The sequence below is a fragment of the Mesoflavibacter zeaxanthinifaciens subsp. sabulilitoris genome, assembly GCF_014191595.1.
In the GTDB taxonomy this organism is placed as follows: Bacteria; Bacteroidota; Bacteroidia; order Flavobacteriales; family Flavobacteriaceae; genus Mesoflavibacter; species Mesoflavibacter zeaxanthinifaciens.
Genome location: NZ_JACHWV010000007.1, coordinates 73,233 through 188,575 on the forward strand (window position 1 = coordinate 73,233; position 115,343 = coordinate 188,575).

The window sequence follows — 115,343 nt, forward strand, 5'->3', positions numbered from 1 at the left end:
AGAAAAATGGGACAACTTAGTAGATTTAGTTATTGATGGAGGATACGGAGATAATCAAGCATCTACAGTTGTTGATTTATCACAAGACGAACCTTTAATTGTTAGAGAAGGAAAAGGAAGTTTAGAGATTTTTTAGTATTTGTTGTTTAGAAAAAGTTTTGCCTAGCTATCTATTTTAAATATTTCACTTCGAGTGATTTACGAAGTATGAGTAAATTGTATCGAGAAGTAGTTTTATGATATTGAATTTTCTTTAATCGTAGAAAATAAACTAAAATAAAAAATGAAACCAACCAATAACCACATTAACTACATCGAATTAAAAGCAACCAATCTAGAAGCTACAAAAACCTTTTACAGCAACGCTTTTGGTTGGCAGTTTACAGATTATGGCGATAGTTATATTGCTTTTGAATCTAGCGGACTAGATGGTGGTTTTGAAAAAACAAATCAACCAATTGTAAATGGTGCATTAGTGGTTTTGTATCATAACGATTTAGAAAGTATTAAATCAAAACTAATTCAATTAGGCGCGACAATTTCTGTAGATATATTTTCTTTTCCTGGCGGAAAGCGCTTTCAATTTTTAGATCCTTCGGGTAATGAGCTAGCTATTTGGAGTGAATAATTTATCCATAAAAAAAGCCCAACTTAAAGTTGAGCTTTTTCATATTTATTTCCTCTGAATTAGTTACCTTCTTCTTCAGATAATGTCTTCATTTCTTCTTCAATCATTTTGTAAAACTGATCGATTTTTGGTAAGATGTAAATCTTTGTTCTTCTGTTAGTCGCTCTGTTTTCAGCAGTATCATTTGGTACTAAAGGTAAATGGTCACCACGTCCAGCAGCAATTAATTGTTCTGGCTTAACACCTAACTCTTGTAAAGCTCTTACGATAGAGGTACTACGTTTTACACTTAAGTCCCAGTTATCTAACAATACGCCTTTTCTGTATGGTACATTGTCTGTATGACCTTCTACCATAGCTTCAAAGTTTGGTTTACCATTAATTACTGTTGCTACTTTACCTAAGATTTCTTTTGCACGGTCGGTAATGTTGTAGCTTCCGCTTTTAAATAATAATTTATCTGATAAAGAGATAAATACTACGCTTTTTTCTACATTAATTTCAATGTCTTCATCATTAAGACCAACTTCTTTCTTCAAACTTGTTACTAAAGCTAATGTAACACTGTCTTTTTTAGTTAACGCGTCTTGTAATCTTGAGATTTTTAAATCTTTTTCTTTTAAGCTTTCTAAAGATTTTTCTAAGTTTTCTGCACCTTTTGTTGTTAAAACAGTCATGTCTTTAGTGCTTTGTATTAAAGCTTCGTTATTAGCTTTCATATCGGCTAAACGATCTTGTAACTCTTTAACTCTTGCTAACTCTGCAGCTTTATCTGCTAAACAAGAGTTTAGTTTAACTGTAGCAGTGTTTAATAAATCTTGTGTTTCTTTATGTTTTGCTTCTAATGCAGCGTATTCTTTTTTAGATACACATGAACTTAGTAACAGTAGTGCACTTGCACTAAATAATATTAGTTTCTTCATAATTTATGGATTGAATAAAATTAAATTTATACACACCAAAAGTATAAATATTTAAAATGTTAAAATTAGGTTTAACAAAACTTTTGCTAAAAGATTTAAAGTTTTGAAAAAGTAGATCTTTTTTTAATGAAATATTGATAAACTATAGATTTTATAGAGAAATATCCTGCTTGTTGGGTTAAGTTTTTACGTTGCCTTAAAAGTGTTTTTAATTTGCCATAAAATGAAAAATGAGCTTTTAAAACGGCTAAGAAATGATTAAACTTTAGTTGTAATAAGAATCTTAATCCGGCAATACCATCCAAAATTAATCTAACTAAGATTATCAAAAACAAATTTCCTTTAGCGTTTTTGGTTAAGGTAAATAAACTATTTCTAAAATTTAGATACGTTTTTTTAGGATTTGCTGCGCTTAACGTTGCACCGCCAACATGATACACAGTGCTTTCTGAAACATATTTTGTTTTGTAGTTTAAATTAAATGCACGCCAACATAGATCAATTTCTTCTTGATGGGCAAAAAAGCTTTCGTCAAAACCATTTAATTGTTTAAAAACTTCTTTTTTTATAAAAAAGCAAGCACCAGAAGCCCAAAATATATTAGTATTTTGATATTGATTAGTGTCAACTTCTATAGTGTCAAAAATACGACCTCTACAAAAAGGATAACCATACTTGTCAATAAAACCACCAGCAGCGCCAGCATATTCAAATTTAGATTTGTCTTTATAATCTAAAATTTTTGGCTGAATGATTGCTGTTTCAGTTTCAGTGTTAAAAGTGTCAAGTATTGGGTCAAGCCAATTTGGTGTGACTTCAATGTCGCTGTTAAGAAGGCAGAAAATATCTTCGTCTACAAATTGTAATGCATCATTATAACCTTTAGCGTATCCACCATTAATTTTGTTTTCTATGATTTTTACATTAGGAAACTGATCTTTTACAAAAGCAACAGAACTATCAGTAGATGCATTATCTGCTACATAAATTGTGGCGTCTTTAGAATAATCAATAACAGAAGGCAAAAACTGCTCTAGTAGCTTTTTTCCGTTCCAATTTAATATGACAACTGCTATTTTCAATATTTGTTGATGTGTTTATTTGTTTTCTAATACAGCCAACTGCTTACTTTCTACTGCTGACTATATTCTGGAATATCTCTTAAAAACTGATAGTGTTCAGCCTCAAAATCCATTTTGCAATAATAATGATTTATACCATTGGTAACCATTAAATAGTCGGCATTTAGCGTTAGGTTATAACGCGCAATTTGATCAAAAGTATCTTGGCTAATCTTAATTTTAGGTGCTTTACATTCAACAATTAGCTTAATGCTTCCATCGGTGTTAAAAACAACAATATCGTAACGTTTTTTTAAGTCGTTTACTTTCAGCTCCTTTTCAACGTTAATTAAAGATATTGGATAATTTTTGACTTCAATTAAATAATGAACGCAATGCTGTCTTACCCATTCTTCAGGTTGTAAAACGATAAATTTTTTACGTATCACATCAAAGATAGATACTTTATTTTCGCTATTTTTGAAACGAAACGAAAACTTTGGAAAATTGAGGTCTAGCATTAACGCTGTATAATTTATTTCAAAGTTAAGGTACAATAATAAAAAAGCAAATTCCATGTCATGTTTTTGGAATTTTAAACTTGCAATTTTAAGCTTGTGGACGACGTCAAACAACTGGTAACAGATATAAAAAACGGAAATATCAAACCCATTTATTTACTAATGGGTGAAGAACCTTATTATATTGATAAAATTTCAGAATTTATTGAAGAAACCATTCTTACAGAAGAAGAACGAGGTTTTAATCAAATGGTTTTATATGGTCGTGATGTTGCGGTAGAAGATATTGTTAGCAATGCTAAGCGTTTTCCTATGATGGCAGAACGCCAAGTGGTTATTGTAAAAGAAGCGCAAGATTTATCACGTACGTTTGACAAGTTGGATGATTATGCTAAAAACCCGCAACCATCAACCGTTTTGGTGCTTTGTTATAAATACAAAACAGTAGATAAACGTAAAGCAGTTTATAAGGCGATAAAAAAATCTGGTGTTGTTTTTGAAAGTAAAAAACTATACGATAACCAAGTGCCAGATTGGATTAAACGTGTCTTATCACCTAAAGGTTACACGATTACGCCAAAAGCCTCTCAACTGTTAGTTGAATTTTTGGGTACAGATTTAGGGAAAATCAATAATGAACTTGAAAAGCTTCAAATCGTTTTACCTAAAAATACACAAATTACACCAGAGCATATAGAAGAAAATATTGGAATTAGTAAGGATTACAACAATTTTGAGCTTAGAAAAGCAATAGGCGCAAGAGACAGCGTAAAAGCATTTAAAATTGTACAATACTTTGCAGATAACCCAAAGGATAATCCAATGGTAGTTACGGTTGCATTACTATTTAATTTCTTTTCTCAGTTATTGCAATTACATGGTATGAATGATAAAAATCCGCGAAGTGTGGCAAGCGCTTTACGTGTTAATCCTTATTTTGTAAACGAATATTTGGATGCTGCAAGAAACTTCCCGATGCGAAAAGTAAGTCAAGTGGTAGCTTTACTTAGAGAGTTTGACGTTAAAAGTAAAGGTGTAAATAGCAATGCTGTACCGCAAGGTGATTTACTAAAGGAATTATTAGTTAAGATTTTAAATTAATGAAGCACCTTTTTTCAATTGTATTAATCTTTTCATTGTTTTCTTGCAAAACAACACAAACACTTCCAGATCCTTTACAAGCTGGTTGGAACGGTAAAAAAGTATGTGAAGTCCTACAAGACACTAAACAACAACGCATATTAAAATGTACATTTCCGCCAGGAGTAGGACACGAAAAACATTATCACAATCCACATTTTGGTTATACTTTAAAAGGAGGAACATTTAAAATTACAGATACTTCGGGAACAAAAACTATTAAAGTACCTACAGGAACAACTTGGAGTAAAACCAAAGTAACACAGCACGAGGTATTAAATGTAGGAGATAGTACTTCTGTCTATTTAATTATAGAGCCTAAGCAATAAAGTATTTAACATTTAACTCTGTTTTTAACACAACAATCATATTCTTTAACATTAAGTATTAAAGTCCGGTTAAACCAATTTTGATTTTCTTGTTTAGTATTAATTTTCAGTAATTTAGATAACGAAAAAGAAATATTAATCACAAAAAAACAATCAAAAATGGAAAATTTAGATAGAAAGAAAGTTGCAATTTTAGCAACCAATGGATTTGAAGAAAGCGAGTTGAAAGAACCAATGAATGCTTTAAAAGAAGCTGGTGCAGATGTACATATTGTATCAGAAAATTTAGGAAAAATTAAAGGATGGCAAGATGGAAATTGGAGTAATGAATATGAAGTAGATAAAACCATTGATGAAGCATCTCAAGAAAATTATGATGCGCTAATGTTACCAGGAGGAGTAATTAATCCAGATGTTTTAAGACGTAATGAAGATGCTATACGATTTGTAAAATCATTTTTTGCAAATAAAAAACCAGTAGGAGCTATTTGTCATGCACCATGGTTATTAGCAGAAGCAGATGTTTTACAAGGAAGAAAAATTACATCTTTTAACTCCATAAAAAGAGATTTGGTTAATGCAGGAGCAAAATGGGAAGATAGTGAAGTAGTAGTAGATGAAGGATTAGTAACTAGTAGAAACCCTAATGACTTACCAGCATTTAATAAAAAATTAATTGAAGAAGTTTACGAAGGTAAACATCAAATGCAAACTGCATAATAAGTAAGTGAATATCAATAAAAAAAGCGAACTTTTAAGTTCGCTTTTTTTATGACCAATAATTAAGGTTAGTAAAAGAAAGTAGTTATTTAAGGTCTTCTAATTCTAGGTTATAATCATATTGTAAATCTTCGTGTAGATTTTTTACTTTCTTTTTAATTGCTAAAATAGTTCTGTTGTAAAGATTGGTTAATGTCGTGTTTTTAGATATTGAAGGCGTCATAGCTTTTAATTTCTTACAGAAATATAAAAGAAGTTCGACTTCAGTTTCTTTGTTAAGCGAATACCTGATGTATTTTTTAGTGTTACGTAAAATTTTGCGTACACTTTTCTTTATATAAAAAAAGCTACTGGTGTTAATTTGGTCAAACTGTTCATCAATTTCAGCTTTTATAGTTTCAATATAACCAGCTTCATAATCTGCTTCAAAAAGTAAGTAGGTAAGTAGTTCTTTATTTTCTTTTTTAAATCTAGATAAACGTAAACAAAGCTCGGTAAGTTCGTCGTTAGATTTATGTTTTAATTCTTTACGTATGTTCGCAACGGTAGCAGATTTCATCTATAATTTATAGTGTTTTCTAATGGTGTTTTTAACCCTAAAAAGTCTAAAAATACCAATTAATAATATAATAGGAGCAATGCCGATTAAAACAACTCCAAAGGTTTCTAAGTCTTCAAAAAGTTCAATTTTTAAAATAGTTATACCGGTACCTAAAATGACTAAAAAAGTTCTAAAATAAGCTAAAAAAGTTCTTTCGTTTGCTAATTTAGTACGTTCTATAGCTAGCCAATCTCTTGTAGTTAGATCGTTTTTAGTAATGCTCATAATTTAATATAATTTAGGTTAAAGGTATTAAATAATTGTTACTCTTTTTCTTAAGCTTTAACATATTAAAAGAATAGTTTATCACTAGTTTAACATCAAAAAGTCTTTTAAAAACTTAACTTTAAGTAAACCAATTAAAATTTTAATTATGCCTTTTATTACAAATGAAAATACAGAAGAAATAGTAGATATTTTTTATGAAGATTATGGAGAAGGACAGCCAGTTATTTTAATTCATGGTTGGCCACTAAGCAGAAAATCTTGGGAACATCAAGTTTGGAAAATTGTTGAAGCAGGTTACCGTTGTATATCTTATGATAGACGTGGATTTGGTATTAGCTCTTTCCCATGGAATGGATATGATTACTCTTCATTAGCTAGTGATTTAAATGAAATTATTACACAATTAGAATTAGAAGACGCGATTATTGTTGGTTTTTCTATGGGAGGAGGAGAAGTAGTTAGATATTGTACTGATTACGGAACTGATAAAATTGCTAAAGCCGCATTAATTAGTAGTATAATTCCTTTAGTAAAACAAAAAGATGATAACCCTTCTGGTGTCCCAGAAAAAGATTTATTAGGAATCAAAGACGCTTTAGAAAATGACCGTGTAGGTTTTTTAAAAGAATTCTCTAAAGGATTTTATAATTATGAAGAAAATAAAGATAAAATTAGTCAAGCACAATTAGACTATGACTTTATAGTAGCGTCTCATGCATCGCCACGTGGTACAATTGAAGCAGCCAAAGCATGGATGCATACTGACTTTAGAGACGAATTAAAAAATGTAGATGTACCAACATTAATCATTCATGGAGATGCAGATAATACTGTACCGATAGAAACTTCTGCAAAACAAGCAGCAAAAGGAATTGTAAATAATACTTTTCATATCATCAAAGATGCTCCTCATGGATTAAATATAACGCACAAAGAAGAATTGAATAATCTTTTAATTAAATTTTTAGAAGAATAAACTTACTATATTCTAAAACAAAAAGCGCATCCTATAAAGATGCGCTTTTTTTAATTAAAACTTAAAATTACCTACCTTAATTTAGGAAAATTAGTAGGATTAGACTCATGCATTACATCATAAATAGCTTCAAAAACATCTTCAACAGATGGTTTTGAAAAATAATCGCCATCTGTACCATAAGCTGGTCTATGAGGTTTTGCTGCTAATGTTTTTGGTACGCTATCTAAGTATTTAAAAGCGCCTTGTTTATTTATAATTTGATCTAAAATGTATGCAGATGCTCCGCCTGGCATATCTTCATCAATAACCATTAGGCGATTTGTTTTTGCTACACTTTTTATGATATCTTGATTTAAGTCAAAAGGCAATAAAGATTGTACATCAATAATTTCTACATCAATACCAACTTCTAGCAACTCTTTAGCTGCTTGCTCAACAATTCTAAGTGTAGAGCCATAAGAAACTAGTGTAATATCGGTTCCTTCTTTAACAGTTTCTACAACACCTAAAGGTGTTTTAAAATCACCTATATTATTTGGCATAGGTTCTTTTAAACGATATCCGTTAAGACATTCTACAATTATTGCTGGTTCATCACTTTCTAATAACGTGTTATAAAAACCAGCTGCTTTAGTCATATTCCTTGGTACTAAAACATGTACGCCTCTTACAAGATTTAAAATACCACCCATTTGTGATCCAGAATGCCAAATACCTTCTAATCTGTGTCCTCGAGTACGTACAATTAATGGTGCTTTTTGTGTAGATTTTGTTCTGTATCTTACTGTAGCTAAATCGTCACTAATAATTTGTAACGCATACATTATGTAGTCTAGATATTGAATTTCTGCAATAGGACGTAAACCGCGCATAGCCATACCAATACCTTGTCCTACAATTGTTGCTTCTCTAATACCAGCGTCTGCTACGCGTAATTCGCCATATTTTTCTTGTAAACCTTCTAAACCTTGGTTTACATCACCAATATTACCAGAATCTTCACCAAAAATTAATGTTTCAGGATATTTATTAAAAATAGCATCAAAATTATCACGTATTACTACACGACCATCTACTTGCTCTGGATTATCATCGTAAGTTGGTTTTACTTCTTTTACATGAATAGCAGCTGTTTCTGTTTCATTTAAAAGATCAGAGCTATATTTTGGTTGAATTTTGGCAAAGTAATTCTCTATCCAATTTAGTAATAGGTTCTTAGCTTCGCTTTCTTCAGATATTACATAACGTAAAGCTTTTCTAGCTGAAGAAATGACGTCTTTACGGTTAGGTTCTTTTATATCTTTAAGCTCGTTAGTAAGTTTTTCAATAAAAACTTTATTAGAACTAGTTGTTGCTAATTGTGTTAATAATGAAATGACTTCTGTTTTTTCTTCAAGAATTGGTTTTAAGTAGCTTGTCCAAGCTGCTTTTTTACCATCTCTTACTTGCTTTTTTATATTTTTTTCTAGGGTTTCAAGCTCATCTTCTGTTGCAATGTTATGCGCAATCATCCATTCACGCATTTTTACGTTGCAATCATGTTCTCTTTCCCAAGACAAACGGTCTTGAGATTTGTAACGTTCATGAGAGCCTGAAGTCGAGTGACCTTGAGGTTGAGTTAATTCTAGTACATGGATAAGGACAGGAACGTGCTCTTCTCTTGCAATTTTTCCTGCCATTTCATAAGTTTCGATTAGGTTAACGTAATCCCAACCTTTTACGCGTAAAATTTCATAACCTTCATTGTCTTTATCGCGTTGAAATCCTTTTAAAATTTCAGATATATTTTCTTTTGTAGTTTGATGTTTTGCATGAACAGAAATTCCGTATTCATCATCCCAAACACTAATTACCATTGGTACTTGTAAAACTCCTGCAGCATTAATGGTTTCAAAAAACAAACCTTCACTTGTACTTGCGTTACCAATGGTTCCCCAAGCAACTTCATTACCTTTATTAGAAAATTTTGCAGCATCTATACCGTCTACATTTCTGTATATTTTAGAAGCTTGTGCTAATCCTAATAATCTTGGCATTTGTCCTGCAGTAGGAGAGATATCTGAACTTGAATTTTTTTGTTTGGTTAAATCTTTCCAGTTTCCGTTTTCATCTAAGCTATGTGTGGTAAAATGTCCACCCATTTGCCTACCAGCACTCATAGGCTCTTCTTTAAGATCTGTATTAGCATACAAACCAGCAAAAAATTGTTCTATGTTTAGCTCTCCGATAGCCATCATAAATGTTTGGTCACGATAGTATCCAGATCTAAAATCGCCATTTTTAAAAGCTTTAGCTAATGCTAGTTGAGGTACTTCTTTACCGTCACCAAAAATCCCGAATTTTGCTTTACCAGTCAACACTTCTCTACGACCAAGTAAGCTACATTCTCTACTGGTTACAGCTACTTTATAATCGTTAAGGACTTCTGTTTTAAAGTCTTCAAAAGAAAGGTCTTTTTTTGTGTTAGTTTTTGCTTGCATAATATAGGAATAAGTTACTTGCAAAAATAGGCATTAAATCTGATTTTTGCAATGTGTGATTATCTTAAAATAATACGAAAAATTAAATTAAATAAGTAAATTTTTGTTAATTTCTTATTATTTAAAAGAAATATCAATTTTGGTTAAGAATTTTTTAATATCTAAAAACTTCAAATAAGTTGTTTTTTAATACCATCTTCTTGTAAATAAACCTAATAAAGTTTGAGGAGAAAGTGTGACGATAAAACGTATTTTTTGATCGTAGTTTGGTTGACCAATTTCCCAACCTAAATTAGAATAAACAGGAAGGTATATTTCAAAATAATCTTCTACAAGATTTAGTCGTATACCAGAATCGTAAACAAATTTAGGGCTTAAGTTTTGGCTTTTTATAACTCCAACATCTCCATACGCCATTATATAACGCCATATTGTAGCACTTGTATTTACAGTAGTAATCCATTGATTGGCATAAGGTTGCTCTAATTTTGATTTAAATCCACCTTCTGCAATGATTAACTGCTGGCTTAATAAGCCTTGTTCTTCACTACGTCCTAAATAATCATAATCAAATAGGTAATCTGTAGGTCTGTCTAAAGCAAAACTAAAAAAGTCAGAATCTTGATAAGTTTGATTATACAAGAAAATACCAGAGAAAACCCTTAAATTAAATTGATTGTTTTTTTCGGTAAGAGTTCTAAATTCTAACGTAGTAGATGCTTTACCAAAATCTTTAGAGAGTTGTAAGTCTACGTTGAAGTATTTTGTTTCTTTTAAATTTCTATCGTTAATACTATATCTAGCATTAAAAACACCATATTTTGGCTCTCCATCGGTTTCAAATTCGCCTGTTGGATCAACTTCTCGGTCAATATTAACATATCTAAAATTTAGATATTCTCTTTTATTATCTCTTAAGTTTTTATGGTCTCTAAATATAAAATCTATATAAGGAGTAAAGCTTGTATATGATAAATTTGGTGCATAATTGTAGTAATTACCAGATATACCATAACGTGTTCTAAAATTATTAGAGTTTTCTGGTCTTGCAGAATACGATACAGATGCACTACCGACTAATTGTTTACTTTTTATACCAAACTTTGGGCTTATTTTGTAATTAAGTCTTTTGCTTAATAATGTTTTGTTATAAAGTTTTAATCCAGGTGAAAGACCATCATAAAAATTATACTCAAACTCTGGCATAAAAAAGACTTGGCTATAATTTGGGTCTTCTATATCTTTAAATAGTCTAAACTGTAATGGTTTATTGGTTAAGAAAAAACCATCAAGTTTTTTAAAATTATTACGTTGATTAAATTCTGGCGCAACATTATCATAGTTTAAAGCTAATTGATCAGCTTCAGTTTTTTCTACTTTTATTTTTTTTGTGCCTTTAAAACCTTCAATCCATTGTTTAGAAATTACCGTATCATTTTTTAGTTTAAACAAGGCAATTGGCATTGTGTTGTCACGAATGTTTTTTATTGTAATTTCTAAAGAGTCTTCAGTTTTTTTAACTCTTTTTATACGATAATCTATTTTTTTACTTGTAGAGACATAATCTTCAAAAAACCAATCTAAATTTTTGTTAGTCTTATTTCTAATAAAATTCTCGAAATCTAAAGCAGAAATTGGTTTCATTTTTCTAGTTTTCACAAACTCAGAAATACTATTTTCAATGGTTTTATTTCCTATATAGTCATCTAAATAATTAAGTCCAACAGCTGCTTTGTATTTATTAGATATATTTTTGTTAAATTTAAGTAAGCTGTCTTTAGGCATATCTAGTGGTTGATCTAGATTGGTACGTGCCATGTGCATGTATAAAAATGGATACTGGTCATTAAACTCTAAATCTGATGCATGAAAAGCACGTACGCCCCAAATATTAGCTAGCTTACCAAGTATTTTTTGATTTGGATAGTTTTCTTCTACATATTTCATTAAATAGTAAATCTGAATGCCATCCAAAATCCATTGATCTTTTCTTGGGTTGATTAGCAATGTGTTTTCTAAGTAGCTTCTTAGTGCTGTTTTTAAGATTTTTAGTTCGTACTGAAATGTATCGTCAAACGGTCTTATAAAATCTGGTAATAAGTTAAGACCGTAAATTGGATCTTTTTTATAATCTATCCAGGTTAATAACATTTTATCATGAGGATACTCACCCAAGTTTTTATTAATAAATTGAGTTACTCTATCTGTAACAATAGCAACTTCAGCAGGATCTAAATCTTCAGTATCAATATTAGATTTGATGTTAAAAAAGTCTGTTTCTACAGTTTTGTAATCATTGTTTTTAACTAAAGAAAACTTGGTCGTTAAAACATCTTTTCCTTGCAAAACAGTAGTAACATTGTCTCCTCTTGTTGTATTTTTTAAGGTGTTTAATTCAGATATAGGAGTAAAGGATTTTGGGTAGGTTACTGTTAGATTAACATCAGATTTTGGTAAGTATAAATCGTCTAAATCTTTATTGCTGTAATAATGCCATTTACCATCAAAAATAGCAGGAGTAATATACCAAAAACGTAAATTATATTGACCATCATCTGTTACACCATAGCGTGTAAATTTATTGTTTGGTATTTGTACAATGTAGTTTAAAGTTAAATTATAACTGCTTTTAGGTTGTAACGGCTCTTTTAAAGCAACTTTAATAACATCTATATGTTTCTTATCTAAACGGTCAAAAAATAAGGCATTATTATCTTGGCTTATGCTTGTTAGGGCAGTGTAGCCTCTATCTTCGTTTTTAGCAAAATGAAAAACGGTTTTAAACTCGTCTGCAAAACGCTCGGCTAATGGAGATGTTTTGGAAGAATAACTATGACTCCAATCGTTAAGATAAATAGTATCTAAAACCTTGTTAGAATTATTATAATAAGTAATGTTTTGAGTTATTGCAATACTGTGATTGTTTGTGTCAAACACAGCATTAATGTCCATTTTATTTTGGCTTAGCGCCGAAATGGAAAACAGGCAAATTATGATGAAAGTGTATTTAAATTTCAATTTTCTTTTTAATAGCTTTTAAAAGTTATAGCAATACTTTTTTCTTGAAAATAATGTTTTCAAATTTAAAAATGTACAGTGAACAACAATTTTTTTTAAAAATTATAACGAAAGAAAATCAATATTGTTTTAATTGATTGAAAATGTTTGTTTTAGAGATTTTCTCTAGTCCTTGTATATAGAATACGAAATTAATACATTATTGGTTTCATCATTTAATGATAATTGACCATTATGATCTAAAACAAATTGCCAACCAAAAGGTTCTTTTTCAACTCTGTAATATTTAATGTTGTTAGAAGTCTTTACAAGCTTTAATTTTTGAATTCTTTTATGTTTTCTATAATACAAATTATTATCGTTCATTTTTACAAATTCAAAATAACCATCTTCTTTTTTTGTTTTAAAAGATTGAAGTTGCCATTTGCCTATAACTTCAATTTCTTTTAGCTTTTGAAGTTTAAGTTGGTATATAAAAGCTTCATATAAGTCTTTACTTATGGTGTTACTATTTATCTTATTTAGTTTTTCTAGTAATGATTGATGTTTATTGCTTTCGCCATAAACAGAGTAGTTATAAAATGTTAATGAAATCCCTTCTAACTGATAAGCTGGATATTGAATTAACTTTTGATTACCTCTTGCATTAGCACAAGTTTTTATAATTGGCCAATAGGCAATTTGTGAAGGTCCAAAATAATTATGAATGTGGTGCATTTCTATAACACTATTATTAGGAAGATAGTGTTCTAAGCCATGAATTTCAATCATTAACGCAGACTTAATCATGTGCGTAATGGTTAGAGAATCGTGTTGTTTTGCTATGTAATTATCTTTATATAATGCGTTCTGATCTTGGTCTAAAAGATCTTTCCAATAGTCTTCTATATCCTGATCTGTTTTTAGTGCGGATATTTCCTCCTTATATTTAGATAAAAGTGTTTTTTTAGCACAAGAAGTAAATAAAACTAAAGTAGTGATTAACACATAAAAAGACTTCATTTTAAAAAACATTACAATTCAAACCAATCTTTAACTTTAGTTGTTTGCTTTGGTATGTATGTTTTATGAATAAACTCGTTATTAGCTTTGTTGTATTCATAGTCTTTAGCCCATTCTTTGTGGTTTTTGGCTAAAGCTTCTATGCTTTCGCATACATAATCTACTTCAGCACAAGTGGTTGTTGGGTGAATAGACATACGTATCCAACCTGGTTTTTGAGATAAGTCACCAGCTGTAATTTCACAAGTTAAAGAATGAGATTTTTCTTTGTCTACGTGTAATAAGTAATGACCGTAAGTACCTGCACAACTGCATCCACCACGTGTTTGTATTCCAAATTTATCATTCAATAATTTTACACCTAAATTGAAGTGTAAATCTTCAATATAGAATGAAAACACGCCTAATCTATCTTCATGTTCTGCAGCTAAAACATGTAAATTTTCAATGTTTTTTAAACTTTTAAAAATATGATGTGACATTTCGTGTTCTCTATCTAAAATATTTTTTACACCCATTTGGTCTTTTAGCTTTATAGCTAAAGCCGTTTTAATAGTTTGTAAAAAACCTGGTGTACCGCCATCTTCACGGTCTTCGATACTATCAATATATTTATGTTCTCCCCAAGGATTTGTCCAGCTTACAGTACCGCCACCAGGACAATCGGGAATCATATTTTTGTATAATTTTTTATTGAAAACCAAAACACCAGATGTTCCAGGTCCGCCTAAGAATTTATGAGGAGAGAAAAATACAGCGTCTAAATAAGCGTCTTCATCTTCTGGATGCATATTAATATCTACATAAGGTGCAGCACACGCAAAATCTACAAAACAAACACCACCATGTTGATGCATTGTTTTAGCAATTTGGTGATAAGGTGTTTTTAAACCAGTAACGTTAGATGCGGCAGTTACAGAAGCGATTTTTAATGGACAGTCTTTGTATTGTTCAAGTAAAATTTCAAGGTTTTTCATGCAGAATAAACCGTCTTTTCCTGCAGGAATAACTTCAACTTTTGCCATAGTTTCTAACCATGAAGTTTGGTTAGAGTGATGTTCCATATGTGTAACAAACACAACAGGTCTTATCTCGTTTGGTATTTTAGTGTATTTGCTTAAATTTTCAGGGACTTTTAGTCCTAAAATACGTTGAAACTTATTGACAACGCTTGTCATACCATTTCCAGCAACAATTAAAACATCATCTTTATTACTGTTTACATGTCCCTTAATGATTTGTCTTGCTTTATGATAAGCATTAGTCATTGCGGTACCAGATACAGTGGTTTCCGTATGTGTATTAGCTACAAAAGGTCCAAAATTGTTGATTATCTTTTCTTCGATTGGTCTGTACAATCTACCAGAAGCTGTCCAATCTGTATAAACCATTTTTTGTTTTCCGTAAGGTGATTCAAATTCTTGGTCTATTCCTATAATATGTTTTCTAAACTGAGAGAAATAAGTTTCTAGTTTAGAAGTTTCGGTTCTTTTAGCGTTTGTTGTGTACATAACCTGAAAATTTTAAGCTATAATATACTAAATATTAGCAATTTCTTTAATTTCTGAAATGATTTTTTCTGCTAAAGTATCTGCTGCTTCTTGAGATTTAGCTTCGGTATATATTCTAATAATGGGTTCTGTGTTACTTTTTCTTAGATGAGCCCAACTTTCAGCAAAGTCAATTTTTACACCATCAATAGTGGTTAAATTTTCATTACTGTATTTATCTTCCATTGCTTTTAAAATAGCATCAACATCTAAAGTAGGCGTTAACTCTATCTTTTTCTTACTCATAAAGTAGCTAGTGTAAGTTTTTCTAAGTTCGCTAACACTCATTTTTTTATCTGCTAAAAGACTTAAAAATAAAGCTACTCCAACTAAAGCATCACGACCGTAGTGAGAAGCTGGATAGATAATTCCGCCATTACCTTCGCCACCAATAACGGCGTTGTTTTTCTTCATTAATTCAACCACATTTACTTCTCCAACAGCAGAAGCTTCATAAGTTCCGCCATGCTTTTCGGTAACATCTCTTAAGGCTCTAGTCGAGCTCATGTTGCTAACAGTATTTCCAGGTGTTTGGCTTAAAACCCAATCGGCACAAGCAACAAGGGTATATTCTTCACCAAACATATTTCCGTTTTCATCCATAAACGCTAAACGATCTACATCTGGATCTACAACAATACCAAAGTCTGCATTATGTTTTTTTACAGCATCACTTAAATCGCCTAAATGTTCCTTTAAAGGTTCTGGGTTATGCGGAAAATGACCTGTTGGATCACAATATAATTTAATGGTTTCTACACCTAAATGTTCTAAAAGTAAAGGAATAGCAATACCGCCAGTACTATTTACACCATCAACAACAACCTTAAAATTAGCGTCTTCTATTGCTTTTTTATTCACTAAATCTAAAGCCAACACTTCCTCAACATGCAAATCAAAGTAAGCGTCGTTTTTAGTAATTTCACCTAAATCATCAACTTCTGCAAACGTCATGTTATCAGATTCGGCAATTTCTAATATTTTTTGGCCTTCTTTACCATTTAAAAATTCACCTTTCGCGTTAAGCAACTTTAGAGCATTCCATTGTTTTGGGTTATGACTTGCAGTTAAAATAATGCCGCCATCTGCGTGTTCCATTGGTACGGCAAGTTCTACAGTTGGTGTTGTAGATAATCCTAAATCAACCACGTTAATACCTAAACCTACAAGTGTATTCATTACTAAATTTTGAATCATATCGCCCGACAAACGCGCATCGCGACCAACTACAACTTTATAATCTTTTTTATCGCGTTGTTGTTTTAGCCACGTACCGTAAGCCGATGCAAATTTTACTGCATCAATTGGTGTTAAGTTGTCTCCAACGTTACCGCCAATGGTTCCTCTAATTCCTGATATAGATTTTATAAGTGTCATTCTCTAAATTTGTTTTTCAGTTTTAAAAAATAAGTCTCAAAATATCTGTAAGACAAATGCGCCATAAAAATGGTTAATGCAAAGGTCAAAATATTAATTAAAATAATGGTCATGTTATCACTAAATGTTTTTAACCATTCTATTTTTAAAAATAGAAAGACGACTATGTTTAAAGCAATAACGTGAAACATGTAAATTCCGTAAGAAATCTGTCCAAAATAATTTAGCATTCGGTTTCTAATCTCTACACCTTTATTATTATGTGCAATGGTATGAATAAAACTTCCAAAAAGTACCATTGTTACTAGGTTGAAAAGAAAAACAGATTCAAACTCAAATAAAGATGTTGTGAAATATAAGACTGTTAAAATGGTTATTAAAACAGGAAAAATTACGCTTTTTTTTAAATAGTCTAATTGTTTTTTGTCTTCAAGTATGGCGACAATTCCACCAAAAAATAAGAAGAAAAATACCATGATGTACTCTTGTAAGACATTAAAAAAATCAAGATGAAATACAATAAAATAAACGGTTGTTAATATTAAAAGCGTTTGTAATATTCGATGTTTATTGATGATAAAAAGTAAAGGCGCAACGATAATGTAAAACTGTTCTTCAATACCAATAGACCATAACACTTCAAGAATTCCGCCAGGCATATATAGTTTTGACATCACGTTTGGTAGAAAAAATGTACCTAATAAAACCGCATTGCTTAGGTTGTAATTATTTTTAAAAGGAATACCTAAAACAGGTAATATTTGCCAATAAAATAAAAAACCGAAAATTAGAATAAGATAGTATAAAGGAAAAATCCTTAAAATACGTCTCATATAAAATTTTCTAATTGAAAATCGGTCACGTAACTTATCGTTATAAATTATTTTAATAATTAAAAAACCACTTAAAACAAAAAACATATAAACGGCTTCAACACCGCGATTAAAAATTGGCGCGTCTAAAAAATACGGAAGACCTTGATTACGACATAATTGCGGTAAGTGAAAAATTATCACTAAACTGGCTAATATAAATCGTAAAACATCTAAGTTTGGTAATCTGTTCAAATCTCTTAATTAAAAGGCTAAAAATACATATATTTATTGAATGAACTACTTAGCGCATATCTACCTTTCCGGAAATAACAAAATGCTAACTATTGGTAACTTTATCGCCGATGGAATACGCGGTAAAAAGTATAAAACGTACCCGATAGAAGTTCAAAAAGGAATATTATTACACCGTCAAATAGATACTTTTACAGATGCGCATCCAACCGTTAGACAAAGCACCAAAAGGCTTCATGAAAATTACGGACATTATTCTGGTATTATTGTAGATATTTTATATGATCATTTTTTAGCCAAAAACTGGTCAAAATATTCTGATGTGCCATTAGAAGATTATGCCGAAAATTTTTATCAAATTTTGACCGATAATATTGAAATTTTACCACAACGCATCCTAAAAATGATACCCCATTTAATTTCAGGAAATTGGCTGTTAAGTTATGCGACAAAAGAAGGCATAGCAAAAGTTTTAGACGGAATGAATAAGCGAACCAAAAACCGATCACAAATGAATTTAGCCACAAAAGAACTTGATTTATTTTATGACGAATTCGAAGCCGAATTCACCTCTTTTTTTGAGGAACTTATCACATTTTCAGAAGAAAAACTAATCCAAATCAACCAAGAGTTATCATGAAATACAGGTTATTTTTAATAATTGTTGTTCTTTCATTTTTCAATTGTAAAGAAGACAAAAAACTAACAAAAGAAGGTGTAATTGCAGATAAAGCTATGATCGTTTCAGCAAGAGCTGAAGCTTCAAAAATAGGAGTAGAGATTCTCAAAAAAGGCGGAAACGCTTTTGATGCCATGATAGCAACCGATTTAGCTTTGGCGGTTTGTTATCCCTATGCTGGAAATATTGGTGGTGGCGGATTTATGGTTTACCGACTAGAAAATGGAGACATTGGCGCGTTAGATTATCGCGAAAAAGCACCACTTGCAGCTACAAAACAAATGTATTTGGATAATTTGGGTAATGTTATCCCTAATTTAAGTACAAAAGGCGGATTGGCTGTTGGCGTGCCAGGTACTATTGCTGGTTTATTTGAAGTACACGACAAGTTTGGGAGTTTGCCTATTCAAACCATTATGCAACCTGTGATAAATTTGGCTAATCGTGGTTTTGTGGTCACTAAAAAGCAACAATCTGTTTTAGACGAAAAGCGTAAAGATTTTCTTGAAGTTAATAAAGATACCATTCTGTTTGCTAAACAATGGAAAGCTGGAGATACCATTAAAAATAAACAGATAGCACAAACGTTGGTCAAAATTATGATAGATGGTCGTGATGCCTTTTACAAAGGTGAAATTGCAGATTCTATAGCAAATTTCATCCAAAGGAATGGTGGAATAATCACCAAAGAAGACCTTGCAAAGTACGAAGCCAAATGGCGAGATCCAATAACCTTTACTTATGATGATTTAAAGATCATTTCTATGTCGCCGCCATCAAGTGGTGGAATTTGTTTAGCGCAAATTATGAATCAAATTGAACCTTATGATTTAAGTGAATTTGGGCATAATTCACTTAAAACCATTCAAGTAATTACAGAAGCCGAAAGACGTGCGTATGCAGATAGAAGTTTTTATTTAGGAGATCCTGATTTTGTAAACATTCCACAAAACCAATTAATTAGCGAAAGTTACGCGTCTAATAGGATGAAAGATTTTAGCTTTGAGTCAGCAACGCCTTCAACAAAGATAAAACATGGCGATGTTCAGGTTATTGAAAGTGATGAAACTACACATTATTCAATTGTCGATCAATTCGGTAATGCAGTTGCGGTAACCACAACATTAAACTCTGGTTATGGTTCTAAATTGTATTCAGAAGAATTAGGTTTCTTTTTTAATAACGAAATGGATGATTTTTCAAGTAAACCAGGCGAACCAAATGTATACGGATTAATTGGAGCAGAAGCAAACAGTATTTTACCAGAAAAACGTATGCTAAGTTCTATGACGCCAACTATTGTAGAAAAAGACGGACAATTATATATGGTTGTTGGTACGCCTGGCGGATCTACCATTATCACTAGCGTCATGCAAGCTATAATTAATGTGCATGAATTTGACATGAGTATTCAAGAAGCAGTAGAAGCGCCTAGATTTCATCATCAATGGTTGCCTGACGAAATTAGAGTAGAACCAAACGCTTTTAATGAAGAATTAACTAATAAATTACAAGAAAAAGGATATATTATAAATACAAATCGTACACCTGTAATTGGTAAAGTAGATGCTATTTTAATTAAAGAAAACGGGCAATTAGAAGGTGGCGCAGATCCAAGAGGAGACGATACCGCAGTTGGATTTTAAAACATCAAATATGTCAGTTCGAGTGATTTTTTGTAACGACTAAAAGATGGTAATTAAAAGTTGGTCACTTATCGTAGTCAAAGTGAGTAGAAGTGTTTTGAAATAGAATAAAAAATCGTATCGAGAACAATTTTAATTTCGAATAATAAGTTTTTGAAAAATCTCAATATTATGGCAATAAAAGCAAAGAAAATATTTAAAATAATTTTAGGAGTAATTATCTTTTTTACTCTACCATCATTACTGTTTTTTGGATTTGTATACTTTAAATATGCAGAAGATTTACCACAAATAAACCCAACAGAAAAAGCGGATGTTTTAGCCAATAAAATGTTAGAGGCTTTAGATTACGAGGCTTATAAAAATACCGATTATATCGAGTTTACTTTTAAACAAAGACACAAGTACCAATGGAACAAATTAGAAAATACTTGTAATGTGTTTTGGAGTCATTTTAAAGTAGAACTAGATTTAAATAACAAAAGCAACTCTAAAGTTTTTGTGCAAGATCAAGCGTATAATGGCGTAGAAAAAGAAAAATACGTACAAAAAGCAATAGATTATTTTAATAATGATACGTTTTGGTTAGTAGCGCCATATAAAGTTTTTGATGCTGGTACAAAACGAAGTATTGCCAAAAATGAAGACGGAGAAGAAGGTCTGTTAGTTACTTATACAAAAGGCGGAAGCACACCAGGCGATTCTTATTTATGGCATTTAGACGAGAATTATAAACCTAAAAGCTTTCAAATGTGGGTAGATATTTTACCTATTGGCGGTTTAGAAGCAACATGGAGCAACTGGAAAACTACCGAAACTAATGCGCAATTACCAACCTTTCATAAGTTTATGTTTTTAGGTTTAGAGTTGGATGATATAAAAACTTCAAGGTCAGAATAAAGACACGAATTTCACGAATTATCACAAATTTGTTTGCCTAATAATTACTAAGAAATATAAAGTTTAACTGCATAATTATAGCTGTTGCTAACAGCTAACAGCTTAACTACTTACTCTTCTGCCCAACAAACTGTTGTTCTTTCAGTTTAAATAAAACGTTAAACGTCGTTAAACTACCATAAATACGTGTAATATATTGCTGTAAATCTATTTTTTCTTGTTCTTCAAGATTACTAGAATTTATTTTTTGTTCCATAACGCGCAAACGATCACGAACCATTGTTATTTTATGAAAAAAATCTTCAATTTTTATTTCTTTACTTTTTAGGTTTTGGTCTGCTGGTTTTAGTTCCATAATACCGCCTTTCCATTTGTCGCCAATATGCACAACTTCAGAAACATCACTGTATTTTTTTAAGATACTTACCAAGCTACTTTCAATATCAAAAAAACTAACTGTATCTACCTCGTTTTCGGCAGCTTCAATAGTTTCAAAATCATCGTCTAACGGTATGGTTTCTAATCCGTTTTCTATAAAAGTTACCCAATATTGTTGGCTATCTACATTAGTAACAACGCCTTTTCCGTATGATGTATGATTAATTCTTGATCCTATTCCTAAAAGTTTCATTGGTATCTGTTTTTTAATTTCCGTGACAACGAAAATATAAAAAATCACAAAGACTTCATTAAGAAAATGATAACTAATTGCACTTCAAAAAGAGTGATAAAAATCGTATCTTCGCAACTTTGCCAATTCACAGATATTTGCTAAAAATTGCTATGACAAATTTTGAAGAAAACATTGAAGTTAAAGGCGCAAGAGCACATAACTTAAAAAATATAGACGTTACCATTCCACGAGAAAAACTAGTTGTGATTACTGGTTTGTCGGGAAGCGGAAAATCGTCTTTAGCGTTTGATACCATTTATGCCGAAGGACAACGTCGTTACATCGAAACATTTTCGGCGTACGCCAGACAATTTTTAGGCGGATTAGAACGACCAGATGTAGATAAAATTGATGGTTTGTCGCCCGTAATTGCTATAGAACAAAAAACAACCAGCAAATCACCACGATCTACCGTTGGTACTATTACCGAGATTTACGACTTTTTAAGACTATTATTCGCAAGAGGTAGCGACGCTTACAGTTACAATACAGGCGAAAAAATGGTGAGTTACAGTGATGAGCAAATTAAAAAATTAATTACCGAAAGTTACAAAGGTAAGCGCATTAACGTGTTAGCACCAGTCATTAGGTCTAGAAAAGGACATTACCGCGAGTTGTTTGAGCAAATTGCAAAACAAGGTTTTGTAAAGGTGAGAACTGATGGCGAAATTAGAGATTTGGTTAAAGGCATGAAACTAGATCGTTACAAAACGCACGATATAGAAATTGTTATAGATCGCTTAAAGATAGATGAACATGTAGATAACGATAAGCGTTTAACCGAGACAATTAATACAGCAATGTATCATGGTGATGACGTGTTAATGGTGATTAATCAAGATACACAAGAAGCACGTTATTTTAGCCGAAATTTGATGTGTCCAAGTTCAGGGATTTCTTATCCAAATCCTGAACCTAACAACTTTTCGTTTAACTCGCCAAAAGGTGCTTGTCCAAAATGTAACGGTATTGGAACGTTGTATCAAGTTAACGAGAAAAAAATAATTCCAGATGATTCTTTATCCATAAAAGCTGGAGCATTAGCGCCACATGGACCAGAAAAAAAGAGCTGGATTTTTAAGCAGTTCGAAACCATTGCACAACGCTATAATTTTAAATTAACAGATCCTTATAAGTCTATTCCAGACGAAGCGAAACAAGTAATTTTATATGGTGGAAATGAGAAGTTTTCTGTGGAAAGTAAAACATTAGGTATTACCAGAGATTATAAAATAGATTTTGAAGGTGTCGCTAATTTTATTGAAAACCAATACAATACTGCAGAGTCAACATCATTAAAACGTTGGGCAAAAGACTATATGGACAAAATTGAATGTCCAGAATGTGAAGGTAGTAGATTACGTAAAGAGTCGCTTTATTTTAAAGTAAACGAAAAAAATATAGCCGAATTAGCTAATATGGATATTAGCGAGCTTTCTGCTTGGTTTGGCAATTTAGAACAACATTTAAGCAAAACGCAACTAAAAATTGCAGAAGAAATTATAAAGGAAATTCGTGCCAGAATTCAATTTTTATTAGATGTAGGATTAGATTATTTGTCTTTAAACCGAAGCTCAAAATCCTTATCTGGTGGAGAAGCACAACGTATTAGGTTGGCAACACAAATAGGATCGCAGTTAGTTGGTGTGTTATATATTTTAGACGAACCTAGTATTGGCTTACATCAACGCGATAACGAAAAGCTAATTAATAGTTTGGTGTCTTTACGCGATATTGGTAATTCGGTTATAGTTGTAGAGCACGACAAAGATATGATAGAACGTGCCGATCACGTTATAGATATTGGTCCACGAGCAGGAAAACATGGTGGCGAAATTATAAGTGAAGGCACGCCAAAAGCGTTATTAAAAGGTAACACCATTACAGCACAGTACCTTAATGGTAAAATGGAAATTGAAATCCCTAAAAAGCGTCGTGAAGGTAACGGTAAGTTTTTAGAGCTTAAAGGCTGTACAGGTAATAACTTAAAGAATGTTTCTGTAAAGTTTCCCTTAGGAAAAATGATAGGTGTTACAGGTGTTTCAGGAAGCGGTAAATCGACGTTAATTAACGAAACGTTGTATCCAATTTTAAACGCTCATTACTTTAATGGTGTTAAAAAACCAATGCCATACAAAAGCATTAAAGGTTTAGAACATATTGATAAAGTGATTGATATTAACCAATCGCCAATTGGTCGTACACCACGAAGTAATCCTGCAACCTATACCAAAACTTTTGACGAAATACGTAGTCTTTTTGCCAAAATACCAGAAGCGATGATACGTGGTTATAAACCAGGTAGATTTAGTTTTAATGTCGCTGGCGGACGTTGTGAAACCTGTAAAGGTGGCGGATTACGTGTAATAGAAATGAACTTTTTACCAGATGTTTATGTAGAATGTGAAACGTGTCAAGGTAAACGCTTTAATCGCGAAACTTTAGAAATAAGATACAAAGGAAAAAGCATTAGCGATGTATTAGACATGACCATTAATGAAGCGGTAGACTTTTTTGAAAACATACCAAAGATTCATAAAAAACTTAAGACCATAAAAGATGTTGGATTAGGCTACATCACTTTAGGACAACAAAGTACAACGCTTTCTGGTGGAGAAGCGCAACGTATAAAATTAGCAACCGAGCTAAGTAAACGCGATACAGGAAACACCTTTTATATTTTAGATGAGCCAACAACAGGACTTCATTTTGAAGATATAAGAGTGTTAATGCAAGTGTTAAATAAATTAGCAAATAAAGGTAATACTGTGTTAATTATAGAACATAATTTAGATGTAATTAAAACGGTAGATTATATTATAGATATAGGTTATGAAGGCGGAAAAGGTGGCGGACAAGTAGTTGCAGAAGGTTCTCCAGAAGAAGTAGCAAAACATAAAAAGAGTCATACAGCACGATTTTTAAAGAAAGAATTAAACTCTTAATAATAAGCTAATTACAATTTTGTTAACACATTATGGTGTTTTGGTTATGTAACTTTATTTAACATTAACCACAAAAACCAATAATTATGAGAGGTATTCTTTGGCTAGTAGCCGTAATTTGTATAATCATGTGGGTTCTAGGATTCTTTGGAGTTGTTTCAGGAATGGGAACCGGAAGTTTAATACATGTGTTATTAGTAATTGCAGTAATAGCAGTGCTCTATAACATCATTTCAGGAAGAAAACCACTGTAATTTTTAGTATAAAATATTCATTTTTAGAATGTTATATAAAGACTAGTAATATTGCTAGTCTTTTTTTGTTTAAAAAATGTGAATAGAACAGCTAAATCCTTTCAAATCTATTAAATTTGTTTGTTTGAATTTTTTAAAACTATAATATGAGAAAAGAACAACATCCTAAAGGTTGGAATGAAAAGAAAACAAACGACTCTTGGGCGATTTTTAAAATCATGGGCGAGTTTGTAAACGGATTTGAAAAAATGAGTGCAATAGGACCAAGTGTATCTATATTTGGATCTGCTCGTACAAAACCAGATCATAAATACTATAAATTAGCAGAAGAAGTAGCTTCAAAAATTGTTAATGCCGGTTATGGTGTAATTACTGGTGGAGGACCAGGTATTATGGAAGCAGGTAATAAAGGAGCTCATTTAGCTGGCGGAACATCTGTAGGATTAAATATAGAATTACCTTTTGAACAACATGATAATCCTTATATAGACTCAGATAAAAGCTTAGATTTTGATTACTTTTTTGTTAGAAAAGTTATGTTTGTAAAATACTCTCAAGGATTTGTAGTCATGCCTGGTGGATTTGGTACATTAGACGAGTTATTTGAAGCAATTACTTTAATCCAAACTAACAAAATAGAAAAATTTCCGATTATATTAGTTGGTACCGAATTTTGGGAAGGATTAATGGATTGGATTAAAACAACACTTTTAGATAGTTTTAAAAATATTAGTCCTGGAGATATCGACTTAATACACTTAGTAGATACAGCAGATGAAGTGGTAGATATACTAGATAAATTTTACGAAGAATATGGTTTAAGTCCAAACTTCTAAACAAACAAAAAAGGTTTTAAAAAAGAAATTTCAGAAGATAATATGATGTTATTTTCTGAAATTTTTTGTTTTACATAAACTCTTTTGGCACCTTATCTCTGTGTTTCCATCGTTTATGAGTCCATAAGTAGTATTCTGGTGCTTCGTAAATTTGTTGTTCTACTAATTCAAAAAAACGATCCGTGATTTCATAATCTTTAAAATCATGAGGGTTTTCTGCAAGAGTAGTAATTGTAGTTTCATAATAACCTCTTTTAACACGCTTTACAGCAAAAAATACTACAGTCATATCAAGGCGTTTTGCCATTAATTCGGCACCAGTATAAACAGGAACTTTAATTCCCATAAAATTTAACCAATGGTAAGCTTTATCTGGTTTAGGGCTTTGGTCTGCAGCAAAGCCATTAATAGTTAATTCGCCTTTATTCTTTGCTTTTTGCAGTACGTCAAAAGTTTCTTTAGTAGTTATTAAATAAGAGTTGTAACGTGCTCTAATACGTTTTACCAAACGGTCAAAATACTTATTGTTTAATCGTTTGTAAATAGCGTAACCAGTGTAGTTTATATAGGTTTGTAATATAAAAATCCATTCCCAACTGGCATAATGCGCAGTCATCATTACAATACTCTTACCTTCTTTTTCGTGTTTTTTAAGCTCTTCAATATTTTTAAAAGTGAAGCGTTTTTTCATTTCTTTTTCAGAAATAGTCATAGATTTTATAGCTTCAACAACCATATCACATAAATGATGATAGAATTTTTTTGTTATGGTTTTTATTTCAGCTTCAGATTTTTCAGGGAAAACAAGTCTTAAATTTTCCTTTACGGTTTTTTTTCTGTAGCCAATAATACGGTAGATTAAAATGTACAATCCATCAGAAAAAGCATAAAGTAATCTAAAAGGTAAGATAGAGATTAACCACAAAAAAGGGTAGATTAATATGTAGGCAATAAATTGCATGATGCGTTCTTAGTTTAGCTTGGCAAATATATAGTATATTTGAATGAAACTTAAATATTGAAATGGGTAATTTAGCAATTGTTACAATAATTATAATCGCTGCAAACGTCATAATTTCTTACAAAGGATTTGACGATTATGGTTTTTTTGATAAGTATAAATTTAATGTTGGTGCCATAAAAAGAGGCGAACAATTTAGATTGTTTAGTTCTGGATTTTTGCATGTAAATACACAGCATTTATTATTTAACATGATTACGCTGTATTTTTTTGCAAACAATGTAATTGCATATGTTGGGTCACTTAAATTTATATTTATTTACGTAGTCAGCTTAGTTGCTGGTGGATTATTGTCGCTATATTTTCATAAAGATGAATACCATTACAGCGCAGTAGGAGCAAGTGGAGCAGTTACAGGTGTTTTATATGCAGCAATACTGCTTAATCCAGACATGAGTTTGTTTTTCTTTTTTATTCCTGTTCCAATTCCAGGCTATGTTTTTGGTATTGGATATTTATTATATTCTATCTACGGAATGAAAAAACGTATTGGTAATATTGGACATGATGCGCATTTTGGAGGCGCAATTGGTGGTTATGTAACTACTTTAGTTTTTGTTCCGTACTTGTTTCAAATTAATTTAACAATGGTTGTTGTTTTAGCATTACCAATCATTTTATTGTTTGTAATGAAAAAGTTAGGCAAAATCTAAACAAAAAAACTCCGATGTTTTATCGAAGTTTCTTGATTTTCCACGAAAGTGAAATAAAAATTTTAATTCGCTAATAACTCAGCAACTTTATCTTCTAAAGCTTTACCACGTAGATTTTTTGCAACAATCTTACCGTCTTTATCCAAAATGTAAGTAGCAGGTATTGATCTTACACCATAGGTTTGTGCTATTGGCTCTTGCCAACCTTGTAGGTTAGATACATGTTTCCAAGTTAGTTTATCTTGCTCGATAGCTTTTAACCATCGGTCTTTTTGCTGTGCTTTATCTAAAGAAATTCCGACAATTTCTAATCCTTTGTCGTGATATTGGTTATACATTCTAACTACGTTTGGGTTTTCTTTTCTGCATGGTCCACACCAACTAGCCCAAAAATCTAAAATAGTGACTTTGGCGTCAATATCGTTAATATTTAAAGTAGCCCCATCAGGAGTTGGCGCAGTAAAAGTTGGTGCGTAGTCACCAATGTTAGTCCCAAAAACAGTAATTTCCTTTTTTTCTTCTTTACAAGAAAACAATGCTAAAACCGAAATAAATAATATTAAAGTGTTTTTCATTACAAATAAGTTTGCAACAAATATAAACTATAAAAGTTGAATAAAATATGCATATTTTTGCACTATGATATACAACGATACCATAGTAGCTTTAGCAACCGCTTCTGGCGCTGGCGCAGTTGCCATAATTAGATTATCGGGTAAAGACGCTATAAAGATAGCAGCAGATAATTTTAAGTCTGTAAAAAGCCAAAAGTCGCTTAGCGACCAAAAGACGCATACCATACATTTGGGACATATTATTGACGAAAACCGTGTGATAGATCAGGTTTTAGTATCGGTTTTTAAAAACCCAAATTCTTATACAGGAGAAGATGTAGTTGAGGTATCGTGTCATGGTTCGGTATATATTCAACAAGAAATTATTCAGCTATTTTTAAGAAAAGGTTGCCGAATGGCAAATCCTGGCGAATTTACTTTACGTGCTTTTTTAAACGGAAAGCTAGATTTAAGCCAAGCCGAAGCTGTAGCCGATTTAATTGCAAGTGATAATGAAGCATCACATCAAATTGCCATGCAGCAAATGCGTGGCGGATTTTCTTCTGAAATAGCTAAGCTACGTGAAGAATTGTTAAATTTTGCTTCTCTAATAGAACTTGAATTAGACTTTGCAGAAGAAGATGTAGAGTTTGCAGATCGCACACAATTTAAAGATTTGGTAGATCGTATTTCTTTCGTTTTAAAACGCTTAATAGACAGTTTTGCCGTAGGAAATGTGATTAAAAACGGAATACCAGTAGCAATTGTCGGAGAGCCAAATGTTGGTAAATCTACATTGCTTAATGCGCTTTTAAACGAAGAACGTGCCATAGTAAGTGATATTGCAGGAACAACCAGAGATACCATTGAAGATGAATTGGTAATTAACGGTATCGGTTTTAGGTTTATAGATACTGCAGGAATTAGAGATACAAAAGACGTTGTTGAAAATATTGGGATTAAAAAAACTTTTGAGAAAATAGACCAAGCACAAGTTGTTGTCTTTTTATTTTCTGCTAACGAGTTTAAAACACAAAGCGAACGTTTGATTGTAGAAGTAGAAAAGATTAAAAACAAGTTCCCGCTTAAACCAATGTTAATTATAGCCAATAAAGTAGATCAATTATCAGAGGAAGAAAAAGAAGAAGTGTCACAATCTTTAAATACAATTCAACACATTGAAGCATTAATGATTTCGGCAAAAAATAACGAAGGTGTAGAAGATTTAAAAGACAAATTAATTGGTTTTGTTAATACAGGCGCATTAAATAATAACGAAACTATTGTCACAAACACACGTCATTATGATGCTTTATTAAAAGCTTTTGAAGAAATCCAAAAAGTAAAATACGGTTTAGAAACAGGACTTTCTGGAGATTTAATGGCAATAGATATTAGACAAGCATTATATCATTTTGGAGAGATTACAGGTGAGATTACTAGTGATGATCTTTTGGGTAATATTTTTGCTAACTTCTGTATCGGTAAATAATCATATAAAACACACTAAAGTATTTTAAATTAAAATCACTGAAAATCAATTAAAAGAGTTTTTTTTGTATTTTTTGTTTTTATAAAAATTTATAATTTTTTAGTTTCTTTTGTACCTGATTGTGTTTTTTTGATTTATATTTGAATTGTAGGAGAGATTATGGCGACTAATTAATCTTATTTTAATTTATGTCTATTTATATATGTAAATAGAAGCAAAATAGAATTGAATGAGTTCAAATATTAGAGTTAGTAGAATTTGTGAAAATTGTAATAAGACTTTTGTAGCTAAGACAACTGTAACTCGTTTTTGTGGAGATAAATGTGCAAAAATAGCTTATAAGAAAAGAAAGAAAAATGATAAGATTAGAAAATCAAATGAAGAAACCTTAAAAGTTAAACTTGAGCCATTAGAAATTATTCAAGTAAAAGATTTTTTAACAGTAAAAGAAACAGCTACTTTACTTAATATTTCTGAAAGGTCAACCTATAGACTAATTGAAATAGGAGAACTTAGAGCTGTAAACCTTTCTAAAAGACTTATTCGTATTAAGAGATCTGAGATAGATAGACTACTTTCAAAATTTTAAATTATTTAAAAGGTAAGTATTCCAGTTCAGCAGACTGTATTGGAAATCATTAAAACCTCAAAATGTCCCAATAATCATCAAATATCCCGAAATGGTGGCGCAATTAGTACCAAGGTTCCAAAACGACATTAAACAAGAAGCAAAAAATAAATTGTGGTTTTTGTAAAATATTGGGTAGATGTTAAAAATTAAGCTTATTTTAAAGTGAAATAAAAATGTTTCGTCACATGAGTAAGTCAGAACAACAATTAAAAGAGCGTATTAAAGAATTAACCTGTCTCTATGAAGTGACATCTATTATTGTAAATGCCGATTATGACCAGCTGGAACAAACCATAAAAGCAATTGCTTACAGTTTAAAAAAAGCCTTTCAATATCCCGACAAGACAGAGATTTCCATAGAAACACCATCTATAAATATAAACACCGAACCATTAAATACAGCCAATCCAACAATCGTCAGTTCCATTTTAATTTTTAATGATCCCAAAGGGCGTATCATCGCATCCTTTAACGCTTCAGCTTTAAAAGCAGACAAATTTCTAGAAGAAGAAACATTATTGCTGGAAAATGTCGCCTTAAAAATTGGCAATCTTTTGGAGCGTATCGACATTAAAAATAACGAGCTTTCCATGAAACGTCAGATGGAGCGTGCAGACCGCCTTGCCACTTTAGGTGAACTTACAGCAGGTATCGCTCACGAACTCAACACACCATTAGCCAATATCCTCGGTTTTGCGGAGCTTTTACAATCAAGATTGAAAAAAGATGAACAAGCTCTTAATGACCTCGATAAAATCATTACAAATGCCATATTTTCAAGAGAGGTTGTTAAAAAACTGATGTTCTTTACTTGCACAATGCCACAGGAAATGAAGCATATTAATCTAGTAAGTATTATTAAAGAATCAATAAAATTACTGGAACCAACATTTCGTAAAAGTAAAGTAAAATATATCGTTAAAATTGAAGATGAAAATTTGATGTTGCGTGCTGATACCGTACAAATGACACAAATTATGTTCAATCTACTGATGAATGCTATTTACTTTTCTCAGCAAAATGGAGTGGTTACTATTGAGACAAGTCAAAATAAAAAACACATCATTCTTAAAATTTCTGATGAAGGAAAAGGTTTTGATATAAAGGATATGGATAAAGTATTTGAACCCTTTTTCACAACAAAACCCATAGGAGAAGGTTCAGGACTTGGGTTGAGCGTCGTTCATGGTATTGTCGCTTCTCATAAAGGAACCATCACAGCTCAAAATAATAATAAAAAAGGTGCTATCTTTACGGTGACACTTCCAAAAGATTAATTTCATAGATGCAACTACGCAAGGAAAACATACTTATTGTGGATGACGATGTAAACATTCTAGAATTGTTGCAGCGCCATTTACAGTCTTGGCATTATCACGTTTTTAAAGCCATATCGGTTAAAGAAGCGGTCTCCATTTTAAGGGACACACAAATTGATTTATTGATTACAGATTTAAAAATGCCCGAAGTGGATGGTTTCGAACTCATAAAATTTGTGTCAGAACATTATCCAAAATTACCAAAACTCGTCGTCACAGGCTATCCGTCCATTCAAGATTCCTTGGCAGCTATTAAATCCGGAGTGGTAGATTATTTAACCAAACCATTTACAAAGGATGAGTTAAAGACTGCAATTGATAAATCTATGGTCGCTTCACAAAAAGCACCAACGAAAGAAGATAGCCACAAGGAAGTAAATACCAAAGCCTACGGAGATATCATCGGGAATTCAGAAAAAATAAATGACGTAATCCAAGTTATTGAGCGTATAAAAGATAATAAGGCAACTATTTTTATCAAAGGCGAAAGTGGTACAGGTAAAGAATTGGTAGCCCGAGCTATCCACTATCAGGGCAAATTCTCAAGAGCCCCATTTGTCGCAGTTAATTGTGGTGCTATTCCAGAAAATTTGTTGGAAGCGGAACTGTTCGGCTATTTAAAGGGAGCTTTTACGGGAGCCGAAACCAATAGAGAAGGGTTTTTCCAAGCAGCTGATGGTGGCACTATTTTTTTGGATGAGATAGGTAATGCATCATTGCCTGTTCAATCAAGATTGCTTCGTGTCCTGCAGGAAAAAGAAGTAGTGCGAGTTGGTTCCACAAAAGCAGAAAAAATAGACGTGCGTATCATTGCAGCTACAAACAGCGATTTGAGGGAGATGATAAAAAAACAAACTTTTAGGGAAGATTTGTTTTACCGTTTAACTGTCGTTGAAATCGAAATTGCTCCACTATGTGAACGCAAAGAGGACATCCAATTATTAGTGGACAAATTCCTATTTAAATATGGAGTGGAGTATAAAGATAGATTTGTAAAAATCACTCCGGAAGCTCTGACAATTTTAGAACGTTACGAATGGCCTGGTAATGTTAGAGAACTTGAAAATATTATTCAGCGTGCAGTTATTATGTGCGATAAAGTTATTGAAGTCCAGCATTTACCCGAACACTTAAAGTATAACTTAAACTTCCCTTCCGATGAACTCGTTCCATTACGAGTAATGGAAAAAAAATACATTCAAAAAGTACTGAAAGCTACTGATAATAATAAATCAAAAGCAGCAGAAATTCTTCAAATAGACCGAAAGACCATTCGGCAAAAACTTGCAGACCAATAAGATTAGGTTTGATACTTTTTTCCTCAACCGGGTAATTATACCCCAGTTATTCCAATTTTAAATTTACTACTAACCATGCTAAAAACCCTTTTAAATAAAGGGTTTTTCGAAGTTTCTTCATTTAGAGTTCTTGTTTTGGCACACGCATTGCCAATGGGTATATGTAATTAATAATAATTTTTTTCAATATGAATCACTTTAGTATTTGCACAAGCTGTTCACATGTAAACACTTGTGTTTTAACAGCGCAAAAAGACAAGGTTTGGTCTTGTAGTGAATATGATGAGTCGCTGCCCGATGAAGTTATCACAGAAGTCGAAACATTCCAAGAACGCAAGTCATTGTTTGTTTAACTAATAAAACAAAAAGTTATGATTTTTAATACCCTAATAACAACAGTTAATGGTCAGAAAGCAATAGACAAAAAGCCCAATCGTAATTATGCAAGGCATAAATACATAATGGATTAAATATCATGAGCGGTCTATTTCAGAAAGGTATTTCAAATAAATTTTTATGCCAATTAAAGAAATTATAATAAACAAAAACAGTATAAACATATAAATACAGGATAAAATGAATTTTAAATCCCTTTTTAGAGCAATGTCATCACAAAGGACGAACAATAACAAATTAAGCTTTGAAACTATAAGGATCAGCCCTTTTAAATTTTCAAATATAAAAGATTCACTAAAATAACGTAATCGCTAATTAAATATTAGAAATGGAAACATTAACAAAAGAAATAAATAAGAAATCTAAAAAAATACCCGTAAGGGGTATGATGGATAATGTTATGGAGCAGTTTGAAAGTGCTGCAAACCATATTAAACTTCATCCAAACATTAAAAAAATCTTAAGCATTACCAATAATGAGATTATTGTAAACTTCCCAGTAAAGATGGATAATGGTGAAGTGGAGATTTTTACAGGCTATAGAGTACAGCACAATAATGCATTAGGACCATACAAAGGTGGTTTACGTTACCATCCAACTGTAGATATAGATGCTGCAAGAGCATTGGCTATGTGGATGACCTGGAAAACCTCATTGGCTGGATTGCCTTATGGTGGTGGAAAAGGTGGAATAAAATTAGACCCTTCAAAATATTCTCAAGGAGAATTAGAGCGTATTACCAGACGCTTCACCTTTGCTTTGGCAGACAATATTGGTCCAGAACATGACATACCAGCTCCAGATGTTAACACAAACAGTCAAACAATGGCGTGGATGGCAGATACCTACATGAGTACAAGACCACCAGCTGAACGTACCGCAAACCAACATGTAGTTACCGGAAAACCAGCAGGAAGTGGTGGGCTTGAAGGGCGCGATAGAGCAACTGGATATGGAGTCTATTTATCAATTAAATTTTGGGCAGAAAAAAACAACGAAAGTTTAATAGATAAAAGATTTATTGTTCAAGGGTTTGGTAACGTGGGTTATTGGGCTGCACATTTTTTAGAAAAGGATGGTGCAAAAATGGTAGCAGTTCAAGATGCTTTTGGTAGTATACGAAATGCAGAAGGTATTAATGTCGAAAATCTATTAAGCTATTCAAAAACAAATAAAGGTAGTGTCGTTGGTTACCCAGAAGCATTCCATCTTGACAATGAAAAGTTTTTTGCTACAGAATGCGATATATGCATTCCTGCGGCACTTGGTAATCAAATCACAAAAGATAACGCGCCTGTAATAAAGGCTACTCTCATTGCAGAAGGGGCAAATGGCCCTACTAATGTTGAAGGAGAAAAAATCCTATTAGAAAAAGGGATTACTATTATACCAGATATTTTGTGCAATTCAGGTGGTGTTGTAGGAAGCTATTTTGAATGGCTACAAAATCGTAATGGCGAATTATGGCAATTAGATGAGGTCATGGCAAAACTACACAAAAAACTTAAAGAGTCTTTTGATAAAGTCTATGAGTATGCAAAACGTGAAGGCATAGACATGAGAACTGCTGCATATTGTATTGCTATTGAACGTATTGAAAAAGCTTATGTGCAAAGAGGGATATTCCCATAAATAAAAATTTAAAACATGAAGACATGAAATATGGAAGTTTAATAATGGAAAAAAAAGAGTACGTCTATTTAAAAAAGATACTTAACATTTCAGGTTATGCTGAAGATTTTCAAACTCTAAAGTCTCATCAGAAATTATTGGATGAATTGAAAACAGCCCAAATTGTTGATAATGGCGAAATGCCACTAGATGTAATTAGATTCAACAGTAAAGTGACAATAATTTTTAATAATGGAATAGAGAAAACAATTCAAATAGTTGCACCAACGGATAAGGATGTTAAGAACAATAAAATATCTATTCTCACTCCTATGGGAGCAGCACTTATTGGCTACTCAAAGGGAGATATAGTAACCTGGGAGTTTCCTATGGGGCAACATGAAATAAAAATTATTGAAGTCCAACAAGAAAAGACATTCAATAATATCAACATAACAATTTAAAAAAACAAGAGTATGGCAGGTTTTAATAATAGTCTATTTAAGCACGACTCCGATGTAGATCTAACACATAAAATCAGTACAAAGGAATTGGAAAACTGGATGAGCCATCTTAAGTATATAGAAAAAGAGCTTATCAATCTTATTACAATCTGTAATCAAGGCTTCAACACAAAATTGGAGGATAGTACGGTTGTAAAACGTTTTGAAAAGAAACAAAATGAAAATCAAACCTTGTTAAATGCGCTAATTAAATACTCCAATTCAAGAACAAACATTGCAGAGTGTGAAGATACGGCTTGTGATATGGTGTATATCACAGAACATGAAAGCTACCGAAGAAGTTATCTATACCATTTGGATAAATACAGACGTCTCAAGGATGATTTTTTCAATAAAATTCATGGGTAAATTAAACTCGTTGGTGTTGACTAAATAAACATAAGCATGTGAGCAGTATTATATCACACAAGATGGATGAACATAGACGTCTTTGTATAAAAAAAGATTTAAATGAATTACACACGTGGATGGCGGCTATAGAAGCCTTCAATAGTGAATTAGAACAGATGTCACTAATCGAAAAAAAACTCATTAAAAATACGTCTGTTTCAAATACAATTTTAGCAATTAGAAGGAACAACGTCCTAATTATGGCAAATTTATGTAAATATGAACAAGAGCTTAAAACTGAATATGAGTACGGAAAAGTTAAATATGATTTGAATCGGCTAAAAATACATGAGCAAAGAAGAGCTAACTATTTGAAACTTGTAACGGATTGCAACAGTTTTAGAAATCAATTCTATACCATAATAAGCAGATATCAGCGCAAATAATGGATATGAAATAATAAAATAAGTACTGAAAAATTTAAAAATGGAACATAGTTTAAAATTTGATTAATAGCAAAACACCTCATTTTTTTTGTGTATAAGCAACCGTGAAAGTAACTACTTTCACGGTTGCCCTTAAGAATTTCAACAGCAGTAAACTGGATATTCACTCTTAATAAGAACAAAATGAAAAAGATATTAATCCCAACTAATTTTTCTCGTAATATTAATGTAGCCATTAATTACGTTACAGAACTTCTTAAAGAAGAATACTGCGAATTTTATTTTTTAAATACGTATTCTTATGATGTTTCAGGCTTAAATGCTATTGAATTACTTCAAGCTGATGATGCCTTTTTTGATGAGCCCAAAGAGGAATCATTGAGACAATTGGGTGCTTTGGTTGAACATAGCACATTAGATTCCGATAATGACAAACATAGCTTTTATGCTATTTCCGAAAATTCTGGTCTTATCGAAAGCATTAAAACTAATGTTGAAAAAATCGGTATAGATTTAGTAATAGTATCCGGTAACTCAAATAAAACAGTGGGTAAGAATACTGGAATGATTTTAGAAAAAGTAAGAACCTGTCCTGTCTTAATCGCGCCACCCAACACTTCTATATGTAAAGGGCTTTGTATCACAATTGCTTCAGATTTCAAACTGGGAATTAACACTTTAGAAATTGATAGATTCATCAAGACCTTCAAAAACACCAAACTTGATATTGAAATTCTAGTTTTAGAGGAACAGAAAAACTTGACAGCTCAAGTAGCTAGTAATTTGGAATCCTTAAGCACTTACCTAAAACAACTTTTGGAGAAAGAATCAAATATAGAGTTCATACAATCTGGATATGGCTTGAAAGAATATGCAGCATCTCATAACGACCACATAATTTGTATTATCGATAAAAAAACCGATTTGTTGAGAAAAATTGGTTTTTATAAATCCAATGTTATTTCCACGATTGGCAAATTAAGGACAAATACTGTTCTGACAATCCATCAATAAATAATAATTTTATCATATGAGTAACAGGAAATTTTTTATCATATTAATATTAATTTTAATAGGATTAGGTATCATTGCCTTATTATCCTGGTTAATTCCAGCACCAATTTTTAATTAAGTTACTAATAAAAATTGAGGTAGGCAGGTAATAAGGTGTTCGTCAGTTGTTCCATTTTGTTCCATAAAGCATATCTGCAAGAATTAAATCAGAAAACTTATACGAATTTACATACGGTACTGTAGAAGTAAAAGCAAAATTACCTCAAGGACATGGTTTATGGCCAGCTTGTGGTGAAATAGATATTATGGAATATGTAGGTAAAACACCTCATGAGATTCATACTACATTACACACACCAGCAAGTTTTGGTCAATCAGTAAACACTAATGTAGAGACTATAGGAGATATTGAAGAAGGTTTTCATGTGTATAAAACCAATTGGAGTAAAGATGCTATTAAGTTTTATATAGATGATCAGTTGGTATATACCTTCTCACCAGAAGAAAAAGATAAAAAGAACTATCCTTTTAATAAACCATTTTTTATTATTTTAAATATGGCAATAGGTGGTTATTTTGGAGGTCCTGATGTGGACGATTCAATTTTTCCTCAAGAGTTTATAATAGATTACGTAAAAGTATATCAATAACTAAACATCTAACTAAGTAACTAACTAAAACCAAAAAAGATGCTACAATTAATTGTTGCACCTTTTTTTATTAAAATATGATAAAGTTTACTCAACTCTTAGTAAACCTGCTTCGTCTTCAATTTTTATTTGCTTTCCTTTTGTACTAATTAATCCTTGTTTTTTAAATTGAGATAAGATTCTAATAGCACTTTCTGTAGCAGTACCAACAATACTTGCATAATCTTCTCTAGATAGGGTTAGTGCTAAAAAACCATTTTCATCACTCCCAAATTTTTGATGAATGTAAACAAGCGTATTAGCAAGACGTTGCTTAACCGTTTTTTGTGCCATATCAACAAGCTGATCATCAGAGTTTTTTAAATCTTTGGCCATATTTTTTAATACGTCCATAGAAAAATCAGGATTCTTTTGTAAATCTTGGATAATTTCACTTTTAGGAACAAAGCAAACTTGCATATCATTTACAGCAGTTGCAGTAAGGTTAGATGGTTCTCCACTAATTAAAGAGCGTTGACCAATCATTCCGCCTTTAAGTGCAAGTTTTACAACTTGATCTTTACCATTTTCACTTAACTTAGTTAATTTACAAACTCCATCTCTTATACAGTAAATACCATTTAAAGAATCACCTTCTTCAAAAATGTTATCTCCTTTTTTAACGATTTGAGTTGTTTTACATGCAGAAACACGCATTAACTCTTCTTTTGTTAAGGCCTTTAAACTATTAAATTGCCTAACAATACATTGTTCACATTTGCTCATACCTAAAAGACTAATGTTCCAAAATTATACATAATATGACAAATATCATAAAATATATTGAGTTTAAATGTAATCTTTGTTACAGGTATAAAAGAGCAAATTATGGATGCAAAAGTATGTTATCATTGTGGTGATACATGTGCAGATACCAAAATAACAAAAGATGAAAAAGTGTTTTGTTGTAATGGTTGTAAAACGGTTTACGAAATCCTTTCGGAAAGCGATTTAACATGTTACTATGATCTTCAATCTTCACCAGGAGCTGTTCCTAAAGAGATAGAAGGTAAGTACGATTTTCTTTCACAAGAAAAAATTATCGAAAAATTAGTAGAGTTTGACGATGGCAAAACACAAATTGTTACGCTTTACATTCCGCATATTCATTGTAGTTCTTGTATTTGGATTTTAGAAAATTTAAACAAATTAAATCCTGCTATTTCTCAATCTCAAGTCAATTTTGGTAAAAAAACAGTTCGAGCAACGTATAATACAGAAACGTTTAGTTTAAAAGAATTAGTCTTGCTTCTTAGCTCTGTAGGTTATGAGCCGTACATTAGTTTAGACGATTATAAAACAGGAAAAGAAAATGTTAACCGAAGCTTAATATACAAGCTTGGCGTTGCTGGTTTTGCATTTGGTAATGTCATGTTTTTGTCTTTTCCGGAGTATTTTGAGGTAGATGAATATTGGCTAGAAAAATATAAACATCTTTTTAGATGGTTAATGTTTGCGTATTCGTTACCTGTAGTGTTTTATGCTGCACAAGATTATTTTATTTCGGCGTATAAAGCTATTAAAACCAGAATTTTAAATATTGATATACCAATTGCTTTAGGTGCAATTGTTCTATTTTTAAGAAGTACAATAGAAATTATTTTCAACTACGGATCAGGATTTTTTGACAGCTTAACAGGGTTGATATTTTTCTTATTACTTGGTAAATTCTTTCAGCAAAAAACCTATTCATTTTTATCTTTTGAACGCGATTATAAATCGTACTTTCCAATTGCAGTTACAAAAATTATTAATAACGAAGAAGTGCCAGTTCAAGTCTATGATATAGAAAAAGGAGACCGATTATTAATAAGAAATCAAGAGTTAATTCCCGTAGACGGAATTTTAATTAACGGAAGCGCAAAAATTGATTACAGTTTTGTAACTGGCGAATCTGAACCAGTTAAAAAAGCATCTGGAGATAAATTATTTGCAGGCGGAAAACAAACATCTGGTGTTATAGAAATGGAGGCCATAAAGTCTGTAGAGCAAAGTTATTTAACACAATTATGGAGTAACGATGTGTTTAATAAAAATAAAGAAGATGGTTTTACAACGCTAACAAACGCTATAAGTAAGCGTTTTACAATCATTATTTTAAGTATAGCTTTTATAGCAACTGCATATTGGCTTTATGTAGATTCTTCTAAAGCGATGAATGTGTTCACTGCTGTTTTAATCATTGCTTGCCCATGTGCTATAGCATTATCGGCTCCATTTACCTTCGGAAACTTGTTGCGTATTTTTGGTAAGAAAAAGTTCTATTTAAAAAACGCTTCGGTAATAGAACAATTATCGCACATAAACACGATAATTTTTGATAAAACAGGAACCATTACTTCAAACAAAAAAAGTGAAGCAAAATATGAAGGTTTGCCACTTACCACAGAAGAAGAAACTTTATTAAAAAACACCTTAAGAGGATCTAATCATCCTTTAAGTAGAAGTCTTTATGATATTTTAGACGAACATAATATTATTACTTTAGATACTTATAAAGAACATTTAGGACAAGGTATAGAAGCTTCTCATGCTTCCAAAAATATAAAAATAGGATCTGCAAAATTTGTAGGTTATCAAACAGAAACAGAAGTTTTAAATACAGCTGTTCACGTAAGTTCTAATACTATTTATAAAGGAAAATTTACCTTTTATAATAGCTATCGTAAAGGATTGTCTAAACTATTTAATAAGCTAAAAAAAGATTATGACTTAGCGATACTTTCTGGGGATAATGAAGGTGAAATGGAAAATCTTAAAAAACTACTGCCATCAAAAACTAAGTTACTTTTTAATCAAAAACCAGACGATAAATTAGAATATATAAAATACCATCAAACTGAAGGCGCAAAAGTACTTATGGTTGGTGACGGACTAAATGATGCAGGAGCATTAGCACAAAGTGATGTTGGTGTAGTAATTTCAGAAAATATAAATGTGTTTTCTCCAGCTTGCGATGCTATTTTGGATGCTTCTAAGTTTAATCACTTGTATAGTTATATCAAGGCTTCAAAAAGTGCACTAAAAATTATAAAATGGAGCTTTTTGCTGTCATTCTTTTACAATGTTATAGGATTATATTTTGCTATTACAGGACAATTAGCGCCAGTAATTGCGGCAATATTGATGCCTTTAAGTTCTATAAGTATTGTGATTTTCACTACAATAGCTACAAATTGGATTGGCCGAAAACTAAAATAATTTTAAACATGATAAATATCATCTTTTAAACAAGACTTCTAAAGTAATTTTGAAACATAACTTCTAATTAGGTATGAGTGTTATATATATATTATTAACGGTAAGCATTATTGTTGCTGTAATTTTCTTTGTAGCCTTTATTATGGCTGTAAGAAACGGGCAATTTGACGATGGTTATACACCATCTGTAAGAATGCTTTTTGAAGACGAACTTATAAAAACAAACAAAACAATAACTAAAAACAACAAAGACTAATCACAATTATTATGGAAATGCAACAATTTTATTACGATAACAAGATTGTTAAAAAGTTTCTCTATGCAACAATGCTCTGGGGAGTAGTTGGTATGCTAGTAGGACTAATTTTAGCTTTCATGTTTTTATTCCCAAATATGACAGATGGGATTTCATGGTTAAGTTTTGGTCGTTTAAGACCATTACATACCAATGCCGTTATCTTCGCATTTGTGGGTAACGCAATTTTTGCAGGTGTTTATTACTCTACGCAAAGATTATTAAAAGCCAGAATGTTTAGCGATTTATTAAGCAACATAAACTTTTGGGGCTGGCAATTAATTATTGTCGGTGCTGCAATTACTTTGCCTTTAGGGTTTTCAACATCAAAAGAATATGCAGAGTTAGAATGGCCATTTGATATTGCAATAGCACTTATATGGGTTGCATTTGGAGTTAATTTAATTGGTACTATGTTAAAACGTCGTCAACGTCACTTATACGTTGCAATTTGGTTTTACATAGCAACGTTTGTTACTGTTGCAGTATTACATATATTTAACAGTTTAGAATTACCTGTTAGTGCATTTAAGAGTTACTCAGTTTATGCAGGTGTACAAGATGCGTTGGTACAATGGTGGTATGGTCATAATGCGGTAGCATTTTTCTTAACAACACCATTTTTAGGTTTAATGTACTATTTTGTGCCAAAAGCAGCCAATAGACCTGTATATTCTTATAGATTATCAATTATACATTTCTGGTCTTTAATATTTATTTATATATGGGCTGGTCCACACCATTTATTATATACCGCTTTACCAGAATGGGCTCAAAGTTTAGGAACAACATTCTCTGTAATGTTATTAATGCCTTCTTGGGGAGGAATGATTAATGGATTATTAACACTTCGTGGTGCTTGGGATAAAGTTCGTGTAGATCCAGTGCTTAAATTTATGGTAGTTGCTATTACGGGTTACGGTATGGCTACATTTGAAGGACCAATGCTTTCTCTTAAAAATGTAAATGCAATTGCTCACTTTACAGATTGGATTATTGCTCACGTCCACGTTGGTGCTTTAGCATGGAATGGTTTCTTAACCTTTGGTATGATTTATTATTTAGTACCAAAGTTATTTAAAACTAAATTACATTCGGTAGGATTAGCTAATTTACATTTCTGGATTGGTACCTTAGGTATTATAATGTATGCGTTACCAATGTATGTTGCTGGATTTACTCAAGCTAGCATGTGGAAACAATTTAATCCAGATGGTACGTTAGTGTATGGTAACTTCTTAGAAACTGTTTCAGAAATTATCCCAATGTACTGGATGCGTGCCATAGGAGGTACGTTATACCTTACAGGAATGTTAATCTTAGTATACAACATTGTTGTTACAATTGCTAAAGGTAGTAAAGTTGAAGACGAACTTGCTGAAGCAGCAGCATTACAACGTGTATCTAAAAAACGTGTTGCAGGTGAAGGTTGGCACACTTGGTTAGAGCGTAAACCAATTAGATTAACTATCTATGCTACTATCGCAATTTTAATTGGAGGTATTATTCAAATTGTACCGACAATAATGGTAAAATCTAATGTTCCAACTATTAGTAGTGTAGAGCCTTATACACCGTTAGAGTTAGAAGGTAGAGATATTTATATACGTGAAGGTTGTGTAGGTTGCCACTCTCAAATGGTACGTCCATTTAGAAGTGAAGTTGAGCGTTACGGTGAGTATAGTAAAGCAGGAGAATTTGTTTACGATCATCCATTTCTTTGGGGAAGTAAGCGTACAGGTCCAGATTTACATAGATTAGGAGGAAAGTATAATGATAACTGGCACTTCAACCATATGTATGATCCACAAAGTACATCATCAGGATCAATCATGCCAGCCTATAAATGGTTAATTGATAACGAGCTTGATAAATCTCAAACCGAAGCTAAAATGCGTGCAATGGTATCTTTAGGTGTGCCTTACACGGACGAAGATATTGCAAATGCTCAAGCTCAAATGACAGAGCAAGGTACTCAAATAGAGAAAAACCTTTACAGCGATCCAGATTTTGCTTCTGCTTACGAAGCAAGTAAGAAAAATGCTGGTGCAGACTTTGTAGAAATGAAAGACAGAGAGATTGTAGCTTTAATAGCATACTTGCAACGTTTGGGTACAGATATTAAAGTAGAACAAACAGAAGAAACAACAGCTCAAAACTAATACGTCATGTTGAAATTTGTAAAAAATCATTTAGAGACAATAGCAGGTGTAGAGATATACCCAATATTATCACTTCTTATATTCTTTGGATTTTTTGTAGTTCTTTTTTGGTGGGTAATCACCGCCAAAAAAGACTACATCTCTAAAGTAAGTAATATACCATTAGAATTAGACAACCAAAACGAATCAGAATCATGAGAAATTTATTCCCATCATATGTAAGAGTTCCTGTAATATTCTTCACAATATTCGGATTAATCGAGTATTTCGTGGATTCAGGAGACGAGCCAGCTTTTTTAAAGTATCCTGTTATCATGCTGTTCTTACTTTTAATTTTATTAGTACTTATAGCAATAGAAGGAATAGTAGGTTCTATAGAAAACGTGCTTTTCCAAAGTTTAGATGAAGCTGGTAAAGAACGTTACTTAGCTAGTAAAACAAAAACGCCTCAATTTAAAGCCTTAAATAACATTTATGATAAATTAAAAGGTAAACAAAAACCAATTGAGGAAGAACATGAAATTATCCTAGACCACAATTACGATGGTATTAAAGAGTTAGATAATAACTTACCACCATGGTGGGTATGGTCATTCTATATTTCAATTGTATTTGCAGCAGTTTACTTAGTAAGATTTCATGTTATTGGAACAGCAGATTTTGCAGCAGAAGAATTAGAAAAAGAATATGCACAAGCTAAAATTGAAATAGAAGAGTATAAGAAAACAGCTAAAAACTTAGTCGATGTTAATACTGTAACGTTATTAACAGATGCTGCCGATTTAAAAGCTGGTCAATCAATCTTTAATGCTAACTGTGTAGCTTGTCACATGGCAGATGGTGGAGGAGGAATTGGTCCAAACCTAACAGATAACTACTGGATTTTAGGAGGTGGAATTAAAAATGTATTCCATACCATTTCAGAAGGTGGACGATCTGGAAAAGGAATGATTTCTTGGAAAAACGATTTAAAACCAATAGAAATGGCGCAAGTAGCTAGTTATGTATTGTCTTTAGAAGGTACAACACCAGCAAATCCAAAAGAACCAGAAGGAGATATTTGGAAACCAGAAGGTGTTGATAATGTAGAAGTGCCAGAAGAAGTTATAGAAACAGAAGTTATTGAAGTAGAAACATCTACTCCAGCAGAAAATAACGATTAATAATAAGTTAAAATGGAAGCTCCAAACAACGAGAGTTTTAGAGACTCGATTGCAACAATAAACGAAGAAGGAAAACGCGCTTGGATTTTTCCAAAAAAACCAAGCGGTAAGTTTTATGATTACAGAAAGTACGTAAGTTACTTTTTGCTAGCCTTTTTATTTGCAGCACCATTTATTAAAATAAATGGCAATCAGTTTTTAATGTTCAATGTTTTGGAGCGTCGTTTTAATATTTTCGGCTTTCCGTTTTGGCCACAAGATTTTCACCTGTTTGTAATCTCAATGATTATTGGTGTTATCTTTATTACTCTATTTACTGTAGCTTTTGGTCGTATTTTTTGTGGTTGGATTTGTCCACAAACTATTTTTATGGAAATGGTTTTTAGACGTATAGAATATTGGATTGATGGTGATAGAGGAAAACAATTAAGACTTAAAAAATCTGGATGGACTAGCGAAAAAATAAGAAAAAGAGTTCTTAAACACACTGTTTTTGTAATTATTTCATTTTTAATTGCCAATATCTTTTTAGCTTATTTAATTGGTAGTGATAAGCTTTTAGGATATATCAAAGAAGGTCCGTTTGAGCATTTAGGTACATTAATTCCGTTACTAATATTTACAGGTATTTTCTACTTTGTTTTCTCTTGGTTTAGAGAGCAGGTATGTATCATAGCTTGTCCTTACGGTCGTTTACAAGGTGTGCTTTTAGACACTAAATCTATTGTTGTAGCCTATGACCATAAACGTGGAGAAGGCGAAAATGGACGCAAAAAATGGCGTAAGGATGAAGACAGAGAAGCTTTAGGACATGGAGATTGTATTGATTGTTTTCAATGTGTACATGTTTGTCCTACAGGTATTGATATTAGAAACGGTACACAATTAGAATGTGTTAACTGTACAGCTTGTATTGACGAGTGTGATACCATAATGGAAAAAGTTGGCTTACCAAAAGGACTTATTAGGTATGCAAGCGAAGCTAATATTGAAGACAAAGAGCCATTTAAGCTTACAGCAAGGCTTAAAGGTTATATTGTAGTATTAACAGTTTTAATAGGTGTTTTAATTGCAATGCTTCAATTAAGAAACGAACTTGAAGCACGCGTATTAAGGTTACCAGGACAATTATACGAGCATAAAGAAAACAATATAATAAGTAACGTATTTACCTATAAATTGGTAAATAAAACAACAGAACCAGTTGAAGACGTTAGCTTTAAATTAAAAGGTTATAAAGGTACAGTAAAACTAGTATCTACAGAAAATACAGTAACAGTGCCTAAACAAGGTCTAGAAGAAGGAACTTTATTTATAGAGCTTGACCAAAGTTTATTAAAAGGTGATAAGACCGAATTAACTATTGAAATTTATAGCAAAGACAAATTAATAGAAACAACTAAGGTTAACTTTTTAGGTCCTAGAAGTTTCTAAAATATAAACATTGAAAGAATAAATAAATAATGGCAAGTACACCTTGCATTAAGGATTGAGGTATTGTTGGAGCGCCTTGTAAAGCGCGACTACCGAAAGCCTGACCTGAAGCTTGCGTAAGGTAATGCCATAAAAATATTAGAGATATGAAACTTAATTGGGGAACCGGAATTGTAATTGCATTTATTGGCTTTATTAGCTTTATAATGTACTTTGTTATCAATATGAATACTGACAAGAAGTTAGATCATGATTTAGTTACAGAAGATTACTATAAACAAGAATTAAAATATCAAAACGATATAGATAAAGAAAAAAATGCCAAAACACTGTCTGCTAACTTGAAGTGGCGAAAAACAGAAAAAGGCATGCTAATCAGTTTTCCTGAAAATTTAGAGCCAAGTAATATTTCAGGTAAAGTGTTCCTATATAGACCATCTAATAAACAATTGGACTTTGAAACCACAATTTCTCTGTCTAACCACAATTTGCTCATACCTGACAAACGTTTGTTAGATGGTCGTTGGAACATTAAAATAGATTGGAATTACAAAGGTAACAACTACCTTTATAAAGAAGAAATTTTATATTAAAATGCTACTTACGGCTATCATATTTGGTTTATTAGGAAGCTTTCACTGCGTAGGAATGTGCGGTCCTATTGCCTTTATGTTGCCTGTTGATAGGAGTAATTCTTTTAAAAAAATATCTCAAATTACAGCTTATCACATTGGTCGTTTACTAGCTTATAGTATTATTGGTTTAATCTTCGGTTTAATTGGTAAAAGTTTATATATTTTTGGTTTACAGCAACGACTTTCTATTATTATTGGCGTTTTAATGATAGTTGTTGTTGTGTTTCCGTATAAAAAAATAGGACAAAACTTTGTAGTAAAACCTATTTACAAAGCGGTAGCTTTTGTAAAAAAACAAATGGGTGAAGCTTTAAAAAAGAAAACCGCAGATACTTTTTTAACCATTGGTTTTTTAAACGGGTTTTTACCTTGCGGATTAGTTTATATGGCAGTTTTTGGAGCAATAGCAACTGGTACAGCTTGGCAAGGTAGTTTATATATGTTCTTTTTTGGATTAGGCACAATACCCTTAATGACTAGCGCTATTTATTTAGGTAAATTTTTAAATGTACAAGCCAAACAACGCATCCAAAAGGCAATACCTGTTTTTGTTGTGATTATTGGTGCGCTATTTATTTTAAGAGGTTTAGGTCTTGGTATTCCTTATATTTCTCCAGCTCCTGTTGTAGAAATGGTAGAAGGCGCTATTAATTGTCACTAATTTCTTCTTATCTTTATTTTTTGAATTTCATGCTGAATTGAAATCTTAAAGCCAATCTATTTTATATGAAAAACATTCTGTTACTTACTGATTTTTCTGAAACTTCAAAAAACGCTATTCATTATGCTTTACAGTTATTTGAAAATAATGAGACAACGTTTCATTTAGTTTACGTGCATAAAGCATCTGCATTTACGTCTGCAGATTTGATGACAAGTAGCACAGATAATTTGTATGCAAGTATCGTAAAGTCGCCACAAGAAGATTTAGAAGACCTTGTAAACAGTTTAAAAACGTCATATAAAAACGATAAGCATACTATAAACTCTCATGTAGATTACGATGTGTTTACAGATGCAATCAATCAGTTAATACAGCTTCAAAATATAGACCTAATCGTTATGGGAACTAACGGTGTGACAGGTGCAGATGAGGTTGTTTTTGGTAGTCATACACTTAATGTAATTAGAAAAGTTGAATGTCCAACACTTGTTATTCCAAAGGATTTTAAATTTGAAATACCTAACGAAGTTTTAATTCCTTTAGACGAAAAAGATCATTTAACTAAATCACGATTAAGCTTAATTTCTAGTCTTTTACATAATAAAGAAACTAAATTTCATGTTCTTAGAGTTATAGAAACTGAAAATGATAGCTTTAAAGAGGCAGATGTTGAGGTTTTAAATTCAAACTTTTCTGAAGAAGACTATAGCTATTTCAATATTACTAATGTGCCATTACATTATGTTGTAGATACTTATGTACAGACAAATATTATTGATTTTGAGGTGTTTATTATACAACAAACTACTTTTTTTGAAAGACTTTTTAAAGGATCTCCAATTACAAAACATAGTAAAGTAGCAAAAATACCTTTGTTTATACTTCATGATTAAAACCAAAGACTTACAAAGCTAGAGATACCGATAATTAAGATTAGGATTAAAACAAAATTTCTAAATTGATCTTGAGATATTTTATTAAGGATTTTTTTACCAATATAAGTTCCAATAACGCTAATTACAAGTAAAATAGGGATGAGGTATAATATGTCTTTTTGTATGTAACCATTGTTGTAATACACAACACTTCTGCTTAAATCTACTCCTAAATCTATAATTGCAGAAGTAGCAATAAATTTTTCTTTATTCATTTTAAACGCAGAAAGTGTTATGCCTCTTATTGCTCCGCCTGTACCTAATAAACCTGCGCTAAAACCAGATAAAACACCTCCTAAAATGGCGTTTTTGTTGGATGCTTTAATTATTAATTCTTTAAAAACTAAAAAGATAAGACTAAGTACAATTAAAAACCCGCCTAAAAAATAGGTAAGTATTTTGGTGTTAAAAAACTGACTTACGTAAGCACCGATAATTACAAAAATAACAGCTGGTATACCTAAGTACAGGATAACTTGTTTGTCAATTCCTTTTTTAAAGAATGCTATTTTAACTACATTACTAGATAAATGAAACAAGGCTGTAAGACCCAAAACAGTTTGAAAATCTAAAAAGAAGTTAGCAATTGGTACAAAAAATACTGACGAGCCAAAACCACCAACAGTGCCTAAAATTTCGGCAAGTAAGACTAAGAGTAAAAAGACACCAAAATATTTAGATAACATACTATTTTGGTGTTGGTATTATAGCTTCTTCTTCTAAAACTAAGATAAGTAGTTTTATATAATCTTCTATACTATCATTTATGTTTTTAGGATCTACAATATCTATATAACCTTTCCAGATTAATGTACGTTCTTTACTAGGACATAAACAATATATGCTAGTTTCGGCATTATAAACATTGTAATTTTCGTAATATGAAGGATTATAAAACTGGTCTTGATATTTTAAAAAGTCGTCTTTAAAGTTGTGTTTGTATGTATGTGTTTTATAATACTCTTCAGAATATTTAATCTTATTTTTTACACCAACTATTCTAGAAAAAATTACTGTATCGTAATTAAGTTTGATTAACGAGTCTTCAATTTTATTTATTTCTGTTTCAGTATGCTTTTTATTTAAATAATCGGTAGTTAAAATGTTTTGACTTTTGTCTACTTTGAGATCTTTTAATTGTAGTTGTGTTTGAAAATGAGATTCAAATAAATGTCTAGCTTCATCATCTTTAGTCATACCAATAACTAGTATTTTTTTTGGATTATAGGTTTCAAAATCTGGGTTTTTCCAATAATCTTTTAGCTGCGTTGTGTTTTCGCAGCTTAAAAGAAGTATTAAAATTATATTTAAAAGAAGTAGTCTCATTATTTTATTTGATAAGATTTTTCATTTTATCTGTTTTCATTAAATCTTTAATTAAGCTAAAAATTTCAAATTTCACAGCTTTATAATCATGAAAAAACTCACTTATTTTAGAGGTAAATTCTCTGTGTTCTTTTTTGTATTTATTTTCTTCTTCAAGCTCATCAATACCGTTTACGATAATTTCAAGTTCTTGTTCGTGTTTAATTAAGTTATTAATTAGTTTTTCATTACCACGTTTGGTTCTGTATAATGCTGTTGTTGCAGTTTGAGCACGTTCTAAATCGTTATTGCTTATAATTTTTTGGGTATAATTTGTAATTAATTCTTCTAAAAATAATTGTTCATCTTTAATAAAATTAAGATCTGATAGCCAATTTTTTGACATTTCATGCATGCGCTCTGCGCTAAACCATTCTACTAGTTTTCCTTTGTTAGTTTTCATTTTTATATTGTTTAAGAGTTAATATTTATTTCTTTAAGATACTTTTATATGCTTTAAATAAAAATGATAATTATCATGTATTTAAGAGGTTATAAATCGATTTCTAAGCTTTCATAAAGAGATGGAATATGTGTATTCCAACCCATTTGATCTTTGATTTTTAACCTTAAATTATCGATAGAAGCTGCTTCACCATGAATTAAAAATATTTTTTTTGGTGTGTTTTCAATAGCGCTTAGCCAGTTTAATATTTCAGATTGATCTGCATGTGCTGACAGACTGTCTATACTGTATACTTTTGCATTGACTTTATGGTATTTTCCGAAAAATTTCACTTCATGAGCACCATCTTTTATAAGTCTTCCTCGGGTACCTTCGGCTTGATAACCAGCTAATAATATACTTGTTGTATTGATGTCTATGAGTTGTTTTAAATAGGTAAGTACGCGACCGCCAGTAACCATACCGCTACCTGCAATGATAATTTTAGATCTAGGATCGTCAATGGTTTTCCAGGTATCTGCATATGATGTAATAATATTGATATGTCTACACATAGCATGATAGTCTTGTTCTGATAGTTTGTGCCACTTAGGAAAACGTTTAAAAACTTCTAAAACATTATTGCCCATTGGACTATCTACAAAAATAGGGATATTAGGTATTTTGTTTTTTTGATATAATTTAAACAGAATATACATAAGTGTTTGTAATCTTTCTACCGCAAAACTAGGGATGATTAGATTACCTTTTTTATGGATTACTTCTGTAATGATAGTGGTTAATAGGATTTCTATATTTTCTTTACTGTGTAATTTGTTTCCGTAGGTGCTTTCTAAAAATATATAATCTGCTTCTTTTGGTCTTTTAGGGTCTTTAAGAAGATAATCATTAGTACGACCAATGTCTCCAGAAAAGACAAAACGTCTACCTTCAATATCAATTTCTATAAAAGTAGCACCTATAATATGTCCGTTGTAATTAAATTTAAACGAAATGTGATTATTTATTTTAATCCATTTGGCTTCTGTTTGGACTTCAAATTTAGAAATGGTGTTTTCTACGTCTTTTATAGTATAAAAAGGTAAAGCAGGATGATGTTTAGTAAATTGTTCTTTGTTGGCTTTTTTAGCTTCTTCTTCATGTATTTTAGCACTGTCTTTTAAAATAATTTCGGCTATAGCTAAGGTCGGTGCAGTACCAATAATTGTACCTGTAAAACCTTGTTTGATTAGTCTTGGTAAATAGCCAACATGATCTAAATGTCCATGTGTAAGTAATACTGTATCTATGGATTTGACATTAATGGGTAAATCATTCCAGTTGGTTTGGCGTAATTCTTTTAATCCCTGAAAAACGCCGCAATCTATCATTATAGAAGTATTATAAGCTTCGATTAAAAACTTTGATCCAGTGACGGTTTTTGCTCCTCCTAAAAACGTTATTTTGGCTGTATTGGACATTTGTTAAGAATTACATAATAAGTTAAATTCGTTTAAAATTCTTTTTTTTCGGGTAGTAGAAACACCTAAATGGTCTAAATAAAAAGAATCATTTAGTAAGTCTTTACTAAGTACTATATCTCTATTTAATAAAAACTGTTTTTCTCTTTTTGTTAGTAAAGTAGAAACTGTTATGGGATATAACTTATACTTATCTATACGTTGTTTAAGACTATTATTGTGAGGGTAATCCCAACTAAGTAATTTTAAACCTACACAATTACCAAAAATTTTAGCGTCTTCTGTAAACCTAGTATTAGTAACGACCCAACCTTCTGATAAAGTAGAAGTTTTATTTTGATTATCATTCCATTTATCTTGAACATCTTTGTATCTAGAGAATATATATAACGGAATTTTGACATTACAATTTAGTCCTTGCTCACCATGAAATTTGCATTCTACTAATAGGGTTTTGTTATTTTTTGTGGCAAGAATATCTATTTCATGAGAGACACAAATACCAGAAACTACATCGCCAACACTAGTGTTATATTGCTCTGCATTGAAAATTGCAGCAACAAAGCGCTCAAAAGGAAAGCCTGTTGGACCAAGTTCGTAGATTGCTTTTTTTAATTTGTATTTGGAGGCAATATGACTTTGTTTAGATTTTAAAAGCGCAAATGCACGATTATATATTTCTTTTGTACTTATACCTTGATAGATTTCATCTCTAACTTTATCTGCAATTTGGTTAGTTAAATTAGTATCTGCTCCACTTTTTTTTAATGAATGTTTAAGTTTATCTATTGAAAAACTTACTTTTTTACCAGACGATTTTGTGACATCAAAACTCTTGTTTTTCATTGTTTAAGATGTTTTTTTATTTGGAATAACTAAAAATGGTATTTGAGGATTAAAACCAATTTTATTAATCACAGGCTCATTTAGAATTTTTTCAAAAATGCTATGTTTGTAATTGACCATTACTAATAAATCGATATCTAAATCTTTTATAAAAGTATTTATTACTTCTGTTTTTTTGTCAAAGTTTGGTACACTATGATAATGTGTTTTAAAGCCCTGTAAGCTTGACTTAAGTACCGATAAATTATAATCTTGTATGCTTGATAATGGTTTATTAGTTTCTATATGTATGATTCTTAAAACAGCGTTATTATCGTAAGCTAGATCGTTTAATATAGTTAACTCTTCTGTAGTGTAAAAACGGTTTAAATCTGTCGAAAAAGCAATTTGTTTTATAGGGTTATAGTCATAATCTTCTGGCAAAATCATAACTGGGCAAGATAAATGAGTTTTTACAACATTAACACTATTAGTACCAAACAAACTATTTAATATACTGTTTATTCCTTTAGTACTCATTATGACTAAGTCAACAGAGATTTTTTTTGTAATTTCTTCTATTGCATTTGTTAAAGGCTGAAATTTTATAATAGTTTTAAACTCATGATTAGCATTAGGATCACTACTTTCAATTTGTTCTTTAAATTGATTGAGTTGGTCGTTACCCAATTTCATTATGTTTTCTATATAAACTTCATTTAAAGTAGAAAGTGTTTCTGGATCTAAAACTTCTGTATGTAAAAGATGAAATGTACATAAGTCATCTTTATATAGTTTGACAGCGTATACTAATCCAGCCCAAGAGTTATCTGAAAAATCTAAAGGAATTAAAATGTGTTTCATAGTCTTAAGTTTTTGATTTACTTAAAGTTAGTTTAAATTTTCATAATAAAACATGATAACTGTTAGGAAATAAAAAAGCCAGCTAAAAAGCTGGCTTTTTAAAATTATTTTAAATTTACTTACTTGATTTTAAAAGTTATAACAGGCAAAGACGAGTGGTTAGCAATATCTTCTGAAATACTTCCAGATAAGAAATGTGTAAACCCTGTACGACCATGTGTAGCTATAGCAATAGCATCTGCGCCAGATACATTAGCAAAGTTTAAAACACCTTTTTCTACTGTGTAATCTGCTACATATTTTACATTATCTAATTGACTTAAGTCGCCATCTGCTTTAGTTAAAAAGTCTGCTACTGTCTGTTCTATTTCTTGAGAGCTGTTAAAATTGTCACCTGGTGTATTTACATATAGCAAGTGTAGTTTAGAACCTAAAGTTTTAAATAGCTTAGTAGCATTTAAATAAGGTGTAACACTTTTTTCTGTAAAATCTGAAGCAAATACTACATTATCAAAACTTAAAGTAGTCGGTTTGTTTTTTATTACAAGTACAGGTATATCTGCATGTCTAACTACTTTTTCTGTGTTGGATCCAACAAATATTTCTTTTAAGCCACTACTACCATGAGATCCCATAACAATCATATCTGCATTTTGCTCTTTAGCAACATCATTTACTTCGCTAAATACTTTAAAATGTTTAACTATTGGTGTTACGTTAATACCTTCTAAAAAGTCTTGCTCTAAAAATTCATTAAACTTTTTTTCTGCTAGTTTTATAAAGAAAACAGTTTCGTCTTGTAAAGCTGTTTCTCCTTTTGTTAATATAGTTTCAGAGATTTCTAACATGTGCAATGCTAAGATTTCTGCATTATATTTTTTTGCTAATATTGATGCAGCTTCTAAAGCGTAATTAGAATGTTCTGAGAAATCTACTGGTACAATTATTTTTTTCATTTTTTGTTGATTTTAAGAGTTATATAAAGTTATTAATTTTTTAAGGTTTTAAAGTTTTTTTTTTTATGATTTAAGCTTTAATTAACATGCTTAAATTGTCATAGAAAAAAGTTGTGTTTCTGGTTTATTTCTTTGAAGCAACAAATCAAAAGCCATACATATGTTTCTTATAAATGGTTTGCCTTTTTCTGTAACAAAAATTTGATTTAGTTTTATGTTTACTAATCCATCTTGTTGCATTTCTTGTAATTTGATTAGTATTTCTGGTATTTCTTCAAAATACAAACCATTTGACATCCAACTTGTTTTAAAATGACACATTAAATTTAAAATATGTTGTCTTATTATTAGGTCTTCTGTAGTTAAAATATGACCTCTAAATACAGGTATTATATTATCGTTTATAAGTTGATAATAATCTTCAATATTTTTAACATTTTGTGCAAAAGCATACCAGCTATCACTTATAGAAGATACACCTAAACCAATCATAACTTTAGTTTTTGATGCTGTGTAGCCCATAAAGTTACGATGCATGGTTTCGTTTTTACTAGCTTTATACAAACTGTCTGTTTTTAGTGCAAAATGATCCATACCTATATCGTAATAACCTGCATCTGCTAGTAGTTTTTTACCTAATTGATATTGGTTTTGTTTACTATCTGCTTTTGGCAAATCACTGTCTTTAAAACCACGTTGTCCATTCCCTTTTATCCATGGGACATGGGCATAGCTGTAAAAAGCAATACGGTCTGGTAGTAACGCTTTTGTTTTTTTTATTGTTGCTTCTACATGTGCTTCTGTTTGAAAAGGTAAACCAAAAATTATATCATGTCCAATAGAGGTGTAACCAATTTCTCTAGCTTGTTCTGTAACACGTTTTACGTTTTCAAAAGGTTGAATGCGGTGTATTGCCTTTTGTACTATTGGGTTGTAATCTTGTACACCAAAACTAACACGTCTAAACCCTAAATTATATAAGGTTTGTAAATGATCTTTTGTGGTATTATTTGGATGACCTTCAAAACTAAATTCATATTCATTAGCAAGTTCTGCTTTAGCTTTAAGACCATTAATTAAAAGGGTTAAATTTTCTGTCGAAAAAAATGTTGGTGTTCCGCCACCTAAGTGAAGCTCTTTGATAATTGGTTTATCATCAAACAACTCGCAATATAAATTCCATTCTTTTAAAACAGCTTCAATATAAGGAGTTTCAACTTCATGACGTTTAGTTATACGTTTGTTACAACCACAAAAAGTACATAAACTTTCGCAAAAAGGGAGATGGATATAAAGACTTATACCTTCTTCTTGATTACTTTCATTAAAAGCTTTTATAAGGCTTTCTTTCCATTTATTAGAAGAAAATGTTTCTGTATTCCAATATGGTACCGTTGGATAACTTGTATATCTAGGTCCGGCTACATTGTATTTGTTAACTAAAGAAAAGCACATAACTAATTTTTTATAATTCAAAATTAGTGTGCAAAAACTATTTAAAACATGACATTGGTCATAACACTATAAATTAAATAAGTGTCTTAACCTTTTGATAAGGTATTTGTTTAAAAGAAGAAATTACTAAATCTGCTTGACTATAATCTTGATTTTTTGAGTGTAAACTGTCATATCCAATACAATAACTACCTGCAGATTTTGCTGCTTTTATACCGTTTGTAGAGTCTTCTATAACAATACAGTGTTCTTGTTTAAAACCGGCTAATTGAGCTGCTTTTTCAAAAATTTCTGGATGTGGTTTTGATGCTTTTAAAGTAGCACCACTAATTTTTGCTTTAAAATACTGGTCTAATTCAAATCTTGTAAACACCTTGTTAATTGTACTATTTGAAGCTGAAGAAGCTAAAACTAAAGTTAAACCATTATTAAAATAATCAACAATAATATCAAGTACACCATCTAATAGCTGTAAACTTTCGTCTGTTTCAAATAAACCATTAAAGTGACTACGCTTGCACAATTCTAAATCTTTAGGATTAGCTTTTAAATTAAAATGATTAACAAGTTTGGTACAAACATTTCTTGTAGATTGACCAGTAAAACTTTCGTATAAATTTTTAGTTACATCAATTTTATAGTCTTCAAACATTTTGTGATAGGCTTTATTGTGTAAAGGTTCTGTATCTACAATTACACCATCCATATCAAATAACACAGCTTTTAACATAAACAAGATTAAATTTTAGCAAACTTAAACTTAATATTACTTAAAATACATAACTTTACGTAGAAAAATTATTCTAAAATGATAGAAGAGCTTAAGCAGCATTATGGCTATTTATTTGAAGATGAATTGCTTCAAGAAATAAACAATGTTGGTACTTATAGAGATATTCCTGAAGGACTTAAATTGATAGAAATAGGAGACTACATAAAATCTATGCCACTATTAATTAGCGGAGCCATTAAGATTTTAAGAGAAGATAAAGAAGGAGATGAGCTTATTCTTTACTTTATAGAACAAGGTGATACTTGTGCAATGACATTGTCGTGTTGTTTAGGAGATTCTAAAAGTGAAATAAGAGCAATAGCCGAAACAGATGCAAGGTTAATAATGGTGCCAGTTCAAAAAATGGAAGAGTGGCTAGGCAAGTATAAATCATGGCGTAATTTTGTGTTGCAAAGCTATCAAAACAGAATGACCGAACTTTTAGAAGCAATAGACACCATTGCTTTTTTAAAAATGGACGAAAGACTATTTAAGTACCTTAAAGATAAAGCAATGGTAAATCATAACGATGTGATACATGTTACACATCAAGAAATAGCTTCAGACTTGCATACATCAAGGGTTGTGATATCAAGACTACTTAAAGCTTTAGAAATAAATGGTCGCATAGAGCTACACAGAAATAATATTAAAGTACTTGACTTATAAACCTGTAACAAATGTTACAAAAAAACAAGCTAATCATTATTAGTTTTGAGTACTAACTCTTAACTATGGAAATACAATATATACTTGGATACATAGGCGCGTTACTAATAGGTCTTGTTTTAGGCTTAATTGGTGGTGGCGGATCAATACTTACAGTTCCTATACTAGTCTATCTTTTAGGGATTAATCCAATTACAGCTACAGCATATTCTTTATTTGTGGTTGGTAGTTCTGCTTTAGTTGGAGCTTTAAAAAACATTCAAAAAAAATTAGTAGACTTTAAAACAGCAATTGTTTTTGCTCTTCCTGCATTTACAGCAGTATTTTTAACACGTAAGTATTTAGTACCAGCAATACCAGAACAATTTTATAAAATAAACAATTTTATAATCACAAAAGATATTGCAATAATGTTACTATTTGCAGTATTAATGCTTTTAGCTTCAATATCTATGTTAAAAAGTAAAAAAGAAGTTATAGAAGAAGATGTAAGCCTTAATTTTGTGGTTTTCTTTTTTCAAGCGGCATTTATAGGTGTCTTAACAGGATTAGTTGGTGCTGGTGGCGGATTTTTAATCATTCCAACACTAATGTTTTTTGCTAGAATGTCCATAAAAAATGCTGTAGCAACTTCGTTATTAATCATAGCTATTAACTCGTTAATAGGATTTATAGGAGATGTTCAAAATATAGAAATAGATTGGTTGTTTTTATTAAGTTTTACATCCATCTCTATTATTGGTATATTTATCGGCACATATCTTTCAAAATTTATTGAAGGCGCAAAACTTAAAAAAGGATTTGGATGGTTTGTACTTGTTATGGGGATATATATAATCTTCAAAGAGTTAACTAAATGATAATTGTAACTTTTGTTACATCTATATAATTACAAATCAATTAATTTTATAACCCATTAATAATCAATTTTTAAAATTGAATTAGAACATAAAATAACATGAAAGTAGAACAAATTTATACTGGTTGTTTAGCTCACGCAGCGTATTACATAGAAAACAATGGAGAAGTAGCAATAATAGATCCGCTTCGCGAAGTTCAGCCATATATTAATAGAGCAAAATTAGACGATGCAAAAATCAAGTATGTTTTTGAAACGCATTTTCACGCAGATTTTGTTTCTGGTCACTTAGATTTAAAAGAAAAAACAGGAGCTAGCATTGTATTTGGACCAACAGCAAAACCAAATTACGAAGCAATAGTAGCAGAAGACGGACAAATCTTTGAAGTTGGTAACTACAAGATAAAAGTTATTCATACACCAGGTCATACAATGGAAAGTACCACATATCTTTTAATAGATGAAAACGGTAAAGAACACGGTATTGTTACAGGCGATACATTATTTATTGGTGATGTAGGTCGTCCAGATTTGGCGCAAAAAGTGGTAGAAGACTTAACTCAAGAAAAATTAGCAGGATATCTATACGATTCTTTACGTAACAAAATTATGCCATTAAGTGACGATTTAATAGTGTATCCAAATCACGGTGCAGGATCGGCATGTGGTAAAAACATGAGTAAAGAAACTACAGATACTTTAGGAAATCAAAAAAAGGTCAACTATGCTTTAAGAGCAGATATGACCAAAGAAGAATTTATAGAAGAAGTTCTTGACGGTTTATCAGAGCCACCAGGATATTTTCCTCAAAATGTAATGATGAATATTACAGGTTACGAAAGTTTTGATAACGTTATCACTAAATCTAATAAACCGTTATCACCAGAAGCTTTTGAAGCTGCAGCAAATGAGACAGAAGCTATTATTTTAGATGTACGTCATCAATCAGAATTTGTAAAAGGACATATACCACGTTCAATTTTTATTGGTATAGATGGTGGATTTGCTCCTTGGGTTGGTGCTTTAATTGTAGACGTAAGTCAGCCAATACTCTTAGTGGCTCCAGAAGGAAGAGAAGAAGAAGTGGTAACACGTTTATCTCGCGTTGGTTTTGATAACGTAATAGGTTATTTAGATGGTAGTTTTCAATCTTGGAAAAATTCTGGTAAAGAGTATGATACTATAACTTCAATTTCAGCAGAAGAATTCGCTAACCGTTTTGAAGATAATAAAGACGTTGTATTTGATGTACGAAAAAATGGAGAGTTTACTGCCGAACACGTTGACGGAGCAAAAAGTACACCATTGGATTACATAAATAATTATTTACAAGAATTTCCAGATAATAAAACATTTTATGTGCATTGTGCAGGTGGATATAGATCAGTAATAGCAGCTTCTATTTTAAAAAGTAGAGGCATCCACAACTTAATAGATGTTGGTGGTGGTTACGGTGCTATCAAAAAAACAGATATACCAGTAACAGACTATGTTTGTCCATCAACATTAAAGTAGTTTTAAGTTTTTTAGTTAGTTAAAAGTGTGTGTTACAAATCTGTAACACACATTTTTTTTGTAACAAAGGTTACCAATAATAGTAACAAATTGACGTAATTTTATAGAAATTTTTATAGATGAAATACATACTCATTATGTCAATATTCTCATTTTTATTCGGAAACAACTCAGTACAAGATAAACCAATAAAAGTATTATCTCCAGAAGAATTTAAAGCGCAAATCCAAGATAAAGACGTGCAATTAATAGATGTGCGTACGCCAGCCGAATTTGAAGCAGGACACATTGAAGGCGCTAAAAATATTGACTTTTTTTCAGGGAAATTTAATGTAGAATTTGACAAATTAGACAAAGAAAAACCAGTTTACATTTATTGTAAAAGCGGAAATAGAAGCAGACAAACCGCTAACAAATTAGCAGAAAGAGGTTTTAAAGACATCTATGATTTGGAAGGCGGAATTTTAAATTATAAATAAAAACAAATATGAAAACATCAATAATAGTTCAAAACCTAAAATGTGGTGGTTGTGCAAATACTATTTCAACTAAATTATCAGAAATTGAAACAATTTCAAATATTCTAGTAGATGTAGAAGAAAGTAAAGTCACTTTTAATGTCTCAAACTCAGAAGATGCAATAGAGGTTAAACAAAAGCTAAAAAGTTTAGGTTATCCATCAATAGAAGATGAAAATGGATTAGTATCTAAAGCTAAATCTTTCGTCAGTTGCGCAACTGGTAAATTATCAAAATAATCATGAAACAGTTACTTATAATTTCAGCTTTAGCAATCACTTTTTTTAGCTGTAAAGATTCAGAAAAGAAACAACACTCTGCATTAGATGTACAATTACAAGCTAACAATCATCCTGGTAAAAAGCTCTTGGAAAAACATTGCTACGTTTGTCATAGTCCAACTGCTAGTCATGACGATCGGATTGCGCCACCAATGGTTGCAATAAAAAGGCATTACATAGATGAAGATACATCAAAAGAAAAATTTGTCGCAGAAATAAATACTTTTATAAAAAACCCAACTAAAGAAAATGCAAAACTCTATGGTGCTGTAAAACGCTTTGGTGTTATGCCAAAACAATCTTTCCCAGAAGAAGATATTAAGCAAATTGCAGAATATATGTTTGATTTTGATATTGAGCAACCAGAATGGTTTGAAGATCATTTTAAGGAAGAACAAGGTAAACATAAAGGTCAAGGCATGGGTAACGGAAAAGGTAAAGGAATGGGACAAGGTATGCACAAACAACAAGCAGAGGTTAATTTTGAAGATTTGCCTTACGACGAACGTGGTTTAAAATATGCATTAACTACAAAAGCAGTTTTAGGAAAAAACTTGATGGGAACCATCCAAAAAAAAGGAACTTTAAAAGCGTTAGCATTTTGTAATGAGCAAGCTTATCCGTTAACAGATAGTATGAGTGTTGTACACAATGCTAATATTAAAAGAGTTTCAGATAAACCAAGAAATCCTAATAATAAAGCAAACTCAATAGAGCTTGATTATATCAATACCTTTAAAAAACAGTTGACAAATCAAGAAGAGATTAGTCCAATTGTAAAAGAAGATAAAGATCAAGTACACGTATATTATCCAATCGTTACAAATAGTATGTGTTTACAATGTCATGGTAAACCAAACGAAAATATTAAACCTGAAATAATAAAAAAGTTAACTTTGTTATATCCAGAAGACCAAGCTACAGGTTATACAACAGACCAAGTTAGAGGTATTTGGAGTATTAGTTTTGATAATTAAAACATTTAGGTATGAGTAAGTTTTCAGATATTATAAATCAAGACAAACCTGTTTTGATAGATTTTTTTGCAGAATGGTGCGGACCATGTAAAATGATGAGTCCTATTTTAAAAGAAGTAAAAGACAATTTAAAAGAGCGTATTTCTATTATAAAAATTGATGTAGATAAAAATCAAGCATTAGCCGCAAAATATCAGGTTAGAGGCGTACCTACACTTATGATTTTTAAAAACGGAAAACAAGTTTGGCGCCAATCTGGAGTGCTTCAAAAAAATGAAATTATTAACATTATCACTAATTTAGATTGATGGATTTATCTGAAAAATATTGGGATACGCGTTATAAAATTGATGATATAGGTTGGGACTTAGGACAAGTTTCACCACCATTAAAAGCTTATTTTGATCAGTTAGAAGACAAAAACTTAAAGATTTTAATACCTGGCGGCGGTAATAGTTATGAAGCTGAATATTTACACAATCAAGGTTTTACAAATGTTTATGTTGTAGATGTATCTAAAACTGCTTTAGAAAATTTTTCAAAAAGAGTGCCTAACTTCCCAAAAAACCACTTAATACAAAAAAACTTTTTCGATATAGATACAACTTTTGATCTTATTGTAGAACAAACTTTTTTCTGTGCAATAAATCCTAATTTAAGAGCAGCCTATGCAGCAAAAGCTTATGACTTACTAAACCCAAAAGGTAAAGTTGTAGGATTATTATTTGATGCACCATTAAATACGGATAAACCACCATTTGGAGGTTGTAAAGAAGAGTACATTAATTACTTCAAACCGTACTTTAAAATCACTATTATGGAAAATGCTCACAACTCAATACAACCAAGAGCTGGTAGAGAATTATTTTTTAGAATAGATAAAATAGAAAAAGAAACTATAGTTTTTTAGTTTTTGATAAAAAACTGCACTTAATATTGTTAAAACGCTATTGTTTTATCTATTGTGTAACAAAAGTTACAATTTTTATCTTAAAACACTGTTATTTTTATCAAAATTGAAAACTAACAAACTCAATAAATAAAAATAATAATGAAATCTCACTATCAAATTCTAGTAATTGGTGGCGGAACAGGAGGAATCATGACTGCAGCCAATTTACTATCCAAAAATAAATCGTTAGATATAGGTATAATCGAGCCAGCAGATTGGCATTATTATCAACCAGCTTGGACATTAGTTGGAGCAGGTACATATGATTTCGATAAAACAAAACGTCCTATGTCATCTGTTATGCCAAATGGTGCAGAATGGATAAAAGATTACGCTACAATTTTTAAACCAGAAGAAAATACTGTTGAAACTAAAGAAAATGGAGCTATAACATATGATTTTTTAATTGTATCTCCTGGTTTAGTTATGGATACCTCTTTAATAGAAGGTCTAACAGAATCTTTGGGTAAAGGTGTAGTTTGTAGTAATTATACAGATCCAAAACATACTTGGGATGTGATTAAGAATTTTAAAGTAGGTAATGCGGTGTTCACACAGCCAACAACACCAATTAAATGCGGTGGAGCACCTCAAAAAATCGCTTATTTAGCAGCAGATTATTTCAAGAAAAACGGATTGAAAAATAAAACTAATGTTGTGTTTGCAACACCTGGCTCTGTAATTTTTGGAGTGAAAGAAATTAGAGAAAGCCTAATGCAAGTAATTAGTAGATATGGTATTCATTTTAAACCATTTTACGCGCCAATTAAAATTGATGGCGAAAACCAAATTGTAACTTTTAAAGGTGTTGGAACTGGCGAAAATAAATGTGTGATAAATGAAGATAACGAATTAAGAGAAATCATGTCTGGCGAGTCAATTATAGAAATGCCTTTTGATATGCTTCACCTTGCGCCACCACAAACAGCTCCAAAATTTGTTAAAGAATCTCCGTTAGTTAATGAAGCTGGTTGGTTAGATGTAGATAAACACACTTTGCAACATAATAAATACGCTAATATTTTTGGTTTAGGTGATGTTGCTGCGTTACCTACAGCAAAAACAGGTGCTGCAATACGTAAGCAAGTACCTGTAGTTACAGATAATATTTTACAATTAATAGCACATAGTAAAAAAGGAAATAAATCATACAACGGTTATTCATCTTGTCCATTAGTAACTGGATATGGCAAAATGATTTTAGCCGAGTTTGATTACGATAATAACTTTATTCCAGATCCAAAACTTAAACAAATGCTTGTTTTTAATAGCGAAAAAGAGCATTGGCGACTTTGGATGTTAAAAAAATATGGATTACCATATTTATATTGGAACAAAATGATGAAGGGAAAAGAAGTGTAAATATCATCATCTTAATTAATAGCGTAAAGCATCTGATAATTTCAGATGCTTTTTTAGTTTTAATGACAAATGTCATATTTCATTATGTAAATCAGTTATACCTTTACATTGTAATAATTAAAGACTAAACTAATCAATTATGGTATCTCAAAATATATCTCTTTATAGCTGGAGTAACGGTGTAATAATGATTGTTATTTTTGGTATTGTTTGTTTAACCCTTATAGGTTTTGCTATAAAGTTTATGAGTGGAGAAAGTAAAAAGGATGATACTAAAGAGTAGCTTTTTTATTTAAATTTGGTTAAAGAGTGCAAGTAATTGCACTCTTTTTTTTTAAACTATTGTTAAATTTCGATCTTATGTAACAATTGTTTCAAATAGATTAAATCTATTGTTTTAATTTTACATCATAGAAATTTAATATTTAAAAACATATAGTAATTATGGAAACAAACAATGAAATAAACCAAGTAAACACTATGCCAAGAATTGGTGATCAAGCACCAGATTTTGAAGCAGTAACTACTAAAGGAAAAATTAAATTTTCTGATTTTGCAAAAGATAAATGGGTAGTAATGTTTTCTCATCCAGCAGATTTTACACCAGTTTGTACAACAGAAATGAGCGGATTTGCAATAAGAAAACCAGAATTTGATGCACTTAACACAGAGCTTATTGGCTTAAGTATAGATAGTATACACGCACATTTAGGTTGGGTACAAAACGTAAGAGAAAATACAGGTGTATATTTCGATTTTCCTATTATCGCAGATATAGATATGAAAGTATCTAAGCTTTACGGAATGCTACAACCTAACGAAAGTGAAACAGCAGCAGTACGTGCAGTTTTCTTTATAGATCCAAGTAAAAAAATACGTCTTGTAATGTATTACCCATTAAATGTTGGTCGTAATATGGACGAAATTTTAAGAGCTTTAGAAGCACTTCAAACGTCGGATAAATACAAAGTAGCGATGCCTTTAGATTGGAAAAAAGGAGATAAAGTAATTGTTGGACCACCAAAAACTTTAGATGAGTTAAATGAAAGAATTAACGACGATTCTCTTGAAAAAGTAGACTGGTATTTAGCAAAGAAAAACCTATAAAATACTCTTAAAATATCGGTCTTTTCATCAAGTTAAGACCGATTTTTTTTATCTTATTTTCATCTAAACCAAAACTAAATAAAATGAATATTACTCAATTTGAAGACAAGCCATTAGCGCATTATTCTTATGCAATAATTAGCGATAATAAAATGGCAATTGTAGATCCTTCCAGAGATCCTAAACCTTACTATAAATTAGCCGAAAAAGAAAATGCAAAAATCGTTGCGGTTTTCGAGACGCATCCGCATGCAGATTTTGTAAGTAGTCATTTTCAAATACATAAAGAAACTGGCGCAACCATTTTTGTAAGTAAATTAGTTGGTGCTAATTATCCACACAAAACTTTTGATGATGGCGATGTTTTTAACCTAGGAAGCGTTCAGTTTTCTGCAATAAACACACCTGGTCACTCACCAGATAGTATCACAATTATTGCAAAAAATAACGCAGATTATGCGATGTTTTCTGGCGATACGTTATTTATTGGCGATGTTGGTCGTCCAGATTTACGTGAAAAAGCTGGAAATATGAAAGCTAAACGCGAAGAATTAGCCAAAAGTATGTATCAAACCATGCAAACAAAATTTAACGATTTACCAGACAATACCATTGTTTATCCAGCACACGGCGCAGGTTCGCTTTGCGGTAAAAATATGAGTAAAGATGCATCAAGTACTTTAGGTCGAGAACGTGAAGAAAATTGGGCGTTTAAAAATTTATCTGAAGACGATTTTGTCAATCATATTTTAAAAGATCAACCATTTATTCCTTCATATTTTGGATATAACGTAGATATAAATAAAGTTGGAGCAAAAGATTATGAAAAGGCAATTTCAGAAGCAAACTTTCAATTTAAAGCAGATAGTTTTGAAGACAACGCTTTAATTATTGACGTTAGAGATGAAGCCGATTTCAAAAAAAATCATCTAAAAGGTAGCATAAATATTATGGCAAAAACCGAAAATGATAAGTTTGAAACTTGGTTAGGATCTATCGTCAAACCAAAAGAAGCATTTTATGTAGTTTTAAATTCAGTTGAAGATAAAGATGAAATATTACATCGTACAGCCAAAATTGGTTATGAAGATCAGTTGCAAGGCATTCTTACTTTAGATGATTCATCTTTTGAAAGTACAGAAAAAATAGATTTATCAGACTTTAAAAATAATCCAAATCAATACACAATTATTGACATAAGAAATAAAAGTGAAGTAGAAGAAGGTAAGTTTTTTGAAAACGCTATATCAATTCCTTTGAATGAATTAAGAGATTCAGAAAATCAAATTCCAACTGAAAAACCAATAGTTGTACATTGTGCTGGTGGTTACCGTAGTGCAGCAGGAAGTAGTATTATTTCCAACTTAAAAAATAATGCAAAGGTTTACGATTTAAGTGAAGCTGTGTCACAATTTAAATAGTCAAACTTCATAAATAAAGTAAAAAGCCAGTTGTATTTTAATCATTGCAACTGGTTTTTTTTATGCTAAATGTTAAAGTTTTTAATATGTAATATTTATTACATTCAACCAATAATCTGTGTCGTATTTTTGTTAGAAACTTACAATTATGGATGTAGAAATCTTAGCCCGAATTCAATTTGCCTTCACTGTTGCTTTTCATTATATCTATCCGCCATTAAGCATTGGTATCGGATTAATCATGGTTATTTTTGAAGGTTTATATCTTAAAACAGGTAAAAAAGAATACGAAATTTTAACTCGTTTTTGGTTAAAGATTTTCGCCATAACCTTCGGTATTGGTGTAGCAACCGGAATCATAATGGAGTTTGAATTTGGTACCAACTGGTCTGTATATTCCAAATATGTTGGTGATATTTTTGGAAGTGCTTTAGCTGCAGAAGGATTATTTGCTTTTGGACTAGAAAGTACCTTTTTAGGCATCTTAATTTTTGGATGGAATCGTGTATCGCCTAAAGTTCACTTTATATCAACAATAGGCGTATTTTTAGGATCTATGTTTTCGGCAGTTTGGATTGTTGTAGCCAACAGTTGGCAGCAAACACCAGCAGGTTATCATATTGTAGGCGAAGGATTAAATGCTAGAGCAGAAGTAACCGATTTTTGGGCAATGGTCTTTAATCCATCTAGTGTAGATCGTATAATTCACGTTTGGCAAGGTGCATTTTTAGCTGGTGCATTTATGATTTTAAGTGTACACGCGTATTATTTATTAAAAGGAAGGTATGTAGAGATTTCTAAAAAAGCCTTTAAAATAGCATTATCTGTAGCTACAATAATTTCGTTAACACAATTAGTGTCAGGTCATAGTTCTGCAGATGGTGTTGCTGTTAATCAACCCGCAAAATTAGCTGCTATGGAAGGTCATTACGAGCAATCTGCTGCTGCCGATTTATATTTGTTTGGTTGGGTTGATCAAGCTTCAAAAACGGTTACAGGTATTGGTATTCCTGGCGGATTATCATTTTTAGTGCATCAAGATTTTAACAAACCTATTGCAGGTTTAAATGCGTTTCCTGAAGATGAAATACCAACGCAAGTCAACGCTGTTTTTCAATTTTATCATATCATGATTTCTATAGGTATGTTTTTTATTGGGTTAACATTATATGCTAGTTATTTATGGTGGCGTGGTAAGTTGTTTGATAAAAAGTGGTTACTTAAAATATTTGCATTTTCGGTATTATTGCCTCAAATAGCCAATCAAGCTGGTTGGTTTGCTGCCGAAATGGGACGACAACCTTGGGTTGTTTATGGTCATTTAAAAACAAGCCAAGCATTTTCTCAAGAGGTATCTGCTAATCAAATTCTATTCTCATTAATTTTGTTTTTTGTGGTTTATGCCATCTTATTTTTACTGTTTTTATACTCATTAAACAAGAAGATAAAGCATGGTCCTTATGATGAATCTGAAAATCCAAATGAATTTTTAAAGTACACTTAATAGAAGATTATGGAAACATTTTTAGGTATAGATTATCCAACATTATGGTATTTAGTAGTAGGACTTTTGTTTTCTGGTTATGCTATTTTAGAAGGTTTTGATTATGGTGCTGGCGCATGGCATTTATTTTTAAAAAAAGATATAAGTAGGCGTATAGCCATAAATGCAATTGGACCCTTATGGGATGCTAATCAAGTGTGGTTAATTATTGGTGGCGGCGCATTGTTTGCAGGTTTTCCTGTAATGTATGCAACAATGTTATCGGCAATGTATATTCCGTTTATGTTGTTTTTAATGCTATTGGTATTACGTTCTGCTGCTATAAAATTTAGAAGTGCTGAAGAAATGAAATGGTGGCGAAAAACTTGGGACATCATTTACTTTACATCAAATATATTAATAGCTTTTTTACTTGGCGTTGTTTTAGGTAACGTATTACAAGGTTTTGAATTACACGAAAACTTTATTTATAAAGGTGGTATTTTCTTTGCGTTTTTAAACCCATATTCATTAATGGTTGGGTTTACAACATTATCCATTTTTATGACACAAGGAGCTATTTTTCTTCTTTTAAAAACAGAAGGAAAACTGCATGATAGATTATCATTTTTACTAAAAAGAGGAATGGTGTTCTTCATTGTCAGTTTTGCAGTTACATCTTTTTACACGTTAACGTATCTTCACGGTGTAACCGATAAATTTAAAGAACAACCTATATTTTTCGCTTTACCAATTTTAGCATTTTTAGCAGTAGCCAATGTGCCAAGATTAGTATCTAAAAAGAAATACTTTTATGCATTAGTATTTTCGTCATTAATCATGGCATTTTTATTAATGTTAGTAGCTTTTCAATTGTATCCAGTGTTGTTGCCTTCAACTATAAATCCAGAATATAGTGTAACTATTTACAATGCAGCATCATCACAAAAATCATTAGGGATCATGCTTACTATTGTACTAATTGGTGCGCCACTTTTAGCATTTTATTTCTTGTTTTTATACAAAACGTTTAACGGAAAAGTAGAGCTAGACGATACAAGTTATTAAATAAATAGATTAAAAATAATCAACCAGAGTTGTGTTTGATTATTTTTTGTACATTTGTTAACCACTTGGTTAAACCATATAGTTAAAATGAAAAAAACAAAAGACGAAAATACCGAAGAACAGATACTTGAAGCTGCCAAAAGCGTATTTCAATCCAAAGGAATGGATGGCGCACGAATGCAAGAAATAGCAGATAAAGCTGGAATTAACAAAGCCATGCTTCATTATTATTATAGAAGTAAACAACTATTGTTTGAAGCGGTTTTTAACAATGCGTTTTCATTATTGGCACCTCAATTAAACGCCATTTTAAATGATGATTCTTCTATTGAAGACAAGATTAAAAACTTTACTTCTAACTATATATCATTCATTGTAAAGCATCCATATTTGCCAAATTTTATCATTCAAGAATTGAATAGAAATCAAGATTTTATTTTAAAATTAAAAGACAAAGGTTTTCCAAATATTGAAAAATTCAAAAAACAAGTAAATGAAGACGTTGCTAAAGGACTTATAAAACCAATTAGTGCAGAACAATTATTTATAAATATAATGGCTCTGAATATTTTCCCTTTTGTGGCAAAACCTTTAATCATGGCATTTACAAATTCAGATGATAAAAATTATAAATTACTAATGGAAGATCGTAAAACAGAAGTTGCCAATTTTATTATTAATTCCATAAAGACGACATAAAATGAAACAGTTAATAGTCATTTTCGCAATCTTAATCACGCTACCAAGTGTTGCACAGCAAAGCATCACCTTAGAGCAATGTTACCAATTAGTGATAGAGAATTATCCTTTAGCAAAACAGACGCAACTATTAGATGCACAAAACAAATTGGATAAAGAAGTGGTTTCTACATCAAAATTACCACAATTAAGTTTAGATGCACAAGCAACATATCAGTCTGATGTGATTGAAATTCCTATTCCAAATGCTGGTATAGAACCTTTAAACAAAGATCAATATCGTGCTACATTATCTGTTAATCAACTTATTTATAATGGAGGTGCAACTGATGCAACATTAGATTTAAAATCGGCACAACTTAAAACCAAACAAAAGCAGGTTGAAGTCAGTTTGTATCAATTAAAACAGCAAATCAATCAATTGTATTTTTCAATTTTATTAGTACAAGAATCAGAGTTGTTACTAAACGCCAAAAAAGAACAATTAAAAGTTAAACTGAAAGAAGTACAATCTGGAATAAAGTATGGTGTTATTTTACCATCGTCCGATAAAGTTTTGGAAGCCGAATTATTAAAATTAAGCCAACAATTTAAAGAGCTAGTAAGTAATAAAGCAAGTCTTATTGCAACGCTTTCTAGTTTAATAAGTAAACCATTAAATGATTCTGTAGTATTTCAAAATCCACTTGTAGAAACCGATTTACAAACCGAATTAGCTAGACCAGAATTGGAATTATTTCAACTTAAAAAAGAAGAAATTACAACTTCAGAAAATGTATTATCCAAGCAAAACGCACCTAAATTACTAGGTTTTGCATCAGGTGGTTATGGTAATCCTGGATTGAATATGTTGGATAATTCGTTTCAACCTTTTTATACAGTTGGTGTAAAATTGAACTGGAATGTATTCGATTGGAATTCTAATAAAAAACAACGTGAATCTTTAGCAATCAATAAAGATATTGTGGAAAATGAAACCGAAATTTTTAAACTAAATACAAACATTCAACTAAATCAACAACAAAAAGAAATTGATAAAATTGAAGAATTTATTGCATCAGATCTAGAAATCATCAACTTAAGAAAAGAGGTTCTCAAGTCAACAGATTCACAACTCAAAAATGGCGTGATTACATCTTCAGCATACATTACAGAATTCACCAATTTATATGAAGATGAAAATACGTTGGTAAAACATAAAATTCAGTTACAACTCGCAAAAGCTAATTATAATGTTATTAAAGGTCAATAAAATAAGTCAGATGAAAAACTACAAATACATAATAGGATTTAGCATCATAGCAATCAGTTTATTGTCTTGTGGAGATGATAACGGAAAAGCAGATGGTTACGGAAATTTTGAAGCTACAGAAATCACCATTTCTGCCGAAAACAACGGAAAATTGATGCAATTTGACGTAAATGAAGGTGATATTGTTCAAAAAGAAACCTTTTTAGGATATATCGATACAATTCCGTTAACGCTAAAACGTGAACAATTGGAAGTGTCTAAAGCTGTAATTAGTTCGAAATCTAAAGGTGTTTTATCTCAAATTGCTGTGTTGAATTCTAAATTAAAAACAGCAAACACCAACAAAACGCGAGTAGAAAATTTAATAAAAGACAATGCAGGAACACAAAAACAATTAGATGATGTTACCGGAGAAATAGATGTTATTAAAAATCAAATTAGAAGTGTTGAAATTCAGAATGCACCTGTGGTAAACGAGCTAAAATCTATTGACGTGCAGTTAAAACAAATAGAAGACCAAATTCAAAAAAGTAAAATTATAAATCCAGCAAACGGAACCGTTTTAACCAAATACGCAGAACCAAACGAGATTACTGCTTTTGGAAAACCACTCTATAAAATTGCCGATTTAAACACCATGCAACTACGCGTTTACATCAGCGAAACACAATTAGCCAATATAAAAATCGGACAAGAAGTAACGGTTAAAATTGATGATGCAGATACAATGAAATCTTATAAGGGTAAAATTAGTTGGATTGCTTCGGAAGCAGAATTTACACCAAAAATTATTCAAACTAAAGAAGAACGCGTTGCATTAGTTTATGCTGTAAAAGTAGATGTAAAAAACGATGGAAGCTTAAAAATAGGCATGCCTGCTGAAATGTGGTTAACTAAAGAATAAATGAGCATTCATATTTCTAACATATCAAAATCATACAAAAACGTAAAAGCCTTACAAGACATTTCTTTTGATGTGAATGCAGGTGAACTTTTCGGATTAATTGGTCCTGATGGCGCAGGAAAAACTACGTTATTCAGAATTTTAACAACATTGCTAATTGCAAACGAAGGTACAGCAACAGTTGCAGGTTTTAATGTAGTTTCAGACTATAAAAACATTAGAAATAGCGTTGGTTACATGCCTGGAAAATTTTCGCTATATCAAGATTTAACTGTCGAAGAAAACTTAGAATTTTTCGCTACCATCTTCGGTACAACCATTGAAGAAAATTACGAGTTAATCAAAGATATCTACGTGCAAATAGAACCTTTTAAAGCTCGTAGAGCTGGTAAACTTTCAGGAGGAATGAAGCAAAAACTCGCTTTATGTTGTGCTTTAATCCATAAACCCAAAGTGTTGTTTTTAGATGAGCCAACTACAGGAGTTGATCCAGTTTCTAGAAAAGAGTTTTGGGACATGCTAAAACGTTTACAACAAAAAAACATCACCATTTTGGTATCCACACCTTATATGGATGAAGCCGCTTTGTGTGATAGAATTGCCTTGATTCAAGATGGAAAAATTTTAGAAATAGATACACCAGAAGCGATTGTAAAACATTACCCAAAACCAATTTACAACGTGAGCGCAAATAATATGTACCAACTTATTAATAGTTTAAATGCTTATAAACACAATCATAGTGTGTACCCTTTTGGCGAATTTGTGCATTATACAGATAATAGAACAGATTTTAATCCTGAAGATTTAAAAGTGTATTTAGAATCTAAAAATTTATCAAACATAAACATTGATAAAACAGTAGCAACCATTGAGGATACCTTTATGGAATTAGCAAAATAAAAAATAGCCCTCACAGGTTTTTAAAACCTGTGAGGGCTTAAAAAAAATGAAGAATAACAACGTCATACAAGTAGAAGGCTTAACCAAAATGTTTGGAGATTTTACTGCTGTAAATGCTATAACTTTTGAAGTTAAAAAAGGCGAAATATTTGGTTTCTTAGGCGCAAATGGAGCAGGAAAAACCACAGCTATGAAAATGCTGATAGGAATTTCCAATCCTACCTCTGGAAAAGCAAATGTAGCTGGTTTCGATGTGTTTACACATGCTGAAGACATCAAGAAAAGCATTGGTTATATGAGTCAGAAATTTGCCTTGTACGACGATTTAACAGTGAAAGAAAATATTACTTTTTTTGGAGGTATTTATGGATTATCCAGAAAACGAATCAAAGAAAAATCTGCAATTTTAATTGAGGAATTAGGATTAGAAAAAGTAGCAAACAAACTCGTTGGCGCATTGCCCTTAGGCTGGAAACAAAAACTATCATTCTCTGTATCCATGATTCACGACCCTAAAATTGTGTTTTTAGATGAACCAACAGGAGGCGTTGATCCGATTACCAGACGTCAGTTTTGGGAAATGATTTACAAAGCAGCCAACCAAGGAACAACGGTTTTTGTTACCACACATTATATGGATGAAGCAGAATATTGCGACCGAGTTTCAATTATGGTTAATGGTAAAATAGAAGCTTTAGATACTCCAAAACAATTAAAAGCGCAGTTTGAAGTAGATAATATGAATGATGTGTTTTTAAAACTAGCAAGAGGATGAAAATGTTTCTCGCAGATTTCACAGATTTACGCAGAAAATAGATTTAAAAAATCTGCGCTTATTTGCGAAATCAGCGGTAGAAAAAAATAAAATAATTATGGAACAAAAAACAGAAAATGAATTATCCTTTATCATCAGAGGAGCGATTTTTAAAGTCTTTAATGAATTAGGTCCTGGTTTATTAGAATCTGTATATGAAACCGTTTTAATGTATGAATTAGAAAAACAAGGATTATCTGTAAAAAGACAAGTAGCATTACCAATTTTTTATGATGATATTGAATTAGAAATTGGTTACAGATTAGATTTATTAATAAATAATAAGGTAATAATCGAAATCAAATCAGTAGAAACTTTAGCAAAAGTTCATCATAAACAAGTTCTAACTTATTTAAAAATTTCAGAACTGAAGTTAGGCATTTTAGTGAATTTCAATGTCGATGACATCACAAAAGGCATTTACAGAAAAGTAAACGGACTATAAAAACAAAAAAAATCTGCGGTAATCAGCGTAATCCGCGGGAATATATTATGAAAAGATTCATAGGCTTCATAAAAAAAGAATTCTACCACATCTTTAGAGATAGACGTTCATTGTTTATACTCTTTGGAATGCCAATAGCACAAATTATGTTGTTTGGTTTCGCTATTACTAACGAAATAAATAATGTAGATATCGCCATTTTAGACCATTCTAAAGATGTAACAACAGAAGAAATTATCAATAAAATTTCAGCTTCAAAATATTTCAGTATCAATCAATTTATTGAAAAAGAATCTGACATTGAAACCGTTTTCAAAAAAGGAAAAGTAAAAGCAGTTTTAAATATCGAAAAAGATTTCAGCAAAAATCTAATCAAAGAACACAAAGCAACAATTCAAATAATTACAGATGCTACAGACCCAAATACAGCAAATACCATAAGTAATTATGTAAACGCCATTCTTATTCAATATCAAAAAGAATTGAACAAAGAAATCACAATCACCTATCAAACAGTTCCACAAACAAGAATGGTTTACAATCCCGAATTAAAAAGCGTGTATATGTTTGTTCCTGGAGTTATGACCATCATTTTGATGTTAGTTTCTGCAATGATGACTTCTATTTCTATAACAAGAGAGAAGGAATTAGGCACTATGGAAATACTTTTGGTGTCTCCATTAAAACCATTCCAAGTTATTGTTGGAAAGGTGTTTCCTTATATTTTTCTGTCCATAATCAATGCAGTAGTTATTGTATTGTTGAGCATTTTTATTTTCAAAATGCCAGTACAAGGAAGCTTGTTTTTATTAGCTTTAGAAAGTATATTGTTTATCATTAGTGCTTTGGCTTTGGGTATATTAATCTCAACCATTTCGGCAACCCAACAAACAGCAATGATGATTTCCTTGATGGGATTAATGCTTCCTGTTATTTTGCTTTCTGGCTTTATTTTTCCAATATCAAGCATGCCATTACCATTGCAAATCATTAGTAATATCATTCCTGCAAAATGGTTTATCATCATTATAAAAGGCATTATGCTGAAAGGTGTTGGCATTCAATTTATATGGAAAGAAACATTGATTTTAGTTGCTATGACCATCTTTTTCATCGGTTTAAGTGTGAAGAAATATAAAATCAGACTCGAGTAATGAAAACAATTCTATACATCATACAAAAGGAATTCAAGCAAATCTTTAGAAATAAAGGCATGCTTCCTATCATTTTTGTTTTACCAATATTACAACTCGTCATTTTATCTAATGCTGCCACTTTTGAAGTTAAGAATATCAAATTCGGTTATATCGATAACGACCATACATCAACCTCCAGAGCCTTAGTAGAAAAATTTAACGCCTCAACTTATTTTAACGTATTAACCGATTTTCCTTCAGAAGCATTGGCAAGTGCTGCCATGCTAAAAGGAGAAGTGGATGTGCTTTTGGAAATTCCGAATTATTTTGAACGCGATTTACAAAACGAAAAACACAATGCTTTAGGAGTTACTATTAACGCAATTGATGGTGCTGCAGCTGGAGTAGAAAATGTATATGTTTCACAGATTGTACAACGTTTTAATCAAAATTTAAAAGTGGATTTGATGCAGGTTTCAGACCAGCAAATTCAGCCCGTAAATATTGAAACTATTCCTTTATTTTGGTATAACGAAACACTAAATTATAAAACCTTTATGGTTCCTGGAATATTGGTTTTACTAGTCACTATGATTACATTATTCCTGTCTGGAATGAATATTGTTCGCGAAAAAGAAATCGGTACTTTAGAGCAAATAAACGTGACGCCAATTAAAAAAAGCCAGTTTATTATCGGAAAACTCTTTCCGTTTTGGGTTATAGGAATGGGTTTGTTAACCATTGGTTTAATCTTGGCAAAAGTTATATTTAATGTGCCAATGATTGGTAGTTTGCCACTCATGTATTTATACACTTCCATTTATATTTTTGTAGTATTAGGTATTGGATTATTCATTTCAAATTTCACCGAAACACAACAACAAGCCATGTTTATTGCTTGGTTTTTTACGGTTATATTTATATTAATGAGTGGTTTATTTACACCAATAGAAAGTATGCCAAAATGGGCACAAACCATAACGGAGTTTAACCCAATTAAATACTTTGTAGAAGTAATGCGCATGGTCATGCTAAAAGGCTCTAACATAAATGACATTTTACCACAACTAATCAAAACAGCGTTATATGCCTTTATAATGAATGGATTGGCAGTTTGGAGTTACAGGAAAACAAATTAAAAATCTTATGTAACAAAAGTAACTGTATAAACTTTAGCTTAAAGTTACCTTTACAGAAGGATTAAAAAAGTATACACTTCACTTTTTAATCGTAACTAACTCATAATCTGAATCAAAATGTCTAAAATTGTCATTTTAGGAGCAGGAATTTCTGGTCACGTAGCTGCGTCGCACTTAAGACGAAAGCTATCTAAAGATCACGAAGTTGTCGTAGTCTCTCCTAATAGTAATTACCAATGGATTCCGTCCAATATTTGGGTCGGAATTGGTAGAATGAAATCCAAAAAAATCTTATTCCCATTAGCGCCATTATACAAAAAGAAAGGCATTGGGTATAAGCAAGCCAAAGCGGTAACCTTTTATCCAGAAGGAGATAAAACAGAGCAGAAACCTTATGTTTTAGCCGAATATGTTACAGGTGAAAAGAAAGGAACTCAAGAAAAAGTTACTTACGATTACTTGATAAATGCAACAGGACCAAAGCTAAATTTTGAAGCAACAGAAGGCTTAATTCCTGGTGAAAACAAAACCTATTCTGTTTGTACTTACACGCATGCGGATCATGCTTGGCATGGTTTAAATGAAGTGATTCAGCAAATGAAAAACGGAAAAAAAGCCAAAATTTTAATAGGTACTGGTCACGCCAAATCGACGTGTCAAGGTGCTGCATTTGAATATATTTTGAATGTAGAACAAGAGTTACGTAGACATAAAGTACGTGATATGGCTGAAATTACTTGGATATCTAATGAATATCTATTAGGAGATTTTGGTATGGATGGTATGTTAATGAGTTACGGAAGCATGACGATGAAGTCTAATGAGATGATAGAAATGATTTTTGAAGATCGAGATATAAAATGGATTACAGGAGCAGGCGTAAATAAAATTGAAGATGGCATAGCGCACTATGAAAATTTAGATGGCGAATACAAAACCGAAACTTATGATTTTGCAATGTTAATTCCAGCATTTTCAGGTCACGGTTTTAAAGCTTACGATAAAAATGATAACGACATTACAGACAAGCTATTTAAAGGCTTTATGATTGTAGATGCTGATTATACACCAAAACCTTATGAGCAATGGAGTGTGCAAGATTGGCCAGAAACCTATCAAAACCCAAGTTATAAAAACATCTTTGCACCAGGTATTGCATTTGCGCCGCCACATACAATTTCTAAACCTAGAAAAAGTAAAAATGGAACTGATATATTTCCTGCTCCACCAAGAACAGGTATGCCATCAGGTATTACAGCAAAATTAGTAGCAGATAACATTATCGATAGTATAAAATCCGGTAAAGAATCTTTACACCATAAAGGATCAATGGGAAATATGGGAGCAGCATGTATAGCTTCTGCTGGTTATGGTATGACTCAAGGAAGTGGTGTAAGTATTACCACATACCCAATTGTACCAGATTATAATAAATATCCAAAAACACAAGGTAGAAAACTAGGGAAAACCTTTGGAGATATAGGTTTAGCAGGACATTGGTTAAAATTAGCCTTACACTACGCCTTTATTTACAAAGCAAAAATGAAACCGTTTTGGTGGTTGATCCCTGAATAAAAAATTTAAGATTATGACACAAAGAATATCAAAATATCAGCGTTTTAAAATGATGAATCCTATTATACAATTTTTTAAATTCATCTATTTAAGTATTAAAATTATGATTGTTGTTGCTGGCGGACATGGCGGCACAAGAAAAGTAAACTGACGTGGTTGTCAGTGATTTTGGTTGGTTTTTAATTGAAAAAGGGCATTTTAAAAATGCCCTTTTTCTATATGATTTAGCAATCAAAATAGCGTCAGTTCACGTGATTTTTAGTGTTTGCTTAGTGTAGTCGAAGCAGAACTAAAAAATTGTATCAAGAACTTTTAATAAATAACGGACATGTTTTTATTAAAATTGATACTGCACAAAAGCAGAAAAGTTACGTCCTGGTTCTGTAATTGGTGTTCTTCCAAAATCAGCTTGATTTGTAAAACTAAAGTTTAAGTGATTGTTATAAGCTTCATCAAAAATATTTAATGCTGCAATACCTAATGTTAAGTTTTTAAGTGGTTTTACACCTAATTTTATATCTAAAGTTTCATAACCAGCTGTTGTGGTTTCTCCAAAACTTTCGGCAATATTCTCTTGTTTACTTGTGATGTTATATTGCACTTTTGCCCAATATTTTTCACGATTAACACCTAAAGAAAACGTGCTATTTAATGGCGGTGTAAGTGGTAAAGATTCACTTAAATCATTGTTTTTTGCATACACGTAAGCCAATTCAGTTTTAAAATAAAAATCATTTAAAAAGTTAACTTTCGCCATAGCTTCAAAACCAGTTTTATAAGCGTTATCTAAATTTCTAAACACTTTTACTTCTTGTGGCATTGCAGTTGGCATATACTTGCGTGTAATGGTTGGATCTACAACCGCTACGATATAATTTTCGAATTTAGAATAGTAAAAACTAGCCGCGTAATTAAAGTTGTTTTTACTGTTTTTTCCTTTAAAACCAACTTCAAATTGATTGTTAACTTCTGGATTTAGATTTGGGTTTCCTAAATATTCATAAGGATCTTGACCAACAGTAAAATGATTAATATAACGCTCTATCATATTAGCACTTCGTACACCACGACCATAAGCAGCTTCTAACGTAAAATTATCTGTAACTAATCGCTTGATAGAGACTGTTCCGCTTACGTTGTTATCTGTTTTTTCTTCTAAATCGTAACGCGTAGCAAAGTCGTCTTCTGGATCTTGGATATCACTTTTTACTAAGTCATAACGCATACCAGCAGTCAGTACTGTTGTTGGGTTAATTGCCCATTTTGCTTCTGTAAATACACCATAATCGTTAATGTAAGAATCTTGCCAAACCTTGTCGTTAAACACCATTGGCATAGCAAGTGGCATGCCCATCATGTTTAGCTTCATGGTTCTGGTTCTTCCACCATCTCTTGCAATAGTCATTGCGTCTAAACCACTAAAAACAGTCAGGTTTTTTGCTGGTTGCCAGTTTAATTCTAATTTTCCGCCAATGGTTGTAGATTCAACAGAAGATTCTGCCGCCATGCGTACAAATGAAGGTCTGTCAAAATTTGTCATTAAATGATCTACGTAGCTGTAATACGCTTTCGCGGAAAAGCTTTTAACAGTTTCACCTAAATCAGAAATTTTATAATCTAAAGATAGGATACTACTATCATCATATTCGGTATCCATCATTAGCGCAGCATGTTGTACATCACGACCAAAAGATTGACGCCAATGCGCTTGTAAACGTTGATTGTCTGTAAAATTATAGCCTAACTTTACACCATAATCGGTGCTTCTAAAAGACGATGGAATTTCGACACCATTGCCATCTTCATAGCTTCCAAAATCTCTGTACCCAACATTACCAACAATGTCATATTTATCTTCAATATATTGTAATTGAAACATGTTTACCATCGAGTTTCCGTTGGTTTCATATCCAGCAGAAGCTTTACCATGAAAGCCTTTATCTAAATAATTTGGTTTTTGAGTGACTAAGTTTACAATACCGCCAAATGTTGCGCCATAACGTACGGTGTACGGACCTTTAATAATTTCAATTTTTGAAATTTCTTCAGGAATCACATGTGTTGTTATAGGATCCATGCGGTTTGGGCAAGCGTGCATTGCTTTAGTTCCGCCATCATATTGCACGTTTAATTGCTCGTATTGACTAGCTCTAAAACTTGGGTCTATAGCGTAATTACCTCTTTTAATAACAGAAAAACCGTTAATATCATTAAATAAATCGGCTACGTTTTTAGGTTGAACAATAGTTTCATCATAATTATTAGTAACAATAGTATGTATCGGGTCTGTTTTTAAATTTCCGGTTATAATAACTTCGTCTAAAGTTGTTACTTTTTGTGTAGTTGTATCTTTTACTTTAGGGTTTGTTTGAGCAATAGATACGGTTGTGATTAGCGCACATAATAATGCACTATAAAATGTTTTCATCGTATATTTTTATTTGAAAATTTGTAATAAGTCTGTGGTTTTAATACTGAAAAACAGTATTAAAGCTATAATAATGGTATGTAGACTTAAACTTGTGGAGGATGAAAACAGGAAGATTTATAACTAAAGTTATAAAGGTTAAGGTAGGTAAAGTTTTCCCTTTTTAAACTATAAAAGTTTGTTTGTAATTTATAATCTGTAATGTCTTGTTTAAATAGAAGTAACTCTTCAAAATTTATAATTTTAACAGGCTCATTTTCGTCACCAGTCGTTTGAGCTACTTTTTTTAAATGACACTTTCCGTTACATTGTAATTCTGGTTTGTCTTTATTTTCGCAAAGCTCTTCAATAAAGCCAATAGGATCTAATTCGTAGTATATAAAAGTAAAAGAGACTCTTAGCATATTAAATATAATAAGAGCGCTTAAACTAACAGCAAAAAAGAAAATCCATTTTTTCATGTCACAAAAATAAATTGTAGAGATTAATTTAAATGTGACAAAAGTCACATTAGGCTATCATTTTATCTAGGTAACATATGTTACTGACATGGGTGTTTTCTAAACGTACATTTGTATCAGTAAAAATTGAAAAATGAAACATTTAATTAACTTATCAATCCTATCAGTATTTATATGGTCTGCCTCAACACAAGCTCAAGAGGTAAAACCAATAAGTAAAAGTGAAGTTTTGACTCAAGTTTCAGAAAACAATACATCTATAAAAATTTCTGAAGAAGAATTTAACCAAGCTAAAGCAGATTATAGACAGACCAATGCTATTTTCTTGCCAAATATTACAGCTAGTCACACAGGTATTTCAACAACAAATCCTTTAATGGCTTTTGGTTCAAAATTAAATCAAGAAATTTTAACCCAAGCAGATTTTAATCCAGCACTGTTAAACGATCCAGAAACAACACAAAACTTTGCCACCAAGCTAGAAGTACAACAACCATTAATTAATGTTGATGGTATATTTCAGCGTAAAGCAGCCAAATCTAAAATGGAAGCTATGTCACTAAAGACAAAGCGTACAGAAGATTATATGACTTTTGAAGTAGATAAAGCCTATATGCAATTACAATTAGCATACAAAGCTGTAGATGTTTTAGAAAAAGCTTTAGAAGCTGCTAACGCAAATAAAAAATTAGCAGATAATAGTTACGAGCAAGGGTATTTACAACGTGCCGATGTACTTAATGTAGAAGTGCGTGTTACCGAAGTAAAAAACCAATTACAACAAGCTAAAAGTAACGTGCAAAATGCGTCTAATTATTTATCATTTTTAATGAATGACGACACATTTATAACCTACAAACCAAGCGATACATTAACACCTTATGTGCGTACAATTGAGTTAAAAACGTTTACTGAAAATCGTAGCGATATCAAAGCAATGCAGTTAGCAAGTAAAGCTTATGAAGCAATGAGTAAAGCAGATAAAATGGCGTTTTTACCACGTTTAAACGCTTTTGGAAGTTACGAAATGTATGATGATAAAATCTTTCAAGCAGATGCCAACGGATACATTGTTGGTGCGCAATTAAGTTGGGATATTTTTCAAGGGTCAAAGCGTTTTGGAAAAGCGCAAAAAAGTAGAGCTGAGTTTGAAAAATCGAAGCTTGAATACAATCAATATGTATCAAAAAGTAAGTTAGAATTAAATAAAGCTAAACGAATGCTTATTGATGCCGAAAACAAATTAAACCTATCAAAATTAGCTTTAGATCAATCGGAAGAATCACTTCGTATTCGTACCAATCGTTTTAAAGAAGGTTTAGAAAAAACATCAGATTTATTGATGGCAGAAACTCAATACGCACAAAAACAATTAGAATATTACCAAACCATTTTTGAATACAATTACGCTTTAGCGTACGTTAATTTTTTAACTAAAGAATAACCTCTCGACTGCGCTCGAGGAGACAAATTTTGTCAGGTCGAGCGCAGTCGAGACCTAAATATAAAACTTAAATAAAAATGAAAAAACTATATACCATCTTATCACTTTCAACCGCAATATTACTAGCAAGTTGTGGTAGCGAAGACAAAAAAGTAGTTGCAGATAACTCGCCAGCTATTCCTGTAAAAATAGCAAAGGTTAGCGACAATAATGATAGCCCATTTTTAGCGGTAAGTGGAAAAATTCAAGCTGAAAACAGTGCAAATTTAAGCACAAGAATGATGGGTTACGTCAATAGCGTACCTGTAAATGTTGGCGATAAAGTAAGCAAAGGACAGTTGTTAGTAGCTATTAATAATGCCGATTTACAAGCGCAAAAAGCACAAGTAAAAGCAAATATTACAAAAGCTACAGCAGCATTTAATAACGCTAAAAAAGACTACGAGCGTTTTCAAGCACTTTTTGCAAAAAATAGTGCCTCTCAAAAGGAAATGGATGATATGACAGCCAATTACGAGATGGCAAAAGCAAGTCTTGAAGCTGCAAAGCAAATGAAAAATGAAATTAACGCACAATTTGCTTATACCAACATTACTGCACCTTTTAGCGGTGTTATTACAAACAAAAATGTGAAGAAAGGAGATATGGCAAATCCAGGTCAGCCTTTAATTTCAATAGAAGCTCCAGGCGATTTTGAAGTGGTTGCAATGGTACCAGAAACCGAAATTTCAGACATAAAAAAAGATACAAAAGTCAATGTAAATGTAAAATCTATTAACCAAACTATTTCTGGAAAAGTCACCGAAGTAAGTACATCTGCAGCACAAACAGGCGGACAATATTTGGTGAAGATAACCTTAGATAAAACCGAAGCAAAAATTCTATCAGGAATGTTCACAACTGTGCAATTTCCTGTAGAAAGAAAAGCTGAAACTTCAATGGTTTTAATACCAAAAGCAGCTATTGTAAACAATGGTCAGTTAAGCGGCGTTTACACGGTAAGTCAAAGTAATACAGCAATGTTACGTTGGCTGCGTTTAGGTAGAACATTTGGAAATGAAGTAGAAGTATTATCTGGTTTAAACGCCAATGAAAGTTATATCGTTTCAGCAGAAGGAAAGTTGTATAACGGAGCGAAAATAAGTAAGCAGTAATTCAGTTTGCAGTAGGCAGTAAATAGTACTGAATTTTAAATTAATAACAAGATTGAATTAACAGTTCAAAGTAGCGTTAGGGATAGAAGCGGCATCCTTTTTATTGTCACATTGAGCGCAGTCGAAATGTAAGACAATAAAAAGATATAGCGAATAGCCCGTTAAAACGCCCAAAAAATAAGAAATCAAAATGAAAGAAGGTTTAGCAGGAAAAATTGCCAAAGTCTTTATGACATCGAAGCTTACAGTGCTTTTAATGATTGTTTTTATGGTCATTGGTGTGTACAGCTCGTTTTTAATTCCTCGAGAAGAAGAGCCGCAAATTGATGTGCCTATGGCAGATATTTTTGTAGGTTATCCTGGTGCAAGTCCAACCGAGGTTGAATCTAGAGTGATCAAGCCTTTAGAGCAATTAATTTCGAATATAAAAGGTGTGGAATATGTGTATTCTACGTCTATGAAAGAACAAGGAATGGTCATCGTTCAGTTTTATGTTGGCGAAGATATCGAGCGTTCTTTTGTAAAACTTTACAACGAAATCAATAAGCATATGGATCAAATGCCTGAAGGCGTAACGTTTCCATTAGTAAAAACACGTGCTATTGATGATGTACCGATGTTAGGTTTAACGTTGTGGAGTGAGAATTATGACGATTTTCAATTAGGGCAAATGGCTCAAGAATTAGAAGCCGAAATTAAGAAAGTAAATGACGTTGCAATTACACACAAAATAGGTGGAAGAGAACGTCAAATACGTGTCGTTTTAGATAAAGATAAATTAGCAAGTGCTGGCTTAGATTTTTTATCAGTTTCTGAAATGATTAAAGCCAACAACGCACAATTAAATAGCGGAACGTTTGATAAAAATGATACCGAATTTGTTGTAAACACAGGCAAGTTTTTAGAATCGATGACTGATGTTGAAAATTTAGTCGTTGGTGTTCAGCAAAATCAGCCCATCTATTTAAAGCAAGTGGCAAAAATTGTTGATGGTCCAGAAGTGCCACAAAATTATGTTAGTCTTGGTTTTGGTCAGGCTAGCGAAAAAGCAAGCGATTACAAATCAGAATATCCTGCAGTAACTATTTCTGTAGCAAAACGAAAAGGTGCAGACGCGATGAAAATTGCAGATGTCATCATTGATAAAGTAGAGCATTTACGTAAAACTTTAATTCCTGATGATGTTCACGTAGAAATCACCAGAAACTATGGTGAAACAGCATCTCACAAAGTATCAGAATTACTATTGCACCTTATTGGTTCTATCATTGCAGTAACATTTGTAGTGATGTTGGCAATGGGTTGGCGTGGTGGATTGGTCGTGTTTTTATCTGTGCCAATTACCTTCGCATTAACGCTATTAAGCTACTATATGCTGGATTATACGCTTAACCGAATCACCTTATTTGCGCTAGTATTCGTTACAGGTATTGTGGTAGACGATTCAATTATCATTGCCGAAAATATGCATAGGCATTTTAAAATGAAACGCTTGCCTTTTAAACAAGCGGCTCTTTATGCCATTAACGAAGTTGGTAACCCAACTATTCTAGCAACATTCACTGTAATTGCTTCGGTATTGCCTATGGCATTTGTGTCTGGATTAATGGGACCATATATGGCGCCAATGCCGATCGGTGCGTCTATTGCGATGATTTTATCATTATTTGTAGCCTTAACCATTACACCATATTTAGGTTATATTTTCTTGCGTGAAAAAGATAAAAAAGGTGTAGCTGAGAAACCTAAAAAACCTTTAGAGGACACATTAATTTATAAGTTCTATGAAAAATTTGAACGTCCGTTAATTGAAAGTTCTTCAAAACGTTGGTTGTTTTTAGGGTTGACTTTCATCTTATTAATGGGAACAATGGTGATGTTCTTCACTAATTCGGTAGTTGTAAAAATGTTACCGTTTGATAACAAAAACGAATTTCAAGTTGTGATTGATATGCCAGAAGGAACAACCTTAGAGCGTACAGCAGTTGTAGCTCAAGAAATTTCGCAATACTTATCAACGCGACCAGAAGTGGTTAACTATCAGAATTATATTGGGACTTCAGCGCCAATTACTTTTAACGGTTTAGTACGTCACTACGATTTACGTGGTGGAAGTAATATGGCAGATATACAAGTGAATTTAATTGATAAAGGAGAACGTAGTGCGCAATCTCACGATATTGCAAAATTATTGCGTCCTGACATTCAAAAGATAGCTTCAAAATATAATGCGAATGTTAAGGTTGTTGAAGTGCCGCCAGGTCCACCTGTATTATCAACTTTAGTGGCTGAAATTTACGGTCCTGATTATGATAAGCAAATGGAGATTGCTAATGAAGTTCAGAACATTTTGAATAATACAGAAGATGTTGTTGACGTCGATTGGATGGTAGAAGCTGATCAAAAAGAATTTCAATTCACCATAGATAAAGAAAAAGCAATGCTTTACGGTGTAGCACCAAAACAGATTGCTTATACCATGAATATGGCATTGTCCAACAGACCGTTAACCGTGTTGTATGATGAAGATGCAGTAAATCAAATAGGTTTAGTGTTAGCTTTAGATGAAAAGGAAAAATCAACTATTCAAGATATTTCACAGCTAAAAGTGAAATCGCAACAAGGCAACTTAGTGCCAATTGTAGACTTGGTTGATATTACTGAAACTACAAGTGCTAAAAGTATTTACCGTAAAAACCAAAAACGCGTGGTGTATGTGCTAGCAGATATGGCTGGTAAATTAGAAAGTCCTGCGTATGTTATTTTAGGAATGGAAGATAAATTAAAAGCAATTCCGTTACCACAAGGTTACGAGATCAATGAAATGTATTTAGGACAACCAGAATTTGAAGATGATTACACCGTAAAATGGGATGGAGAATGGCAAATTACCTTGGAAGTATTTAGGGATTTAGGAATAGCCTTTTTAGGGGCAATTGCTTTAATCTACATCTTAATTGTAGGTTGGTTCCAAAACTTTAAAGCACCAATAGTAATGATGGTTGCTATACCATTATCTATGATTGGTATTATTTTAGGTCACTGGTTAATGGGAGCATTTTTCACCGCAACATCATTTATAGGTATGATTGCTTTGGCGGGAATTATGGTACGTAATTCGGTATTACTCATCGATTTTATCAATTTAAGATTAGAAGAAGGCGTGCCATTAAAACAAGCCGCAATAGAAGCAGGAGCAGTGCGTACAACACCAATTTTATTAACAGCAGGAACAGTAGTCATAGGTGCGTTTGTTATCCTATTTGACCCGATTTTTCAAGGATTAGCTATTTCGTTAATGGGTGGAACTATCGTTTCGACAGTGTTAACCTTATTAGTTGTGCCTTTAGTGTATTATATGATAGAACGTAAAAACCATAAATAAAAAGCTGGCCGAGCACGATTGAGTGTCATGAGAGTTCAAAAAAAATCTTAGTTGTGCTCATTTGGCCAGTAAAGTTGAAAGATATGAAATTAGTATTAGTAACCGCAGTAGAAGAGTTTCATAAGGATGTAATTAAACTCTTTAAAAAAGCAGGTATTGAAAATTTTAGCGAATCTGATATAGATGGTTATAAAAACAATCATGCTTTAATTATGTCTACCAATTGGTTTGGAGCAGAAAATGCAAGTAATGAGTCTACAATGTTTTTCTCATTTACTGAAGACATGTTTATTGATATCCTTTTTGATTTAATAAAGGAGTTCAATAGCAATTTAGAAACCAACAATCCTATTAAAGCGATTGTTGTACCCATAGAAAGAGCAATTTAAATTCAAATAAATAATAGTTATGTTAAACAGGTATATAAGAGCAATAGCAGGAATTTTTGTTATAATAAGCGTATTATTAGGTATGTACGTTAATCAAAATTGGTTGTGGTTTACAGTGTTTGTAGGCGCTAATTTATTTCAGTCTGCAATCACTAAATGGTGTTTGATGGAAGATATTTTAACTAAAGTGTTTAAAATCAAAAACTAAAAAAATCTCTAACAGTTAAAAGAGATTTTAATTTCCATAAATTAAATTATAGCATGTATTTTTGCACAAAATTGATTTATGGAATTTTTTTTACAACCATGGTCTTGGTTGCTCTCAGGTTTTTTAATAGCACTAATTATGTTTTTTCTTTTAATAATGGGAAAAACTTTTGGTATGTCTTCTAATTTACGCACTTTCTGTGCCATTTGTGGTGGCGGAAAATTCAGCCAATTATTCAATTTTAATTGGAGAGAACAAAGCTGGAACCTATTAGTTGTTTTAGGAGCAATTTTAGGAGGATTTGTAGCTAAGAATTTTATGACTGATGGGACGATGCCACAAATTAGTAACGCTACAAAAGAAGGTTTACAACAAATAGGTTTTTCGGAAGATAATGGTTATTTACCCAAAGAATTGTTTTCTGCAGAAGCCTTACAAGAGCCAAAAACAATTATTATTTTAATTGTTGGCGGATTGCTTATAGGTTTTGGTACACGTTATGCAGGCGGATGTACTTCAGGTCATGCTATAACAGGTTTAAGTAACCTTCAAAGACCTTCATTATTAGCTGTAATAGGATTCTTTATTGGAGGATTAATTATGGTGCATTTATTATTTCCTTTAATTTTTTAGTACAATGAAAAAAGTATTCATCTATTTAGTAGTCGGTTTCTTTTTTGGAATAATTATGTACAAATCTGAAGCAGCATCGTGGTTTAGAATATACGAAATGTTTCGATTTGAATCTTTTCATATGTATGGTATTATTGGTACAGCATTATTTTTTGGAATTATCTTTATCCAACTTATAAAAAGAAAAAAAATCAAGTCTATTGATGGTAGTCCAATAGTTATTCCTGATAAAGAAAAATCAATATATCGTTATCTGTTAGGCGGTATTATATTTGGATTAGGTTGGGCTTTAGTAGGAGCATGTCCTGGACCAATGTTTACATTAGTAGGAGCTGGTTTTTTACCAATATTAATAGTTATTGGATCTGCAGTTATAGGAACGTTTATTTATGGAGTTTTAAAAGATAAACTTCCTCATTAACAATAATTTAATTAATAAGTTCTTAAAATTTTGTAACTTTTTTGATAAATGTGCGTCATATAAGTATCAATCAAAAAAGTATTATCATGCAAGAGAATAAACAATTAATAGTATTAACACATTTAAGTCAGTTAATTACTTTAGTAATAGGTTTTGGTAGTTTGTTGCTACCTTTAATTATTTGGTTAACTCAAAGAGATAGAGTTTATGAGTTAGACCAACATGGTAAAAATATAGTTAATTTTCAACTAAGTTTATTAGTGTATTTTATTATATGTATTCCCTTAATTTTACTATTAGGTCTAGGTATCTTAGGTTTTATAGTTTTAGGTTTGATATCTATTATTTTTCCAGTGATAAATGCGATCAAAGCTAGTCACGGAGAAACCCCAAAATATCCTTTATCTTTTAATTTTATTAGTTAGTTAGTTTTAGATAAAGTTAAAAACGCAACCATAACCAAGGTTGCGTTTTTTGTTTAGAAAAAAAACGACTGCTTACAGAAAAAACAAAGCTTGATTAGCTAATTAAATATTAAGTTTGCTAATTATAAGCTATGCAATTAATATTTAGATACATAATATTTGTTTTTATTATTGGTTTTGGAAGCGTTGCTCATGCTCAAAATCCAGTAATACAACATATGTCTAAAGTCTCAAATCTTCCAGATGTTGAGTTTTATGATATAGCAGAAGATAGCCAAAACTACATTTGGCTTGCTGCAAACAAAGGTTTATACCGTTACAACGGAAAAAGTTACAAACACTTTAGTCATCCTCAACAAAGAGGAAATTCTCTTTTTCAATTAAAATTTGATGCTAAAAATCAACTTTGGTGCAACAATATTTATGGGCAATTATTTTATGTTGAAAACGATAGTTTAAAACTATTTTATGACGCTAGTAAGTTGGTAAATGGACAATTAGCAAATTTTGAAATATTAGAAAACAGCATACGTTTATTCACTGTTATTGGCATTTTTGATATTGATAAAAGCACCAAACAAGTTACCGAAGTATTTAAAGGAATGTGTATTACCAATGCTAAGGATGGTAACAATAACTACACATTTATAATTAATCATGAAGGCGATTTAGAGCGTCATCGATTATACAAATTTGATAACAATACAAGTATAAAAATACTTGAAATTACAAGTAGCAATCGTATACAATCACCAAGAATTTTTGCCTTTAAAAACACTGTTTTTTTTACACACAAAAGTTCTAATGAAAATGTCATTTATAGAATAGATAAGACCAAAAACACACCCAAAAAAGTAGTAACGCCTGCTAGATTAAAAAATGAAACCATTTACAATGTTTTGAATATTGAAAACAACTATTGGTTTTTAACCAGTTCTGGCGTGTTTATTTATGGTTTTGAAAATGAAATTTTCACCTTTAAAGAACAACTTTTTAAAACAGAATCTATCACCGATGTTCAAGTAGATTTTAATAAAAATTACTGGTTTACAACTTTAGATAATGGTGTGTTTGTATCACCAAATTTAAATATTCGTCGTGTTGAATTATCAAATATAGACTCTAAAATCACAGCGTCTGCAGCCTTACAAAATAATCAATTTGTCTTAGGAACCAATGATGGTAAATTACTGTTTTACAATCACAACCAGCTCACAAAAACACTGCAATTACCAGGAAAAAAAATCATCGGGAAACTTTTTTTTGATGCGCAAAGCGAACAACTAATAGTTAGTATAAATGCTTCAGAATCGTTTGTAGTTAATCTTAAAAATGACAAAATTTTAGATGTAAATAACCGATTTTCAGTTGCTAAAACCTTTTCAAAAATAGATAATAACACCTTATTTTATGGTAATTATCGTCAAGGTATTGTATATAAAAATCCGTTTAATCATCCTGAACAACAAATCCTAAAGGAAAGTCGTGTAAAAGCTTCGGTGGTTTCTAATAATCATTTATTTGTATCGTACATCGACGGACTTTACAAATACAATACGAAAACATTTAATGCAGAAGAAATCACGTTTAATTCTAAAAGTTTACTGGTTAATACATTAACAAAAACCAATGGAACAGTTTGGGTTGCAACCCAACACAACGGATTATTAAAATACGAAAACAATACGCTAAAACCTTCAGGAATTAACCTTCCTGAAAACCTTCAAATTAACGCTATTCATGCCGATGGTTTAGTGTTATGGGTTTCAACCGATGCTGGATTATTTCAATATCATACAAAAACACATCAGCTTAAATCGTTAAGTGCGCAAGATGGTTTAAATACAGCGGTTAATGATTTTTTAATTCTTCAAAATCAAATTATTGTAAGCTTGCCTAAAGCATTTTATGTGTTACCAAAATCAGACGCATTGTTCAAAGCTTTTAAAACAGCCAAGGTTAGGGTAGAAGCTGTAAAAATTAACGACCGCGATACATTAGTTGCAACTAACTACAAACTACCATATAATTTAAATAAAATTGATATTTCGTTCAACTCAAACGGATTTCAATCTAACCAACATGTAAGCTACCAATACCGTGTTAAACAAATTGATACAAGTTGGCAAAACATACCGCTAAACACACATTTTGTTACTTTTAATAGTTTGTCTAGTGGCACCTATACTTTTGAATTAAAAGCCCAAAATTTAAGTGCACAACAAGCTGTTTTTGCAGCACCAATATCCTTTGTAATTGCTAAACCATTTTGGGAAACCTATTGGTTTTATGGTTTAGTTGTAGCAGCAATTATTGGTTTAGTTTGGCTGTATTTTAGATGGCGATTACAACAAAAAGAAGCACAACGTATTGCCGAAGTTGATAAAATTTTAATCGATAAAAAAATAACCAATTTAAGGTTAGAAAATCTGCGTTCGCAAATGAATCCGCATTTCATTTTCAATGCCTTAAACTCTATTCAAGATTATATTATTTCCAATGAAAAGGAATTGGCAAGTTCGTATTTAGTGAAGTTTAGCCGATTAATCCGCATGTATTTAGATTATAGTCAGCAAAACGAAATTACTTTAGAGGAAGAATTAAACGCTTTAAAACTGTATTTAGAATTAGAAAAAGTGCGTTTTGAAGATGAATTGGAATATACTATTTCGGTTGATAATCAATTGAAAACAAAACAGATAAAAGTACCGTCGTTATTCATTCAACCATATGTTGAAAATGCTTTAAAACACGGATTATTGCACAAATTAAACGACCGAAAATTACATATTGAAGCGAAATTTATTCAGCAAAATAAATTAGAAATTACCGTTGAAGATAACGGAATTGGTCGCGCACAATCCGAAAAATTAAAACGACCAAACCAACAGCACAAACCGTTTGCAACAAAAGCTAACGAAGAACGTGTGCATCTTTATAAAAACAAATTAAAACGTGATATAGCCATAACTACCAACGATTTGTATGACGAAAATGACGTTGCTGCAGGTACAAAAGTGGTTATCACCATGCCAATACATTAAGATATGAAAGCGATAATTATAGACGACGAAAAACGCGCCAGACATTTACTATCCAACTTGCTAACCGAACATTGTGCAAGTATTACTAGCATTGAAGAAGCGCAAGATTTAGCATCTGGTGTAGATTTGATTAAAACCAGTAAGCCAGATGTTGTTTTTTTAGATATTGAAATGCCAAATCAGTCTGGATTAGACATTTTAGAATACTTCCCAAATCAAATCGATTTTAAAATCATTTTCGTGACGGCATACAACCAATATGCGATTGAAGCTTTCAAACTGTCGGCTGTAGATTATTTGTTAAAACCAGTTGATACAACCGAGTTAAAAGAAGCAGTAGCAAAAGCTGAAGAAGCCATAAAAGCTAACAATTTAAACGACCAGTTAAACAAGTTACGCGATTCGTTAAAGCAGCTTTCAATGGATAAAATTGCTTTAGAAATACCAAAAGGAATCATGTTCGCATCGCATAATGATATCGTCTATTTTGAAGCCGATGGTATGTACACTAACGTACAACTTATAGATGGCAAACAAAAAACCATTTGCAAACCGTTAAAGCACTTTGTTGAGCAATTGGAACGTAATGCGATGTTTTTTAAATGTCATCGTTCGTATTTAATCAACTTAAAATATGTAGATGAATTGGTAAAAGATGATGGAGATTACTTACTAATGAATAATCAAAAACGCATCCCAATTTCAAAATCTAAACGCGATCAGTTTTTAGATGTGATTAAGGAAACCTTTATGTAGCTTTTCAGAATATCATGTCATTCAGAGTAAAGCGAAGAATCTTGTTAGAATTCCTTCAGAAAAAAAATCATCATTTTCAGAAAAAACCAAATTAAGAATAGTGCTTAAGTGCTTTATTTTGAAGTCCACTAAACACAATTCTTATGAAAAAAATAGTTCTATTATTCGTTTTGGCATTATGCTACAACGTCTCTCATGCGCAATTTGGTAAAATGCTTAAAAAGAAAGCCAAAGCAGCAGTAGAGAAGAAGTTAGATAAAAAAGAAAGTAGCAATTCGTCTTCAAAATCTGAAAACGCTTCAGGAATGGTTGGCAGTTCTTCAACTGAAACTTCATCAAAAACCGAATATACCGACGAAGAATTTAAAGCAGAATTAGCTAAAAAATATCCTAACGACCAGGCAAAACAAGATTTATATTATCAAAAATATCTTGAGAAAAAGCAACAAGAAGCAGACGCTAATAAGCCTAAATCTGCAAATTCAGTAAGCGATGATTTTCTATACATGTCGTATCCTTTTGCAATGACAAAAGGTATGAGCGCAGTTGGTGTAGATCGTGTAAAGTTAAGACGTCAAATGACAGACATGGGCGATAATGTAGATATATTGCCTGCACAAGATCCAGATTATGCATGGTTACGCTTTTTAACAACACCAGAACTAGTAGCTATGTCACCAGAAGGTTATATTGGTTATGAGTTGGTTTCAGGAATGTTTACAACCAAAGTAGGTGCAGATAGATCGCAAACTTTAGAGCTTGGTACAGGTATGCCAATTTTAGTAAGAGGAATGTTAATTGCAGACGATGTGTTCGTCATTTATGCTGCATCTCACCAAGGTGGACACGCATTTAATGTACCATCGTACATGCACGAAAAAGATATTACTATTTTAAATGTGATTGGTAAAGGCGATCAACAATTTCATGTAGAGTGGTTAGAAAAAGCAAAACCAATTGTAAAAGAATTTGAAGCCACGTTAAAAGCAAATTATGATGCAGCTGCAAAATCAACTATGGATGCTATAAAAATGCCAAAAGCAGGTAGCATGAATGGTAATACATCATTAGTGAGTTTTGCTAAAGAAAATGTGTCTAAAACTATTGCAAAAGATGGTGCAAAACTTCTAAAATTAAACATAGAATCTAACGATTGGAGTATTGTAAAAAACAAATACACAGGTCGTATTTTATACCGTTGGATTAAAGGCGCATTCACAGAAAAAAATAAAAATAACGACTGCTATTTACAAGGTTTTTTAATCAAGCAACAGCACAATGGTAGTGGTTATGGCAGTTCACAATTTGGTGGTGTTATTCACGGACAAATGCCATACGGACAAAAAATGAATTGCGAATAATTAATATACGCTATTAACCAAAATTTTTAAAGTCTGCTTATTTAAGCAGGCTTTTTTTATAATATTTAGTGTAAGAATAATCTTCATAAATCATTCAGAAAGAAATTAGAGCTATTCAGAAAAAAGCAAATTGAAAACCTTTAAAAGTGAAGTTATTTTGTTGTTGAATATTAATCTCAACTATAATGAAAAAAACATTACTCTTATTAACCTTTTTAGTGTTTGGTTTTACGCAAGCACAAACCATAATTTATGTAGATGTTGATGCAACAGGTGCAAATAACGGAAGCAGTTGGGCAAATGCCTACACAAGTCTTCATAGTGCTTTAGGAATCCAAACCATAACAGGTGCTCAAATTTGGATAGCAGAAGGAACTTACATGCCTGTTAATAAAAACACACCAATGCTAAACCAGTACGGAGTTAGTATTTATGGTGGTTTTGTGGGTACTGAAACGTCTCTTTCGCAACGTAGCACGGATCCTTGGGCACATCCTGTATATTTAACAGGAGATTTAGCGCTAGATGACGCTAATGAATTACCTAGTGCAACATCTGCAAATAAAACAGATAATGCACCAATTATTCTTAAGGTAGAGCCTAATTCAGCAAGCAAAACTCAAGAAATTACTTTAGACCGATTGCATTTTGTTAATTCTTATGGTGGTAGTGCATTGTATAGCCATCCATCATCTTCAAATGAAGTGCAAAGAAAAATTACAGTGCAAAATTGTAGATTTTCAAGAAATTATGCTTCAACAAGACCAGCAATGGATATTTGGTCTAATGAAACTGTAAATGATTATCCTTTTGAGTTATTTAATAGTATACTAGATGAAAATGTATCTAATTCAGGATATGCATTTGAATATCGTATCACAAATTATATAAATCTTGAGCATGATATTTTTATTGCTAATAATATGTTTATTGGTAACAAAGTAGAAACTGCTAATGCTTCAGGTAGTGTGGCACGTTTTATAAGTGCAACAGGTGGTTCAACAAGATTAAATGTGTATTTTCAAAATAACACCTTAACTTTAAATGAAGAAGGTAGCAATGTAACATCTGATGTAGCTAGTCCAATACGTTTTGAGACAGTTGGTTCAGCAGAAACAATAGGGTTTTGGGGTAATAATTTATATTACAGTAACTATGGAACATCTGACTACATAGGAACTCAAGATACAAGTTCCTCAACTATTTCAACTGGTTATGCCAATGCATCAGAGTTTACACCTGTTATAGGTTCGGCTAATTTACTAACTAATTACACGTTATCAGAGAGTCCGTTTGTTGATATTTTTTCTGGAGATTTTATACCTATTTCAGCTTATAGAGATAATGGAGAAGCAACTCATAACTATGGTTATTATAGCAGTTTTAATCCTACGACCGATTGTTTTATGAACCCTAGAAGAAATGCAGATTCATCGATAGGGTTAGGAGCCATTCAATATACAGATACAGCTATGCTAACAGGACCAGGTAATATAGCGCCATTATCATTACCAGAACCACCAACAGTTATATACGTTGATGCAAATGCTACTGGAGCTAATGACGGTACAAGTTGGACTAATGCTTATACTTCTTTAGATGACGCTAATATATCTGCTTTAGGTAGTGGATCTAAAATATTTGTAAAATCAGGAACTTATAAATTAACATCTGGCGAAATTAGTATTAATTCAGAAATAGAGATTTATGGTGGTTTTAACGGAACAGAAACTTCTGAAATAGATAGAGATTTATCTATTGTAAATACAAGTAATGCAACTATAATTTCTGGTGATATATTAGATGATGATATTTCTGGTGATTTTACGCAAAACAAATCAGATAATTCATCAAGTTTATTCAATTTAGCAGCTAATAATGTAATTATTGATGGTTTTGTTTTAAGTAACTTTTATACAACATCTGGTAGCCCAATTGTAAAAGTAACCACTAATGTTTCAAATTTTGAATTATCTAACACATTAATTAATAATAATTATAGTAACAGTATTTTATTTGATTGGAGAACTTTTTCAGGTTCTGTATCAATCAATAATGTTGCCATTACAGATAACCAAACTAATAATGGTCTTATACTACTACAACATAACGATACTAACTCAAGTATTTTAGAATCCAATTGGTCTAATGTGTTAGTTGCTAATAATACTTATAACGCAGATTGGGGAGCAATTTGGTTTAGAAGAGGAACTTTAAATAATGATGGCAGACTATTTAAAAGTTCATTAACCAATGTGTCTTTTATAGATAATGTTAATAACCACGCATCTACCCAACAAGTTATTAATGTTAGTAGTGGAAGTGGTTGGGGAGTTTTTGAATTTAGAAACAGTCTTTTTTGGCAAAACAAATATAATGGAGGTCAATTAAGTACAGTAGATATTGAAAACAGTAAAACTGCTGAAGGAGATATCCAAACAGTTAGGGTATATAATACTATTGCTATGGTCGGTAGCGGTGTAACTTCTGGAACTTTTGATAATTCAAATATCACACTTTTAGATCCAACGACTGATAACTTAAATTTAGATGCCGAATACAAACCAACATCAGCTTCAAATTATATTGTTGATCAAGGAGATAACACTTACTACGATATAGCTTTATTTGGCGATTTAGATTTATCAGGTAATGATAGAATATTTAACACTACGATAGATTTAGGAGCTTACGAGTACAATTCTACATTAAGTGTTGATGATATTTCTTTAGATGAAAACACAGTAAAGTTATATCCAAATCCAGCAACAGACGTAGTAAATATTAAAACAAATCAAACTATTAAAAACGTAAGAGTTTTTAATGTAAATGGTCAAAAAGTACTTGATATTGCTAATCAATCTCAAATTAATATTTCTAATTTACCAACAGGAATGTACTTTTTAAACATAAACACTAACCAATCAAATCAAACAATAAAAATCTTAAAACAATAATTTTTAAAATGAAAAAATTAAACAAACTTGTAATTTTATTTTGTCTTGCTTTAACTGCATTAAATTGTTCTTCAGACGACGATAACAACACAGAACAACCTCAAAATACAAATGTTATTACTTTAAATAATGAAACTTATGTTGTTAATAGCGTTTTCGTAGAGCCTTCGGTAGGCGATAATACATATGTAAGTTTTATTAATAAGACAGAAACTGAACTTTTAGATGCCATAAATAATGGGACTCAACTTGATAATGTCAATATATTTGGTATACGCATTAATCAAAGTCCATTAGCAGAACAAACATATAGTTTTTCTGATATGTCAAACTTTCAATTTGAAGAAAACGCTCAGATTATTAATGGAGAACTAGAAGATGGTGATACATTATTAGATAGTAATAATTCTAATACTAATTTAAACGCATCTGCAGGCAGTTTAACATTAGAAGTATACACTACAGATCAAATTGAAATTAGTTTTCAGTTTACAAGAAATGATGGTGTAATAGTTAACGGAACTTATAAGGGAGATTATCTTTACTATGATTAAATTTTAATATTTAAGTTGAATAAAAAACGCAACCTTTATAGGTTGCGTTTTTTTATTTTATAAAAATTTATTGTTTAATAAACTCTAATGTTGATAAATCATTAATTATTAGGTTACCATTTTCTGTAAAGGAGTAATTAGAAATAATTGTATGGCTATCAAAAACTAAAGTAATTTTGTTGTTAGAAACAGACCAATCAAAACTAATTGCTGTAGATACAATACCTTCTGCTGTTGTATGTTTATCTGCTGTGTAGCCAAAATCGTTGTCTTCAAAATGTATACTATGCTCATAAGTGTTATCGTAATCACTTCTTAACCATTTGCCAATCAAAATATTATTGTCGGTAGTTGTATTATCATCATCATTACTGCATGACCATAAAGTAAAACATAATAAAACTAATAATAGTCTATTAAAATACATCATTTGTTCTTGGATTAATTGCTTAGTAAAACACTTTGGTAATTAGGGAAGCCTTTCACTATATCAAAAGTAAAAAAATATCAAACGATTTTAAATAAAAAAAGCCACAACATTTAAGTTGCGGCTTTTTTTTAAATTTATGTAGTTAGGTTTAGCTATTTAGCATTACCGGCATTACTAACATGGTTACAAATTCGCCTTCTTCAAGATCGTCTACTGGTGTTAAAATACCAGCTCTGTTAGGCATACTTAATTCTAATTGAACATCTGCTGAACTTAAATTGTTTAGCATTTCTGTTAAGAAACGTGAATTAAACCCAATTTGCATATCATCTCCTTGGTAATCACATGTTAAACGTTCTTCTGCTTTGTTAGAATAATCTATATCTTCTGCAGAAATATTAAGTTCGGCACCAGCAATTTTAAGTCTTATTTGGTGTGTTGTTTTGTTAGAGAAAATACTAACACGACGTACAGAGTTTAAAAATTGTGTGCGGTCTATAGTTAATTTGTTAGGATTTTCTTTTGGTATAACTGCTTCGTAGTTTGGATATTTACCATCAATTAAACGACAAATTAATACGGTATTTTCAAAAGTGAATTTAGCATTAGAGTCGTTGTACTCAATAGTTACTTCATCTTCATTAGCTCCTAAAATTCCTTTTAATAAGTTTAAAGGTTTTTTTGGCATAATAAACTCGGCTACTTGAGAAGCTTTAACATCTTCTCTTGAATATTTTACAAGTTTATGAGCATCTGTAGCTACAAAGGTTAATCCTTCTGTAGAGAATTGAAAAAATACACCACTCATTACCGGACGTAAATCGTCATTACCAGCAGCAAAAATAGTTTTATTTATTGCAGTAGCTAATACATGAGCCGGCATTGCAGTAGAGCTAGGATCTTCTAGGCTAACTGCTTTAGGGAATTCGTTTCCGTCAGCGTAAGCTAATGCATATTTACCATGATTAGAGCTAATTTCAACAGTGTTGTTTTCTTCTACAACAAACGTTAAAGGTTGCTCAGGAAAAGTTTTTAAAGTATCTAATAATAAACGCGCAGGTATAGCAACGCTTCCTTCGTTATCACTTTCTACGTCTAATACAGCAGACATGGTTGTTTCTAAATCACTTGCAGAAACGGTTAGTTTTGATTGCTGTAATTCAAATAAGAAATTATCTAAAATTGGAAGTGTATTGGAGTTGTTTATTACACCACCTAAAACCTGTAATTGCTTTAGTAAATAGGTACTTGATACAATAAATTTCATCTATTTATATATTCGTTAAAATCGGTTAATTGTTGTATTACAAATATATTGTTAATGTGTTTAATTAGGAAACAAACTTATTAACACTTATTTGGCGTATTTTTTCTTGCGGAAGTAGTTAAAACTAAAACCAAAAATCCCTAACAACACCAATGGTAATAAGATGTTTAAGAGTTGCCATTTGGTTTTTTCTTCTGTGATTTTTTCTGAATTTAAAAACGCAACTGCTATTTCTTTTGATCGAATGTTTATAAGTCCGTTATCGTCAAGCAGATAATTAGCAGCGTTTACTAAAAATTCTTTATTACCAAAAAACTGATTTAATTTAGAATCGTACCCTAATTCTTTAGGTCCGTTTCTATCAATTTCATTTTTAATTACATCACCATCAGAAATTACAATCATTTTAGTTGGCACACTTTCGTTTTTTACATCTTTTAAATCGAAAGGTTTGACACGGTTATTATATACCGAAGTAAATTTACCTTCTAATAATACGGCTAGATTTTGAGAGCCTTTATTAAATGATGCAGGATCTTGTTGATTATTAACTTCATCTAGACTAATCTCACGCGGTGTACCTTCTAATTTTGAAAGTGGTGCACTTTGTAGCAAAACCGTCTTTTTAACGGTCTTTAAATTGTTTTTTAAGGTGTCTATTGGACTAGCAAAATCAAACTTTACGTAGTTTAAGTTGTTTACCACAGGATGCGTACTAATACCTTGTGCTAATGGCGAATACGTCCAAGGGAAACGTTCTGCTCTGGTATTACTACCTTCACCAGATAGTAATACGATAGGCGCAGAGTACATAGAGCTAACTAAAACAGGATTAATCCTAACGCCGTACTTAAAGAAAAAATCGGTTAAATTTAAGTCTCTAGCTAAAGCTACATTTTTACCAAAGTCGTTATACAAACTGTCTTTATCCATAGCAACTTGGTCTATTAGCCAAAGACTTTTACCGCCATTCATAGTATATTGATCCAATATAAATTTTTCTTTTTCTGTAAAGGCTTCGGTTGGTTTTGCAGCAATAATTAAATCGAAATCTTTTAAACTCTTTAATGTTTTTTCTGGATTATTGCTAACGCTATCTAAAGTAAAAGGCGCTATAAAATAGTAATCACGAAGTGTTTTGACATAATCTGCAATGTTTAGATTATCCATTTCGTTATTACCTTTTAAAACTGCTATTTTACGACGTTTAGGATTGACTAATTTACTAATACCATCTGCAAAAGCATATTCTAAATGCTGAACGGAATTGGTAACTAATTGCTGTTGTGTTTCGCCAATTTTATTTTTTACTAACGGAATTTTTACTGTTACCTCATCATAACTAGCTAATGCCCAAGGAAAAATAACCTCTTGACTTTGCTTACCGTTTTCTTGAACATTTAATTGCATTGGTGTTAAACCACGTGCATTAAGTTGTTTGATGGCTTGATCACGTGTGTCTTCGTCTTCGGTAGGATTTATAAACTTAAATGAAATATTGTCGTTGTAAGCTCTAAACTCTTCTAACAATTGCTTGGTTTCACTTTGCAAACGTCTAAATTCTGACGGAAAATCTTCACCTTCTAAAAAGACATCAATCACGATAGGAGTTTCAGCTTTTTTGATAATATCTAAAGTTGCTTCATTTAGCGTATAACGCTGATCTGTAGTTAAATCGAAACGCTTGTAAACCTTAGTGCTAATAAAGTTTACAGCAATAATAGCTACAATAACTAAGATGATATGTTTAAGTGACTTATTCAAATTTTTTCTCAAGTTGATAGTTTCTTATAGATTTTAAAGTATCGTTTTTAAAAACAAATTCTAAACATTCTTGATCTTTAGTAAACGCACCAGGTTTAAAACCTAAATTATAGTTCCATTTATCTTTAGAGTTTGCTTTAATGGCATCGTCCCAACCATACCATTCTGCTTTTCCTAATTTAGATTTAATTTCGGCTTTATTTTTACCGATTAAAGTACTGTCTTGTAGAATATCGCCCATCATTTCATATCGTTGAGCAGGATATTCTTTCCAGTCTGAAACGTTAAAGTATTTTTCGTGGTGATAACTACTAAATATATTAACCATTGGATATAGCAAGTAAAAATAGGCAAAAGGTGTAATAACAATAGCTATTAAAAAGCTAAGCCACTCTTTATTTCCGATGGTTTTTACAAATAGCCAAACCAAAACAAAAGTTACAATAAACGATATAACTAAAGGAACTGTAATTATCATGCTTTTTGACGATTTATTATTTGTGTTGTAAAAAAGACAAACAATGCAGTAATACTTAAAAAGTATATGATATCTCTAGTGTCTAAAACACCACGACTCATGCTTTTAAAATGTGCAGACATGCCTAAATTATCTATAAAATTACTTGATGTAAAATCTGCAATACCTTCAAAACCTATATAAAAGAAAAAACATAAAAACACAGCAATTATAAAAGCTACAATTTGATTGTCTGAAAGGGTAGAGGCAAACACACCAATAGCAGTATATGCAGCAACTAAAAATAACAATCCAAAATAAGACCCTAAAGTGCTACCAACATCTAAATTACCTTCTGGATTACCTAATTTATAAACTGTATATACATAAAGTAGAGTAGGGATTAATGCTATGATAATTAATAAAAAGGCACCAAAATATTTACCTAAAACAAGCTGTAATGTGCTGATAGGTTTGGTTAATAATAACTCTAAAGTACCTTGTTTTGTCTCGTCACTAAAGCTACGCATGGTTACCGCAGGAATCAAGAAAATTAATATCCAAGGTGATAACAAGAAAAACGAAGATAGATCTGCAAAACCATTATCTAAGATGTTAAATTCGCCTTTAAACAACCATAAAAACAGTCCGTTAAGTAATAGGAAAATTGCTATAACTAAATAGCCTATTGGTGAGGCAAAAAACGAGTTAATTTCTTTTTTTAGAATGGCTAGCATTTATTGATGTTAAGTGTTTAAAGATTTAATTATACAATACTTTAAGGTGTAAAGTTAAAAGTTTTATTATTAAAACTCTATTTATCAACCAAAGAAAACAGTTAATGTAATAAAGCAATCTTATCTACACTCCAAGCTTCAGGTTTTGCGTTAAATAAAGGTTTTGTTTTTGCCCAAACACCTTTAAATAATTCAGAATTTCGATAATGTTCTAAATCTTCTTCTGTATTCCAATAACTATACGTAAAAAAGATATTACTATTGTGTTTATCTTGATATAATTCTAGCAATAGACAACCTTCAAAAGCTCTGATTTTATGTTTTACTGTTTCAAAATTAGCTTTAAAAACGTCTATATTTTCTTCAGCAAAACTCAATTTTACAATTCTAACAAACATTTTTTGCGATTATTTTTTAAAGTTAATAGTTACAGTATCTCTTAATCCTAGTCCCATTAACGTGCTTGCGCCACCAACAGTATTAGTGTTGCTTTTGTAAATTGCAATTTCTAAAAAGTTAGAGCTGTTAAAGACAACAAGACCACGTCCTTCATCGTGACGCTGAGCTTCGGGGATTTCAAAATTTACAATATCACTATACTTATTGTATATAGTTTTAAACTTATGGCTTCTTGCAGAAATTTCAAAAGCTCTACCTTTTTGTAGTTGTTCAAAAAAAGACTTTCTAATATTAGTAACTACATTTCCGTAATTGTCAATATAAATTATACTACCTATTATTTGTGTTTTCTCTTCATTAACATAAGGCACTAAGTTTTTTATTGGTTTAATGCTGTTTATAGCTTTACCAATAACTTCTAGAGTTCCTCCTCGTGCAATATGGCACGCTACTTTTACAAACACATCTAAAACCGGAAAACTAGTTTCAATCTTATCATGTATATTTATTTCAACAATTTTTTTAGGGACAATCACATTTGCAATCATGCTCATAATACCGTTATTAGCACAAATAAAAAAATGATCGTCAAGCTCTACAGCAATATGTTTGTTTTCTGGGTTTAATTCAGAGTCAATTCCTATAACATGAATGGTCCCTTTAGGAAAACTACTGTACGCGTTTTGAATAATATAAGCAGCTTCAGAGATGTTAAAAGGCGATACAGAATGAGAGATATCAACAATCCTAACATCTGGTAACTCACTATAAATAGCGCCTTTAATTGCGCCAGCAAAGTGATCTTTCTCTCCAAAATCGGTTGTTAAAGTGATGATAGCCATTAATTTTGTTGATATTTTTTTAATATACAACACGCAAAAATTGCGTAAGTTTGTTTAGTAGCATTTATGCCAACAAAACTAATAAAATTGTACAGATTAATTTAAAATTTAAACGCTTTTGAACGAAATAATTATTGAACTTGAAGAGATTTCTCCAAAAGAATTTTTTGGAACTGGAAACGAACACATTACTACATTAAAAAAATATTTCCCAAAACTTAAAATTGTAGCAAGAGGAAATAAAATTAAAGCTTACGGTGATGAAGATCTACTAGAAGAGTTTGATAGGCGTTTAAATATGTTATTTGAGCATTTTGGTAAGTACAATAAGTTAGATGAAAATATTATAGAACGCGTCTTGACTAGCCAAAGTAAAGAAGACTATACAACATCAGAACATAGCGGAGAAACCATAGTACACGGTGCAAATGGTAAAATTATCAAAGCGCAAACAGCTAACCAACGTCGTATGGTAGAGTTAATGCGTAAAAATGATATGGTTTTTGCTATTGGTCCTGCAGGAACAGGTAAAACATATACTGGTGTTGCTTTAGCGGTACAAGCTTTAAAAAATAAAGAAGTTAAGCGAATCATTTTAACAAGACCAGCGGTAGAAGCAGGAGAAAATCTAGGTTTTTTACCAGGCGATTTAAAAGAGAAATTAGATCCGTACATGCAACCGTTGTACGACGCTTTACGCGATATGATTCCTGCCGAAAAACTAGCCAATTATATAGAAACAGGTATAATCCAAATAGCACCATTAGCCTTTATGCGTGGTCGTACATTGGATCATGCATTTGTTATTTTAGACGAAGGTCAAAATACAACACACGCACAAATGAAGATGTTTTTAACCCGTATGGGAAAAAACGCTAAGTTTTTATTAACAGGTGATCCTGGACAAATAGATTTACCACGACGCACTATTTCTGGATTAAAAGAAGCATTGTTAATTCTTAAAAATGTAGAAGGCGTTGGTATGGTGTTTTTAGATGATAAAGATGTGATTAGACATAAACTTGTAAAAAAGATTATTGCAGCTTACAAGAATATTGAAAATAGAGAGTAGGCATTTGTTAGCAGTTAGCAGTTAGCAGTTATCTGTTGGCAGTTTACCATAATTATTAAAAAGAAATCAAAAAAATAAAATAACTTTGCGTTTTTCTATTGAAATTTCAGTGTTTGTCAGTTATAAATATCAGTTTTAACAGACGTTTATAATTTGTGACAATTAATGAAATTCGTGTCAAAATAATACAATCCATAAACCCAGAATCGTAATTCGTAAATCAAAATGAGTAACACCATTATAAAATCTAACTTTAATTTTCCTGGTCAAAAAAGTGTCTACAAAGGAAAAGTAAGAGAAGTTTACAATATTAACGACGACAAATTAGTCATGATTGCAACAGACAGGCTAAGTGCTTTTGACGTTGTTATGCCCAAAGGTATCCCGTACAAAGGACAAATCTTAAATCAAATTGCAACAAGTATGATGAAAGCAACCGAAGATTTAGTTCCAAATTGGTTAACCGCAACACCAGATCCAAATGTTGCTGTTGGCCATTTATGCGAGCCTTTTAAAGTAGAAATGGTGATACGTGGTTATTTATCGGGTCACGCTGCACGCGAATATAAAGCTGGTAAACGTACACTTTGTGGTGTAGCTATGCCAGAAGGCATGAAGGAGAATGATAAATTTCCAGAACCTATCATTACACCAGCAACAAAAGCAGAAATGGGTGATCATGACGAAGACATCTCGCGCGAAGATATTTTAAAACGTGGTATTGTTAGCGAAGCAGATTACAATGTTTTAGAAGATTACACACGCAAATTATTTGCTAGAGGAACTGAAATTGCTGCAAAACGCGGATTAATTTTGGTAGACACTAAATACGAATTTGGAAAAACCAAAGACGGTAAGATAGTCTTGATAGACGAGATACACACGCCAGACTCTTCTCGTTATTTTTACGCCGATGGTTACCAAGAGCGTCAAGATAATAACGAAGCCCAAAAACAACTGTCTAAAGAGTTTGTACGCCAATGGTTAATTGCTAATAATTTTCAAGGGTTAGAAGGACAAACCGTACCAGAAATGAGTGACGAGTACATTCAAACCGTATCTGACCGTTACATAGAATTATACGAAAACATTATGGGCGAAACTTTTGTAAAAGCAGACGTCTCTAACATAGAAAGTAGGATAGAAGCTAATGTGTTAGATTATTTAAACGCCTAGATTTTTAAATAAAATATATCAATAAAAAAAAGCTCACGTTTTGTGAGCTTTTTTGTGGAGTTTCGTTTAATGAAAAGATAAAGCGAGTTTCCAATTCGCGTTATCGATTGTTAAACGAAGTTAGTAGAAAGTTTTAATAAAGTCAAATGACGCTTCATTTTCATTTTCATCAATAAAAAAAGCCTGTAAAAACAGGCTTATAATATTTTAAAGTTTTTATTGCTCTGTTTTCGTTACATCATCATACTTTAGTTCAATTTTTTTATTTCTTTTACCAAACTCAACTATAACAGAATCAGAATTTAGACCAATAATTTTACCATCTATTATATCCCCTTTTCTCTTAAAAACAATCTTGTCTCCAATTTTTAATTCGACATTAGCATTAGCACTAGTGGTAACATTTACATTGGTTTTTTGAATACCCCAAACATCTCCTATAACTTTTACTTTTTTTCCATTACTTTTAACATAAATTTTAGCATTTCTTAAAAATTCACCTTCAAACTCTTTGGTCATATTATCTACTGCTTGTTCTAATGCATCTTTTTCAGAGTTAGCAATTGCTTCTACATCTCTTTCTAACAGTACGTAGTTCTGACTGTTATCAATATTTCTATTGCTTATACCTGTTAAATCACCAATTCTTACATAACTACCACAAGACGTTAATAATGTAAGTCCGATTACGCAAAGAAGTAAGTTTTTGTTTTTCATTAAATATGATTATTGATTAATAATAAAACGAAAATATATTAAAATTCTGACAAATTCAAATGACGCTTCATTTTAATTTTATGTAATAAAAAAAGCCTGTAAAAACAGGCTTAAATAGAGTAGTGGTGTATTGTTATTTTATTTTTTTAAAACGTAACATAGTTACATTGTCTAGCATTAAATTAAGTTTTCCGTTGTCATCAAAACTAAAGCGGTTTACTTTTTCCATCATTTTTAAAAAAGCTTGTTCACCTTCGCCGCAATACATCATGGTACTTGGTCCTGGTTCGCTAAAGTAAATAGAGCTGTCTTTAATGGTGTAGTTGGCAGAGTAACCATTACAACTGTTATTGCCTTGTACTTTGTGTTTTTCTTTGTTAAATGTTATCTGTGGTTTTTTGTTCGGGTATAAACCTTCAAAAGCTATTTTCGTACCAGAGATATATTCTAACTGCCAACTGTGACCGTACAATTTTGAGTTTTTTGTGGTCGCGCATGATGTAATAGCGAGTAGGATAATAGTAGTTAATAGATAATATGTGGTTTTCATGATTATGCTTTTCAATTGCTAAATGCACTTTTATGTTGACTAAAAATTTAAGCTATTTTGTTGTGCAAAGTTACCTTAAGCAATATTAAACCTTATTGATGTTTAATTTTATTTAACATTAATAATATCTATAAGTTTGTTTGATTAAATTGTTTTGTTAAACGCTTATACCCTTTACGCATCCAATTATAAATAAACTTGTTGGTTTTGGCATAATGAAAAGAAATAAAACACACCACAACCATAAATAAAATAGCACCAATAATAGCTTGTGTTGGTGTTAGTGATTTATAAAAAAAATGCTTTAAACCTATACCGGTAAAACTACCATAAATGATAATAAAATGAATAACGTAAATAGACAAGGTTTTTTGTCCAATTTTAGTGATAATGGCTTGCTTTAAATACTGCTCAAAGGTGTAAAACAGTCCAAAAATAACCAATACATTACCTAATCTAGTAAACAGATAATTATAGTTAGCACTTTCATCAAAAAGTTGTATACCAGTAATTTGAGTTATAAAGGTTAAAAAAGGAGATGACCAAAAAAGTAATATAAAACCAACGACTAAAAAACCGGTGATTTTAAATTGTTTGTATCGGTATTTATGACCAAATTTATGAAACAAAACAGCTATAAAAGCGCCAAAACAAACATAACCAAACCACGGTATCATAGTAAATATAGAACCATTTTCTTTGGTTAAATAGTTAGCTAAAAATTTAGGAACACCTTCAATGTGTAGGGTACGATACAAAGGTTCGGTTACAAAAATGAGGTTGCCAATAATTAGCATTAAAAGTGCAAAAGCAGTTTCGTTTTTTAAGGTAATCAGGTAAAGACCAATAATTAAAATTAAAGACAGACCAATACATTGTAAGACATCAATAACAATAAAGTACATATTAATTTCGCCTTTAAATAAGCTTAAAAACGAAAACCGTAACGCATACCCAATACCAATTAATAATAAACCTCTATTAAAGCCTTTTTTTATACGATATCTATCTTCATTTTTAGCTTTTGCGCGCAATAGCAAAAAGACAAATACTAAACCCGTGATGGTAAAAAAAGTTGGAGCTGTAATGCCTCTAAAATATTCCCAAATAGTATATGCTATGTTGGTTTTATCTCTGTAAACTGGGTTTAAAAGTGTATCAATAAAATGACCTTGTAGCATCATCAAAATAGCAAATGCACGTACAGCATCTAAGAAAAAAAGACGGGTTGGTTTCAAAATGGTCATTAGTTATTAGGTTACAAATATATACTATATTTACTTTTTCAAAACAGTTAGTATGTATAAACAGATTAATACTTGGGTAGAAGCGTTTTCTTCTGCAGTATGGGGATTTCCACTATTAATTCTATTAACAGGTGGCGGATTATACCTTTTAATTCTATCCAGGTTTTTACCATTTAGATATTTTAAACACGCAATAGATGTACTAAAAGGAAAGTATGATAACGAGTTAGATGAAGGTGATATTACTCATTTTCAAGCCTTAACGACTGCGTTGTCTTCTACTATAGGTATGGGAAATATCGCTGGTGTAGCTGTTGCTATTGCGGTTGGTGGACCAGGAGCTGTGTTTTGGATGTGGATTAGTGCCATTATTGGTATGTCTACAAAATTTTTTACTTCAAGTTTGGCTATCATGTTTAGAGGAAAAGATAGTGAAGGTAAAACACAAGGCGGACCAATGTATTTTATTGTTGAAGGTTTGGGTAAATCTTGGAAACCTTTAGCGGTATTTTTTAGTCTTTGCGGATTAATTGGTGCGTTGCCGGTTTTTAACGTTAATCAATTAACCCAAGCTATTAACGATATTGTACTGATACCTAACGGATTTGAGGTTAATTTTACTTCAAATTTAATTATCGGTTTAGTTTTAGTAGTAATTACATCTGTGGTTATTTTAGGTGGTTTAAATAGAATTAGTAAAGTCACTTCAAAATTAGTACCTAGCATGGTCATACTATATTTTGTGTTAGTATTCTTTATCTTAATTGTTAATATAGAAAGTGTTCCTTATTACTTCAAGCTTATATTTACAGATGCTTTTACAGCAAGTTTTATTAAAGAAGATGCGTTATTTGGAGGTGTTGTTGGTACATTAATTATTTTAGGAATAAGACGAGGCGCATTTAGTAACGAAGCTGGTATTGGTACAGCGCCATTAGCACATGGTGCTGCTAAAACGAATCAACCTGTTCGTGAAGGTTTAGTAGCTATGATGGGACCAGCAATTGATACCTTGGTAGTATGTACATTAACAGCTCTTGCTATTCTTGTTACTGGTGTTTGGAAAACAACAGACGCAAACGGTGTTAGTTTAACTGCATCGGCTTTTAGTAATGCTATGCCTATTTATGGTAAATATTTGCTTATGGCTTGTATTGCTGTATTTAGTATTTCGTCCTTGTTTTCTTATGCGTATTACGGCGGTAAATGTTTATCGTTTTTAATAGGAGCAAAGCATCAACACTACTATAATTATTTTTATATTTTAAGTATAATTATTGGTGCAACGACATCATTAAGCTTAATGATTAATTTAATTGACGGTGTATTTGCATTAATGGCAATACCAACGATGACAGCAACACTATTATTGGCGCCAAAAGTGATGAAAGAAGTAAAACGTTACGTAAAAACAATACAGTAAATTATTGACTAACAGATTTTTTAAACTGTGCTGGCGTCATCATTTCCATTTTTTTAAACTGCCTATTAAAATAACTAGTATTATTAAATCCAGCTTTAAAGGCAATTTCAGATATTCTTAGGTCTTTAGATGCTTTAATTAGTTTTTTAGAAAATTTTATTTTTTCAGAATTAATATAATCAATAGGAGAGATACCTAAGGTGTTTTTAAACTTTTTATGAAAGTGTGACGTACTCATACAAGCCTTTTTAGCAAGTAAATCTACAGTAATATCCTTATTGGTTAAGTTTTGTTTAATGTAGTTAATAACCATACCAATTCTGGTGTCATTAAACATGTTTTGATCGCTTAATAACAAGGTCTTAGCTTTAGTTTGTAATAGTCTAACAATCAATTCTTGTAGCATTAAATCTAATAATACATCTTTAGAAGTATTATTGTTATTAGTAAAAGTATAAACTAAACGGTTAATTAAATGATTAACCTCGTTATTATTGGTTAAGTGATTTGTGTTTTTGTCAATAGACCAATTATTGTTTTCATTTTCAATACTTACGTGATGATTAAATTTATCAACAACTTCGGTAATTTTTGTACTATCAATACCTAAGGCTAAGCATTGCGTAGGATCATCTTCTTTTGCTAAAGGAAAATCAATCACCATTTCTTTATTTGTAGGCATAACAACAGATTCACCTGGATAAAAATCAAAAGATGGCATGCCTTCAATATGCATTACTTTTTTACCTGTTAGCATGCTAGCTATTATAGGAAAATCAAAAGTCAAAGATACTTGCTCTGCATATTGATGAGTTTCATAAATATTCAACTCTGCAAACTCTGCATTGTAAGTCGTTCTGTTTTCTACAAGCGTAGTTAATTTTCTATGTTTTCTATGCTGACTTAATAAATGACTCATACCCAATGATACAAAAATGTATTTTAAAAAATACTTAATAATAGGATTGTGCAACAATATAATAAATATGTTCAATAATTTAAGAATGTAACAAAATAACTTTACAAAAATTAATAATTATTCATTTTAATAAGGCGAAAACTATCAATGTTGCATTATTAATAAATAATGATTGAAAACTAAATAATAACTAATAATCTAAATTAATAACTATGAGTTACTCTAAACCAAAATTTAAAGCATCCTATGACAATTTTATAAACGGAAAGTTTGTAGCACCTATTGGAGGTGAATATTTTGAAAATACATCGCCAATAGATAAATCCTTAATTGCAAAATACCCAAGATCTCAAAAAGAAGATGTAGAACTTGCTTTAGATGCAGCCAACGCAGCAAAAGAAGCTTGGGGAAACACTTCTGCAACAGAACGCGCAACACTTTTAAATAAAGTAGCAGATATTATTGAAGCGAACTTAGAAGAATTTGCTTTAGTAGAAACTTGTGATAACGGTAAGCCAATCCGTGAAACGTTAAATGCAGATGTGCCACTTTCTGTAGATCATTGGAGGTATTTCGCATCGTGTATTCGTGCAGAAGAAGGTAGTGCAACAGAGTTAGATCAAAACACCTTATCCATGAATATTAAAGAGCCACTTGGTGTCGTTGGTCAAATTATCCCATGGAATTTCCCACTATTAATGTTGTCATGGAAATTACCACCAGCTTTAGCAACAGGTAACTGTGTAGTATTAAAACCAGCAGAACAAACGCCATCTTCAGCAACCTTATTAATGGAAAAAATTGCAGATGTGTTTCCTCCAGGAGTCATCAATGTGGTGCATGGTTTTGGACCAGAAGCAGGTAAACCTTTGGCATCGAGCTCTCGTGTAGACAAAGTTGCCTTTACAGGCGAAACGACAACAGGACAGTTAATCATGCAGTATGCATCAAAGAATCTAAATCCTGTAACTATGGAATTAGGAGGAAAGTCGCCTAACATTTTCTTTAATTCGGTTATGGATCATGATGATGCTTTTTTAGATAAAGCTATAGAAGGTGCAGTATTGTTTGCTTTTAATCAAGGTGAAGTATGTACTTGTCCATCTCGTATTTTAGTACAAGAAGATATTTACGATAAGTTTATGGAGCGTGTTGTGGCGCGTACAAAAGCAATTGTACAAACAAGTCCTTACAGTACAGATTGTATGGTTGGTGCGCAAGCGTCTAACGATCAATATGAAAAAATTCAATCTTATATAAAAATAGGTAAAGAAGAAGGAGCTAAAGTTCTTTGTGGTGGTGACGCTAATAAAGAAGGCGATTTAGGCAACGGATTCTTTATCCAACCAACCATTCTTGAAGGTCATAATAAAATGAGAGTCTTCCAAGAAGAAATTTTTGGACCAGTAGTTTGCGTAACCAAATTTAAAGACGAAGCTGAAGCTTTAGAGATTGCTAACGATACACTTTACGGTTTAGGTGCTGGTGTTTGGACACGTGATGCACACCAACTATACCAAATACCACGAGCTATAAAAGCAGGTCGCGTTTGGGTAAATTGTTACCATTCTTATCCAGCACACGCACCATTTGGTGGTTATAAAAAGTCTGGTTTTGGTAGAGAAAACCATCAAATGATGATGAGTCACTACCGTCAAACTAAAAACATGCTAATCTCTTATGATAAGAATAAGTTAGGTTTCTTTTAATAGATAAAATATAATAGCAGAAAGGCTGAGTTTAATTAATTCAGCCTTTTTTATTAAATTTATAATAATGCAACGATTAGACATAACAGAACAAGCAAAAACAATAGTTAGGCAGCTAAAAGAAAAACATGGCAATTTAATTTTTCATCAAAGTGGAGGCTGTTGTGATGGCTCTGCGCCAATGATTTTTGAAAAAGATGATATGTATTTAGATGAAAGTGATATTCATCTTGGAGATATTGAAGGCGTTCCTTTTTACATGAATCAAGATCAATTTCAATATTGGAAACATACACACTTAACTATCGATATCACCGAAGGAAGAGGAGCAAGTTTCTCTTTAGAGATTCCTTTAGGGATCCGTTTTATTATTCACTCTAGATTATTAACAGAAGAAGAAGATACTTACTTTAATCATAAATAATCATACAAGCTACAAGTTAAAAACAAAACCCTATAATACCGTATTATAGGGTTTTGTTTTATTGTTAATTATAAGCTTAAAAAAATATAAATTTTATATGTTTTTGGTTTTAAAAATATGTATTTGATAAATAATTAAGTTTTTGAATCATTTTTTATTGCTAAATTAATATATTTATGCTAAAATAATATATATGAAAATTGATTTGTGTCCAAATTGTGGTTCTGATCACTATATTAAAAGTGGAATTGTAAATGATAGACAACGCTATAAGTGTAAAAAATGTAACTATTTTTTTTCTGTTAATAAAATAGGTAAGAAGATTGACGACTATTACGTAAACAAGTCACTACAACTATACTTAGAAGGATTAACCTATAGAGAAATAGAGCGTATCCTTGGCGTGTCTCATGTAAGTATAATGAATTGGGTAAAAAAATATAATATTAAAAGGCCTTATAATTCTAATTATCATCCAACTTATAAAATATTAAACGCCACAGAATTAGGTAATTATTTTCAAAAAGCAGAAAATATTAAAGGAGCTGGAGTTGTTGTAACAGAGCTAGGAGACAAATTTATGCTAATAAAATGGGAGCGTTTTAAAGATTAGTATATATAATTAACAGATTTATATATTAATTTTCTGTTAACACATTCTTTTTTAGAGTTTAGTAGTGCACACAAAACCAATAATTTAATTATTCACTAACTAACTCTTTAAAATTATGAGAAAACAAACATTCTTATTTTTAATAGCAGCAGTATTGCTTTTTCCTTTTTTAGGAAATAGTCAAGAAGCAGAAAAAAAAGAAGCAGACCATTCTTACAAACCACTAAAAGTAAATCTTAATGAAGATGGTAGTAAATACATAAGGTTTATTACTTGGCATCAATTATGGCTTGAAGCTAGAAGCGATCAAAAAGGAATAAGACACTCTATTAGAAGGTCTAGATTATTAGCTTACGCACAAATCTCACCAAGATTTTTAATCTTAACTCACTTTGGACTTAATAGTTTAAGTGCAGACAATTTAACAGCAAACCCAAATTCACAAACAGCAAATAATAGAAGTTTATTGTTTTTACATGATGCTTGGGCAGAGTTTGCTATAGAGCCAGGAAAACTTCATGTTGGTTCTGGTTTACATTATTGGAATGGTATTTCAAGATTATCAAATCAAAGTACATTAAACATGATGACTTTAGATAATCCTGGAGCAGGAAACTCTGATGTAAGGTTATTTCCTTGGAATAATATTACAACAAGTGATCAGTTTGCACGTCATTTAGGGATTTATGCTAAAGGTTCTTTAGGTAAGTTCAGCTATCGTATAGCAGCAAATAATGCAAGAACAAACGTAGGAGTTTTAGGCGCTACACCAACTTACCAAGTCGATAATGCTATTGGAGATGGTGTTTGGAATTACGCAGGATATTTTAAGTATGACATCTTTGATAAAGAATCAGATAAATTGCCTTATTTAGTTGGTACTTACTTAGGTAAGAAAAAAGTGCTAAGTATAGGTGCTGGTTTCTTCCATCATCCAGATGCATTAGCGGTAAACGATTTAAATAATAGAGAATCTGTAACACACTTTGCTGTAGATGCATTTTATGATGCACCGTTAAACGAAAACTTAGCAATTAGCGCTTTAGGTGCTTATTACAATTATAATTATGGTGATACCGACGGATTTAGTACTGGTGGTTTAGTCCCATCTTCAGGTACAGTTGTTCATGGTCAATTAGGACTTTTATTTAGAAAACATAACGTAATGCCATATATAACTTATAATACATCAAATATGGATTTTACGCCAAATAATAGTGATGAGTTAGGTTTAGGACTTAACTATTTTATAAACGGTCATTTTGCTAAAATAACTGCAGAATATACTACAGGTACCAAAGGAGCAACAGGTGCAGAGTCTACTAATATCTTTAGACTACAAACGCACATTTTTCTATAAACAACTAATTAAAACTAAAACATATTATGTCTGATAAACAACAACACGCAACAGCGTACTGGAAAGAAAACTTAAAGTATTTAATTATACTGCTTTCTGTTTGGTTTATAGTGTCTTACGGATGCGGAATCCTTTTTAAAGATGCTTTAAATGAAATAAGACTTGGCGGATTTAAACTAGGTTTCTGGTTTGCACAACAAGGATCTATTTACGTATTCGTAATTCTAATTTTCGTTTACGTAAGATTGATGAATAAATTAGATAAAAAATACGGTTTCGACGAGTAAGCCTTAACTAAAAAACAAAAAAACATTATGAGTGTACAAGTATGGACATGGTTATTAGTAGGGCTATCTTTTGCTCTATATTTCGGAATTGCAATTTGGGCTAGAGCAGGCTCAACAAAAGAATTTTACGTTGCTGGTGGTGGTGTTTCACCTTTAGCAAATGGTATGGCTACAGCAGCAGACTGGATGAGTGCCGCTTCTTTTATTAGTATGGCGGGTATTATTTCGTTTGCTGGTTATGATGGTTCAGTCTATTTAATGGGTTGGACTGGAGGATATGTGCTACTAGCGTTGCTCTTAGCGCCTTATCTGCGCAAGTTTGGTAAGTTTACTGTACCAGATTTTATTGGTGATAGATATTATTCTAACACAGCACGTACTGTAGCTGTAATATGTGCCTTAATTGTTTCATTTACATACGTTGCAGGACAAATGCGTGGTGTAGGTATTGTATTTTCACAATTCTTGCAAGTAGATATTAATTTAGGTGTAATTATTGGTATGGCTGTGGTTTTAGTATTCTCTTTATTAGGAGGAATGAAAGGAATCACATACACGCAAGTAGCACAGTATTGTGTATTAATCTTTGCGTTTATGGTACCAGCGTTTTTCATCTCTATGCAAATGACAGGAAACATCATACCTCAAATAGGAATGGGAGGAACTGTTGAAGGTGGTGAATTTTTACTTGACAAATTAGATGCATTACATACGCAACTTGGTTTTAACGAATATACTAGCGGAACTAAAAGTACTTGGGATGTATTTGCTATTACTTTAGCATTAATGACAGGTACTGCTGGGTTACCACACGTAATAGTGCGTTTCTTTACGGTGCCAAAAGTAAAAGATGCACGTAAATCTGCAGGATACGCATTATTATTAATTGCTATTCTTTATACAACTGCACCTGCAATCTCAGTATTTTCTAGAACTAACTTAATCGAAACAGTAAGTAATAAAGAATACTCTGAAATTCCTGAATGGTTTAAAAATTGGGAAGATACAGGATTAATAGCATGGGCAGATAAAAATGGCGATGGAAAAATTCAATATGTAGCTGGCAACGCTTTAGATGGTAAAAAACCTGTATATACCGAAGAAAGAGGGCAATATGGACAAC

Annotated in this window: 115 protein-coding genes (2 of these 115 cut by a window edge); 78 read left to right on the forward strand and 37 right to left on the reverse strand. The window is 31.6% G+C overall.

The genetic code is table 11. The features are described from left to right. Positions 1–136: the final stretch of an L-threonylcarbamoyladenylate synthase gene (locus tag FHS04_RS11380; RefSeq protein ID WP_106678629.1), read on the forward strand. The gene continues 485 nt to the left of window position 1, outside the view; only the last 136 of its 621 coding nucleotides appear in the window; the start codon falls outside the window, past its left edge; it ends in the stop codon at positions 134–136. A 147-nt stretch (positions 137–283) separates the two neighbouring features. Then, entirely contained in the window at positions 284–628 is a 345-nt protein-coding gene (locus tag FHS04_RS11385; RefSeq protein ID WP_106678627.1) for a VOC family protein, read from the forward strand. Between the two features lie 59 nt (positions 629–687). On the opposite strand, the gene FHS04_RS11390 is transcribed toward FHS04_RS11385, so the two are convergent. The 3 genes from FHS04_RS11390 to FHS04_RS11400 all read right to left on the reverse strand — a co-directional run bounded on the left by FHS04_RS11390 (position 688) and on the right by FHS04_RS11400 (position 3,133). After that, a complete protein-coding gene (locus FHS04_RS11390; RefSeq protein ID WP_027879754.1) occupies positions 688–1,551 on the reverse strand; it encodes an OmpA/MotB family protein in 864 nt (287 codons plus the stop codon). A 95-nt stretch (positions 1,552–1,646) separates the two neighbouring features. After that, on the reverse strand, positions 1,647–2,636 hold the full coding sequence (locus tag FHS04_RS11395) for a glycosyltransferase family 2 protein (protein ID WP_106678625.1): 990 nt from the start codon (positions 2,634–2,636) through the stop codon (positions 1,647–1,649). A 47-nt stretch (positions 2,637–2,683) separates the two neighbouring features. Beyond that, the gene (locus FHS04_RS11400) at positions 2,684–3,133 is read right to left on the reverse strand and encodes a type I restriction enzyme HsdR N-terminal domain-containing protein (RefSeq protein ID WP_106678761.1); all 450 of its coding nucleotides are present in this window, start codon (positions 3,131–3,133) and stop codon (positions 2,684–2,686) included. Between the two features lie 96 nt (positions 3,134–3,229). On the opposite strand from FHS04_RS11400, the gene holA reads away from it, so the two are divergent. The 3 genes from holA (at position 3,230) to FHS04_RS11415 (ending at position 5,322) form a co-directional block, all read left to right on the forward strand. Further along, complete coding sequence (gene holA / locus FHS04_RS11405) at positions 3,230–4,234, forward strand: DNA polymerase III subunit delta (protein ID WP_106678623.1); 1,005 nt, start codon at positions 3,230–3,232, stop codon at positions 4,232–4,234. Continuing rightward, positions 4,234–4,602: a cupin domain-containing protein gene (locus FHS04_RS11410; protein WP_106678621.1), complete on the forward strand. Its 369-nt coding sequence runs from the start codon at positions 4,234–4,236 to the stop codon at positions 4,600–4,602. The genes holA and FHS04_RS11410 overlap by 1 nt, the downstream gene beginning before the upstream one ends. Before the next feature lie 159 nt (positions 4,603–4,761). Beyond that, on the forward strand, positions 4,762–5,322 hold the full coding sequence (locus FHS04_RS11415) for a type 1 glutamine amidotransferase domain-containing protein (RefSeq protein ID WP_027879759.1): 561 nt from the start codon (positions 4,762–4,764) through the stop codon (positions 5,320–5,322). 85 nt (positions 5,323–5,407) lie between these two features. On the opposite strand, the gene FHS04_RS11420 is transcribed toward FHS04_RS11415, so the two are convergent. Together FHS04_RS11420 and FHS04_RS11425 are read right to left on the reverse strand one after the other, a co-directional pair. Continuing rightward, positions 5,408–5,881, reverse strand: a complete 474-nt coding sequence (locus FHS04_RS11420) for a hypothetical protein (protein ID WP_106678619.1) — start codon at positions 5,879–5,881, stop codon at positions 5,408–5,410. Further along, positions 5,882–6,148: a DUF202 domain-containing protein gene (locus tag FHS04_RS11425; protein ID WP_106678617.1), complete on the reverse strand. Its 267-nt coding sequence runs from the start codon at positions 6,146–6,148 to the stop codon at positions 5,882–5,884. It lies immediately after the preceding gene. A 148-nt stretch (positions 6,149–6,296) separates the two neighbouring features. Between FHS04_RS11425 and FHS04_RS11430 the strand changes: the two genes are divergently transcribed. Beyond that, on the forward strand, positions 6,297–7,127 hold the full coding sequence (locus FHS04_RS11430; protein ID WP_106678615.1) for an alpha/beta fold hydrolase: 831 nt from the start codon (positions 6,297–6,299) through the stop codon (positions 7,125–7,127). Between the two features lie 71 nt (positions 7,128–7,198). Here the strand turns inward: FHS04_RS11430 and FHS04_RS11435 are convergent, their stop codons facing one another. The 6 genes from FHS04_RS11435 to FHS04_RS11460 all read right to left on the reverse strand — a co-directional run bounded on the left by FHS04_RS11435 (position 7,199) and on the right by FHS04_RS11460 (position 17,624). Further along, positions 7,199–9,610, reverse strand: a complete 2,412-nt coding sequence (locus FHS04_RS11435) for an alpha-ketoacid dehydrogenase subunit alpha/beta (protein WP_106678613.1) — start codon at positions 9,608–9,610, stop codon at positions 7,199–7,201. Between the two features lie 186 nt (positions 9,611–9,796). Then, positions 9,797–12,562 carry a metalloprotease gene (locus tag FHS04_RS11440; protein WP_244906278.1) on the reverse strand — a complete coding sequence of 922 codons (2,766 nt, stop codon included), beginning with the start codon at positions 12,560–12,562 and terminating at the stop codon, positions 9,797–9,799. Positions 12,563–12,793: 231 nt separating this feature from the next. After that, on the reverse strand, positions 12,794–13,630 hold the full coding sequence (locus tag FHS04_RS11445; protein WP_146131301.1) for a hypothetical protein: 837 nt from the start codon (positions 13,628–13,630) through the stop codon (positions 12,794–12,796). 11 nt (positions 13,631–13,641) lie between these two features. Beyond that, entirely contained in the window at positions 13,642–15,141 is a 1,500-nt protein-coding gene (locus FHS04_RS11450; RefSeq protein WP_106678606.1) for an aminotransferase class V-fold PLP-dependent enzyme, read from the reverse strand. Positions 15,142–15,168: 27 nt separating this feature from the next. Next, positions 15,169–16,557 (reverse strand): phosphoglucosamine mutase, encoded by a 1,389-nt coding sequence (gene glmM, locus FHS04_RS11455; RefSeq protein WP_106678604.1) that lies wholly within the window; start codon positions 16,555–16,557, stop codon positions 15,169–15,171. Next, positions 16,554–17,624: an acyltransferase family protein gene (locus FHS04_RS11460; RefSeq protein WP_106678602.1), complete on the reverse strand. Its 1,071-nt coding sequence runs from the start codon at positions 17,622–17,624 to the stop codon at positions 16,554–16,556. Before FHS04_RS11460 ends, glmM begins: the two co-directional genes overlap by 4 nt. Before the next feature lie 40 nt (positions 17,625–17,664). On the opposite strand from FHS04_RS11460, the gene FHS04_RS11465 reads away from it, so the two are divergent. The 3 genes from FHS04_RS11465 (at position 17,665) to FHS04_RS11475 (ending at position 20,849) form a co-directional block, all read left to right on the forward strand. Beyond that, positions 17,665–18,264, forward strand: coding sequence for an acyl carrier protein phosphodiesterase (locus tag FHS04_RS11465; RefSeq protein WP_106678600.1), 600 nt, complete (start codon positions 17,665–17,667; stop codon positions 18,262–18,264). After that, entirely contained in the window at positions 18,261–19,949 is a 1,689-nt protein-coding gene (gene ggt, locus FHS04_RS11470; protein ID WP_106678598.1) for a gamma-glutamyltransferase, read from the forward strand. The genes FHS04_RS11465 and ggt overlap by 4 nt, the downstream gene beginning before the upstream one ends. A 171-nt stretch (positions 19,950–20,120) precedes the next feature. Further along, on the forward strand, positions 20,121–20,849 hold the full coding sequence (locus FHS04_RS11475; protein WP_106678596.1) for a hypothetical protein: 729 nt from the start codon (positions 20,121–20,123) through the stop codon (positions 20,847–20,849). 106 nt (positions 20,850–20,955) lie between these two features. On the opposite strand, the gene FHS04_RS11480 is transcribed toward FHS04_RS11475, so the two are convergent. Then, on the reverse strand, positions 20,956–21,480 hold the full coding sequence (locus FHS04_RS11480) for a hypothetical protein (protein ID WP_106678594.1): 525 nt from the start codon (positions 21,478–21,480) through the stop codon (positions 20,956–20,958). A 152-nt stretch (positions 21,481–21,632) separates the two neighbouring features. On the opposite strand from FHS04_RS11480, the gene uvrA reads away from it, so the two are divergent. The 3 genes from uvrA to FHS04_RS11495 all read left to right on the forward strand — a co-directional run bounded on the left by uvrA (position 21,633) and on the right by FHS04_RS11495 (position 25,557). Then, complete coding sequence (gene uvrA, locus FHS04_RS11485; RefSeq protein ID WP_106678592.1) at positions 21,633–24,467, forward strand: excinuclease ABC subunit UvrA; 2,835 nt, start codon at positions 21,633–21,635, stop codon at positions 24,465–24,467. An 86-nt stretch (positions 24,468–24,553) separates the two neighbouring features. Next, entirely contained in the window at positions 24,554–24,721 is a 168-nt protein-coding gene (locus FHS04_RS11490) for a lmo0937 family membrane protein (protein WP_106678590.1), read from the forward strand. A gap of 146 nt (positions 24,722–24,867) precedes the next feature. Continuing rightward, complete coding sequence (locus FHS04_RS11495) at positions 24,868–25,557, forward strand: LOG family protein (protein WP_106678588.1); 690 nt, start codon at positions 24,868–24,870, stop codon at positions 25,555–25,557. 70 nt (positions 25,558–25,627) lie between these two features. On the opposite strand, the gene FHS04_RS11500 is transcribed toward FHS04_RS11495, so the two are convergent. Continuing rightward, entirely contained in the window at positions 25,628–26,518 is an 891-nt protein-coding gene (locus FHS04_RS11500) for a lysophospholipid acyltransferase family protein (RefSeq protein ID WP_106678586.1), read from the reverse strand. 62 nt (positions 26,519–26,580) lie between these two features. Here FHS04_RS11500 and FHS04_RS11505 point away from each other — a divergent pair, with 62 nt between their 5' ends. Continuing rightward, positions 26,581–27,231: a rhomboid family intramembrane serine protease gene (locus FHS04_RS11505; RefSeq protein WP_106678584.1), complete on the forward strand. Its 651-nt coding sequence runs from the start codon at positions 26,581–26,583 to the stop codon at positions 27,229–27,231. 62 nt (positions 27,232–27,293) lie between these two features. On the opposite strand, the gene FHS04_RS11510 is transcribed toward FHS04_RS11505, so the two are convergent. Further along, positions 27,294–27,806, reverse strand: coding sequence for a peroxiredoxin family protein (locus tag FHS04_RS11510; RefSeq protein WP_106678582.1), 513 nt, complete (start codon positions 27,804–27,806; stop codon positions 27,294–27,296). A 64-nt stretch (positions 27,807–27,870) separates the two neighbouring features. Here FHS04_RS11510 and mnmE point away from each other — a divergent pair, with 64 nt between their 5' ends. From mnmE to FHS04_RS11560, 10 genes are all read left to right on the forward strand, one after another. Beyond that, entirely contained in the window at positions 27,871–29,277 is a 1,407-nt protein-coding gene (gene mnmE, locus FHS04_RS11515; protein ID WP_106678580.1) for a tRNA uridine-5-carboxymethylaminomethyl(34) synthesis GTPase MnmE, read from the forward strand. A 229-nt stretch (positions 29,278–29,506) separates the two neighbouring features. Next, positions 29,507–29,866 carry a helix-turn-helix domain-containing protein gene (locus FHS04_RS11520; protein ID WP_106678578.1) on the forward strand — a complete coding sequence of 120 codons (360 nt, stop codon included), beginning with the start codon at positions 29,507–29,509 and terminating at the stop codon, positions 29,864–29,866. 227 nt (positions 29,867–30,093) lie between these two features. Further along, entirely contained in the window at positions 30,094–31,185 is a 1,092-nt protein-coding gene (locus tag FHS04_RS11525) for a sensor histidine kinase (RefSeq protein WP_106678576.1), read from the forward strand. Between the two features lie 8 nt (positions 31,186–31,193). Further along, positions 31,194–32,525: a sigma-54-dependent transcriptional regulator gene (locus FHS04_RS11530; protein ID WP_106678575.1), complete on the forward strand. Its 1,332-nt coding sequence runs from the start codon at positions 31,194–31,196 to the stop codon at positions 32,523–32,525. A 724-nt stretch (positions 32,526–33,249) separates the two neighbouring features. After that, positions 33,250–34,554 (forward strand): Glu/Leu/Phe/Val family dehydrogenase, encoded by a 1,305-nt coding sequence (locus FHS04_RS11535; protein ID WP_106678573.1) that lies wholly within the window; start codon positions 33,250–33,252, stop codon positions 34,552–34,554. A 23-nt stretch (positions 34,555–34,577) separates the two neighbouring features. Further along, positions 34,578–34,997, forward strand: coding sequence for a GreA/GreB family elongation factor (locus FHS04_RS11540; RefSeq protein WP_106678571.1), 420 nt, complete (start codon positions 34,578–34,580; stop codon positions 34,995–34,997). Between the two features lie 99 nt (positions 34,998–35,096). Next, a complete protein-coding gene (locus FHS04_RS11545; protein ID WP_244906277.1) occupies positions 35,097–35,405 on the forward strand; it encodes a hypothetical protein in 309 nt (102 codons plus the stop codon). A 38-nt stretch (positions 35,406–35,443) separates the two neighbouring features. Continuing rightward, positions 35,444–35,833 carry a hypothetical protein gene (locus FHS04_RS11550; RefSeq protein ID WP_183408377.1) on the forward strand — a complete coding sequence of 130 codons (390 nt, stop codon included), beginning with the start codon at positions 35,444–35,446 and terminating at the stop codon, positions 35,831–35,833. A 183-nt stretch (positions 35,834–36,016) separates the two neighbouring features. Continuing rightward, positions 36,017–36,847, forward strand: a complete 831-nt coding sequence (locus FHS04_RS11555; RefSeq protein ID WP_146131299.1) for a hypothetical protein — start codon at positions 36,017–36,019, stop codon at positions 36,845–36,847. Between the two features lie 200 nt (positions 36,848–37,047). Beyond that, positions 37,048–37,497, forward strand: coding sequence for a glycoside hydrolase family 16 protein (locus FHS04_RS11560; RefSeq protein ID WP_244906281.1), 450 nt, complete (start codon positions 37,048–37,050; stop codon positions 37,495–37,497). Positions 37,498–37,584: 87 nt separating this feature from the next. Here the strand turns inward: FHS04_RS11560 and FHS04_RS11565 are convergent, their stop codons facing one another. Then, positions 37,585–38,262: a Crp/Fnr family transcriptional regulator gene (locus FHS04_RS11565; RefSeq protein ID WP_106678560.1), complete on the reverse strand. Its 678-nt coding sequence runs from the start codon at positions 38,260–38,262 to the stop codon at positions 37,585–37,587. A 102-nt stretch (positions 38,263–38,364) separates the two neighbouring features. Between FHS04_RS11565 and FHS04_RS11570 the strand changes: the two genes are divergently transcribed. The 9 genes from FHS04_RS11570 (at position 38,365) to FHS04_RS11610 (ending at position 47,983) form a co-directional block, all read left to right on the forward strand. Next, positions 38,365–40,737: a heavy metal translocating P-type ATPase gene (locus tag FHS04_RS11570; protein WP_106678558.1), complete on the forward strand. Its 2,373-nt coding sequence runs from the start codon at positions 38,365–38,367 to the stop codon at positions 40,735–40,737. A gap of 73 nt (positions 40,738–40,810) precedes the next feature. After that, positions 40,811–40,993 (forward strand): cbb3-type cytochrome oxidase assembly protein CcoS, encoded by a 183-nt coding sequence (gene ccoS, locus FHS04_RS11575; protein WP_027879816.1) that lies wholly within the window; start codon positions 40,811–40,813, stop codon positions 40,991–40,993. Positions 40,994–41,004: 11 nt separating this feature from the next. Next, a complete protein-coding gene (ccoN, locus tag FHS04_RS11580) occupies positions 41,005–43,194 on the forward strand; it encodes a cytochrome-c oxidase, cbb3-type subunit I (protein WP_106678556.1) in 2,190 nt (729 codons plus the stop codon). Positions 43,195–43,200: 6 nt separating this feature from the next. Beyond that, positions 43,201–43,392 (forward strand): cytochrome c oxidase subunit IV, encoded by a 192-nt coding sequence (locus tag FHS04_RS11585; RefSeq protein ID WP_027879818.1) that lies wholly within the window; start codon positions 43,201–43,203, stop codon positions 43,390–43,392. Continuing rightward, on the forward strand, positions 43,389–44,357 hold the full coding sequence (locus FHS04_RS11590; protein WP_106678554.1) for a cbb3-type cytochrome c oxidase N-terminal domain-containing protein: 969 nt from the start codon (positions 43,389–43,391) through the stop codon (positions 44,355–44,357). The genes FHS04_RS11585 and FHS04_RS11590 overlap by 4 nt, the downstream gene beginning before the upstream one ends. A 12-nt stretch (positions 44,358–44,369) precedes the next feature. Continuing rightward, entirely contained in the window at positions 44,370–45,791 is a 1,422-nt protein-coding gene (ccoG, locus tag FHS04_RS11595; protein ID WP_106678551.1) for a cytochrome c oxidase accessory protein CcoG, read from the forward strand. A gap of 146 nt (positions 45,792–45,937) precedes the next feature. Continuing rightward, positions 45,938–46,384, forward strand: coding sequence for a FixH family protein (locus FHS04_RS11600; protein WP_106678549.1), 447 nt, complete (start codon positions 45,938–45,940; stop codon positions 46,382–46,384). Between the two features lies 1 nt (position 46,385). Then, positions 46,386–47,087 (forward strand): sulfite exporter TauE/SafE family protein, encoded by a 702-nt coding sequence (locus FHS04_RS11605; RefSeq protein ID WP_106678547.1) that lies wholly within the window; start codon positions 46,386–46,388, stop codon positions 47,085–47,087. 65 nt (positions 47,088–47,152) lie between these two features. After that, positions 47,153–47,983 carry a universal stress protein gene (locus FHS04_RS11610; RefSeq protein ID WP_106678545.1) on the forward strand — a complete coding sequence of 277 codons (831 nt, stop codon included), beginning with the start codon at positions 47,153–47,155 and terminating at the stop codon, positions 47,981–47,983. Here the strand turns inward: FHS04_RS11610 and FHS04_RS11615 are convergent. The 9 genes from FHS04_RS11615 to FHS04_RS11655 form a co-directional block, all read right to left on the reverse strand. Continuing rightward, positions 47,980–48,711: a sulfite exporter TauE/SafE family protein gene (locus FHS04_RS11615; RefSeq protein WP_106678543.1), complete on the reverse strand. Its 732-nt coding sequence runs from the start codon at positions 48,709–48,711 to the stop codon at positions 47,980–47,982. The two genes, FHS04_RS11610 and FHS04_RS11615, sit on opposite strands and share 4 nt — an antisense overlap. A gap of 1 nt (position 48,712) precedes the next feature. Beyond that, positions 48,713–49,351, reverse strand: coding sequence for a hypothetical protein (locus FHS04_RS11620; protein WP_106678541.1), 639 nt, complete (start codon positions 49,349–49,351; stop codon positions 48,713–48,715). Between the two features lie 4 nt (positions 49,352–49,355). Then, positions 49,356–49,793, reverse strand: a complete 438-nt coding sequence (locus tag FHS04_RS11625) for a hypothetical protein (protein ID WP_027879825.1) — start codon at positions 49,791–49,793, stop codon at positions 49,356–49,358. A gap of 89 nt (positions 49,794–49,882) precedes the next feature. Continuing rightward, positions 49,883–51,256, reverse strand: coding sequence for an MBL fold metallo-hydrolase RNA specificity domain-containing protein (locus tag FHS04_RS11630; RefSeq protein ID WP_106678539.1), 1,374 nt, complete (start codon positions 51,254–51,256; stop codon positions 49,883–49,885). A 3-nt stretch (positions 51,257–51,259) separates the two neighbouring features. Next, positions 51,260–52,102, reverse strand: coding sequence for an ATP cone domain-containing protein (locus tag FHS04_RS11635; RefSeq protein WP_106678537.1), 843 nt, complete (start codon positions 52,100–52,102; stop codon positions 51,260–51,262). 3 nt (positions 52,103–52,105) lie between these two features. Further along, complete coding sequence (locus tag FHS04_RS11640; protein ID WP_106678535.1) at positions 52,106–52,945, reverse strand: universal stress protein; 840 nt, start codon at positions 52,943–52,945, stop codon at positions 52,106–52,108. A 119-nt stretch (positions 52,946–53,064) separates the two neighbouring features. After that, on the reverse strand, positions 53,065–53,901 hold the full coding sequence (locus tag FHS04_RS11645) for a universal stress protein (RefSeq protein ID WP_027879829.1): 837 nt from the start codon (positions 53,899–53,901) through the stop codon (positions 53,065–53,067). 90 nt (positions 53,902–53,991) lie between these two features. Beyond that, positions 53,992–55,356, reverse strand: a complete 1,365-nt coding sequence (hemN, locus tag FHS04_RS11650; RefSeq protein ID WP_106678533.1) for an oxygen-independent coproporphyrinogen III oxidase — start codon at positions 55,354–55,356, stop codon at positions 53,992–53,994. A gap of 73 nt (positions 55,357–55,429) precedes the next feature. After that, positions 55,430–56,086: an HAD family hydrolase gene (locus FHS04_RS11655; RefSeq protein WP_027879831.1), complete on the reverse strand. Its 657-nt coding sequence runs from the start codon at positions 56,084–56,086 to the stop codon at positions 55,430–55,432. A gap of 78 nt (positions 56,087–56,164) precedes the next feature. Here FHS04_RS11655 and FHS04_RS11660 point away from each other — a divergent pair, with 78 nt between their 5' ends. From FHS04_RS11660 to FHS04_RS11775, 24 genes are all read left to right on the forward strand, one after another. Continuing rightward, positions 56,165–56,797 (forward strand): Crp/Fnr family transcriptional regulator, encoded by a 633-nt coding sequence (locus FHS04_RS11660; protein ID WP_027879832.1) that lies wholly within the window; start codon positions 56,165–56,167, stop codon positions 56,795–56,797. 65 nt (positions 56,798–56,862) lie between these two features. After that, positions 56,863–57,657 carry a sulfite exporter TauE/SafE family protein gene (locus FHS04_RS11665; RefSeq protein ID WP_106678531.1) on the forward strand — a complete coding sequence of 265 codons (795 nt, stop codon included), beginning with the start codon at positions 56,863–56,865 and terminating at the stop codon, positions 57,655–57,657. 98 nt (positions 57,658–57,755) lie between these two features. Further along, entirely contained in the window at positions 57,756–59,171 is a 1,416-nt protein-coding gene (locus FHS04_RS11670) for an MBL fold metallo-hydrolase (protein WP_106678529.1), read from the forward strand. 119 nt (positions 59,172–59,290) lie between these two features. Continuing rightward, the gene (locus FHS04_RS11675; protein WP_244906276.1) at positions 59,291–59,650 is read left to right on the forward strand and encodes a rhodanese-like domain-containing protein; all 360 of its coding nucleotides are present in this window, start codon (positions 59,291–59,293) and stop codon (positions 59,648–59,650) included. A gap of 8 nt (positions 59,651–59,658) precedes the next feature. Next, positions 59,659–59,928 carry a heavy-metal-associated domain-containing protein gene (locus tag FHS04_RS11680; RefSeq protein WP_106678525.1) on the forward strand — a complete coding sequence of 90 codons (270 nt, stop codon included), beginning with the start codon at positions 59,659–59,661 and terminating at the stop codon, positions 59,926–59,928. Positions 59,929–59,930: 2 nt separating this feature from the next. Further along, positions 59,931–60,947, forward strand: coding sequence for a Tll0287-like domain-containing protein (locus tag FHS04_RS11685; protein WP_106678523.1), 1,017 nt, complete (start codon positions 59,931–59,933; stop codon positions 60,945–60,947). 11 nt (positions 60,948–60,958) lie between these two features. Beyond that, a complete protein-coding gene (trxA, locus tag FHS04_RS11690; protein ID WP_106678517.1) occupies positions 60,959–61,255 on the forward strand; it encodes a thioredoxin in 297 nt (98 codons plus the stop codon). Beyond that, entirely contained in the window at positions 61,255–61,857 is a 603-nt protein-coding gene (locus FHS04_RS11695) for a methyltransferase domain-containing protein (RefSeq protein ID WP_106678515.1), read from the forward strand. Before trxA ends, FHS04_RS11695 begins: the two co-directional genes overlap by 1 nt. 141 nt (positions 61,858–61,998) lie before the next feature. Further along, positions 61,999–63,261: an NAD(P)/FAD-dependent oxidoreductase gene (locus FHS04_RS11700; protein WP_106678513.1), complete on the forward strand. Its 1,263-nt coding sequence runs from the start codon at positions 61,999–62,001 to the stop codon at positions 63,259–63,261. A 139-nt stretch (positions 63,262–63,400) separates the two neighbouring features. Continuing rightward, the gene (locus FHS04_RS11705) at positions 63,401–63,544 is read left to right on the forward strand and encodes a hypothetical protein (protein WP_169558270.1); all 144 of its coding nucleotides are present in this window, start codon (positions 63,401–63,403) and stop codon (positions 63,542–63,544) included. A 161-nt stretch (positions 63,545–63,705) separates the two neighbouring features. Further along, positions 63,706–64,368, forward strand: coding sequence for a peroxiredoxin (locus FHS04_RS11710; protein ID WP_106678511.1), 663 nt, complete (start codon positions 63,706–63,708; stop codon positions 64,366–64,368). 83 nt (positions 64,369–64,451) lie between these two features. Continuing rightward, entirely contained in the window at positions 64,452–65,789 is a 1,338-nt protein-coding gene (locus FHS04_RS11715) for a rhodanese-like domain-containing protein (RefSeq protein WP_106678509.1), read from the forward strand. Between the two features lie 148 nt (positions 65,790–65,937). Beyond that, on the forward strand, positions 65,938–67,293 hold the full coding sequence (locus FHS04_RS11720) for a cytochrome ubiquinol oxidase subunit I (RefSeq protein ID WP_106678507.1): 1,356 nt from the start codon (positions 65,938–65,940) through the stop codon (positions 67,291–67,293). A 9-nt stretch (positions 67,294–67,302) separates the two neighbouring features. Continuing rightward, complete coding sequence (gene cydB / locus FHS04_RS11725) at positions 67,303–68,340, forward strand: cytochrome d ubiquinol oxidase subunit II (protein ID WP_106678505.1); 1,038 nt, start codon at positions 67,303–67,305, stop codon at positions 68,338–68,340. Positions 68,341–68,427: 87 nt separating this feature from the next. After that, positions 68,428–69,039, forward strand: a complete 612-nt coding sequence (locus FHS04_RS11730) for a TetR/AcrR family transcriptional regulator (protein ID WP_027879845.1) — start codon at positions 68,428–68,430, stop codon at positions 69,037–69,039. Position 69,040: 1 nt separating this feature from the next. Further along, complete coding sequence (locus FHS04_RS11735) at positions 69,041–70,291, forward strand: TolC family protein (protein ID WP_106678503.1); 1,251 nt, start codon at positions 69,041–69,043, stop codon at positions 70,289–70,291. 10 nt (positions 70,292–70,301) lie between these two features. Beyond that, positions 70,302–71,195 carry an HlyD family secretion protein gene (locus tag FHS04_RS11740; protein WP_106678759.1) on the forward strand — a complete coding sequence of 298 codons (894 nt, stop codon included), beginning with the start codon at positions 70,302–70,304 and terminating at the stop codon, positions 71,193–71,195. Continuing rightward, positions 71,196–72,098 (forward strand): ABC transporter ATP-binding protein, encoded by a 903-nt coding sequence (locus tag FHS04_RS11745; protein WP_106678501.1) that lies wholly within the window; start codon positions 71,196–71,198, stop codon positions 72,096–72,098. It begins immediately after the preceding gene. A 46-nt stretch (positions 72,099–72,144) separates the two neighbouring features. After that, complete coding sequence (locus tag FHS04_RS11750) at positions 72,145–72,873, forward strand: ABC transporter ATP-binding protein (protein WP_106678499.1); 729 nt, start codon at positions 72,145–72,147, stop codon at positions 72,871–72,873. A gap of 97 nt (positions 72,874–72,970) precedes the next feature. Next, a complete protein-coding gene (locus FHS04_RS11755; protein ID WP_036227234.1) occupies positions 72,971–73,357 on the forward strand; it encodes a GxxExxY protein in 387 nt (128 codons plus the stop codon). A gap of 47 nt (positions 73,358–73,404) precedes the next feature. After that, positions 73,405–74,511 carry an ABC transporter permease gene (locus FHS04_RS11760; RefSeq protein ID WP_106678497.1) on the forward strand — a complete coding sequence of 369 codons (1,107 nt, stop codon included), beginning with the start codon at positions 73,405–73,407 and terminating at the stop codon, positions 74,509–74,511. Then, positions 74,511–75,632, forward strand: a complete 1,122-nt coding sequence (locus tag FHS04_RS11765) for an ABC transporter permease (protein ID WP_106678495.1) — start codon at positions 74,511–74,513, stop codon at positions 75,630–75,632. The genes FHS04_RS11760 and FHS04_RS11765 overlap by 1 nt, the downstream gene beginning before the upstream one ends. 117 nt (positions 75,633–75,749) lie before the next feature. Next, the gene (locus tag FHS04_RS11770) at positions 75,750–77,207 is read left to right on the forward strand and encodes an NAD(P)/FAD-dependent oxidoreductase (RefSeq protein WP_106678493.1); all 1,458 of its coding nucleotides are present in this window, start codon (positions 75,750–75,752) and stop codon (positions 77,205–77,207) included. Positions 77,208–77,220: 13 nt separating this feature from the next. Beyond that, entirely contained in the window at positions 77,221–77,358 is a 138-nt protein-coding gene (locus tag FHS04_RS11775) for a hypothetical protein (RefSeq protein WP_165353716.1), read from the forward strand. Positions 77,359–77,544: 186 nt separating this feature from the next. Here FHS04_RS11775 and FHS04_RS11780 read toward each other — a convergent pair whose 3' ends face one another. Together FHS04_RS11780 and FHS04_RS11785 are read right to left on the reverse strand one after the other, a co-directional pair. After that, positions 77,545–79,635 carry a TonB-dependent receptor domain-containing protein gene (locus tag FHS04_RS11780; protein WP_106678491.1) on the reverse strand — a complete coding sequence of 697 codons (2,091 nt, stop codon included), beginning with the start codon at positions 79,633–79,635 and terminating at the stop codon, positions 77,545–77,547. Between the two features lie 86 nt (positions 79,636–79,721). Then, on the reverse strand, positions 79,722–80,096 hold the full coding sequence (locus tag FHS04_RS11785) for a hypothetical protein (RefSeq protein WP_106678489.1): 375 nt from the start codon (positions 80,094–80,096) through the stop codon (positions 79,722–79,724). Between the two features lie 133 nt (positions 80,097–80,229). On the opposite strand from FHS04_RS11785, the gene FHS04_RS11790 reads away from it, so the two are divergent. The 13 genes from FHS04_RS11790 (at position 80,230) to FHS04_RS11850 (ending at position 96,827) form a co-directional block, all read left to right on the forward strand. Continuing rightward, positions 80,230–81,540 carry a TolC family protein gene (locus tag FHS04_RS11790; protein ID WP_106678487.1) on the forward strand — a complete coding sequence of 437 codons (1,311 nt, stop codon included), beginning with the start codon at positions 80,230–80,232 and terminating at the stop codon, positions 81,538–81,540. 77 nt (positions 81,541–81,617) lie between these two features. Continuing rightward, positions 81,618–82,694 carry an efflux RND transporter periplasmic adaptor subunit gene (locus FHS04_RS11795; protein WP_106678485.1) on the forward strand — a complete coding sequence of 359 codons (1,077 nt, stop codon included), beginning with the start codon at positions 81,618–81,620 and terminating at the stop codon, positions 82,692–82,694. A 190-nt stretch (positions 82,695–82,884) separates the two neighbouring features. Further along, complete coding sequence (locus FHS04_RS11800) at positions 82,885–86,079, forward strand: efflux RND transporter permease subunit (protein WP_106678483.1); 3,195 nt, start codon at positions 82,885–82,887, stop codon at positions 86,077–86,079. A gap of 83 nt (positions 86,080–86,162) precedes the next feature. Beyond that, a complete protein-coding gene (locus FHS04_RS11805; RefSeq protein ID WP_027879859.1) occupies positions 86,163–86,468 on the forward strand; it encodes a hypothetical protein in 306 nt (101 codons plus the stop codon). A gap of 19 nt (positions 86,469–86,487) precedes the next feature. After that, complete coding sequence (locus tag FHS04_RS11810; protein ID WP_027879860.1) at positions 86,488–86,676, forward strand: YgaP family membrane protein; 189 nt, start codon at positions 86,488–86,490, stop codon at positions 86,674–86,676. A 78-nt stretch (positions 86,677–86,754) separates the two neighbouring features. Next, positions 86,755–87,309: a YeeE/YedE family protein gene (locus tag FHS04_RS11815; RefSeq protein WP_106678481.1), complete on the forward strand. Its 555-nt coding sequence runs from the start codon at positions 86,755–86,757 to the stop codon at positions 87,307–87,309. A gap of 4 nt (positions 87,310–87,313) precedes the next feature. After that, complete coding sequence (locus FHS04_RS11820; RefSeq protein WP_027879862.1) at positions 87,314–87,730, forward strand: DUF6691 family protein; 417 nt, start codon at positions 87,314–87,316, stop codon at positions 87,728–87,730. A gap of 86 nt (positions 87,731–87,816) precedes the next feature. After that, positions 87,817–88,155, forward strand: a complete 339-nt coding sequence (locus FHS04_RS11825) for a DUF4870 domain-containing protein (protein WP_027879863.1) — start codon at positions 87,817–87,819, stop codon at positions 88,153–88,155. 131 nt (positions 88,156–88,286) lie between these two features. Next, positions 88,287–91,199 (forward strand): sensor histidine kinase, encoded by a 2,913-nt coding sequence (locus FHS04_RS11830; protein WP_221184983.1) that lies wholly within the window; start codon positions 88,287–88,289, stop codon positions 91,197–91,199. Positions 91,200–91,202: 3 nt separating this feature from the next. Beyond that, positions 91,203–91,955 carry a LytR/AlgR family response regulator transcription factor gene (locus tag FHS04_RS11835; RefSeq protein WP_106678479.1) on the forward strand — a complete coding sequence of 251 codons (753 nt, stop codon included), beginning with the start codon at positions 91,203–91,205 and terminating at the stop codon, positions 91,953–91,955. A gap of 143 nt (positions 91,956–92,098) precedes the next feature. Continuing rightward, positions 92,099–93,316 (forward strand): hypothetical protein, encoded by a 1,218-nt coding sequence (locus tag FHS04_RS11840; protein ID WP_106678477.1) that lies wholly within the window; start codon positions 92,099–92,101, stop codon positions 93,314–93,316. Positions 93,317–93,501: 185 nt separating this feature from the next. Beyond that, positions 93,502–96,273 carry a T9SS type A sorting domain-containing protein gene (locus tag FHS04_RS11845; protein WP_106678475.1) on the forward strand — a complete coding sequence of 924 codons (2,772 nt, stop codon included), beginning with the start codon at positions 93,502–93,504 and terminating at the stop codon, positions 96,271–96,273. Between the two features lie 8 nt (positions 96,274–96,281). Beyond that, entirely contained in the window at positions 96,282–96,827 is a 546-nt protein-coding gene (locus tag FHS04_RS11850; RefSeq protein ID WP_106678473.1) for a hypothetical protein, read from the forward strand. 67 nt (positions 96,828–96,894) lie between these two features. Here FHS04_RS11850 and FHS04_RS11855 read toward each other — a convergent pair whose 3' ends face one another. The 7 genes from FHS04_RS11855 to FHS04_RS11885 form a co-directional block, all read right to left on the reverse strand. Next, entirely contained in the window at positions 96,895–97,257 is a 363-nt protein-coding gene (locus tag FHS04_RS11855; protein WP_146131298.1) for a hypothetical protein, read from the reverse strand. A 148-nt stretch (positions 97,258–97,405) separates the two neighbouring features. After that, positions 97,406–98,524 carry a DNA polymerase III subunit beta gene (dnaN, locus tag FHS04_RS11860; protein WP_027879870.1) on the reverse strand — a complete coding sequence of 373 codons (1,119 nt, stop codon included), beginning with the start codon at positions 98,522–98,524 and terminating at the stop codon, positions 97,406–97,408. Between the two features lie 87 nt (positions 98,525–98,611). Continuing rightward, positions 98,612–100,288, reverse strand: a complete 1,677-nt coding sequence (gene gldG / locus FHS04_RS11865; RefSeq protein ID WP_106678755.1) for a gliding motility-associated ABC transporter substrate-binding protein GldG — start codon at positions 100,286–100,288, stop codon at positions 98,612–98,614. Next, positions 100,281–100,766: a hypothetical protein gene (locus tag FHS04_RS11870; protein ID WP_106678469.1), complete on the reverse strand. Its 486-nt coding sequence runs from the start codon at positions 100,764–100,766 to the stop codon at positions 100,281–100,283. The genes gldG and FHS04_RS11870 overlap by 8 nt, the downstream gene beginning before the upstream one ends. Next, positions 100,763–101,482, reverse strand: coding sequence for a gliding motility-associated ABC transporter permease subunit GldF (gene gldF, locus FHS04_RS11875; RefSeq protein ID WP_106678467.1), 720 nt, complete (start codon positions 101,480–101,482; stop codon positions 100,763–100,765). Before gldF ends, FHS04_RS11870 begins: the two co-directional genes overlap by 4 nt. Positions 101,483–101,583: 101 nt before the next feature. Next, positions 101,584–101,880, reverse strand: a complete 297-nt coding sequence (locus FHS04_RS11880) for a putative quinol monooxygenase (RefSeq protein ID WP_106678465.1) — start codon at positions 101,878–101,880, stop codon at positions 101,584–101,586. 9 nt (positions 101,881–101,889) lie between these two features. Next, positions 101,890–102,723 carry an SAM hydrolase/SAM-dependent halogenase family protein gene (locus FHS04_RS11885; protein ID WP_106678463.1) on the reverse strand — a complete coding sequence of 278 codons (834 nt, stop codon included), beginning with the start codon at positions 102,721–102,723 and terminating at the stop codon, positions 101,890–101,892. A 118-nt stretch (positions 102,724–102,841) separates the two neighbouring features. Between FHS04_RS11885 and FHS04_RS11890 the strand changes: the two genes are divergently transcribed. Then, a complete protein-coding gene (locus FHS04_RS11890; RefSeq protein ID WP_027879876.1) occupies positions 102,842–103,795 on the forward strand; it encodes a PhoH family protein in 954 nt (317 codons plus the stop codon). Between the two features lie 225 nt (positions 103,796–104,020). Next, on the forward strand, positions 104,021–104,971 hold the full coding sequence (locus FHS04_RS11895) for a phosphoribosylaminoimidazolesuccinocarboxamide synthase (protein WP_106678460.1): 951 nt from the start codon (positions 104,021–104,023) through the stop codon (positions 104,969–104,971). Between the two features lie 216 nt (positions 104,972–105,187). Here FHS04_RS11895 and FHS04_RS11900 read toward each other — a convergent pair whose 3' ends face one another. From FHS04_RS11900 to FHS04_RS11910, 3 genes are all read right to left on the reverse strand, one after another. After that, positions 105,188–105,688 carry a hypothetical protein gene (locus tag FHS04_RS11900; protein WP_106678458.1) on the reverse strand — a complete coding sequence of 167 codons (501 nt, stop codon included), beginning with the start codon at positions 105,686–105,688 and terminating at the stop codon, positions 105,188–105,190. 133 nt (positions 105,689–105,821) lie between these two features. Next, on the reverse strand, positions 105,822–106,238 hold the full coding sequence (locus FHS04_RS11905; RefSeq protein WP_106678457.1) for an META domain-containing protein: 417 nt from the start codon (positions 106,236–106,238) through the stop codon (positions 105,822–105,824). 128 nt (positions 106,239–106,366) lie between these two features. Beyond that, on the reverse strand, positions 106,367–107,485 hold the full coding sequence (locus tag FHS04_RS11910; protein ID WP_244906275.1) for a heparan-alpha-glucosaminide N-acetyltransferase domain-containing protein: 1,119 nt from the start codon (positions 107,483–107,485) through the stop codon (positions 106,367–106,369). Between the two features lie 52 nt (positions 107,486–107,537). On the opposite strand from FHS04_RS11910, the gene FHS04_RS11915 reads away from it, so the two are divergent. Beyond that, a complete protein-coding gene (locus FHS04_RS11915; protein ID WP_106678455.1) occupies positions 107,538–108,908 on the forward strand; it encodes an alanine/glycine:cation symporter family protein in 1,371 nt (456 codons plus the stop codon). A 1-nt stretch (position 108,909) separates the two neighbouring features. On the opposite strand, the gene FHS04_RS11920 is transcribed toward FHS04_RS11915, so the two are convergent. Further along, the gene (locus FHS04_RS11920) at positions 108,910–109,827 is read right to left on the reverse strand and encodes an AraC family transcriptional regulator (protein ID WP_106678453.1); all 918 of its coding nucleotides are present in this window, start codon (positions 109,825–109,827) and stop codon (positions 108,910–108,912) included. A gap of 212 nt (positions 109,828–110,039) precedes the next feature. Here FHS04_RS11920 and FHS04_RS11925 point away from each other — a divergent pair, with 212 nt between their 5' ends. From FHS04_RS11925 to FHS04_RS11950, 6 genes are all read left to right on the forward strand, one after another. After that, positions 110,040–111,536 carry an aldehyde dehydrogenase family protein gene (locus tag FHS04_RS11925; RefSeq protein ID WP_106678451.1) on the forward strand — a complete coding sequence of 499 codons (1,497 nt, stop codon included), beginning with the start codon at positions 110,040–110,042 and terminating at the stop codon, positions 111,534–111,536. A gap of 67 nt (positions 111,537–111,603) precedes the next feature. Continuing rightward, positions 111,604–111,960, forward strand: a complete 357-nt coding sequence (locus FHS04_RS11930) for a DUF779 domain-containing protein (RefSeq protein ID WP_106678449.1) — start codon at positions 111,604–111,606, stop codon at positions 111,958–111,960. 193 nt (positions 111,961–112,153) lie between these two features. Continuing rightward, positions 112,154–112,573 (forward strand): transposase-like zinc-binding domain-containing protein, encoded by a 420-nt coding sequence (locus tag FHS04_RS11935; protein WP_106678447.1) that lies wholly within the window; start codon positions 112,154–112,156, stop codon positions 112,571–112,573. A 115-nt stretch (positions 112,574–112,688) separates the two neighbouring features. Beyond that, on the forward strand, positions 112,689–113,933 hold the full coding sequence (locus FHS04_RS11940) for a porin (protein ID WP_106678445.1): 1,245 nt from the start codon (positions 112,689–112,691) through the stop codon (positions 113,931–113,933). 26 nt (positions 113,934–113,959) lie between these two features. After that, complete coding sequence (locus tag FHS04_RS11945) at positions 113,960–114,220, forward strand: DUF4212 domain-containing protein (protein ID WP_027879889.1); 261 nt, start codon at positions 113,960–113,962, stop codon at positions 114,218–114,220. Positions 114,221–114,247: 27 nt separating this feature from the next. After that, positions 114,248–115,343: the 5' portion of a sodium:solute symporter family protein gene (locus tag FHS04_RS11950; protein WP_106678443.1), read on the forward strand. Its footprint extends 671 nt past the window's final position; only the first 1,096 of its 1,767 coding nucleotides appear in the window; its start codon is at positions 114,248–114,250; its stop codon lies beyond the right edge, outside the window.

Bases quoted from the DNA above. Each gene is read 5' to 3' on its own strand.
- FHS04_RS11665 (WP_106678531.1), top strand. From the start codon at position 56,863: ATGGAAATACAATATATACTTGGATACATAGGCGCGTTACTAATAGGT.
- FHS04_RS11440 (WP_244906278.1), bottom strand. From the start codon at position 12,562: ATGGACATTAATGCTGTGTTTGACACAAACAATCACAGTATTGCAATA.
- FHS04_RS11720 (WP_106678507.1), top strand. From the start codon at position 65,938: ATGGATGTAGAAATCTTAGCCCGAATTCAATTTGCCTTCACTGTTGCT.
- FHS04_RS11785 (WP_106678489.1), bottom strand. From the start codon at position 80,096: ATGAAAAAATGGATTTTCTTTTTTGCTGTTAGTTTAAGCGCTCTTATT.
- FHS04_RS11510 (WP_106678582.1), bottom strand. From the start codon at position 27,806: ATGAAAAACACTTTAATATTATTTATTTCGGTTTTAGCATTGTTTTCT.
- FHS04_RS11480 (WP_106678594.1), bottom strand. From the start codon at position 21,480: ATGAAACTTTTAGGAATAGGATCAAGAATTAATCATACATCATACGGA.
- ccoN (WP_106678556.1), top strand. From the start codon at position 41,005: ATGGAAATGCAACAATTTTATTACGATAACAAGATTGTTAAAAAGTTT.
- FHS04_RS11930 (WP_106678449.1), top strand. From the start codon at position 111,604: ATGCAACGATTAGACATAACAGAACAAGCAAAAACAATAGTTAGGCAG.
- FHS04_RS11490 (WP_106678590.1), top strand. From the start codon at position 24,554: ATGAGAGGTATTCTTTGGCTAGTAGCCGTAATTTGTATAATCATGTGG.
- FHS04_RS11700 (WP_106678513.1), top strand. From the start codon at position 61,999: ATGAAATCTCACTATCAAATTCTAGTAATTGGTGGCGGAACAGGAGGA.
- FHS04_RS11410 (WP_106678621.1), top strand. From the start codon at position 4,234: ATGAAGCACCTTTTTTCAATTGTATTAATCTTTTCATTGTTTTCTTGC.
- FHS04_RS11610 (WP_106678545.1), top strand. From the start codon at position 47,153: ATGAAAAACATTCTGTTACTTACTGATTTTTCTGAAACTTCAAAAAAC.
- FHS04_RS11825 (WP_027879863.1), top strand. From the start codon at position 87,817: ATGCAAGAGAATAAACAATTAATAGTATTAACACATTTAAGTCAGTTA.
- FHS04_RS11835 (WP_106678479.1), top strand. From the start codon at position 91,203: ATGAAAGCGATAATTATAGACGACGAAAAACGCGCCAGACATTTACTA.
- FHS04_RS11910 (WP_244906275.1), bottom strand. From the start codon at position 107,485: ATGACCATTTTGAAACCAACCCGTCTTTTTTTCTTAGATGCTGTACGT.
- FHS04_RS11760 (WP_106678497.1), top strand. From the start codon at position 73,405: ATGAAAAGATTCATAGGCTTCATAAAAAAAGAATTCTACCACATCTTT.
- ggt (WP_106678598.1), top strand. From the start codon at position 18,261: ATGAAATACAGGTTATTTTTAATAATTGTTGTTCTTTCATTTTTCAAT.
- FHS04_RS11905 (WP_106678457.1), bottom strand. From the start codon at position 106,238: ATGAAAACCACATATTATCTATTAACTACTATTATCCTACTCGCTATT.
- FHS04_RS11525 (WP_106678576.1), top strand. From the start codon at position 30,094: ATGAGTAAGTCAGAACAACAATTAAAAGAGCGTATTAAAGAATTAACC.
- ccoG (WP_106678551.1), top strand. From the start codon at position 44,370: ATGGAAGCTCCAAACAACGAGAGTTTTAGAGACTCGATTGCAACAATA.
- FHS04_RS11540 (WP_106678571.1), top strand. From the start codon at position 34,578: ATGAAATATGGAAGTTTAATAATGGAAAAAAAAGAGTACGTCTATTTA.
- hemN (WP_106678533.1), bottom strand. From the start codon at position 55,356: ATGTGCTTTTCTTTAGTTAACAAATACAATGTAGCCGGACCTAGATAT.
- FHS04_RS11935 (WP_106678447.1), top strand. From the start codon at position 112,154: ATGAAAATTGATTTGTGTCCAAATTGTGGTTCTGATCACTATATTAAA.
- FHS04_RS11445 (WP_146131301.1), bottom strand. From the start codon at position 13,630: ATGAAGTCTTTTTATGTGTTAATCACTACTTTAGTTTTATTTACTTCT.
- ccoS (WP_027879816.1), top strand. From the start codon at position 40,811: ATGAGTGTTATATATATATTATTAACGGTAAGCATTATTGTTGCTGTA.
- FHS04_RS11715 (WP_106678509.1), top strand. From the start codon at position 64,452: ATGAATATTACTCAATTTGAAGACAAGCCATTAGCGCATTATTCTTAT.
- FHS04_RS11755 (WP_036227234.1), top strand. From the start codon at position 72,971: ATGGAACAAAAAACAGAAAATGAATTATCCTTTATCATCAGAGGAGCG.
- FHS04_RS11620 (WP_106678541.1), bottom strand. From the start codon at position 49,351: ATGAGACTACTTCTTTTAAATATAATTTTAATACTTCTTTTAAGCTGC.
- FHS04_RS11880 (WP_106678465.1), bottom strand. From the start codon at position 101,880: ATGTTTGTTAGAATTGTAAAATTGAGTTTTGCTGAAGAAAATATAGAC.
- FHS04_RS11820 (WP_027879862.1), top strand. From the start codon at position 87,314: ATGAAAAAAGTATTCATCTATTTAGTAGTCGGTTTCTTTTTTGGAATA.
- FHS04_RS11590 (WP_106678554.1), top strand. From the start codon at position 43,389: ATGAGAAATTTATTCCCATCATATGTAAGAGTTCCTGTAATATTCTTC.
- FHS04_RS11655 (WP_027879831.1), bottom strand. From the start codon at position 56,086: ATGTTAAAAGCTGTGTTATTTGATATGGATGGTGTAATTGTAGATACA.
- FHS04_RS11810 (WP_027879860.1), top strand. From the start codon at position 86,488: ATGTTAAACAGGTATATAAGAGCAATAGCAGGAATTTTTGTTATAATA.
- FHS04_RS11745 (WP_106678501.1), top strand. From the start codon at position 71,196: ATGAGCATTCATATTTCTAACATATCAAAATCATACAAAAACGTAAAA.
- FHS04_RS11675 (WP_244906276.1), top strand. From the start codon at position 59,291: ATGAAATACATACTCATTATGTCAATATTCTCATTTTTATTCGGAAAC.
- FHS04_RS11430 (WP_106678615.1), top strand. From the start codon at position 6,297: ATGCCTTTTATTACAAATGAAAATACAGAAGAAATAGTAGATATTTTT.
- FHS04_RS11565 (WP_106678560.1), bottom strand. From the start codon at position 38,262: ATGAGCAAATGTGAACAATGTATTGTTAGGCAATTTAATAGTTTAAAG.
- cydB (WP_106678505.1), top strand. From the start codon at position 67,303: ATGGAAACATTTTTAGGTATAGATTATCCAACATTATGGTATTTAGTA.
- FHS04_RS11475 (WP_106678596.1), top strand. From the start codon at position 20,121: ATGGCAATAAAAGCAAAGAAAATATTTAAAATAATTTTAGGAGTAATT.
- FHS04_RS11915 (WP_106678455.1), top strand. From the start codon at position 107,538: ATGTATAAACAGATTAATACTTGGGTAGAAGCGTTTTCTTCTGCAGTA.
- trxA (WP_106678517.1), top strand. From the start codon at position 60,959: ATGAGTAAGTTTTCAGATATTATAAATCAAGACAAACCTGTTTTGATA.
- FHS04_RS11585 (WP_027879818.1), top strand. From the start codon at position 43,201: ATGTTGAAATTTGTAAAAAATCATTTAGAGACAATAGCAGGTGTAGAG.
- FHS04_RS11730 (WP_027879845.1), top strand. From the start codon at position 68,428: ATGAAAAAAACAAAAGACGAAAATACCGAAGAACAGATACTTGAAGCT.
- FHS04_RS11830 (WP_221184983.1), top strand. From the start codon at position 88,287: ATGCAATTAATATTTAGATACATAATATTTGTTTTTATTATTGGTTTT.
- FHS04_RS11895 (WP_106678460.1), top strand. From the start codon at position 104,021: ATGAGTAACACCATTATAAAATCTAACTTTAATTTTCCTGGTCAAAAA.
- FHS04_RS11645 (WP_027879829.1), bottom strand. From the start codon at position 53,901: ATGAAAAAAATAATTGTACCAGTAGATTTCTCAGAACATTCTAATTAC.
- FHS04_RS11640 (WP_106678535.1), bottom strand. From the start codon at position 52,945: ATGAAACACATTTTAATTCCTTTAGATTTTTCAGATAACTCTTGGGCT.
- FHS04_RS11415 (WP_027879759.1), top strand. From the start codon at position 4,762: ATGGAAAATTTAGATAGAAAGAAAGTTGCAATTTTAGCAACCAATGGA.
- FHS04_RS11815 (WP_106678481.1), top strand. From the start codon at position 86,755: ATGGAATTTTTTTTACAACCATGGTCTTGGTTGCTCTCAGGTTTTTTA.
- FHS04_RS11545 (WP_244906277.1), top strand. From the start codon at position 35,097: ATGAGCCATCTTAAGTATATAGAAAAAGAGCTTATCAATCTTATTACA.
- FHS04_RS11840 (WP_106678477.1), top strand. From the start codon at position 92,099: ATGAAAAAAATAGTTCTATTATTCGTTTTGGCATTATGCTACAACGTC.
- FHS04_RS11495 (WP_106678588.1), top strand. From the start codon at position 24,868: ATGAGAAAAGAACAACATCCTAAAGGTTGGAATGAAAAGAAAACAAAC.
- FHS04_RS11680 (WP_106678525.1), top strand. From the start codon at position 59,659: ATGAAAACATCAATAATAGTTCAAAACCTAAAATGTGGTGGTTGTGCA.
- glmM (WP_106678604.1), bottom strand. From the start codon at position 16,557: ATGACACTTATAAAATCTATATCAGGAATTAGAGGAACCATTGGCGGT.
- FHS04_RS11425 (WP_106678617.1), bottom strand. From the start codon at position 6,148: ATGAGCATTACTAAAAACGATCTAACTACAAGAGATTGGCTAGCTATA.
- FHS04_RS11855 (WP_146131298.1), bottom strand. From the start codon at position 97,257: ATGATGTATTTTAATAGACTATTATTAGTTTTATTATGTTTTACTTTA.
- FHS04_RS11625 (WP_027879825.1), bottom strand. From the start codon at position 49,793: ATGAAAACTAACAAAGGAAAACTAGTAGAATGGTTTAGCGCAGAGCGC.
- gldF (WP_106678467.1), bottom strand. From the start codon at position 101,482: ATGCTAGCCATTCTAAAAAAAGAAATTAACTCGTTTTTTGCCTCACCA.
- FHS04_RS11605 (WP_106678547.1), top strand. From the start codon at position 46,386: ATGCTACTTACGGCTATCATATTTGGTTTATTAGGAAGCTTTCACTGC.
- FHS04_RS11530 (WP_106678575.1), top strand. From the start codon at position 31,194: ATGCAACTACGCAAGGAAAACATACTTATTGTGGATGACGATGTAAAC.
- FHS04_RS11920 (WP_106678453.1), bottom strand. From the start codon at position 109,827: ATGAGTCATTTATTAAGTCAGCATAGAAAACATAGAAAATTAACTACG.
- FHS04_RS11710 (WP_106678511.1), top strand. From the start codon at position 63,706: ATGGAAACAAACAATGAAATAAACCAAGTAAACACTATGCCAAGAATT.
- FHS04_RS11500 (WP_106678586.1), bottom strand. From the start codon at position 26,518: ATGCAATTTATTGCCTACATATTAATCTACCCTTTTTTGTGGTTAATC.
- FHS04_RS11570 (WP_106678558.1), top strand. From the start codon at position 38,365: ATGGATGCAAAAGTATGTTATCATTGTGGTGATACATGTGCAGATACC.
- FHS04_RS11805 (WP_027879859.1), top strand. From the start codon at position 86,163: ATGAAATTAGTATTAGTAACCGCAGTAGAAGAGTTTCATAAGGATGTA.
- FHS04_RS11770 (WP_106678493.1), top strand. From the start codon at position 75,750: ATGTCTAAAATTGTCATTTTAGGAGCAGGAATTTCTGGTCACGTAGCT.
- FHS04_RS11800 (WP_106678483.1), top strand. From the start codon at position 82,885: ATGAAAGAAGGTTTAGCAGGAAAAATTGCCAAAGTCTTTATGACATCG.
- FHS04_RS11615 (WP_106678543.1), bottom strand. From the start codon at position 48,711: ATGTTATCTAAATATTTTGGTGTCTTTTTACTCTTAGTCTTACTTGCC.
- FHS04_RS11790 (WP_106678487.1), top strand. From the start codon at position 80,230: ATGAAACATTTAATTAACTTATCAATCCTATCAGTATTTATATGGTCT.
- FHS04_RS11750 (WP_106678499.1), top strand. From the start codon at position 72,145: ATGAAGAATAACAACGTCATACAAGTAGAAGGCTTAACCAAAATGTTT.
- FHS04_RS11845 (WP_106678475.1), top strand. From the start codon at position 93,502: ATGAAAAAAACATTACTCTTATTAACCTTTTTAGTGTTTGGTTTTACG.
- FHS04_RS11705 (WP_169558270.1), top strand. From the start codon at position 63,401: ATGGTATCTCAAAATATATCTCTTTATAGCTGGAGTAACGGTGTAATA.
- FHS04_RS11940 (WP_106678445.1), top strand. From the start codon at position 112,689: ATGAGAAAACAAACATTCTTATTTTTAATAGCAGCAGTATTGCTTTTT.
- FHS04_RS11925 (WP_106678451.1), top strand. From the start codon at position 110,040: ATGAGTTACTCTAAACCAAAATTTAAAGCATCCTATGACAATTTTATA.
- FHS04_RS11385 (WP_106678627.1), top strand. From the start codon at position 284: ATGAAACCAACCAATAACCACATTAACTACATCGAATTAAAAGCAACC.
- FHS04_RS11945 (WP_027879889.1), top strand. From the start codon at position 113,960: ATGTCTGATAAACAACAACACGCAACAGCGTACTGGAAAGAAAACTTA.
- FHS04_RS11765 (WP_106678495.1), top strand. From the start codon at position 74,511: ATGAAAACAATTCTATACATCATACAAAAGGAATTCAAGCAAATCTTT.
- FHS04_RS11450 (WP_106678606.1), bottom strand. From the start codon at position 15,141: ATGTACACAACAAACGCTAAAAGAACCGAAACTTCTAAACTAGAAACT.
- FHS04_RS11695 (WP_106678515.1), top strand. From the start codon at position 61,255: ATGGATTTATCTGAAAAATATTGGGATACGCGTTATAAAATTGATGAT.
- FHS04_RS11630 (WP_106678539.1), bottom strand. From the start codon at position 51,256: ATGTCCAATACAGCCAAAATAACGTTTTTAGGAGGAGCAAAAACCGTC.
- FHS04_RS11740 (WP_106678759.1), top strand. From the start codon at position 70,302: ATGAAAAACTACAAATACATAATAGGATTTAGCATCATAGCAATCAGT.
- FHS04_RS11685 (WP_106678523.1), top strand. From the start codon at position 59,931: ATGAAACAGTTACTTATAATTTCAGCTTTAGCAATCACTTTTTTTAGC.
- FHS04_RS11795 (WP_106678485.1), top strand. From the start codon at position 81,618: ATGAAAAAACTATATACCATCTTATCACTTTCAACCGCAATATTACTA.
- FHS04_RS11870 (WP_106678469.1), bottom strand. From the start codon at position 100,766: ATGATAATTACAGTTCCTTTAGTTATATCGTTTATTGTAACTTTTGTT.
- FHS04_RS11635 (WP_106678537.1), bottom strand. From the start codon at position 52,102: ATGAAAAACAAGAGTTTTGATGTCACAAAATCGTCTGGTAAAAAAGTA.
- uvrA (WP_106678592.1), top strand. From the start codon at position 21,633: ATGACAAATTTTGAAGAAAACATTGAAGTTAAAGGCGCAAGAGCACAT.
- FHS04_RS11885 (WP_106678463.1), bottom strand. From the start codon at position 102,723: ATGGCTATCATCACTTTAACAACCGATTTTGGAGAGAAAGATCACTTT.
- dnaN (WP_027879870.1), bottom strand. From the start codon at position 98,524: ATGAAATTTATTGTATCAAGTACCTATTTACTAAAGCAATTACAGGTT.
- FHS04_RS11555 (WP_146131299.1), top strand. From the start codon at position 36,017: ATGAAAAAGATATTAATCCCAACTAATTTTTCTCGTAATATTAATGTA.
- FHS04_RS11735 (WP_106678503.1), top strand. From the start codon at position 69,041: ATGAAACAGTTAATAGTCATTTTCGCAATCTTAATCACGCTACCAAGT.
- FHS04_RS11465 (WP_106678600.1), top strand. From the start codon at position 17,665: ATGAACTACTTAGCGCATATCTACCTTTCCGGAAATAACAAAATGCTA.
- FHS04_RS11435 (WP_106678613.1), bottom strand. From the start codon at position 9,610: ATGCAAGCAAAAACTAACACAAAAAAAGACCTTTCTTTTGAAGACTTT.
- FHS04_RS11520 (WP_106678578.1), top strand. From the start codon at position 29,507: ATGAGTTCAAATATTAGAGTTAGTAGAATTTGTGAAAATTGTAATAAG.
- FHS04_RS11400 (WP_106678761.1), bottom strand. From the start codon at position 3,133: ATGCTAGACCTCAATTTTCCAAAGTTTTCGTTTCGTTTCAAAAATAGC.
- FHS04_RS11420 (WP_106678619.1), bottom strand. From the start codon at position 5,881: ATGAAATCTGCTACCGTTGCGAACATACGTAAAGAATTAAAACATAAA.
- FHS04_RS11535 (WP_106678573.1), top strand. From the start codon at position 33,250: ATGGAAACATTAACAAAAGAAATAAATAAGAAATCTAAAAAAATACCC.
- FHS04_RS11850 (WP_106678473.1), top strand. From the start codon at position 96,282: ATGAAAAAATTAAACAAACTTGTAATTTTATTTTGTCTTGCTTTAACT.
- FHS04_RS11390 (WP_027879754.1), bottom strand. From the start codon at position 1,551: ATGAAGAAACTAATATTATTTAGTGCAAGTGCACTACTGTTACTAAGT.
- mnmE (WP_106678580.1), top strand. From the start codon at position 27,871: ATGATATACAACGATACCATAGTAGCTTTAGCAACCGCTTCTGGCGCT.
- FHS04_RS11900 (WP_106678458.1), bottom strand. From the start codon at position 105,688: ATGAAAAACAAAAACTTACTTCTTTGCGTAATCGGACTTACATTATTA.
- FHS04_RS11780 (WP_106678491.1), bottom strand. From the start codon at position 79,635: ATGAAAACATTTTATAGTGCATTATTATGTGCGCTAATCACAACCGTA.
- FHS04_RS11670 (WP_106678529.1), top strand. From the start codon at position 57,756: ATGAAAGTAGAACAAATTTATACTGGTTGTTTAGCTCACGCAGCGTAT.
- FHS04_RS11660 (WP_027879832.1), top strand. From the start codon at position 56,165: ATGATAGAAGAGCTTAAGCAGCATTATGGCTATTTATTTGAAGATGAA.
- FHS04_RS11505 (WP_106678584.1), top strand. From the start codon at position 26,581: ATGGGTAATTTAGCAATTGTTACAATAATTATAATCGCTGCAAACGTC.
- FHS04_RS11775 (WP_165353716.1), top strand. From the start codon at position 77,221: ATGACACAAAGAATATCAAAATATCAGCGTTTTAAAATGATGAATCCT.
- FHS04_RS11600 (WP_106678549.1), top strand. From the start codon at position 45,938: ATGAAACTTAATTGGGGAACCGGAATTGTAATTGCATTTATTGGCTTT.